Origin of the sequence: Paenibacillus sp. FSL P4-0127, assembly GCF_038007325.1 — a bacterium.
Classification (GTDB): Bacteria; Bacillota; Bacilli; order Paenibacillales; family Paenibacillaceae; genus Fontibacillus; species Fontibacillus macerans.
The window spans coordinates 922,136-1,036,032 of sequence record NZ_JBBOWY010000001.1; the positions used below are offsets into that span (position 1 = coordinate 922,136).

Consider the following 113,897-nt stretch of genomic DNA (forward strand, 5'->3'; position numbering starts at 1 on the left):
ATCAAGATTTTAACGTCGCAGTTAAATCCGACAAGCGGACAGGCCAGTGCATTTAACCAGCCGGCGGAGATGATGCAGCAGTCTGCACAGAAGATGCGCTTTGGCATTTTGACGGACAACAGCGGTCTATATGAGAGATTAACGATTGAGGAAAATCTGGAGCTGTATCGTAAGTTATATGATCTTCCTAAAGCTTCGATCGATAAGGTACTGCAGTTTGTAAACCTAAGCGGAGAACGCAAAAAGAAAGTCAATCGCTTATCGAAAGGGGTGCGTCAGCGTGTCATGTTGGCATGCGCGGTGATCCATGAGCCGGAATTATTATTTTTGGATGAGCCTACTTCGGCTTTAGATCCAGTAAACTCAGCGCATATTTACAAGGGCTTACGCTATTTAAATGATAAAGGGACAACGATTTTTTTAACTACGCATGATATGGCTGAGGCGGAATTGCTATGTAACCGTGTAGCGATATTGTATCAAGGGCAAATCCAAGCTATCGGCTCCCCAAAGGAACTAAAAAAACAGCATCGGGAAAACGTAGTTTGTGTTGACTTAATCAATGGGGAAACCTACGAGCTCCCGATCGATGAGGAGACGGCCGATCAAATCGCCGGTTGGATGAAACGAGGGTTCATTAAGCGATTAGAAACGAAAGAGCCAAGTCTAGGTGATATCTTTATTAAAATGACAGGAAGTGAGTTACTATGAGTATCTCATTAAAACGTGCCGGGGCAATATTTGTGAAGGATTACAAAGAATTTTCACGTAATTATGCGATCTCCATTATTCTGATTTTTCCCATTCTCTTCGCATTTCTTTTTCGAAGTGCCGGCCCGTCCTTGCCTGGAGCAATCGGTTTTCTCCTAAATATTTCGTTTGTGATTCTAACGAGTTTAGCACAAGCCTGCTTATATTGGGCTATGAGCCAGCTAGTATAGGGTGATTGTGGCAGCAATCATTTTTTCGATTATTCTATACACCGCAGTCGGGACGATATGTGGTTTATACTCCAAGACATTGCTTGACGCAACGTTATCTATAATGCCTGTGGGCCTCGTATTCACTGGGGCACCATGGGGAGTGTTACTAGCGGATGATTTTCCGATCTTCAAAGTACTGGAGTATGCACCAAGCGTTCAACTTGTGTATTTGCTAAATATACGAAATATAGGCTTTACGACGGGAGATTTATTAAAACCCTTCCTCATTATTTTGGCCTGGACGGTTGTATTGACGATTGTATCCGTCGTTTTGTATCAACGGCGTTTAAAGGATGAGTAGGGAAAAATTTTATTAACCGCATCATTTCAAACTCGTGTAAATTATAACTCAACATTCGCAGCAAAAAGTCGGTAGACAAGCTTTGAAGTAGCTGGGTAAAGCAGCAATCCATGAGGCGTCACGATCCGGCGGGGGCGGTGTATCTACCTTTTGCACCGCGGCCGTTTCGAGCAGTGTCATATATCGACGCCAGGTGAGGGGGCTGTCTAAAGGGGTTGCCTGAAGGGTTCGATCTGGGTGTTCCTGCCTGCTGCTTGCCTTTGCACGATTATTCCTTTCGCTCAGGGAACAGGGGATGGGGGTTAGAGCAAGGATTCAAAAAAAGAGAGAAGAAAAAAACAAAAAAGCTGAGGAAAAAATGAGGCGGTTCAGGTGAGATTTTTGGCTTGATAAGAGAACGTGTGTTTGGTATGATGAAATAAATGGAACCTATGTTCGTATATTCTTGATTCGGGGGCGAGTGGATATGGAAGTCAATACGGGAACGGAACTTCAATCATTCAGCAGCCGTTTTAACAGTGAGCAGGACTGCATGGAAGCGCTAATCGCGATGAAGTGGCCAAGCGGCTTCGTCTGCCCGCGCTGCGCGTACACCCGGTGCAGCCGCCTGACTTCTCGGCATATCCCCTTGTTCGAGTGCGGAAAGTGCAAGCATCAAACGTCGCCTTTGGTCGGCACGATTTTTGAAGGAGCCAAGGTGTCCTTGCTCAAGTGGTTCGAAGCTCTGGATTTGTTCCTGCTGGAGGACGGCATCTCGGCGTTGCGGCTGCGCCAGGTGATCCGGGTCACCTATAAGACCGCCTGGTCGATGCTGCACAAAATACGCCATGCCGTGGGGGAGTTCGATGCCCGGGAGCTGCTCTCCGGAGACGTGAAGGTGAACAGCGATCAGTATGGACGTAATCCGTCCCGGTGTCAGCTTTCGCATCCGTACGCCTCGGCGGTCGTAGCCGGCTGCACGGTCACGGAGTCGGGCGAGCCGGAGCAGGTCAAAATCCGCCTGGTTCCGCATAAGCGGGGAGGTGAAAAAAGGGCAAACCGTCACGAACTCGCTGCGTTCATCAACGGGCACGTGGATGCCCGTACATCGGTGGTGCAGTTGTTCCCTCAGGCCTTTCGGCTGTATGCGCCCTTGCGGAAAGTGGTGAGAGAGGCGTGGGAATCGCTGAAGAGTACGTATGGAGCCTTGGGACTGAAACATCTGCAGGCGTACCTGAACGAGTACACCGGACGCCGCCGGTTGCGCCTGCCCGGAGGACTGCCCAAAGCGGAAGAAACGATGCGGCAGAAGTTGCTGCAAATGTGTGTGGCGATTCCGGCGATCCCTTACCGCCGGCTGATCGCGCGCCAACCGAACCAGCCCCTTGCGGCTGCGGCCTGATCGTGACGCTTGAACGGTAGGGGTTACTTGTTGCAGATCAATTTAATGGGTGGGATTAGCATGAACAGTACGGGCGTTGCTGCAGATGGAAGGATTCAGGCTACAGCAAAATCACGGGTCTTTCGTTTCGCGTCTTGTCCTTGATCTACTGTCTTGATCTCTTGTCGGTCTGTTTCACCTCCCCTAAACCTGATTTCATCTCCTAAGCTCGTCTAAATTATCTCGAACCTATTTGCTTCCCCACAAATATTTTTCTCCCGAGCTCGTCTGTTTCTCTGCTACCTGATCAAACGGGATAATCATGCAAAGTCTCCGGACAGCGAGTGTGTTGATCTACCGTCCACCCCACTTCCCTGTCCTCAAGCTTTCAACGCCCTTCCGCGTTTCTTGCCGCGATCGGTTTCCGACTTGACTGGCAAAGATTGCCGTCGGGATCCTTGACGATCGCATAGCCCTCTCCCCAAGGCGTATCCTGCGGTGCAAGATATCCGGTATAGCCCTTAGCCGCCAATTGACGGTACAATTCGTCCAGCGCTTCGCGGCTGTCTAACTGGAAGGCGCTCTCCATCCGATGCCCGACAGGTCTTTCGCTGCCGCCTAGAATGCCTTCCGCCATTTCCCATGTGTCGAAGGCCAGGATTATCCCGTCTTCCAGGTAGACCGGGTGTTCCCTAAACGCCGAGAGGGGGAACTTCAATAATGTTCGGACTGCTTCCGAATACATCCGAATGCCGAATATCGAACGAGCCTGGGCGAAACGCAAAACTTCGGTTCGCGTCGCCAGCCCTTTGATCCGGGCAGCTTTTCGATCCAATAGCTGTTGAAGGTCCGGAATATCCTTGCCCGAAACCCAGCCATACAAATCGTCTCTTGCTGCATACACCGGCAATTGGTCACGAAGTACCATTTTAATGTGCCGTACATCTTCAACATAATAAAAAGGGACTTGTTCCATGACCGATTGCTTAAACTCTTGAAACTCCTGATAGTATTCAATTGCTGTGAAGTCGTATGGCTTGTGTCTTAATGCTTCATCCGTGACAACAAAAGCAAATCTGGGTTTGCCCGCTTCTCCGGCATACTCGTATTCCCACTGCGTATAGCTCTTGAATTCATCATCAGGAAGCGTTAAACCATAGAATCCTCCGAGAAACAGGATATATACATCGGATTCGTCGATCCATCTCTTCCTAATTTTCATTGGACTTTCCTTGAAAGACTGCTCGATTCAAGCAGGGATATGACCGGCTTGAAGTATGGCTTCAACAGCGGTATGTCTTTCCTCAATAAGATCGTAGTAAGTAGACGATATGTAAATTTGTAATTTTTTTCTCATGGGCCCACCCAAATCAAAGAATTTTAGTATAAATAGAATCTGCCACTCCCTCACTTTAATTGTCAAAATTTACCTGGGGTTTCTTGCGGCAAGCATGCACCAGACGGCGAATTGGAGGTTTATTCTGCAGAAGAAATGGAAGACCGTCAGTGACAGCGAAGTTTTCGGCTTCACCATATATAAAGAAGGCAGGAACGGGGAGAACCCTTATCCTGCCTTCTTGCGTGCTATATGCTTTTTCTACTGTACTAAACTTTCCAAATTCGGCTGCAATTTATTCCGCAGCGCATACAGCATGATGGCTCCAACAAGGAACGCAGCCGCATCCGCAATGACGAGCGACCAGACCACCCCGTGGAATCCGTTCATTTGATTGGCAATAAACAGCACAGGAATCAGAACAATTCCCTGAATAACGGACATAATGAACGCGGCGGTTCCTTGCGCTGTAGCTTGGAAGATCCCCGTAAACAACGTGGTCATTCCTGTAATGAACAAGGATAAGAACGTCACATGCAGAATGTAGCTGCCCATTTCAATTAATTGCGGGTCATTTGTAAATAAACCAATTAAGTGGCCGGAAATCAGATAGACGATGACGCCGAACAAGACGGCTAATGTTGTAATCGTTTTGATCGTAAATCCAATGGTGTGCTTCATACGTAATTTATTTGCTGTAAAAGAGAAGGCAATGAGCGGCACGACTCCCTCGCATAAGCCCATTAGAATAAACTCGGGAAACTGCAACAAACGCGATGAAATTCCGTAAGCCGCTACAGCTTGATCTCCATATTCGACAAGAAAATGGTTAAAAATTAGCGACATTGCACCCAAAAAGATACTCATAATAAAGACGGGAACTCCGATTTTGAATACATTGCTTAGAATGTCCTTGGTAGCCTTGAACCATTTTATGGACGCAGTTAAAAATTGGCTCTTATATCCCATATGGAAGGCGTAGAATGCACTTGCGACCAGGTTAGAAATGACCGTAGCGGACGCAACGCCGATGATGCCCCAATGGAAAACAAAGATGGCCAGCGCATCAAGAATAATATTCACGACAACACTCACCATCATACCGATCATCGACGTGACAGCCGCACCCTCCGAACGAACAATATTCTCCAGCGTGAAGAACAATACGACGAATGGTGAACCCATAAGCATAATTGTGACATAGTCCTTCGTGAAGCCAAAGGAGTCAGGCGTTGCCCCCAGGCCATGGACAATTGGGTCGATCAACGGGAGGCCAACGGCAATTAAGATAAGACCGAGAACTAAACTGCTGTAAAAGGCGAATGAAGACACATGCTTTACATCATCATATTTTTTCTCACCCAGCAAACGGGAGATGAAGGTACCGCTGCCCATGCCAATCAAGTTGCCCAGCGCCATGATGATCGCGAATAAAGGCAAGGTAAGTGCGAGTGCGGTTAATACGGCAGTATTGCCCAGCGTACCAAGGAAATAGGCATTCAAGATGGAATAGATGACACTCATTGACGTACCTAGCATCATAGGTACAGCGAAGTGAGCTACGGCTTTAGCGATTGGTGCTTTTTCAAAATAATGAAGGTTTTCTGCATCCATGCGAGTCACCACTTTCTTTGAGATATTTCGTTCTGGTCTAACAGTGTTAGTTTGAACCTTACAGTGTTAGATGATATCATGAACCTATAGACCTGTAAAGCATAAACTTACACTGTTAGATAAAAGGGCGGATAACGATGAAAAAGCAGCAGCCTCAGATTTCGGAGGATAAGATTTTGGAAGCTTCTTGGAAGCTTCTGGGGGAGGTGGGGATCGAGAAATTCAGCATGAGACGGCTGGCCGACCGGCTGGGGATTCAGGCTCCCTCTCTGTACTGGTACTTCAAGAGCAAGCAGAATCTCTATCAGCGTCTGGCCAATCAGGTATCGAAAATCATTTTGGAGGAGTTTCACTCCGAGGGAGACTGGAAGGAGCAGTTGACAGAGCTTGCGGGAACGGTACGAAGCGTGCTCAGCCGGTATCCCTGCTCCACGCAGCTCATGATGATGACGCTCCCCCATGAACCGGACATCATCCGGTTTACCAACCGGATGATGTTCTGCGTAGAATCGACACCACTTGAGCAAGAGCAGAAAATGCAAGTCATTACTACGTTTGTCAACTATGTATACTTCTTCGTTCTGGACGCTTATGAACATCAGCGCAATGTCTCGGGGATTATTAAGGAGCATGGAGCAGAAGCGCTTCCGGGCGAGGAGATGATCCGCCTTCTGGACTCTATGAGTGAGACGGAAGCGGGACTGTTCCGGAGGATGTTCAAAAGCGGGCTGTTCAAGCTGATGGGGACCGACAGGGCGTTCGAGTTTGGCTTGAAGCTGATTCTGCTGGGGATTGAGCAGGTGATCAAGGAGCAGGAGAAGTAGAATGTAACCGCAAAATGAAAACCGCCCTAGTCCAAACGCCTAACGCGGTCAGGATTCGGGCGGTTTTTGCATTGCTCGGCACTTCTTCTACGAGTGGCCTTTCGAGGGAAAGGACCTTGATGTAGGAAGCTGCGGCAACAAAAAATGTTGTTTAGGATCATGAACTTATTTTAGCAATTCTTCCAACCGTTCGTCGGTCCCCGAGTTTTCAAGTGGCGTGAACACCCTCATTGCAAAAGCGCTGCTATCAGAGATTGTAAACGTATGGTAACGGAAAGTCAGCAGCCCCGCTTCGGGAAGACGGATGATTTGTTCCCCTTCCAAAGTACAGGAACAGGTTCGTCAATTTTTCAGCAAAATCGGGGAATTCGATCACTTGGTCTTTACTGCCGGCGACCCATTGATGGTCGAAAGTCTTGACGCCACCGACGTCGATACAGCGCGCCAATTGTTTAACGTGCGATACTGGGGAGCGTTTATGGCGGCCAAATACGGCAGCCGAAACATCAGACAGGGCGGTTCAATCACGTTGACATCGGGCGTTGCCGGAGTTCGTCCGCAGAAGGGGCTTACTGTTGCAGCCAGCATATGCGGCGCTGTCGAGTCGCTCACCCGGGCGTTGGCCGTCGAACTGAGTCCGCTTCGCGTCAACGCCGTTTGCTTCGGCATAATGCGTACCGAGCTATGGGACGGCGTTCCTGAAGAACACCGGAACGCGATGTATGAAAATGCCGGGAAATCACTGCCGGTTGGGCGAATCGGCGAACCGGAGGACGGTGCCGAGGCGTTTCTCTACTTAATACGCGAGAAATATTCCACCGGTCAGATCGTTGTCGTGGATGGCGGTTCTACTCTGGTTTAAGTTTCTTGTAGAATAAACGGTGAACGTAAGCCTCTTCCACCAAAACCTAAGCGGAAGAGGCTTAAAGATGATGAGCCGGTTTGCCCCGGGGTTATTCTTAGTCAAAGGTAACGCAAGGAAAATGAATGGTTATTTCGGCATCCTAACGCAACGCGGTCGAACCCTCGACCTGGAGAGCGAGGGTTACTTGCGTGAGAAGCAACTATTCGGTCCGGCAAGAGTTGCCGTTACAGGCAGCGCGGTAAACCATATCGTAAGTAGGGTGAAACTTTTTTGCGGATTCCTTGAGTGCAGATGCGCTAAGCAATCGGGTAGTCCATGACTACGATCCCTTCGGCAAATGGGCCAATGGATTGCAAAAAATTTTGATGCAGGGGATGCTGAATATAATCCCGGCAAGCTTGCTGATTCTCAAAAGTGACTCTGATCCCCAGCGTAAAGCCCTGCATGTGCTCTGTTTCCCCCGTAACGTTAACCCCGGCGCTTAGATCGACAATACCCGGGATATTCCCCCTAAAGGCATGCACGCGCTTCACCGCATCCTCCTGCTGGTCAATGGAAACATTGGACTTGAGTTTCAATAGTACAATATGCTCGAACATCTTTTTTTTCCTCCAAGGTTCCTGATTATATTTCGCTTTGCAGCTGCTTCAATCTGGATGGTGTCTCCATCCATTTCACGAAATTTTCGGCTACGAGATCAAGGTGCTTTATGGTAGGTTCGTCCGTCAGTTCGCCCTGATCATTGATCTTTTCATGAACCAGGCCGATGTATACTTCATTTCCGGGCAAAAGCGGTGAGGAAATGCCGGACGCGAACAGAATGTCGCGCAGATGCCCTTGTGCTTTTACCGATCCCAACAATCCCATCGAGGATCCTACGATCCATGAGGGCTTCCCGATCATGACTCGATCTACGCGGGATAACCAATCAATCGCATTTGCCATTACGCCGGGAATGGTCGAATTATACTCCGGGGTGACCCATAACACCGCATCGGCTGCAGCCACTTTCATTTTTATCACCTCAATGATTATGATTCGAATGGAAATGAACAGGTTGGACCGATCATTGCTGCTTCATCCATTCTTGTATTCTCCCTAAGCAGAACATAGACTAGTGTATATGGACCTGACGAGGCTAGGAAGAGATCTGGTTATCGTAGGATTGGAACTCCTACGTTCATCAATGGATAGGAGGCATGGAGATCATGTCGAACGGATTGGATCGTTACGAGGAATTGTCCCGTTTTTTGCGCACGCGCCGGGAACGAATGACCCCCAAGCTAGCAGGATTGCCGGAGTCCGGCCGCAGACGCACACCCGGGCTTCGCCGCAGCGAGGTCGCTCTGTTGGCGGATGTGGGATTGGATTGGTATACCTACCTGGAACAAGGGCGTCATATCAACGTATCCGCCGAGGTCCTCGATCGAATAGCAGGAGCGCTTCAGTTGGGTGAGTCGGAACGCAGGCACTTGTTTCACCTTGCCCGCAAGCAGTTCCCCTTGATCGAAATAGAGAAACCCCCTGAGGTAGTACCTGCGCTTCAACGTTTTTTGGATGGCCAAAACTTATCCCCGTCGAATGTCATGGATGCGCGAATGAACATTATTGCCTGGAATGCTGCCTATTGCGCGTTGAACGGGGAGCTCGCGGATATGTCTGAAAGGGAGCGGAATTTTGTCTGGATGACGTTTACATCGCCCCGCTTCCGCTACATCAAGGGGGACCAATGGGAACTGCATGCGCGGCGGATTGCCGCAAAATTTCACGCCGAGTATGCACGGCACGTTGACGACCCTTGGTGGTCTGAGCAGTTCGAGGCGCTGTGCCAAGCCAGCAGCGAATTTCGGGAATTTTGGGACTCCCATGAGGTTCTCGATGCCATCGATGCACCCAAGGCGCTGCAGTGTCCGAATCTCGGGACCTTGAATTTTGATCTTGTTTCGTTTCAGTATTTGGACAATTCAAACCTGACGGTTTCCATCCATGTCCCCCATCAAGACGGCACGGTGGAAAAAATGCAGCGGCTGGTAAGCGATTATCAGAGCCGGCGCCCGGGACCTTTTGAATCTTTACAAAGTGTTTAGTGTGGAGAAGAGGAAACCGGGGGCTAAGGGACACCGGAGCCGTTATTTGAGGAAAATCGGAGGTTTGCAAAATGTAACGGACACAGATGCTCTTATTTTCCTCAAATCTTCCTGGATGAACTGGTTTAGAGCGGAATAGAGACATGTGTGTCCGTTAGGCTGGGAAATACCCGGGAAATGGACGGATAAGGCCGCTGGTATCCGTTAGAGGAACGTCCGCTGGATGCAGACTACTGATTGAAAGGGCCGAGGTACTCGGGTGCTACTGTTCATGAAAGAAGGGGAAGGTTACTCAAAGAACGGAAGAGGGAATGGGAACCCATCCCCCCAATCGCTCCAAAGTAAAGTTAGAGCCATCAAAGCACGCCGTCACGCTTTATTCTTTCCTTCGGCCCCTGTTAGAAACGTTTGGCAACTTCCTTAGCATGTGCGATTGCTTTTTCTTTAATAGCCGGAGCTTGCTCTGACGATGCCGTTCCTTCAACAAAAATCGCCTCAATCGATTGAATCCCATAGAAATGCAGAATCTTCTTAAGATAGCTGTATCCCATTTCAACCGGAGCAAGCGGACCTTCCGAATAAACGGAACCGCTAGCTTGAATGTGTAAGGCTTTCTTGCCGGACAGCAGACCTACAGGACCATTTTTTGTATATCTGAAAGTCTTGCCCGCAACTGAAGTCGCATCCGTGTATGCTTTCAAAACCGGCGGGATCGAGAAATTCCACATAGGGGAAACATACACGTACTTATCAGCAGCCACGAATTGATCAACAATCGCCTCATGACGGGCTACCTTTGATTTCTCCGCATCAGACAGTTGATCGAAAGAGGAACCTGACCGAATTTTTCCCCAACCATGTAAGACATCGGCATCGATTTGCGGAATATTCTCTTGGTACAGATTCAAATGAATTACTTCGTCGGCTGGATTTGCTTGACGATATGCTTCTATAAATTCTTCCCCTACCGCGAGACTAAAAGATGATTGGGAATCCAGGGGATGTGCGGTGATGTACAGTACTGTTGCCATGAATCAAAACTTCCCTTCTGTAATTATATTAAATACACTTTCTAGGGTTAATCATATAATATATTTTTTATTTGAGAAGTACGCACAATAATGTGGTATAGTATTAAAAAAGGTACTGTAAGGGAGGCGGACGTATGCAAAAGAACCCTGTCCAATGTCAATTCGTTGCGGCGCTGGATTCGATCGTCGGCAAATGGAAGCCGATGATCCTTTATCATTTGCTTCAAGGTAAACCTTTGCGGTTCAATGAGCTAAGAAGATTGCTGCCTGATATCACTCAAAGGATGCTTACGCTCCATCTGCGCGAATTGGAGGAGGAAGAGATCGTTAAACGAGTCATTTATCCGCAAATCCCGCCGAAAGTGGAATACTCCATCACGGAATACGGCAAGAGCCTGTCTCCGATTTTAGAATCCTTACATCAATGGGGAGCGGCCCATGTCGAGCGAAAGCAGCTCAAAATGGAAAATAATGAACAAACAGAAACGGACTAGCGCTCGACATTACGCTAGTCCGTTTCGTTCTGCATCGCGTCTTAATCCGCCTATCGTGCAGATCCTTTCCAAGCAAACGGCGGCTGATTTTGACGCGGATTCGTGGTTTTCTAATTTCAAATCTCTATATTTGTCTCCAAAAACTCAAGATACTTTGGGTCATCTTCCATAAAAATCTCCATACCGGCGCCCATGTAAGCCCGGGTTAACTCGTCAGCCGCCTTTTCAAAGTTTTCCTGTTCATAATACAACTTCTCGATGGTTTTCAGGCAATAAACGGAGGGCGGCAATATATTTTTGCTTGCCCGCATCAAGATCGCCTGCCTTCACTAAATCATCGCCTTGTTTACATAGAGCGGTAATTTCGGAATAAGTGGAATCTGAAAGCTGCAACGCGATCTCTCCTTTTTCTGTTCGATGGGAATCAAGAATGTTAGCCAATGATCGTTTTTTGATTTTCATCAAAAATGATTGCGTCTGGTATGGCCAATAAATATTCTATCGCCCAAATGATTTTGGTCCGTAAATTCTCTCCCATCATCAGGCGAGATAAGGAACGATTGTTGAACAAAGATAGTCATGAAATTATAAAATAAACCATAGACGTATTGACCTATCGGGCGCTACACTAGGGAAGGTTGCAAAGAATAGATACAGTAGGAGCTTGTAAAACGTGACACTAACAGATCGTATTCCATCCTGGAAAAAACTTAGTCTTTTTGCCGTGACTTGGCCCATTTTCGTCGATTCCGTACTGCGGATGCTGCTGGGCACGGTGGATGTGTTTATGTTAAGCCGTATCTCCGATAAGGCGACCGGGGCAGTAGGCTTAGCCAACGAAATTATCTACTTCTGCATTCTGATGTTCGGCTTTGTTGGCATCGGCACCAGCGTTGCGGTCTCCCAGTATATCGGCGCCGGGCGGGAGAAAGAGGCAAGCCGCATTTCGGCGCTCGCCATTACGATGAACCTGGTTTTCGGGATTCTCGTCAGCTTGGTTCTCGTTTTTTACGGGGAGCCTCTCCTGCATCTGTTGAAGTTGGATCCCGAACAAATCGGAATCGCAAGTCATTATTTAAAAATTATCGGCGGTTTTATGTGGATTGAGGCGCTCTCTTACGCGGTGTCGTCGGTCATCCGTTCGAGCGGACACACCAAAAGTGTTATGTTCGTAACGCTGGGCGTCAATATCATTCATGTAACAGGAAATTATTTGCTCATTTTCGGGAACCTGGGCTTTCCGGAGTGGGGTGTGACAGGGGCGGCTATATCAACGGTCGTTAGCCGTTTGCTCGGCATTGTCGTTCTTTTTATCATTTTGTATCGGCGGGTTCCTGCACCGATTCGCGGAAGGGACTATATTACCTGGAACGGTTCCTACTTGAAACAGATTTTGAGCGTTGGTTTGCCGGCTGCGGGTGAGCATCTTTCCTGGCAGTCGCAGTACCTCATGATTATTAGCTTTGTCAATATGATCGGCATTACGGCGCTAAACACCCATGTTTACGTCATGAACGTATCCAACTATTTTATGGCGCTAGCGATGGCGATCGGAGCGGGTACGGAAATCATTGTCGGTCAAATGGTCGGTGCGGGGGAAATGAATGCAGCCTACAAGCGGCTCATGAAAAGCGTGCGGATCAGCTTTGTATTAACTTTAGCTATCGTCAGTGCGGCAGCGATATTCCGGCATGGGCTGATCGGCATGTTCACGAAGGACCCCGAGATCATTGCCGCCGGAGCGAGTATTTTTTTGCTTTCCATCGTACTCGAACCCGGCCGGACCTTCAATATGGTCATCATCAATTCGCTGCGCGCCGCCGGGGATGCGCGGTTTCCCGTCTTGATGGGCGTGCTCTCGATGTGGGGCGTCTCAGTGCCGCTTGCTTATGCGTTAGGCGTTCATTTCGGGATGGGGCTGCTTGGCATCTGGATCGCTTTTGTGGTGGACGAATGGCTGCGCGGGGTCATCATGCTGCTTCGCTGGAGAAGCCGGGCCTGGGAGAAGAAAGCGCTCGTGAAGCCTGTTTCCGTTTCGGAAAACGGCATGGGGGCGCAGGGTTAAATGCGGACCTGAAGGGGGACTTTTGCTTGCCGACAGCAAAAGTCCCCTTCGTCGTTTGGTCGGAAAAGGCTCATTTTATTCCTCGACGGCGATGCCGGCCGCTTTCCAATGCCCGTAGGCAACGATTCTGCTAAACTGGGATGAAACTTCGCTTGCGGGAAGAGGCTGCTCGTTTTTAAGCCACCAAATGACCACCCCCATGAAAGACGATACCAAGAATTCGAGCAGCAATTCTTTGGATATCGCTAAAGAGGAATTTCCCTGAACGGGATTCCATCCCTCATTTAGTTTATCCTTAATGATATTTTCCATTTTAGTTCGAAACGGATAGATTCTATTCTCATCAACTAACATGGCATAGTAAAAAGAAGTGTTGCACGAAATATGTTCCAACACGGCTTGCATGACTGTCTCGAGTTTGGAAGTGCTGAAGGGACTCGCGCTGATTGGACATTGAACGGCTACATCTTTTAATTCGCTCAGCAGATCATTCATGCATGTATCCAATAAATCAGGTTTATTTTGATAGTGGAGATAAAAAGTGTTTCGATTGATCATAGCCCGATCGGCAATATCCTGGATCGTTATCGCTTCATATCCTTTTTCCTGAATAAGCTCATAAAACGCCTTTCGAATCGATTTGTTCGTACGCAGTATTCTTAGATCGGTTTTTTTGTTCACTTTTTCGTTCCCCCAGCATTAAATTTTAACCGTTAAGCGACAAAGGCCTTATGAATTGTCTGTTATCCTTCAAAATTAAAAATATTAAATATTGAGCGCTGTATTAACCTTCATTATAATGAGCAACAGATAAATAAACAACATAGTGTTCATTATTTATCTAAATGACTATAGACTCAAGGAGGATATTCTAATGACATTCAACCATCAAAATGAGCTTGTCCGTAAGGCCATCGCTGTGCTGGAAAGTTTTGAGAGCGGCAATTCCGAGGCGATTACGGCTTACGTAAATCCCGATAAATATATTCAGCACAACCAGGCCTTGCCCGATGGCCGCGGGGCCATGCTTGGCGCGCTTGATCATTTGAAGGAAATAGGTACAAAGGTAAGCGTTAAACGCGCTTTAGTCGACGGAGATTATGTGGCTCTTCATTCTGTATATGATTTTCACGGCCCTAAAATCGCCTTTGATATTTTCCGTTTTGAGAATGGACTAATCGTCGAGCATTGGGACAACTTGCAAGAGATGGAGGACAAGACGCCAAGCCATCATACGATGATTGACGGGCCGGTCGCGATTAAGGATATCGACAAGACGGATATCAACAAAGCATTTGTCAAAAGCTATGTCGAGAACATTTTGCTTGGGAAGAACCCCAGCCTGCTCGCCTCCTACTTTGATGGCGATAACTACATTCAGCATAGTCCGCATATTGCGGATGGCCTTTCCGGTCTTCATGCTGCATTGCAGGCCCTTAAGGAGAAAAATATTGAATTTCAGTATACCCATGTCCATCAGGTCATCGGACAAGGCGATTTTGTGCTTGCGGTGAGTGAAGGTCTCTTCGATGGTCAGCCTACCGCTTTCTACGATTTGTTCCGCGTGGAGGATGGGAAGATCGCCGAACATTGGGACGTTATCGAGGCTATACTGCCGGCGGAAAAACGAAAAAATTCGAACAGCAGATTTTGAGGCTGGTGCAGCTGAATCGCAAGGAAAGACAGAGGAAAACGCATGGGCTTATTTAAAAATAGATTAATTGTGGCCTTACCCCTTATCGTTATTGCTGCCGTCTTCATTTTTAGCCTTGCCATCATTCCCAGCATCAATCCTGTTCCTCATAGCCTGCCCATTGCCATTGTGAATAAGGATCAAGGCTTGACGTCCTCAAACGTCAATATGGGCGAGACGGTTATGTCTGAGATTCAGTCGGCAACCTTCGCGAATTCGGATGGAGAGCCGGCGATGAAATGGATCGAAGTTGATAGTGAACAGGAAGTAAAAGCAGGACTTGATAACCAAGAATACTATGCTGCATTGGTGATTCCCCGGGATTTTAGCGAGAAGCAGGCATCGCTGATGACGCCGGATCCGTCTGCACCCCGGGTGCGAATTTATGTCAACCAAGGCATGAATGCATCGGCATCGAGTATGGCTGAGGAAATGCTAAATCAAGCGATTAGTGGGATAAATGAGGAGATGCGTACTGAGCTATTAACGGCTTTCGAGCGGCAAGGCGCTGCGATCTCAACGAAACAAGCCGCCGCATTGGCTTTGCCAATCGTTAGCGAAGTCACCCGTGTGAATGCAGTCGGTACGCATAGTGCGAACGGGAATTCACCGGCTTTGATGTTCCAACCTTTGTGGATGGCCAGTCTGATCGGAAACGTGATTTTCTTGCTGGTTAAAAATAAATCAAATTATGCGAATCGCAATGAACGGCTTCGGGCGAATATAGTCCAAGTCTTATGGGGAGCGGTCCTGGCTTTGGCGAGCGGATTTAGCCTCGCCTGGTTCGCCGAGCGTTGGGGGTTGCACATTCCTCATTTCACGGATACGGCTTTATTCTTGGCCATTGCTTATTTAGTATTTTTTCTCATGATAGCTGCTGTTTTCTCTTGGGTTGGATTTAAAGGCATGATTATTTTTGTATTGTTCTTATTTATCGGTGCGCCGCTCCTTAGTTTCGCTCCCGAGTTGTTATCTTCGTTTTACCGGGATTGGATACTATCATGGCTGCCGATGCGTTTCATGATTGATGGGCTGCGTGAGCTGTTCTTCTTTGGGCAAGGCCTGCGCATGAATCATCCCACATTCGCTTTAATTTGGATCGGCGCCTGTGGCCTTTTGGTCTTGCTTGCATCTGCCTTTAAACGTTCCCGTAAGCCGGAACAGAAAAAAGAGGTTGAAATTGCGCATAACCCCTAATAGAATCATCTCATTGGGCACCCTAACGGGTGCCTCTGCGTATCTGGCTAAAAGTGCTTTTCTGAAATGTGAATTTGTGCAGTACTCTGATCAGTTTCATTTTTACGGGGAAAAGAGGAGGGCTAGGGTGGCGAAATGGGATAACATGCTGTCCATGCTGTGGATGCTGCGCTCCGGAAGGAAGCTCACCGCCGCGCAGATCGCGGACAGTTTGGAGATCAGCGTCCGCACCGTGTACCGGTATATCGACGCATTATGCGCCAGCGGCGTGCCGGTCGTCGCGGAATCGGGCCATGACGGCGGCATTCGCATTCTGGAAAGCTTCAAGGAAACGCCGTTGTTCTTCAACTCCATAGAGCTGAAGGCGCTTGTAGACGCGTATAAATTTGCGCAAGGCGCCGGCTATCCGTACACGGAGGAGTTGGAAAGCGCGCTTGCGAAGGTGGAGAACGGGTTGCACGAAGAGCAGCGCAACGATCTGTCCCGTCAGACGAGCGGCTTGGATGTGATCTCTCCGGCGCGCCCGCCTTCCGTCGTTGCGTTGCTCAGGGATCTGGAGCAGGCGGTGATGGACGGACGAACGGTCCGCATCGCCTACCGCAAAGCGAATGCGGAGCAGGAGGGCGAACGTGAAGTCGATCCGTACGGGCTCGCTTACGACCGCAACGAATGGTACGCTGTCGCGTTCTGCCATCGGTCGCGGGCGGTGCGGACGTTCCGCGTGGACCGCATCGCGCGGCTCGAGCCGACCGAAGCGCGGTTCGAAAAGCCGGAGCACTTCTCCGCGTCCGCCTATTTCCGCGACCAGTCCGAGCAGGAGCGGGAGGCGGACGGACCGCTGACGGTCATCCGCATTGAGGGGGAACCCGATACGCTGAACGCGGTTTGCGGCCACTGGCATATGCGCCACTATTTGACGGAACGGACCGATCGGGAGGCGCGTTTTTTGCTCGATGTCCCGACGATGGACAAGTATCTTCCGGCGTATCTGATCACATTCGGCACGGCCATTCGCATTCGGGAGCCGCTGGAACTTAAGCGCCGGATCCGGGAAATGGCCTGCGAAATCGCCAAACATTACGAAAATGATCCCGGTTGAACTTCGCTGACAGCAGTTGTCAGCGAACCCGGTATACGATAGAGACAAGGCTGCGGCGGCCAAACGACGACGAATAAAGGAAAGGTGAATCCATCCATGTCCATGCGAGAGCACTCACATCAATTGTACGAATATCATGTTTGGGCGAACGAGCGGCTGTTCGCCCACCTGGAGCAGCTTCCGAAGGAAGTGTTCGATGCGGAAGTGACAAGCGTGTTCCCGTCCGTATCGCAAACACTCGGACATATGCACTTATTTGAAAAGCTTTATATGTCCGTACTCGCGGAAGTTCCAAACGAGGAGATTTTTCCGAAGATCCCGGACTGGACGAAGGAAGCGCAGGGCAAAACCGTGGACGAGATGCGGCGGTTGTTCGCCGGCGCCGCCGAACAGTTCCGCGATTTGCTGCGGCGTACGCCCGACCCGGACAAGGCGATGACGATCGAGCATCCGAAGTACGGCCGTCTTGATACGCATTTCTCCGACATCCTGCGGCATGTGGTCAACCACGGGACGTATCACCGGGGCAATGTGACCGCAATGCTGAGACAGCAAGGGTATGCCGGGGTCCCGACCGACTACATGTTTTATTTGCTGGAACGGCAGGCGGAAGAATAGAAGCCGCTCGCAGAGAAAGGGATTTTTAAACTTCGAACCGCTAAAAATGGCACCCCAAATGGGTGCCATTTGATTTAGCTTCATGCTCATACGGTGAACCGTGTTGCAAGTAGCGGAATGAGGTATAGTTATTCAATAAACTTTTTCGTAGCCTGATACAGTTTTTCTGCGTATACGTCTATTTCGTCTCGGGACATGCGCAAGCGGGCCACAGAAGAACCATACCCGATCTCCGTTTTACCCTTCGCCAAATCGTTGAAAATTCCATCCGCAAAGGCATCTAACGGTTCCCCTTGCGTATGCAGTCCTGCTCCTCCTAAATCCGTATTCACCGCTGGCGGGGCAATCTCAATAACTTCCACAGACGTATCGGAGAGCTGGTGTCTTAAGCTTATGGTGAATGAATGAAGCGCCGCTTTGCTTGCTGAATAAATGGGGGCAATCGCAAACGGTGTAAAAGCCAGCCCGGATGTGACGTTAATGATCGCCGCCGTTTCTTTTGCCGCAAAAAAAGGCGCGAACAGCATGGACAGATGGAAAGGGGCCTCGATATTCGTTGTGATTTCCTTCCTGAAATCATTCCAATGGTCTCTCGCATCCGCCTTTAGCACATTATAGCGCAACTGAATGCCGGCGTTATTCACCAACACGTTCACTTCCGGATAGTTTGCGGTTACCCAATCAAACAACGCTAAACGTTCCGATTCCATATCCAAATCACATACACGGGTGATCAGACCGTGAACTTTTTCTTCCGCGTCTTGAAGTGCACTTTCACGCCGGCCGCAAACAATGACTGTATTCCCGGCTTTCATAAATCGCTCGGCAAATGCCAACCCTATTCCGGTGCTTCCGCCTGTAATCAGTATTGTATTTCCGGAAAGCTTCATGAACGTTCCTCCTCGATCTTTTTTATATAGCGTTCAATCTTTTCATCAATTCCTGGTAAGTACTGGGTCAACAATGCAATCTCATCCAGCACTCTTTGCTTATGCTTCTTCATCATGTCAAGCCGGCGTTCAAGGGTAGTGTCTCCTTCTACGATCCATGCCATATACTCTCTAATGCTGTTTATCGGCATATGCGTGTTTTTTAAGCAAATGACGGCTTCAAGGAGCGCCATTTGATGTTCTGAAAATAAGCGCCGGCCCGCTTCATCACGCTCGATTAGCGGCAGCAGTCCCCTTTTTTCATAATACCGCAAGGTTGATTCCGGAATATTGAATTTGGTTGAAGCTTCGCCGATGGAATAATATTTCATTTGGAGGCCTCCGATTTCTTGCGTTTCGTTGTCGACATGAAAATGATACGACTTAAACCATAGTTTAAGTCAATAGTGGGTTTAAAGAAATGTTGCCCTCCAAAATCGATAAAATGCAAGAACCCTCCGCGTCTGGAGGGTTCATTTTTAAGATTATAGAATTTATAACTCAACTTTCGGTGAGGACCAGGGCGAAAACCAACTTAAAAGCGGATAGAGTATGGCTTTGACAGCGCTGGAATGCGGGGCTTGAAAAAAGGAAGGGGGAAATCCCATGAAATGCAAAAGTGCATGCGATATTCGTCGAAACGCCTCGAAACGGGCGGTTCAACTGCAAATATGCAGTTCATTTCCGATCATAAGCTTCTTTTTTATCCAATCACCGCAAATGAGATGTATTTTTGCACTTCAACCGCTCAAACGCAGAAATTTGCGGAAATTCAAATGTACTTTTGCATTTGATCCCATCAAACCGTCCTACTTCCCATAAATAACGAACAACTGCTGAAACTGATTCATGAAGTCGCTCCCAAAGTCAGGAAGCTTTCCGCTCTGATTCAGCGTCTACTCTACCGGTAGATAGACGTTTTTCTTATGAGGAGTACCGATCATCTTATCTGCTTCATGAACAACATCAAAAACGCGGTCAAGGCGCAGGGGTTTAACAAGACGCTGAAGGCCCTGTTTTTGTACTTTGCGCCAGCTTAGTAATCAATTCAATGTCTTGATCTGTTAATCGATCAAGGAAATGTTTGCGGATTGCCTTTGCGACTATGGGCCGGGCATCATCCAACGCTGATTGTCCGGTGGAAGTGATGATGACTTGAACACCGCGATCCGTGTCTAATGGTTTCCTCATCACAAGTCCGCGTTTTTCCATCCGCGTCAGATGGTGTGACAATCGGCTCTTATCCCAGTCCATCGAGCCGGCCAACTCCTGTTGGCGAAGGCTGCCGTTCCCCAAAAGGACTAACCGGTCCAATACCCCGTAATCACCCTCCGATAGTCCTGTGTGCTCGGACATCTCTTTGACAACGCGGCCGAAGATGCTCTGAAAGGTGCCTTTCCACATATGCCATATTCGCATTTCCTCTTGATTCAGCTCGTTTTTATCCATAAGAACATAATATCACGGTTGACACATCAACCACAACATGATACAGTAAGCCTTGGTTGACGTATCAACCAACATCAATAATGCAAAGCACGCTTGACCGCTCCCTCCATAAACGGTTTAGCCAATCTCCCGTAAAGAAAGGAACATTTATTATGGATATTAAAGTTAGTGCACCCGCTCCAGTCGTTTCGGTGAAACCGGTAGTGCTATCCGCTCCGGGCCGCGGTGAGGATTTGCAAGTGCGAGTGTCAGCGCCTGCGATTGGAAGCGAATTGCCTATTATTGTTTTCTCGCACGGTTATGGCTGGTCGTTGGACGGCTACAGCCCGTTGGCCGACTTCTGGGCTGCTCACGGCTTCGTGGTCGTTCAGCCCACCCATCTCGACTCGAGGACGCTGAACCTTCCTCCTGACGATCCGCGTACACCGCTGATCTGGCGGTTCCGGGTGGAGGACATGAAACGCATCCTCGACCAGCTTGATCTCATTGAAGCTTCCGTTCCCGGTCTCAGCGGGCGCCTTGACCGAAGCCGCATCGCTGTTGCCGGACACTCCTGGGGCGGCCAGACGGCGAGCATGTTGCTCGGCGCGCGGGTCCTCGACGCCCGCGGCGAACCGGGAGAGGACATGTCCGACTCACGGATCAAGGCAGGCGTATTGCTTGCCACAACCGGCAAGGGGGGAGCTGACTTGACTCCGTTCGAGGCCGAGCACTTTCCCTTCATGAACCCGAGCTTCGCGGATATGAGCACACCAGCCCTTGTGGTTGCGGGGGACCATGACCAGTCCCAGCTGTCCACTCGGGGGCCGGATTGGTTCACGACCCGTATTTCCTAAGCCCGGGCAGTAAGAGCTTGCTTACCCTCTTCGGGGCCGAACACTCGCTTGGCGGAATTCCCGGATACAACGTTACGGAAACAACGGATGAGAACCCCGAACGAGTCGCCCTAATCCAGCGGCTGACGCGGGCTTACCTCCTCACCGCGCTCGATCTCGACGATTCCTGCTGGCCGGAGGCTCGCGCGGCTCTGGAAAAGAGCGCCCACCCGCTGGGGTGCATCGAGTCTAAGTAAGGAGACGGTGCATCGAACTACCAGTCGCGGGCAGTGCCCACTCGCGCACTTCATAATAAACCCGTCGAGGCTGCCGGCATGACCGGCGGCCTTTTTCTGCGATCGGGCAGGAATGGTATCAGATTATAATTGACATCATCGTTTTGCTGATATAACATTATCTCTAATATTTGAAATACGTTGAGAAGGAATAGTACGGTTTTCCGAGCGAACAGAGAGCTGTTGGGCGGTGTGAAACAGCCGCGGGGGAAATCGGAACTCGCCTTGGAGTTGCCCGCTGAACCCCAAAGACGGTTTTTGCACAACCTCTTTAAGTAGGCGGAGCCGGAGCCTGACCGTTATCATCAGGAGGATGCCAGGTTTGTCCGTTTTGGCAAACCCGTATCCGTAGAGGGCATGCCAAAGGGTGGCGTGAATTCGGAGTGGTACCGCGTAAGATGTCAAAGTCTTTCGTCTCTGTTAATGGAGATGGAAGGCTTTTTTTCGCATCCGATCTTTGTTAGATAAGTACGGAAAATTGATGAAGGGAAGGATCGCCATGAAAAATGTTGAAAAATACGCCAGAGGATATTTTATGCCGCCGGAGACGAGCTTGAATTGGACCAAGAAGGAATACATTACAGAGGCGCCGATTTGGTGCAGCGTCGATCTTCGCGACGGGAATCAGGCCTTAATCGTTCCGATGAATTTGGAGGAAAAGCTGGAGTACTTCAAAATGCTTGTGAAGATCGGGTTCAAGGAGATCGAGGTTGGATTTCCCGCAGCGTCCGAAACGGAGTTTACCTTCCTGCGCACATTGATCGAGCAGAATTTGATCCCGGACGACGTTACGATCCAAGTGTTGACCCAGTCGAGAGAGCACATCATCCGCAAAACGTTCGAATCGCTGAAAGGCGCGAAAAAAGCCGTAGTCCATTTGTACAACTCGACCTCCGTGGCGCAGCGGGAACAGGTATTCCGCAAATCCAAACAAGAAATTATCGACATCGCTTTAAGCGGCGCCAAGCTGCTCAAGCAGTGCGCGGAGGAAACGGAGGGGAATTTTCAGTTCCAGTATTCGCCGGAAAGCTTTACGGGTACAGAGATTGATTTTGCCCTGGACATCTGCAACAGCGTGCTGGGTGTATGGCGGCCGACTGCGGAGAACCCGGTCATCATCAACCTGCCGGCAACGGTGTCCATGTCGATGCCTCACGTTTACGCCAGCCAGATCGAGTATATGAGCAATCACCTGAACTTCCGGGAGCATGTGATTTTGTCGGTGCATCCTCATAACGACAGGGGAACGGGGGTAGCGGACGCGGAGCTGGGGATGCTGGCCGGCGCCCAGCGCGTCGAAGGCACTTTGTTCGGCAACGGGGAAAGAACGGGAAACGTAGACATTGTGACGCTGGCTCTCAACATGTATTCCCACGGGGTGGACCCGAGGCTGAATTTTGAGAACATCCCTGCCATCGCCTCCGTTTATGAACGGCTGACCAAAATGAAAGTCAGCGAAAGACATCCTTACGGAGGCGAGCTGGTATTCACCGCTTTCTCCGGCTCGCATCAGGATGCGATTGCCAAAGGCATGAAATGGCGCGAGGAACAAGAACCCCGGCATTGGTCGGTCCCTTATCTGCTGATTGATCCCAAGGACATCGGCAGGGAGTACGAAGGCGATATTATCCGCATCAACAGCCAGTCCGGCAAAGGCGGGATCGGATACGTGCTGCAGTTGAAGTACGGACTCGATCTTCCGGCAAAAATGCGCGAAAACTTCGGATATTTCGTTAAAAACGTATCGGATCAGCAGCAAAAAGAACTGCTGCCCGAGGAAATCTACGATATTTTCCTGAAGGAATATGTGAATATAAAAACGCCTGTCGAGTTTGTCAAATACCGTATTACGGACAATGAAGATTTTCAAACCATCGTCACGATCCGGACCGGCCATGAAGTCAAGGAAATCGAAGGTACCGGAAACGGTAGACTCGACGCGATCAGCAATGCGCTGCAAGCCTATCTTGGGTTGGCATACAGCGATCTGGTCTATACGGAGCACGCTCTGGAAACCGGCTCTAAATCGCAAGCTGTCTCTTATATCGGCATCACGGCATCCGACGGCAGCGTATATTGGGGGTGCGGCGTTGACGTTGATATTATGACCTCCTCCGTGAAAGCCCTGTTTAGCGCCGTGAACCGGTTTAGCCGCAATACCGCAAAGTAGAATAAACCGATTCTAGCCGTGCGGATGATCATCCGTACGGCTAAAGATGTTTCAGGAGGAAGTAACGATGTTATTCTCATCGTAAAAAAATGAACTCTATCGGGGGGGTATTTCGTATAACATCTCGTATACCCATTGCTGTACAAGTCAATATTATCTACGTACGGCTTTGCCGGTTGATAAAAAACTTACCTTACAAAGGGGAGATGGAGTTATGTGGTTAGAGTATGCGTGGGCACTACTCATTCTTATCGGTTTGGAAGGATTGTTGTCGGCCGATAATGCGCTCGTGCTTGCGGTCATTGCGAAGCATCTGCCGGACGCACAGAAGAAACGAGCGATCAACTATGGGATCATGATGGCTTTTGTGTTTCGTTTTTTCGCGTTATTTGCGATTTCCTTTATCGCCAATGTTTGGCAGGTACAGGCGATTGGCGCAGCTTATCTCCTGTACTTGGGGTTAAAGCACATCATCCAAGCGCGGTTCGGCAAGAAGAATGAGAACGTTCACGAGGACACTAAGCAAGAGTCGGCAGGGAAAGGTTTTTGGCCTACAGTAGGAAAAATTGCCCTGGCAGACCTTGCCTTTGCGATCGATTCCATCCTGGCTGCGGTGGCGCTTGCGCTAGGGCTGCCAGACTCGCCGCTTGGCGATTTCGGGGGGATGGACGCCGGTCAATTTATTGTCGTATTGCTCGGCGGAATTGCGGGCTTAGTCTTAATCAAGTTTGCAGCTACTTGGTTTGTAAAACTGCTAGCTCAGCGGCCGGCGCTTGAGACGACGGCTTATGCGATCGTTGCCTGGGTTGGCGTAAAGCTTGCCGTTATTACGCTTGCCCATGAGGATATTGGGGTTTTGGATCCTCATTTCCCCCATAGCACGGTCTGGACGATTATTTTTTACGCTGTCTTGGTGGCGATTGCCCTAATTGGGTGGTTTGCACCCAGCAACAAACCGTCTAAGGCAGGTAATGCCTAACGGAACATTCGCCGATTTTCAATTAGAGAGAAACGCCAATTCGATAAATTCGGGGGCGTTTTTTTTGTTGAATAATTCACAATTAATACCGTGGGCTTACTAGCCAAACTAATATTTTATACCAAAATTTCAATATGAAGGGAATATGTGTAACCTGGAACCCCAGGTAATATAAGGAATTTACCTTTCGGTGTTGCGCGGCTTTCAGCGTCAATTCAGCCAGTTGTCACAAGGTGTTCGGAGTTTTTAGCGATCATAAATTCAGGGATTTGGTAAATGATGTGGGGTTTAGCCTGCTATTCATATATGTTAGCATGGGTTAGCGCATTCACTTGGACTAGCCCTGCAGGCAAGGCAATAATTCGGATATATCCATTGGGTGTTCTGAAGAATCCGCCAGAATACAACAAGGGGATGCAGCAATACAGAAGGGGAGTGAATACAGATGTTCAAGAAGCTAGTTAGTACAACCGCTTCATTATTGGCCGGATCGATGCTGTTCGGAACATTGACGTTCGCGGCCACCGGTTCTGAAATCGCAAGTCGGGCTGACAATTATTTAGGGGATTTCAAATACAGATTTGGCTCTGAACCGTGGAATAGCGGGTATAAGTATTCCGACTGTTCTTCCTTCACAAAGCTGGTATTTAAGCGTGAAGGCGTGTATCTTCCGCGTACAAGCCGAGAACAGGCCAAAACGGGACGTTATGTAGCCAAGCGTAATCTGGTAAAAGGCGATCTGGTATTTTTTGATACAAACAACGACGGTAAGATCAACCATGTCGGTATCTATATGGGGAATGGCCGCTTCATTCACAGCTCTCCTATTAACAAGGTTGGATTCAGTAAGCTGAACTCCGGTTATTGGGAAGACCATTACGTTACTGCTCGCCGAGTAAGATAAGAAAAGGCCGGCTTTTGCGTAACCAATACAGTTACGAAAGGAACTGCCGCAGCAGTTCCTTTCGTATTTGCCGAAGCGGCCCTTAAGCTGGGCGCATCATTTGTAACGGTATTTTTTCGGAGAAATCTCACATCGGACCTTGTTCTGTCGTTCATTATTTCAGCAATGTCTTTAAAAGCTTTATTTCTTCTTTATACAAATCGACTGTCTTCCCCTCCGTCACTTTCCAATCACTGCTCAAAAGTGCAAGGATTTCTTTGAGCTTTTCAATGGCTTTGTCATACTTCCCTTGAATTTTGTAGATATAGGAAATTGCTTCCAATGAATCTGTATATTTGGGATTGGGCTGCAGTTCGTAACCTTTGGAATAATACTTAACGGCTTCATCGTATCTGCATAGCTTCGCCATACAGTCTCCTCTGGAGGACCATGCCTGCCAATCATGAGGATACAGTTCGGTCATCTGCTCCCAGAGAACGAATGCCTGAGAAAGGTTGCCTTCTTCTTTGTATATCAGGCCCCCATATAATTGATATAAATAACCTGGATGGGTTTCGTTTAATTTTTCCAGAATTCCCCTGGCTTCAGCGCATCTGCCATCTGCAAGCAAGTAGTTCATAAGCCATACATAAGCCGGCCAGTAATCCGGATGATTTGTCACAAAATCTATATAATACTCTATGAGTTTACGATGGTTGGAGAGGTTCCAGTCAAAAATAACTCCATTCTCCGCATCCCGTAAAGCGTTGTGATTTCTTTTGTTATCTGGAGCTAATATTAAAACATCCTTGGCGTAACGAGAAGCCAATTCACGATGCTCCTGTAAACGATGAATGTGCAGCTCGGCCAGCAATGTGAGGCATCGGGGCTTTTTTGCGTCATCATTAAGTTTTTCCTTAAGAAATTGTTCAGCATAGGTGAAATCATCTTTTGATATAAAATGTTCATGTCCAATCATGTTTTCAATCCGTTCAAAGTGGATATCATCGGTTAATGCAAACAGTTCATCGATGGTAACCCCTAAAATCGCAGATAACCTGGGAAGCAATTGGATATCGGGCATGGTTACATTGTTTTCCCACTTGGATACGGCTTGGGACGACATATTCAGTTTTGCCGCAAGTTCTTCCTGAGTCATTCCTTTTTGTAAACGGAGTGCTTTGATTTTTTTGCCTATTTCAATATTCATTGAGAACCTCCCGTTTTTACTATTTCGACTAGTCAATTGCATTGTAACTGTTTGTTAAATATGCCCTCAATGACCGCCCGGTTAAATGAATGAACCTATCCGTTACGTTTACCGTTACAGACAGCCCGAGGAAACACTGCCGTAATCAAACCTGGGCGAATGGGAATTATCTCGTTGACAAATTTTTTCACTGCGAGTAATATTGAAAAATATTTAAATGGGTTGTTACAATAAAAAAATTAAATAGTTGGCAAGCTATGACGGCTATGGATCGTACTATAGCAGGAGCAGCTTCTGGAGAGACCGCGGGACTCCGCGGCGCCGAAGGGTTCACAATCTCAGGCAAAAGGACAGAAGAGTACTGAATATCTATTTGTTATTTCGAAAATAATTAATAACAAGTCTATTTAGTTATTCTTATGACCAGGAGATTGGAGCGCATCCAGTCTCTTTTTTTATTGGGTTTAATCCATTGTTCAACTTTTCACGTTAAGGAGGAGTTTGGTTTGGCACAACAAGAATTAAAGAGGGATTTAGAAAATCGGCATGTTCAACTGATTGCCATTGGCGGCACCATTGGTACGGGATTGTTTCTCGGATCGGGCAAAGCCATTCAACTGGCGGGTCCGTCCATTATCTTTGCTTATTTCATCGTGGGGATCGCCATATTTTTTGTGATGAGGGCGCTGGGAGAACTCCTGTTGTCCAAAGCCGGATATCAATCTTTTACGGACATTGCCGAAGACTATCTTGGACCGCGGGCCGCGTTTGTAACCGGATGGACCTATTGGTTTTGCTGGATTATGACGGCTATGGCCGATGTGATCGCGGTTGGGGTGTATGTACAATATTGGTTTGATATCCCGCAATGGGTGCCTGAAATTATCTGCTTAGTTGTTTTATTAGGACTTAATCTGTTAACCGTAAAAAATTTTGGCGAATTGGAGTTTTGGTTTGCCCTAATTAAGGTAGTGACGATTCTCGCTTTAATTGCCATTGGGGTCGTCTTGCTGGTGATTGGATTTAAAACGGATGCGGGAATGGTTACGGTCAAAAATATTTGGGGACATGGCGGCATATTTCCAAACGGAGTTCCCGGGTTCTTGCTTTCCTTCCAAATGGTTGTGTTTGCCTTTGTTGGTGTGGAGTTGGTGGGGGTATCGGCCGCGGAAACATCCAACCCGGAAAAAAATATCCCTTCGGCGATTAATAAAATTCCGCTTAGAATTTTATTTTTCTACGTCGGCGCCATTATTGCCCTATTGTGCATCAATCCCTGGACGGAGCTAAGCCCGTCAGAAAGCCCTTTTGTTAAAACGTTTAGTTTAGTCGGGATTCCGATTGCCGCGGGAATTATTAACTTTGTCGTATTAACTTCAGCCGCTTCCGCTTGTAATAGCGGGATGTTTTCAACAAGCCGAATTTTATATAATTTAAGCAAGAATAACCAGGCTTCATCCCATTTTGCCAAGCTGAATAAAAACCATGTGCCCAGAAACGGGTTGTTGATCTCCACGCTTGTCTTGTCCGGGGGAGCTCTATTGAGCAAGCTTATTCCGGAGCAAGCGTTTGGCGTCGTCACCACCATTAGCGCCATTTGTTTTATTTGGGTCTGGGGTGTGGTTCTTGTTTGTCACATCAAGTATAAAAAGACACAGCCAGAGCTGCAGGCAAAATCGAAATTTAAAGCTCCGTTTACCCCCTTTGTTAATTATGCAGTTCTCACGTTGTTTGCTATAATTCTTATAATTATGCTGGTTGCCAAAGAGACACGCATGGCCTTATTATTGACGCCGCTGTGGTTTATTCTGCTGTTTGCTTTGTATTATTCGAATAGAAGAAAAGCGGGTAAATCATCATAAACAGTGTCATCATAAGAATTATTAATCATTGGGGAGAACAACATGAAGACGATCACGGTGCAAAGTCTTGCGAATATGTTTCATATGGAAGTGCTTGCCGGGGCGGGCCGTATGGACCGTGTGATTACCCGTCCGCGGGCGCACAGACCCGGGCTGGAGTTTGTGGGGTATTTTGATTTTTTTCCGATGGAACGGGTGCAAGTGCTTGGCCGTAAGGAAGTTAACTATCTATTGACATTATCCATTGAGGAACGCAAACTGCATATCGGCAACATCGTCAAATATCATCCGCCCTGCTTCATTGTGACGTCAGGACAGCAGGAGATCCCGTATCTGACCCTGTTCTGCGATCAGGAGGGGATTCCGCTGCTAAGGACGGAGGAGACGACAACGGAGTTTATCGCCAAGCTGGACAGCTATCTGGTCAAAGCGCTTGCCCCGGAGATATCGATCCATGGGGTATGCGTGAATGTATCGGGGATTGGCGTCCTGCTCCGCGGCAAATCCGGGATCGGCAAAAGCGAAACCGCCCACACGCTCATCAGAAGGGGCCACCGGTTCGTTGCGGACGATATTGTGGTGCTGAAGAAGTTAGGGCCAACGACTTTGCTCGGAACGCATAATGAAACCACACGCGAATTCCTCGCGCTGCGCAGCATCGGCCTGATTAATGTCGTACGCCAATACGGGCGCAGGGCTTTTCAGGACGAGACACGCATTGTACTCGACATTGAATTAGCGCCATGGAGGGAAGACTCTCTGAATAACGAGCTGGAACTGGAACCTCAATTCACGGAATATCTTGGCGTCAAGATCCCGCATATCGAGGTCCAGCTCCAGCCGGGACGGGATGTGGCCGGTCTGATCGAGGCGGCGGCCAACAATTGGTATCTCAAGCAGCTCGGCTATAGTGCCGCCGAAGAGTTCATGCAGCGGATCGAAAACAAAATGCAGTAGGCGCGGTTGGATTACAATCACTCATACATGATACCGCCCTTTGGGCACTACCAATGGAGAGCCGGAAATGGGATCTTGTATCACCGTGCAATCGAGCCCGTAAATGTCTTTCACCAATGTGGTTGTAATCACCTGAGACGGCTCGCCCTCCGCCACAAGCTTTCCTTGCTGAAGCGCAAAAATATGGTCCGCGTAACGTGCGGATAAGTTGATATCGTGAAGAACCATGACAATCGTAGTTCCGTGTTTTCGGTTAAGGTCCGTGAGCAGGTCAAGAATTTCGACTTGATAGGTGATATCCAAAAAGGTTGTCGGTTCATCGAGAAATAAAATGTCGGTTTGTTGCGCCAGAGCCATGGCAATCCAGACGCGCTGCCGTTGACCGCCGGAAAGCTCGTCAATATTGTGATTCGCAAACTCCGTTATGTCCATAATTCGCATCGCTTCGGCAACGGCCTCATAATCTTTTTTAGTCCATCCGCCGAACAACGATTGGTGCGGAAACCTTCCCCGTCCAACCAAATCCGCTACCGAAATGCCTTCCGGAACAATAGGGGATTGCGGCAGCAGCCCGACCACGCGAGCCAGCTGTTTTGGCGGCATTTTGCCGATGGGTTTTCCGTCAATCGTGATTTTGCCGGACTTAGGCTTTATCAGCCTTGCCAGTGTTTTCAGCAGCGTGGACTTTCCGCAGCCGTTGGCTCCAATAATAACGCTTATTTTATGACTGGGGATAACAAGGTCTACACCTTGGATAATCGTTTTATGATCATAGCCGGCCACGAGCTGTTCGGCTTGAAATAGATGCGTTGGTTTCATTATAACTCGCCCTTTCGATTCATTCGGATGAGCAGGAAGATCAGATACGGCGCTCCGAGTATTCCGGTCATGATGCCCACAGGGAATCTGTACTGGAAAGCAAATTGTCCGATTAAATCTGCCGCCAAAACCAAATTTACGCCAACAAGACCAGCCGGGATTATGTTCGAGAAGCCGGCTCCGGCCAGTCTTTTCGCGATCGGCCCCGAAAGGAAGGAGACAAAAGCGATTGGCCCGGTGGTGGCGGTAGCCAGAGCAATCATGCACACAGAACTCAAAATAAGCGCTATTCTTGTCTTGTCCGTGTTCACTCCAAGCGAAGTGGCCGATTGTTCTCCAAGTTCCAATAGACTTAGATGTTTTCCCAGGACGATAGCGATAGGCGTAAAGATCAATACCGTTAGGACAAGAGGCGGAAGTTCGTGCATTTGCGAGCCATTCAGACTGCCGCTAAGCCATCTGATCGCTGCGGGAATATCTTGTTGAGCGCCAACCAGCAGCAGGTAGGAAATCAGGGCGTCAAGCATGGCCTGTATGCCGATTCCGACGAGGATCAAGCGCCCGACCGAAAATGACTTCCCCCTGGACAATAAATAAATGATGATAACCGTAACAAGACCGGCAATCACCGAAGCAACGGAAACAACCGCCCGGTTTGAATGAAGTAAGGTGATGCAAAAAACAGCCGCCACGCTTGAGCCGGAGGTAATCCCGATGACATTCGGGTTCGCAAGGGGGTTGCGCAGCATAGTCTGGAAGATGCAGCCGGCTGCACCAAAAGCAAATCCGGCGAAAAGACCTGCCAGCATTCTCGGTAGACGTATCGTATTCACCGCAAAAGACACGCCTTTAAGCTGCTCGCCCGAAAGCGCCCGGATGACATCTTGAACCGGATAAATGGTGTTTCCCAGTAACAGCATAGCGCAGCAAAGCACGCATGCAAGTACTGCAAGGAAGCCGGTGATCAGTATCCACCGGCGGCGTCTTTGACGCCGGCCCGCCATAATAAATTCAATAGATTCATTTTTCATAGTGAACGCACTTTCGATCTCATCGCTAATATGATTAGGATTGGAGCTCCTATAAACGCAGTAACCACACCGACTTCAAGTTCTCCCGGGCTGCCGATGAGCCTGCCGCACACATCCGCTAATGTCAAAATGATGGCTCCCGCAATAGCTGACATGGGGATTACCAAACGCAGATCGGGCCCAAGCATGAGACGGATGACGTGAGTGGCCAATAGCCCGATAAAACCGATCGGGCCTGCGAGGGCCGTAGTTGCCCCACATAGAACAACACCTGCAAAAGCCGCGACAAACCGCAGTAGTCCTGTTCGAACGCCGAGTCCGGTCGCGGCATCATCCCCCAATGCCAGCGCATTTAGCGCCGGTGCAGTCATTACGGCGATCAGTATGCCAACGATCATAAACGGGGTGAATGTGGCTATAGCGCTCCAGGTTGCCGAGCCGACGCTGCCCACTTGCCAGAACCGGAATTGATCCATGACATAAGAGCGCGGAATCATGATGGCGGTGACCAGAGAAGAAAGTGCGGCGCTTGTGGCGGCTCCGGCCAAAACAAGCTTAATGGGCGTGGCGCCGCCACGCCCCATAGAGCCGATTCCAAATACGAACACCGCAGTGATCGCGGCTCCGGCTAAAGCTAGCCATATATATTGATTTGCGGTGCTTATATTCAAAAATGCAATTCCGCAAACCACAAACAAGGACGCGCCTGTGTTCACTCCCAGTATACTCGGGTCCGCAATTGGGTTGCGCGTGACCGATTGCATAAGCGCTCCAGAGACTCCGAGCGCCGCACCGCAAAACAAACTGAACACGGTTCGGGAAATTCTTTTGCGAACCACGTTAGCCCCGAAGGATTGGATATCTTGATGAAATAAACCGTTTATCAGTTCATTAAAACTAACCATACGAGAGCCTAAAACCAGAGATGCAACTACGCACGCGCCGAGCAAGACAATACAAATCACCAGAACCGTCATAAAGTGCTCCGGCATATGGAAGCTTTGCTGTTTATCTTTTGAAACCGAAGAACTATTCATTTATCTTGTCAATAGCTCCTCCTATTAATGCTAGATATTCATCAATGGTATAAGCTATCGAAAGCGGGTTAGGAGTTCCGGCAGCTACTAAAGGTGTATCGCTGTCGATAAATGCGACAGAACCTCTTTGGATCGCAGGAATTTTACCTAGTAGTGAATCGGCTTGGAGCGTCTTCAACAATTCGTCATTCCCATATCCAACGATGAGATCGGCATCGTAAAGGGCCTCGACATTCTCGGCGCTTAAATTCAAGGAGAAGCTAGTAGGGTCCGTAATCTGGTTCGTAACACTTTCAGGATAAACCATTCCCAGCTCATACAAGAAAGCGACGCGAGAGTCTACAGGAGTATAGATATGCAGTTGCGACAAATCTTCAGCCGAGAAGTTAACCCAAACCACTTTCTTGCCTTTCATCTGCGGATATTGACTTAGCTTTTCGTTAACCATATCCTCGGTGACCTTGATGAGTTGTTCCCCTTCCGCTTTCATGCCCATGCCTTCTGCATTCAGCAGGACTTGCTCTCGCCATGTGGTGGACCAAGGAGCGGTCGGATAGGCCACAACCGGAGCGATTTGACTAAGAAGATCGTAGTCCTCCTGAGTTATCCCGGAGTAAGCGGCAAGAATGACATCCGGGTCCGCATCGGAAATCGCCTCAAAATCAAGGCCGTCCGTATCCTGAAAAACGTTAGGATCGCTTGCGCCAAGTTCTTTGAGTTTTTCCGCTGTCCAAGGCAAAAGCCCGCTGCCATCCTGAACGCCGAAGTTCGCCGCCGAGAAGCCTACGGGAACAACTCCGAGAGCGAGAGCAACATCATGATTCGCCCATTGAACGGTAACTACCCGTTCAGGCTTGCTTTCAATGACAGTTTCACCGAAAGCGTGTTTGATCACGATCGGATATGCGGAATTCGTATCTGGCGAAGCGGGCGCTTCAGTTTTAGACGTTTCGGCCGAAGTTGGTGCGGATGTTGAACTTGATTGCTGGCTTGAGCAACCAACTAGCGAGAATATAAGCACAATCGAAACAAGTAATGTGCCTAATGAGGCATTTCGTTTTGCATTCATTGGCATACGGCATACCCTTTCCTATCAAGAACTGTATTTTTAAATAGCGCTTTTAATTGATAATGATTATCAAAGTCAATATACAGTCCCCTTGCCGGGTTGTCAATGAAAAATTTGTAAGAGCGTATTTCAAATTAAACCTGAGTTTATGTCCAGCAAAATTCTTCCGCGTCCATGTCTTGCTTTGCTTTTCTCCAGTGCTTTGTCAGCTTGGTTTAGCGGGAATATGGAATCGATCTTTGCTTTAATCGTACCATCGGCAATTAATTCCGCTATGGTCTGCAGATTCGCGTAGGTTGGGAATTTGGTGTTGAATTTAGCTGTAATGCCATGCTTTTGCGCGTTTTCTTGGGATGAATCCTGAGCCAAAGTGACGAGAATCCCCCCTTTCTTGAGAGCGGCCCAGGAACGATTCTCGGTATCGCCTCCCACGAAATCGACCAACACCGCCTGCCGCCGCATGAATTAGCACGGTTTGGCCAGGCTGGAGTTCGCCTTCGGTGAACAGCGCCTTCCAGGCCGTTTCAGCTCCTGCCTTAGTCGTTGCCGCATCTTCAAAGGTAAGATTACCTGGCATCTTGACTAATTCTTGGGCTTTCGCAATGCCATATTCTGCATAGGCCCCTTTGACACTACCAAAAATCTGCGATCCCCTGGCTTAAACTCCGTTACATCTTGCCCCACCTCCTCGACAACTCCGGAAGCATAGAATCCCGGGATGTAGTCAAGTGGAATGACTGCAGCATACACGATGCGAACGAGCACTTCATCCGTTTGCGGCTGAGGGCATTCAACTTTTTCTATTTTTATCTCTCTTTCTTTATTAATGTGGTCGTCAACATAAAATATAAAAGGTCTTTTTCCCAAATAAATATTTTGGTTGAACCTTACGCAACGTTATCTTTTATACTTAAGCTACCGGTAAACAAGTTAGCGCTAACGAAGGGGTTCCTATGAAACGACATTGGAAGGTCGGGGATCTTGCCAAACTGGCGGGACTCACCGTGCGAACTTTGCGATATTACGATCAAATCGGCTTGTTCTCACCATCCGGCCAGACGGAGTCCGGTCACAGGCTGTACAATGAATCCGATCTGTCGCGCCTGCAGCAGATTTTATCGCTTAAGGAATTGGGCTTGTCTCTGGAGGAGGTCAGGTCCGTCTTAAACGGCGGACAGATCAGCCCGCTGGAAATCGTCAACCTGCAAATGGCGCGAATCAAGGAGCAAATCAAACAGCAGCAAACGCTCCTTGACCAGCTTCAGCATGTATCCAAAGCGATGCAGGGGAAGGCGCCCTTAGCGGTTGAAGACTTCACGGAACTCTTGCGAGCGATGAAAAAGAGCCATGAGAAGCTGGTCGTCGAGCGCCGGGCAAGCTGGGAGCGCCGTCTGGATTTACTGGGCGATTTTCTTGCCGAAACAGAGGAACAATCGAAATCTAAGGAGGACTGACCGTGACCGAACGATTTGTCAAGCACGCCACCTTCGTCGTGGAGCGGACTTATGCCGCACCGCCTGCGAGGGTCTACCGGGCCTGGGCCGATCCGGCCGCCAAAGCAAAGTGGTTTTCAAAAGCCGATATTTTCGAATTCCGCGTCGGAGGACGCGAATACAGCAGCGGAGGTCCGCCGGAGGGGCCCGTCTTTACCTTTGATGCTTGCTACCAGGAGATTGTACCGGAGCAGCGCATCGTCTATAGCTACACTTTGGATTCGGGCGACGAGCGAATCTCCGTTTCGCTCACCACGGTCGAGCTTATCCCGATCGAGGGCGGGACGAAGCTGGTCTTCACCGAGCAAGGGGCCTTTTTCGATGGACACGATACGCCGGAAGTGCGTGAGCAGGGCACAAGTGAGATGCTTGATACCCTTGGCAACACGCTCGAACAGGAGGTATAACCATGACCGCTATCATTGGTGATAATGAAATTATCTCCTCACGCCAATTCCATTTGCCAAGTGAGCGGGTTTTTGAAGCGTGGACGAACCCCGATCAATTGGCACGTTGGTGGGGACCGAACGGTTTCACCAATACGTTCCATGAATTCGATTTACGCCCGGGCGGAGCGTGGCGTTATGTCATGCACGGGCCGGATGGCGTGGACTATCCCAACCATTGCGTTTTTGAGGAAATCGTGGTTTTGGAACGAATCGTACTCAGACATTTGTCCGGCCATGAATTTCTGGTAACGGCTGCTTTCGAGGACCTTGACGGCGGAACAAAGGTCGTTTTTCGCCAGCTATTTATGAAAACGGAGGAGTTCGAAGAAGCCAAGAGCTACTGCGCCGAGGGCAATGAACAAAACTTGGACCGGCTGGAAGCTTCGTTGGAGCAAACCAAGGGGCGTCCTTCGGAATAAAGGGCATTTGTTGTCTTCAAAATAGAGGCACTTTATGTGCTTATTGTCCGAATCCAGGTCTGTTCATCCCCATTAGCGGCATTTTTTGTACTTATATTCCTATGAAAGGCCCAGAACGTAGGCACTTTCTTGCGACGAGGGGGAATAGCGGCATAAATTGCCGCTATTTCTCTCAAACAAACGAAACCGCTGGATTAACGACATTTTTTGTCCTTATGTGTTGCGCTGGAGTTTCTGCCGCGGTTAACTGGCAATAAGAGCAAGTTTTCGTCTGGTATGGGCATAATGGAGTCATTGTGTGCTAAGGAAAAGAAGAAAGGAGCCGCATGACACGGAAATGGATCATCCCTTTGTAATTCTGCCTGAAGAACAAGCGCCAGCAGGTATTCAGCATTGTGTATGCTGCGAACTGTCCAAGCAGCGGAATCGCGTCGTCTGGGGGGAAGGAAATCCGCAAGCCCCGCTGATGATGATCCTGGATAATCCGGGAGCCCGGGAGGACCGGGAAGGAAATCCGTTTTTGTGCGGTACCCGGGAGACCTTCCAACTCGGCATGAGGGAAGCGGGGATCGATATGAGTTCGGTTTATGTCACTTATTTACTGAAATGCCGGCCGCTGCGCGCTTACAATAAGCCCGAGGCCAGAGCGGCATGTTTTCCTCATCTGCAGTTGCAGCTGCTTCAGAAGCAGCCGTCGGTGTTGTTCGGCTTCGGGAATGTCGTGGCGCAAGCCTTATTCCCGCAGAAGGAGAACGCCAGTGTCAAGGAATTGCGGGGGAGCTGGCACGATTTCCAAGGCTTGCCTATCGGCTTTACCTATCACCCGCTTGCCGTAAGAAGGAGGCCCAATTTGCTAAAGTTCTTCGTAGGGGACTTGAAAGCTTTGAAAGAGAAGTGGAAGGAAAGATCGACCTCATCATAACAACAGGAAAAACGAGAGGGAAGTCATATATCTTCCCTCTCATCTGCGTAAGGCAATATTCTACTATTACCCGGTTTACTCCGGAGTTCCTTGCGTCACCCCATGGACATAAGTTTGCCAAGGGGTATCCAGCGCTCCTTGCCCGGGGTTATAGGTAAAGAAGTACTCGACGGTATCCCCCTGTTTCAGATTATTGACCGCATAGGTATAGTTGCCGTTCCCCGCCCCGGTCATGGCCACGTTCAGCTGTACGCCGTTATTGACCTTGTAGTGCAAGTCGGCGAAGGTTGCGCCGTTTACATAGAACAATAAGTCATCGCCTGTTTTCTTCAGGCCCTTCACCTCATCGCCGATGACGATCGTGGAAGGGGCGCCGGTTCTTCAGGATTCTGCTGGCCGCCGCCGTTGTCTTTGTAAACACGCACATAATCTACTTGCAACGTTGCCGGGATATCGCCGGGATTCGGAGTCACACCGCCGTCAAAGTTCCCGCCGATCGCCAGATTCATAATCAGGTAGAACGGCTGGTCGAAAGGGGCGTTCGGATTGTTCGGCGCAGCTGCGGAATACCATTGATCCCTGTTAGCTTTAAAGAAGAACTTGCCGTCGACATACCATTTAATGTTGTCCTCTTCCCAGACTACGGAATATACGTGAAAATCATTGGCGATGGTTTGCCCTTCCGGGAAATGATATTCGCCGGAGACATGGGTATTCGCCGGCCATTGTCCGCCAAAGTGGATAGCGCCGCTGGACGTGCCGGGCAACCGTCCTCTCGCTTCCATCACATCAATTTCGCCGGATGCGGCCCACGAACCGTAGACATTATCTTGCGGAAGCATCCAGAAGGCCGGCCAGATGCCATTTCCTGCAGGCAGCTTGGCGCGAAAATCCACTCTGCCGTATTTGAGCGAAAAATGATCTTTGGTATTGATTTTCCCGGAGGAGTATTGTGCATACCGGCTAGGATCCTGCGGGAAGGATTTGGGCTCGTTTAAGGCCCGGATGTTTAACTTTCCGTCCTGGATAAATACATTTTGCGTACTGTTTGTATAGTGCTGCAGTTCCGCATTGCCCCAACCCCAGGTACCGGGATCGTCATTGAGATAGTAACCCAGTTCATAGTTCCATTTGCTCGTATCCAGCTTATTTTCGCTAAATTCATCCTGCCAGATGAGCTCCATGCCCTCAATGGCCGGGTTGCTTGGCGTTCCGACAGAAATATCCTCGCCATCGGTTACATCCGGACGGGGAGCGTTCGGGTTTCCGATAAAGGTGTAGTAGACGAAATTATCACCGACATTTCCGCCCGCCTGCCCGTTTAATGGATAGCCGATGCGGATCTGCAGATCTTCCTGGATGGGCTGGAACCATAGCCCGTAGATGTGGTCGACCCAATACCCCCACTGATTGGCGGCGGACATGTTATTGTAACCGTTGGCGGAGTATACAAATCCGCTCTGACCGGAATCCCCTAAATTGACCCATTGCCCACCCATGTTAATCTGGTATACGAAATTTCCAAGCTCATCGGCTACCGGCGCGTTTCCATCAATCTTAGGCAGCGGCACACCGATCGCACCGCTTTCATTGGCCGTGAAGGTCGTTCCGTCGTAGGGAGTAATGACATAAGAATTTCTTACGGGTTCATTAAAGATAATGGTATAAATGACGTTAACCAAAGAGGTTTTCGATTCTAATTTGACGTTGATCGACTCCGTGACGTTAAACCAGTAGCCGCCGCCTCCATCGGTGAAATGGCCGAAGTTTTTATCGTAGATCCAGCCGCTGGCCGCATTGTTGTCAATATCGATCCATGCACTGCTGTTTACAGGTTTTACGTACACTTTCAAATCATCGGCCACAGCTGCAAAGGGGATTGCCGGATCATTGTTGAAAACCGGATAGGTAAAGCCGGCGCCGCCCGTAGTATCCGCCGTAATTTGCGGCCCTTGTGTAGGCGTCATCGCCGTAATGGTGGTTTTGTTGATGTTTTGAAACACAAGAGTGTAATCCAGCGTAACCCCATTCGCTTTGGAGTACAGTTGAATTTCGGTTGTCGCGGAAAGAGTGAACCAATAACCGTTAAAGCCGCTGTCGCTCCAGTGGCCCCAGTTTTGGTTGTAGACAAAGCTGCCGGCACTGTCAATATCGACCCAACTGCCGCCCACTTTCACATTAACGCCCAAGTCTTGGATCACATCATTCCAGGTGGCGGAGCCTCCATTGAATTTAGGCATCACAAATCCGTAACTGGCTTGTCCAACCCCTGATTTTGTGATGACAGGTCCGTCCGCCGCTGAAAAATAATCCATAGAGGTGATAGTGGCCGTTCCCGCTCCTTCAGCGGCCTGAACCGGCGAAGTTGATAGCAGGCTGACGCTGGCCATCATAACTAGCGCCAGGAACAAACTGAAAACTTTTTGCTTCATAAATACCCTCCCTTAATCAATAGTGGATTCTCCTATCCCATACACGGTCAGGAAAATACTAACATTATAGTACATTTTTATTCTATCGAATGTGATCACCGGATGAACAGGTGCTATTTTTTTGGTGGGGTCCTATTTTTTCGGGTGAGTTCGAGTGAGTTCGGGGGAGGAATGATAGTTCGACAAAATTCCAAATTTTCTCTTGATGGTATTCCATATATTTGATATGATAGATTCACAAAAGCTGATCACGATAACGGCAAACTTGTCGAAAGATAAGGACGCAAAGCTACAGGGCCTTCTTGACGAACGTCAATGGCAGCCAGCTACCGAACGAAGATGCTTTTTTGTTTTTTTGGAGAAGATGTATCAGTATCTGTGAAACTCTATTACGAAAATAGCAAACTTGTCGAAAGACAGGGACGCAAAGCCACAGGGCCTTCTTGACGAAACGTCAATGGCAGCCTGGCCGCCGAAGGGAGTTTGCAGTATGCGCAACATTGTGTTCGCTATTGTAGGGCTTTTTGCGTTATTGATGTGGGCTCCGGATGTACAAGCTGCCCCGTCCGAAGATTGGTTGGGTTTGGAGCAGTTGGACCGTGGCGCCGTCGTCATTCGTTATGATGCGGAAGCCGGGGCCAAAACGAAGCTCATGATCGCAAAAGGTAATGACAAATATACCTATGTCCTTTCGCCGGATAAGCGGCAGGAAGTATTTCCGCTCCAGATGGGCAATGGTGAATATAAGGTTACCGTTCTGGAACAAGTCAGCGGTACCAAATACAAAATCGTTCAGGAAGCGGCCGTTACACTTCAACTTGCGGATGACAGCAAAGTGTTTTTGAACTCTGTGCAAAATGTCGATTGGAGCGATAGGGATCAGGCAGCCCAGCTTGCGAAGAAGCTTGCCCAATCCGCTCCGTCCGACGAGAAGAAAGTGCACGCTATTTATGAATATATTGTCGGTACGATCCGGTACGATCATACTCTGGCAGCCAGCGAATTGACGGACTACCTTCCCGATAGCAACCGCACGTTGGCAGGGCGGAAAGGGATGTGTTACGACTATGCCTCCTTGTTCGCTTCCATGTTGCGGAGTATCGGAATTCCGGCCAAGCTTGTTATGGGAACTTCGGAATACGTTGATGTTTACCACGCTTGGAATGAAGTTTATTTGAACGGACAATGGGTAACCATTGATACAACTGTCGATGCGGGCTGGAAGAGCAGTGAGACAGGGGTCAACATGATTAAAGACGCCTCGCGTTATTCCCCGGTGAAATACTATTGATTTTTACGAAATAAACATAGGCTTTGGACGATATGTCCAAGGCTTATTTGGCGTTGTTGAGAAATTGTATAGTATTGGCATATATAATGGCGGAAGCCCATTTGGTTCTGAAGAAAATACAGGCACAATTCATCGTGCGCCAATAAAGATCAGCGGAGGTGATGGACTGAAAATTACCCTATCGACATGTTGTCCGATGGATGCATGGCCCGAATTGCGCACGGAAGGCGGATCGGAACCGAATATAATGAGGGTGATGTAGAGACAGAGGGAGAGATTATGAGGAAAAAGGTTTGTGGAATCGTTGTGGCATTGCTGTTGCTGATGCAGACGCTGTATGGCGCATCCGTTTGGACGGCGAACGCAGCGGCCGGCGTGCAAGAATCAACGGGCAGCGCGCAAGAATCCGTGACGGATAGCGTATATGACCGGCCGGCGCCAGTCGCCAGGCCAGTCGCCAGTGCGGAGAGTATTTTAACCAAAGTCGTGTTAACCGATTTAAACGGTACCGTGATTGATGCGGTGTATAATCCCGATAGCAGTTTGGACGTCGGCGCGGCCGTCAACCTCAGCTATGAATGGGAGCTTCCAAACGGACACGGCTACAAGAATGGAGATACATTCAGCTTCGAGCTGCCGCGGCAGTTTGAAATTTTTACGGATATTGATGCCCCGCTTCTTGCCGATCAAGGGAAAGTCGGCCGGTTTACGGTCGATCTGAACGGGAAAGTTGTGATGACCTTCAATGATTACGTGGAGAGTCATTCCAACATCGCCGGCAAGCTGGAAATTCGTACGGAATTTAAGAAGGAAGTCCTTAAAGGCAGTACGGAAGTCGTTATTGCCATTCCAGTAAAAAGCGGAGTGCAGACCGCTATCGTGAATCTGAAGCCGAAGGGCGGAAAGCTGATCGAAAAGCAAGGGAAAGCGATCGGCAAAGATCGGATCGATTGGACGGTTCAAGTTAACAAGTCGCTGGAAAAAATCAAGCACGCGGTGATCACTGACGCACTGCCTGAAGGTTTGGAGCTTATTGCTGACTCTGTGGAGGTTTACCGTTTGCAAGTTAACGGTGACGGATCGGCGGCCCTTGGCGACAAGGTAGATTCCGGCAAATATAAGGTCGAAACGAACGGTGGCGCGAAACTGGAGCTTGCGTTCCAGGATGAGACGATCGGCAAGGCTTATGAGATTCGCTTTTCGACGAAGCTTACCGGTGAGCAGTCGCGCTTTGAAAACACCGCTGTCTTGTCCGGCGACGGAACGGAAGATGCCAAATCGACCGCTACGGTAACGGTAAACCGCGGCCAATTTTTGGATAAATCGTTTAGCGTGGATAACAGCACCGGAATCATCACTTGGACTGTGAAATACAATTTCAATGAAAAGAAGATTCCAAAAGAGAAAGCGGTCATCACGGATGAATTCAGCGAAATTCATACATGGATTGCCGATTCGCTGAAGGTGTACAACGGGGATTCGAAGGCTGATAAAGATCTGGTTGCCAAGGATGAATACACCGCCGAATCGGCGGGTAAGAACGGATTCAGCCTTCAATTCGAGAAGGATATCGATTCGCCTTATACGATCGTTTACCAGACGAAGCCGGTCGATCGGACGATCGCCGACGGGAAGCAGGTGAAGAACAAAGTCGTGTCGGGTGATGCGTCCAAGGAAGTGACCACCCCGGCCCAAGGAAGCCGCGCTCTGGTGAAAGGCGTACAGAACATCGATTTTGCCGGCAAAACGGCGAAATGGCTGATTACGGTCAACGGCGATAAACGGCCGGACGGCGGCAAGTACAGCATGAAGGATGTAGTCATTACGGATACGTTCCCGCAGGGCGGTCTTGAATTCGTTCCGGATTCCATGATCGTAAAAGCGGATGGGAAGCTCGTTCCTAAAAGCGATTATAAGGTTGAGTACGACAATGTACGCAGCGGCTTTGTCATCAAGTTCCTGAAGACCATTGACACCACGTATACGATCGAGTATGAAACGAAGTTTAACATCGGCTGGCTGAAGGAGCGAAAGCTCGATTTTAAGAACAGAGCTGTCATGACGTGGACCGAGGACGGCGAGAAGAAAGGGCCGATCCAACGGGAAGCCGCCTTCTCCTCCGACGATTATACGAAAAACAATGGCGGTAAAGACGGCAGCTACGATCCTGTCAACAAAGAGATCACGTGGAACATTAAGATGAATTACAATCTCGATCCGCTTGACAAAGCCATCGTAACGGATGTTCTGAAGCAGGAGCAGAAGTTTGTTCCGAATTCGGTAAAGGTGTATGCGATGGAGCTGACGGGGGGACGCAATGGCGTTAAGAAGGGCGCTGAAGTTTCGGCTGCTCAATACGAGGTGACGGAACCGTCCGAAGCGAACGGAAACAAACTGACCGTTCAATTTAAGAACAAGATCGCATCGGCCTATTGGATCGAGTTCAAAACATCGCTGCAGGACACGTTGATTGTCAAGACGATGGATAATACCGCTGAGCTGTGGAACGGCAGCGATAAAGCGGCGATATGGAACGCCAGCGTGACGATTCCGCATGGCGGCGAGTACGTGACGAAGAAAGGCGCCCAAAATGGAAATAAAATCGATTGGACGATTCGCATTAATGAAGGCCAGTCGCATATTTCCAACGCCAAAATTATCGATTATCCAAGCGTGAATCAGGTTTTGATCGAAGATTCGTTCCGCCTCTACAAAGCCAAGGTCAATGCAAACGGTGAAGCGGTCAAAGCGGAAGAATTGACCAAAGGGAAGGACTACACGTTAACCATCACAAGGCTTGACGGCGATCAAGAGACGTTTGAATTAAAGTTCACGGACGCCATCTCCACGGCTTATATTTTAGAATACCAGTCGTTCATTGCCGCTGGAGATAAAGAAGCTGTGCAAAATAAAGTAGCGCTCGAAGGAGATCAGCTGAAGACCGAGCTTAGGGAAACGACGGAAGAGGTCATTGTCCGTACTTCCTCCGGTTCAGGTTCGGGCGGCGGCGTAACGGGCAGCCTGGAAGTGACGAAGGTGGACCGCGACGACAACACGAAGCCGCTGGCGGGAGCGAAGTTCGCGCTTTACGATGCAGCGGGCAAACGGGCGCCGAACGTAATTACTACGGATGCGGAAGGCAAAGCCCTGTTTACGAAACTGTTGTATGACGATTATATTTTGGAGGAGTTAGCCGCTCCGGAAGGATATAAGATCGATCAGGCAACTTGGAACGTAACGATCGACTCCAGTATTACGAGCCAAGGCAATGTGCTGAAAATGACCGTAACGAACAGCAAGGTACCCGTTAAACCTGGCGAGCCGTCGAATCCGTCCGATCCGTCCGATCCGTCCGATCCGGGCAATCCCGGGAACCCAACGAGACCGGACCGTCCATCGACTCCGGTAACGCCGGGCGATCCTTCGACTCCGTCAAATCCGGAGACGCCGCCGACCGGCGAAGTAGAAGTGCCGGATGAAGATATCCCGAGAGGCGAACCGGCAACACCTCAAACGCCTTCGGCGGATGATTCGGAAACGCCTACCGTTGATGTCGGAGAAGAGGATATTCCACGCGGCGAGCCGAAGCCGGAGAAGCCGAAGCCGCAAACTCCGGCATCGGAGAAGCCGGTATCCATGCTTCCGAAGACCGGTGAAGAAAGCCGTTATCCGTACTATTTGACGGGTCTCGGACTGATCGTTCTCGGTGTATGGTTAAGCCGCAGACGACTAACCAAGTAACAATATTTCCGGGTGCTTCGGCTCCCCTTGTCCTGGTAGCAGGCAGGGGGAGCCGTTGTTTTTTTTGAGAAAGTTAGGATTTCTAAAATTGAAGTTGGCATCGAAAATTGGGGGGAGTTGGCTTTCGGGAGTTATGAGCCTAATTTATAGATTCACATGCCACCCAATGATAACGCATACTTCCTGTGTTACCGCCGCGTACATAGCGGACATTAAATTTCCGTAAATGTTGGTGAATTCTGTGCCATTCGTCAAATGAAATGGTGATTTGGTCAAAATATCGGCGCTAACTTCTTTCGGTATGAACGTCATTTCATGATGCGCTTATCAGATAATCTGACTATTCTTAGTTTTATAGATATCGATACAAACTATCTGCTGAACTTTTCATATTCTATACTAGATTAAGCAGAAGGGAGGCGCTGTATATTATGGCTAAATATTACATCCTTTCGCCTGCAAGCAAAGCTAAAGGAATTTCTAAAAACAGAAATAAGAACAAATCCAAAAACATTGCCGCTAACAAAGCGAAAATCATTCAACGTACAACAGTTAAAGTAAATGTGCCCGGCCATGAAAAAAACATTGAGAAACACAATTATTATTAGAACAAACAGAAGGGAGTAATGTTTTTATGCCTAGATCGAGATCAAGATATTACGTTCTTTCGCCCGCAAGCAAAGCTAAGGGAGTTTCTAAAAACAAAAATAAGAACAAATCAAGAAACATTGCCGCTAACAAAGTAAAAGCGATTCAACGCACAACCGTTAAAGTGGTTTTGCCTGAAATGAAAGAAAGCATAGATGCTGGTATTAGAATTAGCTATTATCCCGCAGTTATTGCGGGATTTTTTTTATTATTATAATCAGGAAATAAGTGGAATAGGGCCTTGTTGGCCATAATCATCCATGTTCCGAGGACTGGGAACGCCGATTCCGGAATATTATCCATTAAAAAAGCCCTTTCCGCTGTTCATTCAGCAGAAGGGGCTTTGCTTAAGACGCTACTGATCCTCGGAAATATAGAAATTGTTTTTCCCGATTTGGATATTCTTGAGCGAATTTTTGCTGCCGGGAGCGTGATCGAAGAAAAGGCTGCGGACGACGGTCCCGTCCGCGTAGGTGAGGACGAGCGTATCCGTAGCGTCGAGTGAGGCCAAGATCAGGTCCGTGCTCTTGAACGTGCCGTCGCTTGATACTCCGCTGGTTTTATCCCACTTCACTTCCAGTCCCATCGCTTCAAAAAGCGGACGGACCTGCACAAGGGTCGTACCCCCGACCGTAATCGGCTGTACCTGATTCTCCCTGATCTTATCTTGGATAAACTAAGCATAGACTACCCACTTTTCCTGTGTCCTCCAAGGTGCAAAAGTCGCTTTTTTGACACAATTATCCTGCGGAATTAGTAATATTGAACGGTTATTGATGATGAAATTCCTTGCCTTACAACAATATTACTGGTAAAGAAGTAGTATTCGCAGGTTCCAAGAAAAATGGCGATGCGCGGATAACCGATACTAACTTGCTGGCAGCTATTGCAACGACAATCCGGCGGCTGAACCTTCAAAATAGCGGCATTTTCTGTCCTTATGTTTTGCTGATCGTGCCATTGACTTTGACGTCGCGGCGTCCTATAGACTTCATGTTGAAGGGGAGGAGGGTTTTTATGGAACTTGCAACCATTAGCGAAGTATCGAGGTTTTTTCAAGTAACGACTCGAACGATTCGGTACTACGAAGAGCTCGGGCTGATCGCCAGTACGAAAAAGGAAGGCTATGCATACCGGACATATGACAAAGCCTCTCTTAGGCGTCTCGAACAAATCATGATTTTAAGGAAATTAAGTATTCCCTTAAAACAGATCGCGATTATCCTTGAACATGAAGACGCGGCAGCGGCTGTGGACATTTTTAAAGAACGAGTGAAGGAGCTGACGAGCACTATAGAGTCGTTGGCCACGATCAAAGAAATCATAACGAGGCTGATCGAAGAGTTGGAAAGAAACCATGCGCTTGAAATAAACCGCGATCTTTTGTGTGATGAAAGCATGCTTCATGAAATTGACTCCTTATCCTTATCTCATTTCGATCCAAGGGAGGAAAAGTCAATGAATGATCTAAACGCGGCAGCGGCGAAACTGCAAAAGCTTGAAAATGTGAGAATGATCCACGTCCCCCCCTGTACAGTCGCGGCGAGTCACTATGTGGGGGAGAACCCTGAGGAGAATGCCGGAGAGCAGCTCGCGGAATTCCTAAAGAAGAGCCGACTTTATAACGTGAAACCAGACGCTCGTGTATTTGGGTTTAATCATCCGAACCCTTCCGATGAGAAACCGTATTACGGGTACGAGTTTTGGGTGACGATCCCTGCCGAAATGGAAGTTCCGGCGCCGCTGGTGAAGAAGCGGTTTGCCGGCGGTATGTATGCGGCGCATACCATAACATTGGGGAACTTCCATGAATGGAAGTGGCTGTCCGATTGGGTTCATAATCATCCGAAATATGAAGCCAATATGTTGAATGACCATGGAGAGTTTATGGGCGGATTGTTGGAGGAACATTTGAATTACGTTTATCATTGCCATCTCAATTGGCCGGAGAGCGATGAGCATCAATTGGATTTGCTGTTCCCGGTCAAATTGAAGAACTCCTAATAAAAGGACGACAGGCTGCCGGAACGAACCGGCAGCCTGCTTCCGCTGCCAGCATGTCTATTTATTGTTCAGATGCAGTTGTTAAACTGGTATATTATGGTGCGCTGCTTTATTTAACAGTGAGAGGTGGACACAAATGATGAACAAACCGGCGGTAACGAACGAATTGGTCTTCAGAGCGATGGAGAAGAACTTAGCCATGATCCGTTTCGATATCGATCGTAAAGTGACCTATGTAAACGAGGTATTTGCCGATACCATGGGATATTCAATTGAGGATATAATGAAAATGCGGCATCGGGACTTCTGCTTTGACTCATTTGCTAATTCACCGGTTTATGAGCAGTTCTGGACGGCGCTGCTGTCCGGGCAAAGCTTTCAGGATAAGATTGAACGGAAAAATGCCCGTGGTGAAACAGTGTGGCTGGAGGCCACTTATATACCGATCTATGATGAACAGGAGTCCGAGGTCATCGGCGTCTCTAAAATTGCAACGGATATTACCCAACGCCAATTCAGCCTGTCCATGGTGGTTAAAGAATTGGAGGCGGCCTCTCAAGGCTTAAATCAGCATGCGGAAGCGGGAATCGGAAGGAGCCGGGAGCTGCTGCTCAGCGTGGACCGGATTGCCGAGTTTTCGGAGGATAACACCCTTACCCTTGAGGGGCTGCAGGAGCAAGCCAAGTCAATCCAGGGGATTGTGCAGACGATCCGCGATATTGCCTCTCAGACCAACCTGCTCGCCCTAAATGCAGCCATCGAGGCGGCCCATGCGGGGCCGTACGGCAGAGGGTTTGATGTGGTGGCCGCAGAGGTGCGCAAGCTGTCGGGCGAGGTGTCGGAATCCATCGTCAAGGTGCAAAACGCCATTAGCGGCATTACAAAGGAGATAACCGAGATATCGGACGGTATCCACCGCGTCCAATCTTCCATTGAGGAGAGTCAGCAACAGATACGAGTAACCATGGAAGACTTCAACAATATCGCCGCCTCCGCCCAAAAATTGGACGAGCAGGCACGGAACGTTGCGGCAAATATTTAAAATACGGCCTAGTTCCCCCAACCGGGGCAGTCACTTCACGGCATGCTGATGATACCACTCATTCGCTTCCCGCAGGACCTCGGTTCCGCCGGCCGCCATAAACTCCTGAACGAAATCATCGAATTCCTCCAAAGGACGGTCGCCTGTGATGAAAGAGATGTAGGCTTTGTTCCGCAGCTTAATGAGCTCGGGGCCATCCTTGATCAGGGAGGGAGTCGCCACTTCCAAGGCATTGTAGACACCGTCCCGGTCGAGGCCCAAGGCCTTAGCCCATTGCTCTCTTCGCGTTGTAGGCATCACAGGGATCGTCATGCCCAGATTGGCGCCGATCGTATTCTGATAGCTGAACATTCGGTCATAAGGAGGCAGCACAATGACATCCTCCTTTGCGGGCTCTGCCCATACCCAGTGCTTTCCCTTAACCCCGTATTTCAACGAAGCATCTTCTTCCGGGTCGGGATTGGCGCTGACATCGTCAAGAATCTGCAGGATCGTCTCCAGCTTGCCCGGCTCTTTGGCGGCGTCCGCGCCGATCGCGGTGAAGCTCATCAGCATGTCATAGGCTTTGGAACCTCGTTTGCCGTCGGGTCCGCTAAAGGGTTGACCAAACACAATCCGGGCCTGCGGATTTTTGGCGGTTAATTCCTTCGCATTATAGGCGGCTTCTACCGGAGTCTCCTTGCCCCCCGAATGGCCGTCGTAAGTCCATGCCGAATAATCGCCGTCTTGAATCCAGTGATAGTAGTTGCCCATTGAGGTCATGCCGATTCTTCCATTAATGAAAGCATGGGACAGATGTTTATAGCCCCCTTTATTCTCCCCGGTAATAAATTCCGGATCGATGATGCCGTCAAGGTACCATTTGCGAAGGTACTGCAAGGCTTCCTTCATTTCCGGCTCCAAAGCGCCGATCACCAGATTCCCGTCTTTCCTCCCGAAGTAGATCTGGTCCGCGAACACGATCTGCCCGAAGGCGCCAAACACCACATTCATCCCTTCGAGGGACAAACCGTAGGTATCCTTGATCCCGTTGCCGTCCGGATCCTCATTCGCGAACGCATAGATGACCTTTTCAAAGTCGGACAGCGTCTCCGGCATAGGCAGGCCCAGCTTGTCCAGCCAATCCTTCCTGTAAACTACAGGGATGCGATAAATGTTCGTGGGATTGACGACAGGAATGGCGTAATATTTCCCGTCGATTTTTCCGTAATCCCGGTAGGCGGGCGCATGTTCCCGGATGGCTTTCATGATGTTCGAAGAAAATAAAGTATTAAACTGTAATTGTTGATCTGATGCGGTTTTTGAGTTGGAAAATCGTCAGCTTTTGAAAAATAAGTTTTAGACTAAATTATCGACCACTTGAACTGTGGATGTCAATCGAGAAAATTAAGTATTAGACTACACCATACCAATGCTTTACGTCATGAGTCATCAGACTCTGTGGTAGGACCCGTTCATTTATAGCTTTTGCAGCTATTCTTCTGTAATGGATCGAAATTTCATAGTCCATTCCCACGGTAAATCCGTTCTCTTTAACAATCTTCTCAAGCTTATGGGCCATATTTACACCATGTCCGATACTAATAAGCTCATGATGGTTTTCGTTTCCAATTGTCGTTGCCACCGTTGATTCACCGCTCCACATACTAATTCGATAACCCCTGTAACCAAGTCTACTCATGTATGTTTGCATTTCATATGCGGCAGTAGCAGCTCTATATCTGGACAAAGATAGACCTTGCTCATTCCCAAGTTTCAAAAAATGGGCGCTAATCCCATCACCCGGAAATTTTTCTACAATGCCATTATTACGATATATGATGTCGGTAAGATTGCTAAACATTTCTGCGTAAGTGTCGATAAAATCCCGTTCACCACGATCACGAATGTTAGCAGATGAACCTTCTAGGTCGAATACAAATGTCACACCTGGTGTTTCTAATATTGCATTATCACCAACTTCTACATCTGTAATCGAGAAATGTTCATGAATAATTTGAGGATCTAAACTACCATAGATTGCCCTTCTAGTGAGCTGACCAGCCTGAAATAACTTATTAAGATCACTTGGGTTTAGCGACTTTTTTAATAATCGCTTCATGAAAATATCCCCACCTTTTTCATATGTGCAGAGTATGCTTTAACCCTTAACAACATAACACAAAATAATCCTTAAATAAGCAACCAGCCAGCTACACCTGAGATTGCACCCATAGTCAAAAAAATCACAGCGCGCTCAAAGTTCCGGTATTTCTTTATACATACTTGTGCTAATGAATAATTTTGGGTCGCTAAATCTTTAAGAAACTGAGCCTCTGGTTGTTGCTTAAGATGATTATAATAGTCCTCCTTCGTCGGGAAGGAACCAATACCTCCCCATGATAAATATAATTCTGTACTCTTAACATAACGGGGCCAAAGCACTCTCCATAAGATATAGTACAATGCGACAATGAGCGACAACAGCGAAACCATCAAGAATAAGTCAGATAATTTTAGCGCCGTAATAGTCCAACTGCTTTTTAAAGTTTCCGCAAATATACCAATTAATGCAACATTAATTCCCAGAGCAACCCCTGCTTTAGTATCAGCAAATTTAATATAGTCACTGATATAAACGGAATTATGCTTATGATAATCAAACTCTAGATTACTATTCATTATATCACCCCATACCAGAATTCTTGGTTATCGCTTCGTTTTCTATGCATCATTAAATAATCTCGTGCTCCGTGTTCTTTGATATAGAATGAGAAATCTGGAAAATCAAACACAATCGTTATAGTCGATAAATTTACGTAATCTCTCTACTCCTTTAAGAAGGTCCGAAATGGACTGGTTCCAACAGCTGTCCTTTGTCCATACTTTAATCAATTCCTGAGCAAGCTATAAGCAAAGCATTTCATTTGTGAACAACCTCACTTAAGTTCAACAAGCTTTGACCCTGTTAAATTTTTAAATGGCCGTCTATTGTCACTTACATAAATGCCAAACTTATCCCTTGCCATCAAGGTATTATCCCTATGATAGAGAGAGCATACCATATGATGATGTCCGTTATATTTCGTTGATTGATAACACACATACTTATTGTTGTACTTCTCCATTGGAAATTTCAAAGCACCATCATTTGTTGCTTCTTCCCCCGTGTTTTCTACATTCCATTTTATGTAAGATGGCTTAATAAATTTAGGTACTAATTCATACTTTAGATTTATTCCTTTCTCCAGAGCAAAACTGTTACTCCTATATTCAATCTCTTTCCCATCAATTAATAAGAAGCACTTAATTTCAAACTGATCAGGAGAGGCAATAGCACCAGCCCCCTCCTTTGGTAAAAATGGAAACTGACTAAGATACTTATTCCAGTTAAATAATCTCATCGAGTATTTGGGTGATTTAAGAATGTACCTATCCTCAACAATCTGATAATTTTCTTGGTAGGTCTTAATATCCAAGTATTCTTCAGTGAGGTCTAAATATTTATAAACATTTTCTCCAATCATTATACTATTTCCATTCGCTCTTGATTGTAATTTCGCGGCCAGATCCGTATGAAGACTAGTTGTTGTGATTTCTGTTATATCACCAATACCATACTTGGACCACAGAACGCTCTCATCATTTCCAATATCAATTCCTATTCGAATTTTTAAAGGTTCGAGGCCGTTTGTTTGAAAAAAGTTTGTTAATGTAGTCTTGTTAAATGCTTGCATTAAAGACGCAGCGTTTAGCGCATTAATAATAGCATCCGCCTTTTTCATACCTTTATGTCCAAAAAATGCAAATACCGCATCACCCTGCAACCTGTGTATATGTCCATCAAAAGCCTGAAAAATTTCAATAGCAGAACTCAAAATAGCATTCTTATAAAATCTTACATCTGGCAAATTGAACTTTAACCCAAGACGTGTTGATCCTGAAATATCCATGAAAACAGACACAATATAATGGTATTGATATTCATCTTCTCTTAGATTGCAAAAATCAGGGTGAGACCCGATACTAGATGAGAAGCACTGCCCAGGCTTTCCAAATAACCTTCTAATTTCTAATAATTGAGGTCTGGCTGAATCCGAATGCAGTTTTTGGGCCATTTCAAAGGCCACAGACTTTTTCAAGAGTTCATCTTGCTTATTAATAAAAAGTTGATCGAAGATATTGTTTATCTTTACCATATAACACCCCAATAAAAAATAGGTGTAGCAATCACCATTTAGCTAGCTACACCCGTTGTCAGTTAATATTTAAATTCTCCCGTCTCTGTCTGCGCCATCAATTCGGCTTGCTGAAGCACCAGATCAATGGCCATCTTCTCCAGATCCGGCGGGTAACCGTATTTCTTCAACAGCCGCTTGACGGTAATCCGCATTTGCGCCCGTACATTCTCACGAAGCGTCCAGTCGACTTTGATGTTGCTTTTGATCGCTTGGGTCAGTTCATGTGCGATCTGCTTCAGCATCAGATCGCCCATCAGTTCTTTGGCCGATTCGTTCGAAGCTAAAGCTTCATAAAAAGCCAGTTCTTCTTTGACCAGACCGAGATCTTCGCCACGCTTGACAGCCTCGTTCATTTCTTTGGCCATTTGAATCAGTTCTTCGATGACCTGAGTCGTCTCAATGGTACGGTTGTTGTATTTCCGGATCGCTTCCTCCAGCATCTCAGAAAATTTCTTCGATTGCACAATACTGGTCCGAGAAACGGCCTTCACTTTACCCTGAAGCAGCCTGCGAAGAAGTTCCACCGCCAGATTCTTCTGCTTCAACCCGCGCACATGTTCCAGGAACTCATCCGATAGGATCGCGATGTTGGGTTTCTGCAAACCTACCGCTTCCAGAATATCAACGACTTCATCGGATACGACCGATTTCGAAATGAGCTGATTCAACTCGGCGTCGAGTTCTTTCGTCGTTTTCTTCCTGTTCTCATCAGTTATCAACTTAATAATACCAGATTTTACCGCCTTGAAGAAGCTAATTTCGACATTAACTTCCTCAGCGGCGGGAGTCGTCGCGCAAAGCGAGAAGGCTCTTGCTAATTCCGTCGTCCAATTTAGGAAGTTCCGCTTGCTCTCTTCACCCAATCCGAGAACGTAATCGACCGTCTCAACAATGGCCTTCATCCGTTCGGATGCTTTCTCCGAAGCGAATTTACTGTAGTCATACCCATGAAGCAATTCGCGGATGAGCTGCAGCCTTTCCAGCATAAAGTCAACGGCCTGGTCCGTGTCGATACCGGCGGTTTTGCGGTCATTTTCCGTATATTGTTGAAGCGCCGATTTCAGCAAATCCGCTATTCCGATGTAATCGACGATCAAACCACCCGGCTTGTCGCGGAATACCCGATTCACACGGGCGATCGCCTGCATCAGGTTATGGCCTTTCATCGGCTTGTCGATATACATGGTATTCATGCTCGGCACGTCAAACCCGGTCAGCCACATATCACGGACAATGACGATCTGAAGCGGATCGTTCACATCCTTCATACGTTTCGCAAGATGTTCACGGCGCCGCTTGTTGCCGATAAAAGGTTGCCACTCCTCCGGATCGCTGGAACTTCCGGTCATGACAATCTTAATCTTGCCTTCATTATCGTCGTCACTATGCCAATCCGGTCGGAGAGCAACAATCGCTTTGTACATATCGATGGCAATCCGCCTCGACATCACAACGATCATCGCTTTGCCGAAGCCGGCTTTCTGCCGCTGCTCGAAATGTTCGACAACATCCTGAGCGACTTTCTTAACCCGCTTCTCCGTACCGGCCAACGCTTCTAGCCGAGCCCAACGCGACTTCAAACGCTCCCGCTGCGTATATTCCTGATACTCCGTAATTTCCTCATACTCGCTGTCGATGACTGGGCGCTCCGCCTCCGACAACTCCAGGCGGGCAATTCGACTTTCGTAATAGATTTTGACCGTCGTTCCGTCTTCTACAGCTCGGGTCATATCGTAAATATCGATGTAGTCACCGAAAACAGCAGGCGTATTTTTATCTGTCAATTCAACCGGCGTTCCGGTAAAGCCAATATAAGAAGCGTTCGGCAACGCATCGCGCATATACTTGGCGTAGCCATACTTAATGGCCGCTTCGTCTTCCCCGGCGACCATTTCCGCCTGAAACCCGTACTGGCTGCGATGCGCCTCGTCTGCGATCACGATCACATTGCGGCGTTCCGTAAGTACAGGATACTTGTCTTCATTTTCATCAGGAGTGAACTTGTGAACCGTTGTGAAAATGATCCCGCCCGACTCCACCGACAAAAGCTCACGCAAATGAGTCCGATTTTCCGCTTGCTGAGGCGTTTGCCTGAGCAAGTCCTTCGACTTGCTGAACGTGCTGAACAACTGATCGTCCAGATCGTTCCGGTCCGTCACCACGACGATCGTCGGGTTGTTCAGCGTCAGAACAAGTTTTCCCGCGTAGAAAACCATGGACAAGCTTTTACCGGAGCCTTGCGTATGCCAGATGACGCCGATTTTGCGATCACCTTCGTCCATCGTCGCACGTTCCGTACTTGCAATTGCCTTGTTGGTGGCATGGTATTGGTGGTATCCCGCCAATATTTTGAACAGATGCTCCCCATCGGTCTGAAACAGCACGAAATGCTTGATAATGTCGAGCAACCGACTTTTCTCGAACATCCCTTTCACAAGCACTTCAAGCTGGGGCAGGGAGGAGGGCGCCACGTCATCGCCGTCGATCGTGCGCCACATCATAAACCGATCTTCATTGGCGGTCAACGTGCCTACCCGCGCATTCACACCGTCACTGATGACCAGGAACGAGTTGTACGTGAACAGGGACGGTATCGCTCCTTTATACGTCTGCATCTGATTGTAGGCATCGCTGATCCCGACTTCTTCGTTGGAGGCGCTTTTCAATTCAAATACGGCGATCGGCAATCCATTTACGAACACGACGATATCCGGGCGCTTCTCTCCCTGATTTTCAACGACGGTAAACTGGTTGACGACCAGAAAGTCGTTGTTGTCGATCCGGTCCGGGTCGGTGTCGAACAGCCATACTTTCTCTGTCGGATATTCGCCGTTGGCGGCTTGATACTGCACGTCGATCCCATCGGTAATCATCTTCTGGAACGCCTTGTTATTGATCAGCAGGCTGGGACTGCGCGGCACTTCAACGACCTTGATCGCTTCCTCTATCGCTTCCCGCGGCACATGTTTGTTGATACGAATGAGCGCATCGCGCAGCCGGTCTTTCAGGATGACATCATGGTAAAACTGCCGTTCGGGATACTCGCCTTCGGGAGAAATATCCGGACCGTAAGCTTTCCCGTAGTTCAGTTCCTCGAACCACTCCAGTGCGGCCTGCTCCAGGTCGCTTTCGGTGTAGGACGTCGTATAGTAGGCCATCGTTGCACCTCCTTTGGGTTAGGGTTGATAAGTTACGCTGCTCTCCGCAACCTTTGGCAGGTCGGCAACATTGTGATCCCGCTCGACAGGAACGCGGATCTCGCCGGACATCAGTTTTGGGAGAAGGGTGTCGCGGATTTGGGTTAAGTACTCATTTTGTCTTTGATAGTATTCTGCACAGTTAATAACTTGGTCAAGCACAGAGCAGATTTTATATTGAATCTCAATCGGAGGAATAATTATTTTTAGTTTTTTTAAAGTATTTGTGGTTAAACTTCCCCTTATGCTATTACTATCAGAGATTTGCCTTAATTCTTCGTATCTAGTACTAAGATTAAAAAACAAATAACTGGGGAATGTACTGCCTTTTTTTGCTCTTACAGCTATTATTGATTGATTAATATAAGTATCAACTAAACAAATAGACGTTTGACCTCTTGTTGAGCCTTGGCCAGCTGATGCAATTACTACATCATACTTTTTAGCTAATCTTGTAGATGAATTTTCTACACCGTCTTGTGTAATTCTTTTTTCTGTAGAAATAATATATCTATTTCTTGTTTCACCTGAAGACAACCAAAATAAATCACCATTCCAATAAGCTTCATTTTTAGTTGAAGGTGTACCTCCGCTAAAAATCATCTCACAAAGATCATCTAAAATACCAACTCTCCAACCCTTCGGAATCAACCCCAACTCACTTTCCTCAAACTCGCCGCCGCTGGACTTATACGGTTCGCCGTTTTCATTCGGAAACTCAAAGTCCACAAACCACCGCTTAAAAAGGGCTTGGGCCAATTCTTCAAGGTTTTTGTTGATGGCGTTGTTAAGTTCGATCTTATTATCAATACTTTTGAATAATTTAGAGATATTAATTCGTTCTTCTCTAGGCGCTATCAAAACATCCAACTGGATAAGTGTATCTTTAGACACGTTAGGAAACGTAGATCCAGTCGCAATGTTAAGTATGTGTGGAAGGTTGTAATCAACTAGAGCCTTAATATAATGTTCCTCTCCAATGTATTTCGGTGAAATTGAGGCTAATCCTCTACCTATTGCATATTCACGATCAGCCCAATTCATCCTGCCAACCGTTGAGCCCCTAACGCAAAACAATAAATCACCTTTCTTGGCTATCTTTTTGGGATCTGTTGTATATTGAACAGGGGTGGGATAGCTGGTTCCGAATTCTGTTGGACCATTTAATAATGGTATCCCTATTCCGTTTAGATTACAGTCCTCACCTTTTGGCGATTGACCCATTACTACTAAAGCCACCTCATCTAATTTCGCACAAATAAATCCATTAGAACTCAAACCCAATCCCCCCAAGCCGCTTGCAGATTTCTTCTTCCAGTTGCCGGGACTTGGCGAACTGCTCCGCCAGCTCCGAAGTCAGCCGTGCCATTTTATCCTCGAACGGTTCTCCGTCTTCTTCCACATCTTCAACCCCGACATAACGGCCTGGTGTCAGAATGTATTCGTGTTCCTGCACTTCCGCAAGCTTCGCCGCTTTACAGAAGCCTTTCACATCTTCATACGTACCGGCTTCAGCTTGACCGCGCCATGCGTGGTACGTATCGGCGATCTTCCGGATATCCTCCGTACTCAACTCGCGATGTGTCCGATCCACCATATGGCCCATTTTGCGAGCATCGATAAACAGGATTTCACCACGGCGGTCCCGAAGGCCCTTTGGCGCTTTATTTTTGGCAATGAACCAAAGACAAACCGGAATTTGCGTGGAATAGAACAATTGACCCGGCAAGGTGACGATACAATCGACCAGATCGGCATTAACCAGCTTGCTGCGAATCTCGAACTCCGCCGTCGTACTTGTCGACATGGAGCCGTTCGCAAGTACAAAGCCTGCAACACCGCTGGGCGCAAGCTTGTTCACGATATGCTGAATCCACGCATAGTTGGCATTCCCAGCGGGAGGTACCCCATACGCCCAACGAGCGTCTTCTGTCAGTCGTTCGCCGCCCCAATCGCTGATATTGAATGGCGGATTCGCCAGGATGTAATCGGCCTTCAGGTTTTTATGTAAATCATTGTGAAACGTGTCCGCATGATGCTCTCCAAGATTGCCGTCGATGCCGCGAATAGCGAGGTTCATTTTGCACAACTTCCACGTTGTTGGATTCGACTCTTGCCCATACACCGCGATATCGCCGATGCGTCCCTGATGTTCCTCTACAAACTTCTCACTCTGCACGAACATGCCGCCGGAACCACAGCAGGGGTCGTATACGCGGCCCTTGAACGGCTGAATCATCTCAACGAGCAGGCGAACCACGCTGTTCGGGGTGTAGAATTCGCCGCCATTCTTGCCTTCCGCGCTAGCAAATTTGCTAAGGAAGTACTCATATACCCGACCCAAAACATCCTTCGAACGGCTCTCTTCATCGCCGACCTTGAACGAGAACAGGTCGATTACTTCGCCAAGGCGGGTTTTATCCAGCGCTGGCCTAGCATAATCCTTCGGCAGCACGCCTTTCAGCGACGGATTTTCCTTCTCGATGGCAATCATGGCATTATCAATGATCTGCCCGATTTCCGGCTTTTTCGCGTTATCCTTGATATGGCTCCAGCGCGCTTCCTTCGGTACCCAGAAGATATTTTCTGCCACGTATTCGTCCCGGTCCTCCGGATCAGCATACGGTTCATGTTTCAATGCTTCATATTTTTCTTCAAATGCATCCGACACATATTTCAGAAATAGAAGGCCAAGCACTACATGCTTATACTCCGCTGCATCCATACTGCCGCGCAGTTTATCGGCCATGCTCCATAATTTTTCCTCGAATCCAATGTTCGCTGTTGCCATGATCCTAATTCCTCCTCAGTAGAGTTCCTCGTATAACTGGCTCTTCACTTGTTCCCAGCGATTCGTCGCTTCCCGAACAACTTCTTTATATCGTTCTTTTTCCCGTATATATTGCTCTATTAACTCGTGCTGCTTATCTTCCGGTACCAGAGGCAATTCCAATTCCGCCACATCCGCCGGGTTCAGATTCATTACAGTCGTCCCCCGCTGGAAGCTTTGAATAAGGGCCGTCCCGACCGGACTTTCCAGGAACATTTTGGCAAAATGACTCTTGATGGCCGACTTGAATCGGATCACGATCATATTCGAGGAAGCGATGACCATCCCTTGAGCCTCCGGAAATACAGCCAGCTTGTTCACGGTGCCGCGGCACGTCATGACCAGGTCACCCGGGAGAATCTCGTAACGTTTCACTTTCCTCTCTTCCTCGTCAATCGTTTCAAGCTGATCCAATAGCACTTCGCCGTCATCCAGATTGGATATATTCAGCACCTTAATGTTCCCGGGCTTTAGATCCTGCTTAAGAATCGATTTTCCCCGAAAAATTTCTGCCACATCGCGCAACTTCACTTTCGGGGTTGCCGCTTGCTGGAACGAACGAAGTATATCCTGATCTTCATCCAGCAGCAGTTCGATTCGCCAATGATCCAGCTCTCGGAACTGATCCGGATGGATGGTAATCTCCCGTTCCCCCACAAGCTTTGACTTCTCCATATGGAGTCGCCCGAGGATCACCTCTTCCACAGGCACTTTGCCGAAGTCAACCTGATAGGTCTTGATAGAAGTGTAGGGACGAAACAAGCCGTCCGGAAGCGAATAGATCGTTTGCACCGGCGCCTGTTCATTCATTTTCTTCCGCCAGCTGGCGATCGCGCCGGATTGAAACAGCATCCGTGCAGGAAAGGTCACGCTCAATCTCCCGCCGTCTTGCAAGAGTGGAAGGAGGTAGCTGGCCGCTGCGCCTTCGGATTCCCGAACCGCGACATCGTCATCGTTCATTTTCATCCCGAAATTCGGCATCGCCAGGATCGCGTCGAATTGATGTTCTGCAGGCAACGGTTGATAAATGGACCCTTGAACGATGCGGATATTGGAATAGGGCTCGAAATACGTTTTGAACAATCTGCCTATGATGTAGTTTTCCGTTAACAATGTGATTGTCCATGGTCGATGGTAACATTTCGTTTCGATGAGTCCTTTGATATACTTTTCAGCTTCTGCAAACAGAATGTTCTTGCAACCATGTCGCTCACACTGATCGACAAACCGCTCGACGATTCCTGGATGGACGACAATGCTCCCTGTAACACGATCTTGTTGGATGGTGAGCATGGCGTATTCCAACAAGTCCATATCCTTGCCTGCATGGTATAATTTATAAAATAAATCCCGATCGCCGGGAAAATGGCCTAATTCTTTGTCTAAGGCGCGTTCCTTCATCCACTGAAACAGCTTCTCAGGTTCCGTCATTAGCTCCGTTTCGGCCAACTGTTGCTGTTTCAGAAGTTGTTGCGTCCGCTTTACTCGAATGGCCTCGCGAAGCAACTGATCACGTGTTGATATATCGTGGAGCAGACAGATATTCCAGAACGATTCAATCAATTTATCACCTTCTTTCAAGATAAAAGTTAGGTTATTTCCTTATTTTATAATCGAGAAATTTATAACAAGAAGATTCGGGATTAGTCCCTTTTGATCAACATAACTCCTACCCAAATACTACCACGAATAAATCAAGTATTTCAATACTAAATTTAAGTATATCTATTTTAAATCAAAATGAGGTTAACCAGTTAAGTTGGCTAACCTCATAATACGAGTTTATTTTACAGCCCCCCTTGTTAGTGGGAGAGTATCCGGCTAAATTTATTTTAAATCTATACTATGGGCATCTTTATATTCTTCGAGTAATTTATTCTGAAATTCTTCAAAACCTCGAATGTCATCTATTACCTTTTCGCTAATTAATTTGTTATATAATTTGTCTATATAAAGTGTTTTTTCATATTCTTTGAATACCAGATCACTGTCCCAAAATTCCTCTTCAGAAAGTCCAGTTAATTTAATTCTCTGGTTCATTATCTCTCTAATAAGAGCTTGATTTTGAGCATCAACCTCTTCACTTTTAAGCATATTTTTTTCCCGATTTATAACCTCTTTAACTTCACCCTCTGTTACAGTGATACCTATTTTTTTAGCATGTTGTACCGTAATTCGTTTTTTCAGCATCTCATCTATTAATTCCTGATCTGTAGGAAGACTGGCTATTTTATCTGAAGAGTTGTCTAATGTTGCGTTCAATTGATACATAAGTTTAATGTTTACTTTGTAAAAATCAAATTCCGATTTACTTATTTTAATGTCATCCCCCGAGAACATATAATTGCTTTTTCCTATAGAGTTATTTTGATCTTTCAGTTCACTAAATGCATTTTCTATCATTTTTTTTTGTTCATCTGTAACCAAATACTTATTAGTTGCAAATACGTATAAAGATGAACTAACTGCTACAAGTAATACTATACAAGATGTTATAAGAAATCTCATTTTATGCATTTTTCTCCCTCCTTGTTATTAGTTACTAAACGATAGTGTGTCCGACACAGTTCCACTACTCAAGAGAAAGCATTTACTAGGCGATGGTTGGGCATACCCTTCATTTTGGAATGTTGCAGTGAATGTACCACCAATTTGTCTACTCCAATCACTACCACTATTTTTCCCTGAGATAGCAACTGTACCCGGCTCTGTCCAATAAGAAGAAGTATATGGTAAGTTTATAGTACTGTTCTTAAATGGATCGCTCATACTTGTATAATTACGAACATTAATCTGAGTTCCACATGCAGATGCACCATAAGAATATCCAGGTGGTATTCTAACACTGCTATCGGATTTGGAGAATGTGATTGTTGAGCCCGAAGTGCCTGAGTATGTTATCGTACTTTGAGCGATTAGACTGATTGTGAAAGTAATTCCTCCATCAGGTCCATATTGTAGAATGCTCTTGGGAGTTTCGCTAGTCTTAGTTGCTGCGGAAGCAATTACCGGATTAAAGATGGTTAGAAGCAGACTACTTACTAAAGTGAAAACTAAAGTGGATCTGAGATGTTTTTGATTACTAGTCATAAGTAAAATCCCTCCTAAATATAATTTCTTAAGATAATCTATATGGAATAGATATCTTACTTCTCTAGTATACTCCAAACTGGTAATTATTTTCAATTTATTGCATACCTGAATCCGTGATATTTGCTAAATCGTTCTAATGTGACGGATTCAAAATCAGATTATACTCTCCTGGAGATGGCCACCGGGATGGATTTGCCAATCCTTTGAAGCTTCAATGAGGCCTGAACGACAAATTTGTGCATGCCAAATAAACCTGCGAAATTGCAGGTTTTGAGTAAAACGATTCGTTTCGATCCATGCTCATGCAAACGCGTGGTAAATCCGCTCCAATACGGGGGACCATGGGCTGTTCTTGCCAAAGTTAAACCGGGCGTGTCGTATCAACCGCACCGCCATGTAGATGATATTCTGGATCACCGTCCGAATCCGGCGTCGCTGCACATTGCCGCGTATAGGCGCATCGTCTTTGCGCAGACTCTCCTGCCCCATGATGCGCAGCAAATTGTACGCAAACACGCCTGCGTGCAACACGAGATGATTGGTTTCAAATTTCCCGGACGGCAACCGTTCCAAATCCAGATCCGTCTTGATTTCACTATGAAATTGCTCGCTGGTGCCGTGATCCCGGTATAACTCAATCACCCGCCATGGTGCACAGCGAAGCGAAGTCCAGTATACATCCACTTCCAGTTCGGGAACCAGCAGGATTTGTCCATCTCGGTCAATCGTTCGCTCGATCACATGGAAGACTTGTCGAAGAGGGCGGTCAAATCCTTTCTCCGGAAACTCGATGAACCCGACATATTCTTTCTTGCCTTCGCGTTGCTCGCAGCAGATGCCCGAGGTCTCGGCAACGTGCAACCAGGCCTCCTTGGGGTCCCTGCGAAGGTTCACTTTGATGATGTAGTCCACATTCTCACGGTGACACACATGCAGATTCTCGAGGCTGTCGTTTCCTGCATCCATGCGCACGAGCATCGGCTGATCCGTGATGCGCCGTGCATAGGCAATACTTTGGGTCAAGAATGCCGCGGTGCCGTTCTGGACATGGGTGCTGCCTTCCCGCAATTCGACATTGACGCCGTACCCCTCTTGCCCCAGATAGGCAAAGATCGGCGCATAGCCGTCCACGCCTTTGTACGTGCGAGAAACGCCTTCTTTCTTGGTACCGGAGTTGTCGAAGGGGGAAACGTCGATGTCCAGCGGGATGTAAACACGAGATCCGGCCTGAACTCCGGTCAACGGCGCCTGGATGCGACGGATCAGATCAGCGGATTCCTCAAGCAGAATCTCGTTCCATCCCGCCTTCGTTTCCGCCGCGCGCTCCAGGCGTTGGCGAAGCGTCGGGCTGGAGGGCACGCGCTGCAGTTGCAGACTGATCTGAAAGACATCGTCGTTCCGAAACGGCTCAATGTGATCGAAATCGCTTTTTCCTTGACACAGCAAGCCGATGTAGCTTTTCATCACGTCGGAGTGAGAATGATACGGATGTTCTACATCTGTGAGTCGGGTATGGTTAAGGCGTTTTGTGAGTTTGGTATGTGCCAGCAAGGCACCGACGGTAGCGAGACCGGCATGGGTGGACAGAATGAGTTCGTTGGATCGGACAAAACGGATTTTCATCATGCACCCCACAGGTGAATGGCTTTGAAGGTTCCAAATACTTGAATAATTCGCCTTCTTGGCTGCATTTTCCTGTGTCCGCCTCAGGATTTATTTGTTCAAGTTCACGGATTCAGGGCATAATTAAGGAATATGACAGGAGATGATCAATTTTGAAAAAAATCATATTTGTTTGCTTCATTATTGCTCTTCTGCTGCTAGCTGGTGGTTGTGGAACTGGGAAACAGAATCATGCCTCACCTATTGCTGAGGAGATCAATCAAACTCCCCGATATTCCGCAGGATTATCAATAAGAGATGGAGTAGCAGTATGGGACCCGGGCACAGATTGTTGCCAATCTTTTGAAGAAACCCTGCTGGAAGTACCTTTTGAGGTTCCCATTCCTAAAGTTCCTTTTCCGATTACCCATCAGTCTGCCGATATCGTCCCAGCTAACTTTGATTTGATCCAACTGACCTTTGCTAATGAAGAGCGCGGAGAGCAACTGATATTGGCCGTTTCAAATTCGCAGGTCAAATCCAAGCCGGACGGAAAAAAAGGTCCTAAATTAAACGACGGGACACAAACCTGGATCCAAAGCACACCGAACTTAAGCGGGCTATATTGGAGAAATAATGGATTAACCTATGCATTAGCATCGAACAAGGTTGAAGATGGTGACTTTGTTCCTTTGTATAGTATCTCTGAACTTGTTCAGATAGCCAACTCTATTGGAAATTAACTATTTTACTTAGCCAGACATCAGTATTGTGGCTCTTCGCTCTACTCGGTGGGTAGAACCCTACAGCCCCAAGGCTTTTCCCTCTCTTCCTATCCCCTTCTCCCTAATCCTCCCTGCAATTAATGTCGTGATAAGAAACGGGGCAAAATTGAGTTCAGGATGAGCAAAATCGGGGGCAAAAAAGCAATTAAAGTCGAACGAAAGGCAGGGAAAAGACAGGGAAAAAACAGGAGATAGGGCTAATGATAATCGGAGAAAAAATCGGAGGAAATCATCGAGAAAAACACGAGGAAAACGTTCGAACCCCTTGCCCCGCTTGCATTTCCTCTTCCTCCCTGTCATCCGCTTTCCCCTGCATTTACGGGTCTTGCGACCCTTTTGAAACAGAGAAAAAAAGCCGAGGAAAAACAGGAGTGGATCCCCCGCTTCTCGCTCGGCTCGTAGCACGACTATTTAATCTTTAGTACGACTGTTTATGCTTTGAGATGACTTTGATTGCTTTCTACAAAATTGATATAGGGGGCATATTTGATCAGCTTGTCTTCGGGAATTTCGGCCAGAAGGCCTTGCTGTTGATATTTGAGCAGGTCCTGCGGCTGCCGAATCCTGAAAAGATCGGGAATTGCGCCTTGCGCTAATTGGATGTCCAGGAGCGCTTCATATTTATTGTTTTCCAGATTCCAGACGTCCAGATCCACGTGAAATTTATCTTCCACATACCGCACCATCTCCGCATCCTCCGGCACCGGCAGGTTTTGATGCATCGTCCAGGAAATCTTGTACTGCGGGGTGACGGAAGCCTTTTTCTCCTGAATATCCACGGCGGCAGACAGGTTGCCTGGCGGTGTGCCGCAGCCGCTGCCCAAACCTAACACGGCCACAGCGAAAAGGATGGTGAAACGCCGTAATTCCTTCTTTTTCATGGGGAGTCCTTCTTTCATCATGATCCTGCTTCCGCCGGCCGGCCGAAGCGGCTAACCCTGGTTCACCATATTTCGCAAATAGTTTCCCGGTGTACAGCCGTACGTTTCCTTGAATCTCTTGATAAAATAGGCCGCCGTCCCGTAGCCGACCGTACTCGCGATTTGTTCGACCGTCATATTGTTGTTCTCGATCAGCGCCCTGGCCCGTTCCATACGCCGGCCGGTGACGTAGTCGGTATAGGTGACGCCGAGCTCCTCTTTAAAGAGCTTGCTTAAATACTTAGGACTGATAAACACTTTGGCGGATACCGCCTCCAGAGACAGGTCTTCGGACAAATGGCGTTCGATATACTGCTTGGCCGATTCAATCGTGGAGACGGCTCTTTCGCTATTCCGCTTCTCCGTGTGATGGATGAAAGCGGCGGCCGAATCCACCAGCCAATCCCGAAAGTCATGGATATTGCGAAGCTCGATGTACTGATTGTACAGATCCAAATGTCCTTGAACAGGTGGGGTATAGCGGACGCTTTTTAAATAATCGGAGTAGACGAACACGATATTCGCCAGAACAAAGTGGCAGTAATCGGCGGGGTACATGCCTTCCCGCATAGCAGTAACAAGCTGCTTGACCGCCGTTTCGATCTCATGGAGCTGACGCGCGTGCAATTTTTCCCTGAACCTTGCAAGTACCGATTGCGGAATTTCGTCAAGGCTGTTCTCCCGTTCCAAGAGGCGCAGGTCCTTCAAAATGGAAACCTCCGGCAGGAAATAAGCGTATTTTATCAAGGTCCGGGCTTCGTTATAGCTGATGTGGACATCGGCCATCCTCCGCACCCAAGAGCCCCACGAGAGTTGAAGTTCCAGATGCTGCTGCTTGCTCTCCGATAACACCAAACGGGAGAACTGCTCCAATAGAGCGTCGGACGCTTCACGGGCGCAAAGGATCACTGCAATCTTCTTATCCGGCAGTTCTTCGGCAATGATCCGGCTCTCCGGCGGACAAACCGCCTCCAGCCGGGCGATCATCCGCTGCATGACCACCTGCATATCTCCGGAGCTTAATGCGGCAATGGCGCCCCCCGAATTGAGGAGCAGGCAGCAGTAATGCTTGAACTCCCGGGAGATGCCCAGGCATGGCAGCTCTTTCGCCAATGTCTCGCGGGTAAAATCGTTGTGCAGAATATTCATTACAACATTGCGCTTGATAATCGGGCCAGTGGCCTGCAAGGTCTCTTCCAGGCTGCTGACTTTATCGCTAAGCCTGGTGAAGGCGGAGTCAATCATCCGATACTCATTTGTTGCAGGTTCAGGCGTATGGCCGGTCAGATCCTTGATTTTCATGGCCAACCGTTTGATCGGGCTATAGTTGACTCCGGCCAAAATCCCGGATAGCAGAGTGCCCAACAGAAGGGCAAGCAGGCATATCCCAAGGGTCAGCTTTTGCACGACCAGCGATTTTTCATAGAAGAAGCTGGAGGGCATGGCGCTGTACATTTTCCAGCCGGTGGACGGAAGGGTTTGGTAGGAAACCACATAGGCGATGCTGCCGATCTTGTCGAGAAAGCTTCCGGCATCCGCCCCGGACTCCGTTACCTTGGCGATGCTGAAGTCGAAATCGCTCTGAAGACCTGATGTATCCTTGTCCGAACCGTTGATCATGCGTCCCCACCGGTCCAAAATAAACGTACTCTCATATTGCGAAGGCATCATATTCCGGATAATCCCGTTCACCGCGCTTTCCTTCACATCGATGGCGATGATCAGGTCGCTGTTCTCGCCGGAGGACTGAAAGGGATAACTGTGCGCGTAAGTGAGCAAGTTATTGCCGTTGCCGCCCGGGACGTTGGAGAAAATATCTTCCGGGATCCACCTTGCCGGGGTCCACAGGCTGTTTTGCTTGTGCTTGCGCATTCCGTCCATCCAGTCCGCCAAAAATTCGGCGCCGTCCCCTTGATCGGCATTGTATTTTAGCCCGTAAAGCGATGAAAGCATGACATTCCGCTTGGGATCGTACAGATGTACCGCTTGCACGATATCCGAATGGGCGGCCACCTCCGACTTCAGCAGCGCCTGGAGGTCGATCGCGCCGGCCGGATGCTTTGGTATGGAAGCATCGGCGAATAAACGAAGATCGGCGGTTTTGTCCAGCGATAGTTCCAGATAGACCTGCTGGGCCCTCTGAAGCACCGAAGTTTCAATCGTATGGGCTGTATTCTCAAGAATCATCCGACTCTTGTCGCGCAGTTCCTCCTTATATTTGCCCGAGAAATAGAAATAGAAGACAGTGCAGAGCAATAGGACGATGACAAGCACCATGGATACATATGAAATAACCAGGCTGGCAAATGCTGAGTTCCACTTTTTCAAAGCTTACTCTCCTCCCCGGCGGCATTATACACCATACTATGACAAATTAATTCACGGTTTATGTTAAGCGAATGTTAAATCGCCGAAATCGGCCGAAATGATCCCAAATTGATAGAATGGAGAAATTGTCTTATTGAAGGATGGCATGGCCGGATGCTACATTAGCACCGGTTCGAATCGAAAAAAATATGATGGGAGAGCAGATAAGTTATGAAAACAAAGCTCACAACCAAGTTGTTGTCAACTGCTGTAGGGCTGGCGGTCATTTCCAATTCTTTGATGATTGGGAATCCGGCAGTGGCCGCATCCGCCGCGTCCTCCACCCGGCTGCCGGCAGCGCCGGCATGGGGGCACTTTGTGGATAGCTACAAAAACAACACTTCCGTGAATGATGCGGTCTATTCCAACCCGGCGATCGGAATACTCTCCGGATACCTGAACCTCTGGAAGCCCGGATCTTCCTGGGATAACGGAACCAAGCTGAATAGCGAGGTGCTGGACTACAACATTCAATACGTGGCCGATATTGCGGCTGCCCGTACGCCTGAAGAGGAACAAGCGGCCTATTACGATGACCGGAGGAACCAAACCTATGGGGCCGCCGATGGGCTGGGTTCTCTGTCCGAAGTGTACCGCTCCATGTCGGGAACGTACACCACGATTACCGATATCCCGGACGATGCGACTTCGGTAAAATATAACGACGGCAACGGTCAGAACAAAGGCGGCGATTCCAACTCCCAGTTGGGCAGCATGGTCGACTTGATCGGCAAGCTCCGGGGCAATTATGCTTCAACGACGCCGGCTAAAAATTATTTCAGCTACCCTCGCCCGTACCGTTGGACGGATCCTTCCATTATTGTGCCGGTCTTGCTTCCTGCCAGAAGCAGCACGCCCGAAACGGACGGCGGCTTCCCGAGCGGCCATACCAACGCATCGTATCTCGCCGCGTTGTCTCTGGCCTACGCTGTGCCTGAGCGGTTTCAGGAGCTGCTGACCCGGGCATCGGAGATGGGGAACAACCGGATTGTAGCCGGTATGCATTCCCCTTTGGATGTGATGGGCGGGCGCGTTATGGCAACGGCTTTGGCGGCGGCTACTCTCAATGACCCGGAGAATGCCGCGCTTAAACAGGCCGCTTATGGTCAGGCCCATGACATTTTGCTGAAGCAGAGCGGTACGGCCGAAGACCGGTTCAGCGATTATGAGAAGAATAAAGCGGAATTTACCAAGCGGTTGACCTATGGATTCTCGCCGATCGGTTCCACGACGGAGCCTATGGTTGTTCCTAAAGGCGCCGAGGTATTGCTGGAAACCCGGCTTCCGTATTTGAGCGATGAGCAGCGCCGTGAGGTTCTGGCTACGACTGGCCTTCCGTCCGGCTATCCGCTGCTGGACGATCCGGAAGGTTGGGGACGTTTGAATCTGTTTGCCGCTGCAGACGGATACGGCGCTTTTGACAGCGATGTAACAGTGGCGATGGATGCCGGCAAGAGCGGCTTCCATGCATTGGACCAGTGGCGGAACGACATTTCCGGTACGGGCAAGCTGACAAAGGAAGGAACCGGTACCTTAAAGCTGCTGGGCAATAACACGTATTCCGGCGGCACACGGATCAACGCCGGCACGCTTGAAGGCGGTTCGGCAACGGCTTTCGGCAGCGGGGATGTGGTGAATGCCGGCGGCTCCGTTGTGGAGAGCGTATATGGAAAAATGACCATTAACGGAAACTTTGCGCAATCTGCGGGCGGCATCCTTGAGCTTAATCTTACCGGCGCGGGTGACGTGCTTGAAATCAAAGGCAAGGTGCAAACAGGCGGGAAACTGCGCGTAAAATTCGCCAATAACTATGTGCCTGGTTCCGGAACCATCACTCTTGTAGCCCATGACGCCGGTCAGCGGAGCGGAGAGTTCGGCCAGGTTGAGATCGGCGGGTTGCCGAGCAAGTATACGGCTCAAGTGGTCTATCAAAACGATCGCATCGCCTTGTCTATTAAGAATAAGTCGAACGGCGGCAATTCAAATTCCGGCGGGAATAACTCTTCGGGCGGCGGGGGAGTCAGCGGCAGTACGGATTCTCCGGCCAAACCGGAACAGCCAGTGCCGGGCACGCAAAAGCCGGATGCTAAGCCGGGACAGCCAGCCGCAGCAGAGCCGGCTACCGCAGTGAGCCCGTTCAAAGCGGACGCGGTTAGCCGGGAAGCGGTTCTGAAGGCGGTCGGCGATGCGGTTGCCGCAACGAAAAACGAGAACAAGACGTTCAGCGATACGAGTCATCATTGGGGTGAAAACTCCATTGCAAAAGCCGTGAAGCTGCGGATTGTCGATGGATATAAGGACGGTACATTCCGTCCTGACGGATCAGTAACAAGAGCGGAATTTACCGCCATGATCGTCAGTGCTTTCGGGCTGACCCCAAGTGCAGCTGCGGCGGTATTCAAGGATACGGGCTCGCATTGGGCTGCCGGTTACATCGGCGCATTGGCGGAGAAGGGGATCGTGAACGGTTATGCGGACGGCAGCTTTAAGCCGAATGCAACCATTACCCGTGCCGAGATGGTGACGATGATTTCGCGTGTTATGAATCTTAGCGTGCTTTCCACAGGCGCGCGGGCCAGCTATAGCGATGTAAGCAGCGGACACTGGGCGGCGGATGCGATTGAACAGGCCTCGTCGGCCAAGCTGATTCAAGGGATATCCGCCTCTTCATTCGCACCTGACAGAAAGGCCGCCCGCGCCGAAGCCGTGACGCTCATTCTCCGCGCTTTGGAGAGCGACAGCAAAATCAAAGCGATGATCGAAGGCTTGTAATCGCGAAGAGACGGATTAAACACAAATTAAACACAAAAAACGCGAGACTTTGATCATTGGTTAACCTCTGACCCTTCTGCGTCCGTGCAGAAGGGTTTTTTGCTTGCAGGCTGCATAGAAACTCGAGGTTATATGGATTGTTAACGCTGACGTATCACCGGGAGAGCAAATTAATGGTTACCGATTAATTGCATACCGCAGTTGAACCACGCCGCCGCCGAGGGGCTTGCAGTCCAGCAATTCCACATGTTTGCAGCGGTAGTGGTCTTTGTCGATTAAAAGATTCAATCCTTTACCCTCCAACACAGGCGCCACATTGAAAATCACTTCGTCTACCAGTTCTTGGCCGAGAAACGAATTGTGGATATTCGCACTATTAGGGATGCTGTTGGAAATGACAACGATATCGAGATCGGCAAAGGGACCTCCGCCACCACCGTTTCCGGCGATGCTTTCGAAAGTGCGGCGTCCAACGATGAAATTTCCCGCAGCTTTGGCTTGTGCCGCGAAGTCGGCCAGCGCTTCTTTTGTCGGCGGGTTTTCGGGACCTGATTGCGCATAATTGCCGTTGGCGGCTAACGTTGCCCATAAAATAGTTTTCATAGTAATATTCCTCCTTAGGATTTGTTCCTGCCTTCGATTCACATCGTAATTGATCTATGGTACATTTGAAAAGTAGTTACATTTAAGTGCAATAGTTTCAAAAAATGAACTATGGAGTGATAATTCATGATGGATCAATCCTGTCCCGGCACTGTTGAACCTATCTTGGAGATTTTGGATAGCAAATGGATGCTTCTTCTTTTGTTCGAACTATTTAACGGGACCCGCCGGTTTGGGGAATTACGCCGCAAGCTGCAGCCGATTAGTCCGAAAACGTTGACAGATCGCTTGCGGCTGTTAGAGGAGAAGGGGATCGTCACGCGGACGATTTTCCCCGGTGTGCCGCTGCATGTCGAATACGAACTCACCTCGGCCGGGCAAGGTCTGCAGCCGATTTTTGCAGCTATGTGGACGTGGACTCAAGAGTATGGCGGATATCTAAAGAAAGGGGCGAACGAGATGAATGAAGAAGGAGAAAAGGCTAGCTGGTAAATCAAAAAAGGAGGGCAACTCCTAAGTCATCTTCAGTGACTTTGGGGCAGCCCCTCAAGTTAGCCATTTTTACGCTTGCTTCCCCCTGCGGCTGCTGTTCAACCACTGATATACGGCAACGGCCAGTACCGAGCCGGCAAGCGGTGCGATAAGAAACACCCAAACTTGGGATAAAGCCGTTCCGCCAACCAGCAGCGCCGGCGCGAGGCTTCTTGCAGGATTGACGGACGTTCCCGTTAAGGCGATGCCTAAAATATGTACGAAAGCAAGCGTGAGTCCGACGACCAGGCCGGTTACGTTCACGTTGCTCTCAGTGGAGGTCACGCCCAGAATGGTATAGATAAAAACGAAGGTTAACACGATTTCGACAATGACCGCCATCAGGGCTGAAATTCCGATCCCATAGCCGGGGCCGAAGCCATTTTGACCAAGCCCTGTTGTTGGCATGCCCGCGGAGACGAGGATGGCGTACAGAATGGCAGATCCTGCAATAGCACCGGCGATTTGCGCCACAACGTATCCGATGAAATCGGTACCGGTTAGCTTACGTTTAAGAAGCATGGCGAGAGAAACCGCCGGATTAATATGACATCCCGAAATCGGACCGATAACGTAGGCCATCGCCACAATTGACAGCCCGAATGCCAAGGCGATTCCCAAATTTCCGAGTTCTCCTCCCGCCGTAGCGGCACTGCCGCAGCCGAACAGAACAAGCACTAATGTTCCAATGAATTCGGCCGCATACTTTTTGAATGAAGCGTTCATAACTACCTCCTAAAAATTTAAGTGAATCCCATTGTAAATCAGGCAGATTGACAAAAACTGAACATACAGTGGGATTGAGTGGGATTGGCGCTTCAGGAGGTTTACAGAGCGTGGTTACGAACTTGATCTTACTGTTAGGATGGACGTACGTCCTTTGAATCGTTGTCATAATATAGCCCTAGATGATAAGCTCGCATCAGGAGATTTTCGAAAATTTCCGGCCTTGAATCCAGGGTGTCATAAAGGATCTCAACCTTGCTGTTAGAAATTCCGCAGTATTCGGCAATTGCGGTGTTTAGAAGCTGAGAGAGCATTTTATCGTACTTTCTCTTCTCAAAGTCTTCTTGCGGAGCTCCTCCCAGGCCGAGCCATAGCACTCGTTTATGATGCAATTTATTGGAGCCGTAAGCAAAACCATCGTTCCATACCCGGTCGATGTATCCTTTCAGCATAGCGGGCAGATTGTACCACCATATCGGGAAAATAAAGGCGAGCGCGTCGTGATTTTTCATTCGTTCCATCTCGGCTTCCACCTCTGGTGAATAGATCTTGCGATTCGATGACCAATCCGGTTCGTCCGCTTCCCACATAACAGGATTGAAGCCGCTGCGGTGCAGATCCAGCAGTTCTGTCTCATGTCCCGCATCAGTAAGCCCCTGTACGAATCTGTCCGCAACGGCAAAGGTTAGGGAATTCACTCTTGGGTGCGACACAACGGTCAAAATTTTCATAAACGTCACCTTCCAGATCTAAAATTTTTACTTCGAATAAGCTACGATAAAATTATCTAATAAGCAGTAAGAAATAGGAAGTACTTACTTTAATGTGATATAATCACTCGAAAGTGATATAGTCACTTATAAGTAACTGTTTACCCTGATTGGCGAGAGGATGGTTATCCTATGGAAAAGCAGACAACAAGGACGTATAACATCCCTGCGGAAGCGACGCTGGAGGTCATAGGCGGGAAGTGGAAGTTATTGATTTTATGCCATTTGAACTGCGGACCCGGTCCCATGAGAACGAGCGAATTAAAAAAGGCGATTCCCGAGATTACGCAAAAAATGTTAATTCAGCAGCTTCGGGAGTTGGAGGAAGACGGCATCATCACGAGAACGGTATATAATCAGGTGCCGCCGAAGGTGGTCTATGGAATGAGCGAACTTGGATTGTCGCTGAAATCCATATTGGACCAACTGGACGAGTGGGGCGAGCAATATATCCATCAGCGGGAATGGAAATCCTCCTGCTCCGGATGACGGTAAAATACTCGCTTGCTCCTTCAATTCGCATAAATCATCGCCTTCTATGGAATGCTATGGCACAAAATGCTATCGCTTCATGCGGGAGGTTATATGAAACGTGAAACCGTTAAGAATGTTGGCTGCTTGTCTGCTTGTAGTGACCCTGTGCCAAGGATGTGCACAGAACCAGGAAAAAGGCAACAATCGTCCCGAGGCTAAAACCCAAAAGATATCACAGGCACGTTTGACGCAACAGAATCAACAGCCTAACCGCACGCCTGAACTCCAAGGCGGCCCGGAGGGCCGTGTCCGTATGCCTCACCCGATGTCGCTTGCCGATCTGCACGATAAGTATCCTACTTACTACGTGCTGAACGGGCCCCGGAGTAAACGGCAGGTTGCGCTTACATTCGATGATGCGCCGGATGCCGTATTCACGCCGCAAGTGTTGGATGCGCTAAAGCAGGCTGGGGTAAAGGCCACCTTTTTTGTCATCGGCAACCGAGTCGAGGCACATCCCGACATCATGGCCAGGATCGTTAGAGAAGGGCACGAGGTCGGAAACCATTCATACAGTCATCCGAATTTGCCGAAGCTTACCGATCCCGAGTTCCGGAGCGAGGTAACCCGGACGGACGAGATCATCCGCAATTACACTGGTTCCGTGCCTGCCCTATTTCGGCCGCCCTACGGCAATACGGATGAAAATCAGATTCTCTGGCTTGCGAGCAAAGATAAAAGGATTGTCGGATGGAACGTCGATTCACTTGACTGGAAAGGGCTTAATGCGGATCAGGTGAGTACCAATGTGCTTGGCCATATTCTGCCGGGCGCGATTATTCTGCAGCATGCCGCCGGTGGACAAGGCGAGGATTTGAGCGGTACTGTCGCTGCGATCCCCCGGATCGTAAAATCTCTGAAAAGCGATGGCGTTGAGTTCGTTACGGTTGAAGACCTGCTGAACCTGAACAAGAATGCGAAAGAAAATATTCGGGCCGGGTCAAAACAGTGATCCGGTCTAGAGTACGAAAAAATACCCCTATAGGAGTATTTGTGTCCTGCAGGGGCATACAGGCGAAAATTAATTGGCAAGTAGGTGCGTGGGCCGTTTAGACTGGCATTTCTGAGCTTGCCAACAAATTCGTACATTTCCCCGACAAGCACCTCGTTGATTGCACGCCTGAAGTCCTCCTTTGTTGGCGACTCGGCCGCTTCCTTTAATCTGAAGAAAAATGCTTCAGGATCATACAGGCTCAGCGGGGAAAAAAACGGCCCATGCGTCAACGGCCAATCCCCCTCAACTGTTGAAGCAGTTCTAAGCAGAACGTCCGCACTACAGACATCCACTTCCGCTTTCCAAGGCCCCGCCGACCATTCGTAGCTAAATTCCGCGGGTTCGCCTTCTCCCTTGAGAACACAAAACATCTCAATGTCCGAGAAGGGCCCGTCCGTACCTCTGGACACAGAGCCGTAGACGCCAATGGCCCGGATGTTCTCTCCGTACACCTCATGCAATCTCGCAGCAATTTCGCGGCAGGTTTCAAGCCGTTCGCCCCGAGTAATTTCCACAGGTCCGTTCATATGCATTAGCGAGCATCTCCTTCTAATTGATTGAGGTTAAGCAGTTGCTAACGCATGGTTGGGGGGGCACGGGCTTAACGGGGGACTTTTTTGGGGTGCATACGATTTTCCTCCTACAAGTTTCGTTATGGGAATAATACCCAATCCAATTGGTTTTGGCAAGGTGTGGAGCCGGAGCTAAGTCTGGTACAAGCCCGGTTTATAAGTCGTAATACTTTCACCCTGTTGGCATGCCGTGGATTTTGAGAAGATGAGTGCATCAAAGGTTCGGGTTACGGACTTTGAACCTTGACCTTCAGGCTACCCGCGGTCCTTCCTTCTACTTCATTTGGCGAAATTAGGGCCGCTGCTTTCCTGGACTCTTTGATCATGACAAACACCATCTATTTGCGAAGAGCAAACAAACTTATTGTGGAACAAGGACAAGGGGAGAAACGGCTCCCAAAGGCTTATTTGGCAACGGCCTTAAAAAATATCGAATCGCTTGGATTTACGTTTTCGCATCAGTTGATGCGCGCCGTGCACACTTTATCCAGAGAGCGATTCAAAGCGTTATATGATCAACTGGTGGTCGATTTGCGGGTCATGGTAGGGGCTCATGTGGAATACAAGCCGATGTATTCCGAATTTCCACTGCAGGTGATGCAGGAGGATGACGCCGAGCTTTATCTGAATGCCTTATACCATTACCTTACTTTAGAATTGCCTGAGCGTGAGCCGGCCGATAGAGCGCCTTTGCCGGATAGGATAGCCCTAAAAGTCATTGATCTCGGAAGCAAGGAAGAATTCCATACTCTGATTCGCCGGTTAATCGAAGCAAAGGGCTCCATCTCCGAGACGGACAAACAAGATATCGACACGGCGATCGAATACGCGGACCCGGATGAGCTGGATGCGATGCTGCCGCCCGAGATTCCGTTCAAGGAGAATGCCGGGTTCGTGGCTGCTTCCTTATTGAAGCATGACAAGGCGAACATGAGGCTGATCGGGAGGTATTTCAAAACGGCCTCCGATGTTCTCCGGCTGGCCGCGGCTTGGTCGGATGGCGATGTCAGTCTGACCGAGGCAACGCGCTTCCGTAAATTCAAGCGGCCCGAGCGGCGGCTGCTCCTTGGACTGCTGGAACAATGCGGACAGATAACGGAGGATATGCTTAAGTTTAAGGACCGCTGGATTCGTTTAGGCGAGATTCTGCACCCCTCCGAGTTTAAGCACCGGTTTGCCCGGTGTGAGGAAGCTTTTGATATTTTGCGCAATAACAAGCCTTTCACGACTTTTAACGGCAGCGTTGAGCTTGCGTTCCAATATCAAAATACGTGGACTCTCCTTGATTTATTGATGCAGCGTCCGGGCGAATTTGCCAGAAGATTGGATCACTTGCTGCGAACCGCCGAAGACCCGGAGTATGTAGTGCAAGCCTTTGGCGATATCGTAGATCAGGTATCGACACCCGTGCTGCTGCAAGTGAAAAATCATTTTGCCCGCCGAAACGAACTGCAGGATCTTCGCGTCTTTTTCCCAAAAGGAAACGTGGCGAAAGCCCTCGCGATTTCAAATACGCTCCCGGAGATCGATGAGGCATTATGCCGGGATATCGTGCAATGGTGCAAGCAGGCGCTGGTTCAGCGGTTCTCCGCGCTTCCTTCCGCTGGGGAAGGTATATGTCGATCAACGCTTAGCGGACTATCTTGTACCGTTCTCCCAGAGATCGGCGAGCAAGGCCCTGCGTACGATTGTAAGGGGAAGCCGCGTACCGATGGAAGAGGGAGATGCGATTCGTTTTTTCAGTTGGTGGAAAGAGGGGATCGTTGACGGCAAGCCTACCGGCCGCGTAGATATTGACTTGTCCGCCGTCATGTATGACCGCAACTGGCAGTATGTGGAGCATATTTCTTATACCCATCTGCGCTCCTCCAAATACCGGGCCGTTCACAGCGGAGATATCGTATCGGCCCCTCAGGGCGCATGCGAGTTCATCGACCTGCACATTCCCTCCATCGTCGATTATGGCGGCCGTTATATTGTGGCTACCCTGCATTCGTTTACGAGTCAGCCTTATTGCGATTTGCCGGAATGCTTTGTGGGCTGGATGATGCGCAAAAAACCGGGTTCCGGCGAGATTTTCGAGCCTTCGACAGTGGTGAACAAAATCGACGTCGCCGCCGATACGCAGATTGCCATTCCCGTCATCCTGGATTTAGTAGAGCGGACGGTGATCTGGACGGATTTATCGTTAACCAGATATTGATCACGGTTATGCCTGGAGGAACATATTCGCGACGAAGATTTGATTTTATTTTATTGGAACCTGTAAAGGCTGTTTTTCGGCTTTAAAGTAAGTGTTGCTTGTTCTATCCAGCATATTAAATTCGAGAAGGATGGCCCCGGCCCAATGTAATCGCCTTTAAGTAAGCATACGTGAAATCGTATCTACATAAGGCGATAGTTGGTCGAAAATATATTCCTGCCCGTAACATCAAGAATAGCGATCAAAGTGACGAATTTTCACAGGACGATGAGGCGTTTTTTCTAGCAATTTCCGCCTATACCCCTAGTAGACGATTCTGGAAATAACGTTAGCATGATGGCAAGTGAAGACTTGAAAAAACGGCAAAATTAGTCTATTGAAATCCCGGGTGACAACATAAAGGAAAAAAAGGGCGCTATTTCAGCCGATGTCCCTCATGTTGCGTGAAATAGAGGAATTTTATAGCTCTATTTTCACAATTTAGTGGCGAAAGACCGCCTTTCGACCTGTTCATCGAAAAATAAGACCCAATAATTCCCCTATTGTGCGGAATAGGCTCAGATTCGGAAAATAAGACCCCAAAGTCCCTCTATTTTATGGGGACGATGCTGAGCAGGAGCCGCTGAACTTCCTTTTGCATTGCGGTTTCAAGCATCGGTTCAAACTGCCTGTCTCCAGGAGTCATGTATTGCCGAAACTGGATAAGAAAATCGAAAATGGTGCCTAATCTAATTGTCTACCGCTTCGTCGGGCCTCTAAAGGCAAATGGCTTCCGCTTTGAATGGAGTCGCGGCTATCTTGGCCAATCGCGGGCCGCTGCTCCTTGACTTGCTTCAATGCGGCGACAATCAGAAAGCTGATGATGACGAGCAGAAGCCAGGAACTGATCTTGCCGACATGGACAAGATGCCAGGCGTCGGATTGATTCGGGTATTTCCACGCGCTAAAGAAGGTGGCGACATTCTCCGCAATCCAAATAAAGAAGCCGATCAGCACGAAGGCGAGGGCTAGCGGCATCCGGTAGCGATGGCGCCCAACCTCATAGGTCACCCAGGTTCGCCAAAATACGATCAGCACCAACGCGGACAACCACCAGCGAACGTCGATCCAATAATGGTGGGTGAAGAAATTCAGATAGATGGAAGCGGCGAGCGGGATGACCAGCCAGAGCGGCGGAAAGCGAACCAGTTCAACCTTCAGACGCCGCCAGGCCTGACACAAGTAGCTGGCCACGCTGGCATACATAAATCCGCTGTAGAGGGGGACCCCGTTCACCTTCGTCCAGCCTTCTTCCGGGTAAGACCAGGACCCCATGTGAACCTTGAACATTTCCAGAGCCAAACCGATCAGGTGGAAGACGGTGATCACCTTCAGTTCGTCGCGGGTTTCAAGTCCGGCACGCAGCATCCATACTTGCATGGTTAGGCAGATGATCAGCAGCCAATCGTAACGGTGCAGCCAGGGAAGAGGGATGAACTGGGTCAGAGCCAGCGAAGCAAAGATGGCCACGGGAAATACGCAGGACAAAGCTTGCTGCCAGCCGAAGCGAACCAACTGCTGCAGGGCATGCCATAAGCGGTTTTTCATAAGTGTCTCCCCCATCTATCCATTTGATCCTTGAGTCTCTTCATCATTTCTGTATTCCAAAATATCTCCAGGCTGACAATCCAAAGCCTTGCAAATCGCCTCTAACGTGGAAAATCGAATCGCTTTGGCTTTCCCATTTTTCAATACGGAAAGATTCGCCATCGTGATGCCGACCTTCTCCGAAAGTTCCGTGACGCTCATTTTCCTTTTCGCCAGCATCACGTCAATATTGATGATCACGGCCACGTTATTCACCTCAGATCGTTAAGTCGTTCTCCGATTTTATGTCGATGGCATTTCTTAATAGCTTTTGAAGCACAGCCGCAAAGACGGCGATCACGATGGACGCAAAAGCAATGACCAATCCGAGCGCGGCGAGCCCCGGGGCGTCGTCTTTCTCCGCGATGATATAAAGAACCGGCAGAATTGCCGCATACAAGATGCTGATGGCGATTGCACAATTTTTAATATTTTTTAAAGCCGTCACCGACGATTCCGAGAAAGCGGTGTTCTTGTCGATATAACTTAAAAGCTTCAACGTCTGATGCAGCGCAAAGAAAAACGGAATCGCCGCTCCATACATACCAATTAGAATAGGCAAGTAAATCATCGCGGGGTAATATTCGATCAATTCATTGACGATCCCGGGCACCCCAAACAGACACAAAGCCAATACCACAATGCCCATCAGGAAAACAACACCCTTTAAGAACAGCGTTGAACCTTGTTCACGTTTCATCAAAAACACCTCACGTAGTTAATGTCGACTTAAACTTAACATGTAATTTATCGTCTTACAATAAATTTTTATCAATTTATATGATATAAATATCGTTTGGCGTGGGCTGGACGACCGTCCCCTCTATATTGTCTTGGTGGTTATAGCTCTAAAGGGGATTGGATTAGTTGATTTTAATCTAAGTTTAATAACAAAACGCGATCATAGGCAGCCCAAGGGTTTGCTCCCCCCTTGGTAAGTGTTGGGTTCAAAAATATATGTTATGGTTTTCGTGGGGCCCCAATCCCACTCATAAGGAGGACATTATGAACTTCCATAACGAACTCAAGACAAGTCGGATTGGCAAAAAATTGTTGGGTGCCGGTCTTTGCCTTTCGATCATCTTTTCCGGGAGCGTGGCGTTTACGAGCCAACCTGCCCAAGCCGCGGCGGCTTCGTCCAACACATCCATTGCGGATCATATTGCCGCCACCGGCGAACAATTTATGGGCGTTCCTTATCGCTTCGGTGCCAAATCGGGAAGAACCGATGCGTTTGATTGTTCCTCTTTTGTTCAATATGTGTACAAGCAAAACGGCATCAATCTTCCGCGTTCGTCGCGACAACAGGCGACGGTAGGCACCCCGGTGTCCAAAGATCAATTGCAGCCGGGCGATTTGGTCTTCTCGGATACGAATCGGGACGGCGTTATTAATCACGTAAGTATTTACATCGGGAACGGCCAATTGCTGCACACGTATCGGGTTGGCATCGGCGTCACGATTTCCGACTTCGCGGGCAGCGCCTGGGATCGGACGTTTGTGACGGCTCGCCGTGTGCTTCCCGACAATGGATAAGAACACTAAGAAACCAAACAAAGCAAAACAGAGCAGAGCTTCTTGGACTCTGCTTTGTTTTGCTTGACAGAATAAATCATTTTATGCAATGTTACTGATGTCGAATAGACTAAAAGAACGCGAAAAGCGAGAAAAGGTGAACCCTCTGAAAGCGAACCGGATGGAAGCGTTTAGCGATGGCGTGCTGGCGATTATCATTACAATTATCTGGTTCTTGCCGGATAAGCGAATCGAACATGCCCTGAGAAGCCGCTAAGAAAAGCTCTTCGATTGTCGTGTGCAGGCAGGTTTGGCTATAGGAAATTATAGGAAATCTTCCAAGATCGCTCTTAACCCGTCCGGATCCTTTATCATGGGGAGATGTCCGGTTTCCAGGCTGCGAACCGATTGCGGGGAAAGGTTTGAGATCATTTGATCCTGCAAGGACGGACTGAGTTCTTTATCCTGGGTTAGCTTCACATATAGTTTTGGTACATCCGGAACGGACACGTGGATTCGATCAGTATATACGCGTACGGCCTCGGGGGTAAATCCTCGGGCGATTTCCGCGGCTTGATCCGGTGAGAGATCGTTGCATAACCCCGTACGGATGACGGACTCCGGCGGTTTCGTACCTATGGTTCGCAGGATCGCGGACATAATTATTTTTTGGGGAAATGGCATTACGGACAAAAATGAGCCGCCATTTTTGGGAATTACCGCCCCAACAGCGATAAAGCCCGCCAAACGATCGTTCAGTTCGGAAGCAAGTTTGAGAGCAAGAACTCCCCCAAGTGAATGCGCCACGATCACGAATTTGCGAACCCCCCATTCATCCACTTGTTTTTTCATATACGTCACATAATCTTCTATCGAAAGCCGGCGCCTTGAATCCACCGAACTATCCCGGGAAGGGTACTCGGCAAGTAAGTAAGGATGTTCCATCCCTTTCACAACTCTACTCCAAATTCGGCTGCCCAAGCCTGCTCCATGGACGAATACCACGCCGATCTTTTCCTGCGGATTGTTTTGCATTTTATTTATGCTCCCCTCGTAAGGTTGTCAGTTCGGATAACTTATGGGATGATAATATCATTTAAACAAGACAAGTTATGTCTTATTTACGGAATTGAGGGGAGCCATTGCCAAAGTCACAGCGTCTCATTCAATTGATTATGCGGATCAACGCCAAACGATCCTTTACCGTCAGGGAGCTGGCCGATGAATTTGGGCTGTCCACGCGAACGATTACGCGGGATTTGCAAGAACTCAGCGAACTCGGCATTCCCATTTATTCCGTTCAAGGAAGGGGAGGAGGGTACAAGCTTCTTCAAGAAAGACTTTTGCCGCCCATCAGCTTTACCGAAGGTGAAGCGCTCGCCATGTTTTTTGCCGGTCAAACTTTGGATTATTTCGGTTCCGTTCCTTTTGGCGAGGGGGCCGATTCTGCGCTCCATAAGTTCTATCATTACTTGCCTGCCGATATTAGAGAACAGATCGACCGGCTCAAGAACCGGATCATGTTCTGGAGCCCTTATCGCCCGATGTCTGCGGAGATTCTTCAAATTCTGCTGCAAGCCATTATGATTCGTAGTGTAGTTACCGTAAAATACAAATCCAGCGGCGGAGTATCAGAGCGGAATATTCAACCCATCGGCCTCTATGCCAGTTCCGGCTATTGGTATTGTCCCGCGTATTGTTTCCATAGAGAAGACATCAGGCAGTTCAGAGCCGACCGGATTCTCTCCGCTGCGTTGAACGAAACGATTCCTTGCCGAGAAGATATAAGCCCCATGACTTTATTGGATAAGCCCAATAAAGACCAGCTGGAACAGACGACCCTTCAACTGGAGATGACGAAAAAAGGAGTGTGGCTGCTGGAATCCAATCCCCGGTTTGCTCCTTTTATACAGCGGAACGAAGACGGCAGCGGAATGGCAACCGTTGAAATAGCGGCGGAGGACTTGAATTTTTACGTGGACTTGATCTGGCAGCTGGGGGGAGAAGTCAAACTCGCAGCGCCTGCGGAGGGAATTGCCTACATGAACCAAAAAATCGAATCCATGCGATTACTTTATCAAACGGGCCCACTCATCTAACCATTGGGCAGCCTTTAGCCGGTCCGACCAGGTTTTACTCATTTGTTGAATCGTACTTGTTTTAAACAGCGGACTCCGGACATAAGGTTTTAATGCGTAGTATCCACCGCTTGTTTTTATACGGATGACGGCTTGTTTTCGATAAACGGAAGGCAACCATTTATATTTTAAGGGAGTTAGACCAAAGCATCGTGTTATTCGTTCTATCCGTGATTTTCTATACGATCCGTTCATGAAACTCCCTCGATTCGTTAAAATAATGGTTTATTTATCGTACTCAATAAAAGGCGGATGGTATGGACTTTCGCCGTGCATTAGGCGGCATTTATGTACTATTTTCATAAAAAACAGCGCCAGACAGAAAAATAACTGTCCGGCGCATTAGCAAAGTAATTACTCTTTGCGTATACACTTACAATTCAGAATCTACACTTTGTAAATTACCAGTATTAAGCGTTGTTGTATCCGACTCTTGATCTCCCTCACTATTAGGCATTTGTGTTGGTTTTGATATTTCTAAGCTCATTGTCATTTTCATCCCATTAACATTGATAGTAATCATCAAAACCCTTGAACCATCTGCTTTAACTACTACTTTAGAATCAGTAGTTGACTCAGTTTTAGCTGCCTGCTGCTCACTGCCTTTATCTAAAATCTGAAATACTCCTTGCCAAAATTGTTCTTGTTCCAAATCTTTAGATTTTCCGCTTTTTAATATGTTTTTACAGGTATCCTCGTAGACTTCTCTATTATCCAATGACTTATTCCAACTACTTGCCTTTTTTTCATCAAAAGAAGTGAAAATCATATATCCATCAATAATCGTCAAAATACCATTTTCACAGCGAGTTGCGTTGCCCGAAGCTTCTAGTGCTGCCCGAAACTTAGCGTCCTCGTAACTTCCTGCAATTTGAGGGTACTTGAAGTATTCTTGGGTAATCTCTTCAAGCTTCTCTTCATTAACTGATACGCTTACATCAAACTCACTTTCTTCTCTATCTATTCCCAGATATCTGTTTGCAGCTTCCATCATATCATTCGTTTTATTGTACACACCGCTATTGTCCAACCCGTTTAATTTCTCTTCAGGTATGTATGTATCAAGCTTCGGGGCATTTTTCATTATAGTATCTAAATTGTCTTTAAAATTAGACATTTCCCTCTTTTTATATTTTCCCCCAATTGCATTACCTGCTGTATTACTAATACTATTGATATTCATAGTGCCTCCTCCTAAAGAAACAAAAATATTCACAAAGTAAAAAAGAGAATGGTGGAAATAATACTTTATAAAAATTACTTAAAAATTTCGAATAATGATACAATTTTTCCTTATTTTCCCTCTTTCCTTTCACACTAGCACTTAATCATACTTCTTGCAAGCACATATTTAACAATAGTTTAAAGCAAAAAAAACACGTCTCCGTTGTGATTCGTGCTTAGCACAACGGAGACGCGGTTCATTTCAACCTCTAAAATTCTCTCTTATGCGGATTAATCCTCTTTCGAGTGCTTACTCCGCCAACTCCAGATTATAGAACTGCCCTTTGGTATTGTACTGCCCTTTTATAGAAGGAGCGTTCTTTTTGCTGAAGACGGCGGTTCCCGGCTTTTCTTCATCCTTGATCGCGGTATAGCCGGTCAGGTCGATATTCAGGAAATGCTGGGCCGAAGGCTTCGCATTTTCGCTCAATTGCTTAACGGTATAGTTTTTCAGTTGGCTGTAGCCCTGCGTATATTCGGTTACCGAATCTTCAAGGGGGGAGATATACGCTTTGGAGATCCGGCCGGTCGCTTCTTTGACATTTATGAATATAGGCGATTTAGGATCTTGGCTGGCAAACATCAATTCATATGTTTTTTCCCCTTTTCCATCGATGGCGGCCGAAGCTTTCGTCAATTCGCCCTTTTCTACGTTTCCTAAACCTTCTTTGATTGCGTCCGCCGCTTGCATGACCGCTTCAGGGACATCCTCCGGATTGAGGGAGGTCATGATCCGCTCTATTTTTCCATCCAAAAGAGTCAGCAATTGATCATCGACTTGCGTAAACAATTCCAGCTTGCCTGCATGCATATATACGTCGGGATAACCGATCGTAAGGGTCACGGTCTCAGGAACCGAGGTTGAACCCGGAGCGGATTTTTGCAAGGCGTCCTTAATCTGCTGCTTGTATTCTTCCTTCAGATCGGACCATTTCTGATCCAGCATGATCCGGTCCACTTGACCGTTTACGCCGATGCTGACATAACTGTGGGCCGCTTCTTTGATTTGCAGATCCCACCCGGTGTTATTGTCTATGCTCCATTTCTCCGCTTCGTTGAAGGTGTAGGTTTTTCCCGAGACTTCCTGCAGTTTCTTTTGCGCCGCAGTAATAAGTTTGGCGTCTACTCCTTTTAAAGAAGCCTGTGTGCTCGTGCTGGCTTTCGTTGCAGCTGCGGCAGCATGACCCGCCAGAGGGGACGCTGTGCCTAACAGAACGCCTGCGACCGTCAATAGAGCGATTGCTTTTTGGTAGTTCTTCATCAAAATAACCTCCTAAAAAATGGGGATCGTCATTTCTAACTCTTTAATATATTCTCTGATCAACCGGCCCTGGCTGTCTATTTTTGCAACCCGGTTGGCGGGTGGGCCTTCGTATACATACAAAAAAGGTTTGATCACCACGTTCTTGACATCTGGAGGCAGCGGCTCGTAGAGGAGATCGAACTGTCTGCTGCCATCCGGTAATCTTTCGCTGGCAACATCGATCCATCCCGCAATGTTCCCTTGGTCGTCCGCCAAATCGAAGTATAGTACCCGCCCGTCCGCAGCCTTATATTCGGACAGCAAAGACATTCGGGTAGAAATGGGGGACAATTCCAGTTTCTGCAGTTTCCAGCTCAGATTCCCAAACGACTTGCCGGCATCCGGCGAAAGCAGGAGATTCCGGGTGTTTTTACGAATCGGGATATTAAACCTGAACGGTTCGCGAACGCCTGTCAAGGTGACTTCCAGAGATAAGTCGAACTGTTCGGGCAAAACGGCGCGGCGGGTTTGATCATCGGAAACCGCGATAATGGTGATGATGGCGGACGACGTATCCACCCCTGGGCCGATGTCCCAGGTAACAGCTTCGGCCCCGTCAATACGCGCCTTTAAGCGTTTAAAGTAGCCCTGACTCTTTGGAAGCTGCTTGAGGGCGCCATTCTCCAGGTAAGAGTAGAGTGCAGCCGGCTCCCCTGCTTTATCCAGTTGCAAGGCGATGCTCGCGCGCGTACCGTCATATACGACTTGCAGCGCTGTTAAAGTAAAATCATCATGTGAATCGCTGAAATGAACCTCATTCACCAAGCCCTGCTGTGCTGCGTTTTGTAACCCCATATCCCCGGCAAATTTAAAGATGTTTCGAACCCATGGGATGCGGCTGAGCGCCTCGGCCATTGCGGGGGATACGAATCCGGAGGCAAGCACGCCGGCTGTCAGAACAACGGCTGCCGCGCAGGCCATGACGGCCCTCCGGGCGAAATTCCGCCGGTCGGGAACGGTCCGTGAACGTTTGGACGAAGCCGCTTCGATATAGCGTTTGTTGGATTTCCATACGCGCTCGTAAAGGTCGTCCGGGCAGCTCATCTCCCCGGCGGCGCGCTGAATTCGCTCCCTAAGCTGATCTTCAATGGACAAAGCAATCACCGCCTTTATCTTCGCTGAGAAATAAGGAATATTTACGCAGTTCTTTAAGCGCCAGATGGTGCCGGGATTTCACGGTTCCCTCCGGAAGGTTAAGCAGCTGGGCGATTTCGGCGATACTGTACTCATGATAGTACCTGAGCACAATCACGATTCGTAACTTGTAAGACAGTCGTTGAAGGATTTTCCTCATTTCCTCGCCAGTTTCGTTCATCAAGGCGTAGCGGTCGGTCCCGGGAGCCTCCTCCTTGACTTCCAGCAAGGTGTGCCGTTCAAATAAACGGAACTTGCGCCACATTTTCCGCTTCCAATCCTGCACCTGCCGGACAACGATGCCGTGCAGCCAATATCTAAAAGGACGCTCGGGGTCGTAATTGGCTATGGAGGTCCACAATTGGATATACACTTCATTCATAATGTCTTCGATGTCCTGCCCGCGGGGGATCAGCAGCGCGACAATGCGGTACACATCCTGGACCGTGGCGTCGTACACATACCGGAACGCTTCCTCGTCACCCTCTCTTAATTTTTGCAGCCATGGTATAAGGTCTATGCCCTGCAAGTCCGTTCCTCCTTCAGTGTGACCTCACCCGTATATTCGCTCCGAGTTTAAAAAAGGTTCAGTAAAATTGAAAAAAATGGGGTTCAAAACCGAGATAGCGTTTGTGTCTTGGTATCCCTGCATGCTGCCTTGCATGATTATCTCTTTCGTTCAGGGGGGGCAGGGGGGAGGGGCTAGTGAACGGGATATTGCCGGCTGCAGCCTAATAGAAATGCTTGAACGGTGCAGACATTGCTGTAAACGGATTCAGGCTGCAGCAAGATCACGGTCTTTTCATTTTCTCCTGTGTCTTGCCCCATCCTTTCGTCAGGTCTGCTTCCCCTCTCCTAAACCTCCTTCTCACAAACCTTCTAATGATCTCGAACATGTCTGCTTCTCACAAACATATTTGCTTCTCCTAAATATATCTGATCCTCACAAACATATCTCCTTCTCCTGAATTTATCTTCTTCTCTGCTTCCTTATCAAATGGGATAATCGTGCAAAGCGTCAGGACAACGGATGTTGATCCAGCCGACAAAACCCACTGGCCTACCCTGTCCTCAAGCTTTCAACGCCTTTGCGGCATTTTCTTGCCACGATCGGTTGCCGGCTTGACGGTCAAGCAGCGATTAATCCCTTGTACAGTTTTTGTTCAGAAATAAATGATACAATGCGCGGGAGGGTGGGGGATCAGCAGAATGGAGGTCAACAGCTTGGAATGGAGAAACAGGCGTAGAACGTTGCGGGCGGCGATCGTTATCCTTTTGGTTGCATCCATGGGGATCGGGGGATGCCGTTCCCTTGCAGCAGGAAAAGAATCGACGAAACGGTTTGTTCAAATAAATCTGACCAACCCAAACGGCACACTGGCCACCTATTTGCAGGGGGCGGAACCGGTCAGTCCTGTATTGGCGGCAGGGCGGGAGGCGCTCTCCGAGTCGCTTGGGTTTTGGATGCAGGCGGCGTTGGAAAGCCGTGATCTTGCCGCATTTGAAAAAAGTTATGAAACGTTAACCCGCTATTTCATAGCGGATCGAAATTATATTGCGTGGAAGTTAAACCCCGAAGGCGGTACGGAAGTCAGCACGAACGCGCTTGGCGACGATTTGCGGATTATCGAGGCTCTGTTGAAGGGGGCTCGAACTTGGAAAGGCCACCCCGAGTGGAAGACGACGGCCAGGACTTTAACGGAGACGTTGTTAAGCCGGTCGCAAAAAAACGGGTTCCTGACGGATTTCTACGATTTCTCCAGGCAGGAAGCTCCCGATACTTTGTCTCTCGCCTATGTGGATCTGCCGGCACTGAAAGAGCTTGTGCAAGAAGGGATGCTGGACGAGGAAACGTACGGCCGGTATTATGGCCTGCTGCAGGATATGCCGGATGACGGCGTGTTTTACCCCAAGTCTTTTAACGTGGAAACCGGGGAGTATACGTATGAAACAACCGTCAATTTAATCGACCAGCTGCTGGTGGCGATTCATGCCCGGGAAACGGAAAGGAATCAAGATCCGCTGCTTCAATTCCTGAAACGAAAATTCAAGCAAACGGGGAAACTGTCCGGACAGTACGTGCGCGCCGACCGAACGGCCGCGGTAAATTATGAGTCCCCTTCGGTCTACGGTCTCGCCATTAAGTTTGCACTCGACAGAGGGGACAGGCCTTTTGCGAAAGCCTTGTATAAGCACATGCTGACCCTCAAAGGGCGCGATGCAAAGTATCCCGGCGGGTACGTATTTGCAGGCAATACCCATATTTTTGATAACCTGCTTCCATTGTTAGGGGAATATGCTTTAGAAAACAAATGAGAAACATCAATGAGGTAAACATGAGGAATAAAAGATTGGTCCAGCGCATGGTCTGGGGGTACGCGCTGCTGATCGGGTTGGCGATCTTGCAGGAACTGCTGGTGTATATTCATGTCTTTAGAGAACAATCGTTAGCCATCGTCGATCTGGGGTTCAGTATCGGCTGCCTGGCCGCGCTGCTGCTGGGCTTTCTGGCTCCGGCCGGGGCCTCGGCCGTTTTTATTTTTGTTTATATGGTTGCGTATTTCGTATGGTTTTCGGCTTATGCCGAAGCGGGAGTGCTGTCGTTTTCCTGGTGGTGGCTGCTTCCGGCCAATGCGGCCGCAGCCGCGTTTATCAAGGCCGGGTTGATCCGCAATAAGCGGCTCATGGAGCGGCTTGAGGAACTGCAGCGCAGAAATCCGGAAGTGGATCCGGATACCTCTCTCGGCAATAAGGAGGCCTTTGCGGAAACGCTGGTGAAGCAGTCCAACCTCGCTCATCGTTATTCGGACGTATACAACTTTTGCCTGGCCATGTTTAAAATTGATTTTCTGCCGATGGTGCAGGAATCCCTCGGTTCGCAAGGGTATGCCCGGCTGCTCGCTTCTTTGTCGGAAGCCATCCAGCAACAAATCCGTTACGAGGATTACAAGTTTGCGTTAGACCGGGGAAGGTTTATCGTTCTGCTCCCGATGACAAACCAGGCGTATTTAAAGGCGCTGACGGAACGGATGAAAAGTACGCTGACGGACATTCCGCTTGAGGACCGGAAAGGCCGCAAGCTGAATCTGGTAATCCGGGCCGGGGCGCTGGTTTTTAACAAGGAGCAGTTCAGCAAGTATGAAAATGCGGACGCGGTCATTGCCGCGCTCGAACGCAATACCGAAACGGATTTGATCGGGGAATACATTTGAACCCATAGCGAGTTCGTTTTGGATGATTGGCAGCAGGAGGAGAAGGAGATGTCTTATACCGCATGGTTCATCCCGTTATGCACTGCGGTCAGCCTGATTTTCGCCCTCGCGGTTCTGGGACTGTTTATCGCGACACTGGTCTTTCGGTCCCGTGTAACTCGAAAATACGACCGGAGGAAAGTCAGTGGCTGATCTATTATTGTTGTTTTCCATTATAAGCATTTGGGCGGCCGTCTTTGAGGCGATTTTGATTATGTGCGGGGCGGTCCGGTTTATTTTCAGGCAGAGCCGTCAGGAATGGACCGTTCCCGATCCGGAGGGGATGAAGCACTTTCCCAGGGTTACCGTCATGGTGCCCGCGCATAATGAAGAGTTGGTGATCGCCGCCACGGCGGAAAATATCTTGCGGTTGAATTATCCCCAGGACAAAGTCCAGCTTATCGTCATTGCCGATAACTGCAGCGACGATACCGCGGGCAAACTGCAGGCGCTCAAGCATAAGGAAGCGTTTCGGGACCGGGATTTTATGATCTTCGAACGGACGGGAACGGGCGGCAAATCGGGAGCGCTTAATGATGCGCTGCAGTATGTCAACAACGAGTGGATCTGTATTTTTGACGCCGACGCGGCGCCTGAGCGGAACGCGTTATACTTTTTGATTGAAAAAGCGCTGGAAGACCCCGAGACCTACGGAGCGGTCTTCGGGCGGAATAAGGCGAGGAACCGCGGGCAAAATTTTTTGACCAAATGCATCAATCTCGAGTTGGTGACGGCCCAGCGGATTTATCATACCGGATTGTGGGAGCTGTTTAAGCTGGGGACGATCCCGGGAACGAATTTCATCATCAAAACGGAGCTGATCCGCGAGATCGGCGGCTGGGATACGGAGGCGATAACGGAGGATACGGCCATTTCGTTTGAAATTATGGCGAGGGGACAGCTCATTGCGCTGGCGCCCCAGGCGGAAGCCTATCAGCAGGAACCGGAGCGGCTCGGCGTGTATCTGAAGCAGCGGACACGGTGGGCCAAAGGGAATTTCTCCGTGGTGATGGAGAATATCCATCATTTGTTTCACCGGTCAAGCTGGCGCATTAAGCTGCATGTGCTCTATTTCGCGGCGAGTTATTTCTGGTTTTTGCTTGCCTTGATCGTCGCCGATATCATCTTCCTTGTCAATCTGGCTTACGGGGCGATCGCTTTGTTCAACCCGGGGGTGGTTTCGCCTTTTCAATTTGCGGGGGATGTGTATGTGCACCTGGTGATTGCGTCCGGGTTGATGTACTACCTTTTTGTGCTGCAAATCAACCTGGCGCTGTCCACCGATATTGGACAAAGCACGAAAGAGAACTTTATTTTATCCTGCGTATCCTATTTCACTTATTCCCAGCTGTTTCTGGTGATTTCCCTGCGCGCTTGCTATTCCATGATCATCGACAAAATAACGGGCAGAAAAACCAAATGGTACAAAACGCAGCGGTTTGGGTGAGCGGGACGGCTTTAAACATCCAACGAGGCAGCCAAACCAAAAGCGTACAGTAAAAAAGAGGGGAAGCCCCCTCTTTTTTGTGCCTTCTGTACCTCTGTTTTATTTAATTATCTTTCGAGTGCCGCTCGCCAACCTGGAATTCATCGGCATGTTCGAACATATATTTCACGGTCACTGGCGCTTGGCCCGTCAGTTTCCGGAAGTCGTCCGTGAATGCATCCATTTTTCCCAGGCGGATCGCTTGTCCGAAAGTAACCATGCCATCGGAGGAGTATGGCGCTTCGGAATCTTTTTTAAATTCGCCGTCCGTTGTTCTCGGAACGCCCATGGCATCAAAGACAGCGTAATTTTCTTCATCCGTGATCTGTTTGTAGGTGACGTGATTCCCCGTTACTTCATTTCCGATTTCGATAAAGTCGGAAATCGTCATTAACTCGGGACCGTTGATATTTAGAATCGCTTCATGATAATCGCCCGAGGCCAGTGCGTAAGCGACCGCTTTTGCGCAATCTTTGCGTGAGATATAGGCCATCTTGCCGTCGCCTTGGTTGTTTTTTAACACCCCGTCTCCCTTCACATAAGTGAAGTAATTGGTAATCATGGCCTCGGCATATTGCGAATTACGAAGGAAAATATAGTCCAACCCGACACTTTTAATATAGTTTTCGGTATAAACATGGTCCAGTTTCTCAACGCTTGGATTGGAATCATCGGCTGCGTTGACCAGCGAAGTATAGATGATTTGTTGCACGCCGGCTGCTTTTGCGGCATCGACCACGTTTTTGTGGGCGTTTTGACGTTTCGCACCGACAAAAGGCATGGAGATCAAACAATTTACCCATGATCGTCGCCACTCCTTGCTGAAATGATTTTACACTTATATAGTATGTGAAAAAAATAACAATATCTAACACAAAAAACTTATGGGCTATTGGGAAAACGAATGCCGGATCTGCTGCAGAAAGGCTTGTAATGCCGGGTTCGTATTGTTTTTCAGATAACCGGCTTCGATCTTAAAGGTATGGTGTGAATCTTCGAGCGGGATTAACCGGACTTCTTCCTTCAGGTAAGCGAGATGGTAGTTATCCGGGAAAAAGCCGATTAAATTCTCCGTGATAATATAAAACAGCTCTGTTTCGACATCGTCGGCGGTACGTTGGATGTTGGGATGATAGCCGTCTGCAATCGCATGCCGGATCATCAAATAATAGGAGTTTCCAATAGCCGTGGGACTCAGCATGACAAGCGGATATTCATATATCTTATCTTTCGAGATCGATTCATAATGGAAAAGGGGATGCTGTTTACTAACAGCCGCGCAATACCGGCCGCTGTACAGGGGATAGGTGCGAATATCCTTTTTTCCTTCAAACTCCGAGTCGAAGGCAACCGCCACGTCATATACTCCTTTTTGCAGAAGTTCGGCGATATCCTTAAGCAACACTTTATGGAGTTCAAGTTTGATATTCGGATGCTTTTCTTTGAACGAGGGAATCAACTTCAACAAACTTTGGACATCCGTAATCGCGGCGTATTCTATGCTCAACAACTGGATGTTGTATTTTTGAAAGTTTTCCATATTCATTTTCATACGGTTATATTGCTTCCAGAGCACAACGGCCTCGCCATAAAAAAGCCATCCCGCTTTCGTCGGCTCAATCGGAATTTGCTTTCTATCGATTAATTGGGTGTTGAACTCGTCTTCAAGCGCGGCAATTTGCTGGCTGACCGTCGTCTGCGACACAAAATTTTTCTTGGCCGTTTCCGTAAAATTTCGGCATTCCACGAGATCGATGAAATATTTGATCCTTTTGATATTCATTTTATCCTCCGGCAGTCGTTTCTTTTTAATTTAAATGATATTGAAAATTTTTAACAGGTAAATAACTCAGTTGATGTTTACTTTAACAAACCAATGTTATGATCTTATGACGATCCATTGCGATTGCTGTTGCTTCTAACTGGCTCCGGAAATTTCCGGGTATAATGACAGGGAGGGCATAGAGGAGGGAGTCTCGCGTCATGAAGGGATCAGCTAGTGGACCGAACCGGAAATAACGTTACAGGTGAAAAAGGTGTCCAGGTCCGTTAGCCTTGCCTTCCTTACGGCAAGAGGAGGATGAGCAGGAACGCAGTGACCGGAATGGCGATTCCAACCAGTATGGCAATATACGGATAAGGAGTTTTTAGGTAATCTTTGAATTCGCGAGTCTCGGATTTCTTGATATAATGGAAATTCACTTGCTCAGCAAATCCGTTAACCAATCTTTTGGCCTCACTTACTTCACAATGCAAAATATTGTTCCAAATTTGGTCGTACTTTAATTTGAGTTCATCGATGGCTTCACTTTCCTTCAACAGGGTCATGTTCTTCACCTCATGAAAAAAGAAGTATATTTGGGCAACTAGAAGATATACCTCATTTTACCATATTCATGTTCTATGGAATCTTCATTATATTTTCGATAATTGAAATAATTTGCTTGCCTTACGAACCGGGAAACATTTATATTTTAAGAAATATTGTTGTCGCAATAAGAAAGTTTGGAGAGTAACTGAGGATTGAAGCCAAAAACGGCGTTTGACGATCGGTAAGGTGCAGCCCTTAAAGCGAGCTGTTATTCTAACGGTTGTCAGCCTCGTTATTTCGGCAAAATGTAGGGGAAAACTAATTTAACGGTTGCGGTAGAGCTTATTTTGCTTTTTTCCTGCGGATTCGATCCTTTTTCACCACAATAAGCGCGCCTGCATCCGTTAGAGATTGAACTCCCGTCTTTTCGGTTAAATAAGCGCGTGTACAACCGTTAGCGAAAGATTGGGGACCCGGAAACTTCCTCGTTAACCAAACGAATGGTTTGGCTAACTGACCTTGAAGTCAGGCGCCGATTTCGAGATTGAGCTTAACAAAAATACATCCTTTATGAATGGAATCGAAAGGAGCAAACGCATGAAACTGAGAGTATCCGCCGTTCAGTATCATCTTCATACGATAAACTCGTTCGCGGAATTCGCCCGGCAGGTCGAGCATTATATCAAAACCGCCGAGGAGTTCGGCGCGGATTTTGTGTTGTTTCCGGAGTTTTTTACGACCCAGCTGATGTCCATCGGGAACAGTGAAGGCAGGGCGCTAACGATTCAGGAGCTGCCTGGCTTTACGGAGCAGTACCGGTCTTTGTTTTCCGGATTGGCCAAACAGACCAAGATGCATATTATCGGCGGCACGCATGTGACCCGGGAGGGAGACCGGCTGTATAATGTGGCCCACTTGTTTTATCCGGACGGAAAAATCGCCGAGCAGGCCAAGCTGCACATTACGCCGACCGAGGTGAACGAATGGAAAATGACCCCCGGCGACGGCCTCCAGGTGTTCGAAACCGAGAAGGGGACGATCGCCATGTTGACCTGCTATGACATTGAATTTCCGGAGATCGTCCGGATGGCCAAGGCCAAAGGGGCGGATGTGATTTTCTGTCCTTCGTGCACGGATGATCGTCACGGATTTCACCGGGTCCGTTATACCAGCCACGCCAGAGCGGTCGAAAACCAGGTCTACGTCGTTACGACCGGTACGGTCGGCTCGCTGCCGACGGTGGACTTCATGCGGGCCAATTTCGGGCAGGCGGCGGTGATTACGCCGAACGATATTCCGTTCCCGCCGCGCGGCATCCTGGCGGAAGGCGAGATCAACGACGACATGATCGTCACCGCGGATCTGGACTTGGAGCTGTTGTACCAGGTCCGGGAAAAAGGCTCTGTCACCACTTGGCGCGACCGGCGGACGGATCTTTACACCGACTGGAAATAAGCGGAGGACCACTTCAGCGTATGGAGGCGCAAGCGATGTATCGGAAAGAGCTGTTTGTGTTTGACGGGGACCGGCCGGTTCCGGCGGTCATCCGAAATTATAAGGAGAAGGATTTTCCGGGCTTGATCCGCATTCAGCAGGAAAGCTTTCCGCCGCCGTTTCCTGCGGAATTATGGTGGAACACCGAGCAGCTAAGCAAGCATGTTGAGCTGTTTCCGGAAGGGGCTTTATGCGTCGAGGCGGATGGGGAAATAGCCGGATCGATGACCGGTTTGCTGGTCGACTTTGACCCGCGCGCACCGGAGCATTCCTGGGCGGAGGTTACCGATAACGGCTATATCCGCAACCATAATCCCAAGGGGAATGCGCTGTACGTCGTCGATATCAGCGTACGGCCGTCCTACCGCAAGCTGGGGCTTGGCAAATGGCTGATGTTGTCCATGTATGACCTTGTCGTGCATAAAGAGCTGGAACGCTTGTTGGGCGGAGGAAGAATGCCCGGCTATCACAAGCAGGCGGATGAAATGACGGCGGAGCAGTACCTGGAGACGGTGCTCAAAGGTGAATTAAAGGACCCCGTCATTACCTTCCTCCTTCGCTGCGGCCGAACTCCCGTCACCGTCGTAGCGGATTATTTGGAGGATGAGGAATCGCGCAATTATGCCGCGCTGATGGAATGGAAAAATCCTTTTTATCCCGTAACATTCAAATAGGAGGAGGCCTAAACTCATGGAATATACGCGAATTACGAATATTCAGGACCCTTTATTTAAGCAAATGCATCAGCTGATGCAAAACATTTTTCCGCCGGAAGAAGTGCTGGAATTCGATCTCTGGAAAGAGCCGCTGGAAGACCCGGGCATCCGCGTGTTTGTCGCGGTGCATGAAGGTCAAGTGGTCGGCGCTACGGAGTACCGGTATTACGAAGACTTCAACGTTGCGATGACGGATTTTACGATCATCGGCCAAGCGGGGCTGGGGATCGGACGGTTTTTGGCGGACAAAAGATTAAAGGATCTGCACGCCTTGGCCGAAGCGAACGGGAAAAAGCTGCTCGGCATGTTTGCGGAAATTTACGATCCGTATCGGGTGGAGGACCATGAATTCGGCGGCGTAAAACCGATGGACCCTTATGTGCGCCGCGAGGTGTTGTCGCATCTCGGATATAAGCGCCTCGATTTCCCTTATGTCCATCCGTCCTGGAACAATGACGGGGAGGCGGTCACCGGGCTTGATCTTTGTTTCCTTCCGATGGGCGGGAACGAGGAGACGCTGCAAACGGATCTGATCGTGAAGTTTTTGCAGCGTTACTATACCGTACTGCCGAACAAGCCGCAGTCCTGGTACGACATGGTTGAAAGCTTGAAAGCGAAAGAAACCGTGAAGCTGCTGCCGATTTAACGTAACGGAATACAAAAGCGTTTCACTTGGGAAGTCCCTCGTCTGTTCAGCGACAGGAGGGACTTTTCCTTGTTTTCGGGCACACTTGCAAAGGTCAGGACGGGATGTTCAGAGCGGTTTGAATGTTTTGCAGGTCCCGCCCGATTTGCTCGTCTATCGCGTAAGGCTTGTAGAATCCGCGTCTCATCATGTAGTCGACGATCATCTCATGCGTGTTGATCGCTTCCTCCAGTTGTTTGGCCAAAATGGCTTTGACTTCCGGAGTGGCGCATTCCGTCACGGCCATGGCGTAGTTTCTGACCCCGGTTTTGGCGCTCAGTAAAAAATCCATGGCGATGATTTCATCGGTCAACGTGTCCACACCCATCATACGTTCCAGAATAGGAATCATGGGCTCACCTCCCCTAAGCCCGAATTGGATAAAATTCCGCTGAGTTCTTGAAGCTGCCGCGTGGTCACCAGGACATCTTGCTGCAAAATCTGCTTCAATTCCGGGTCCGCAACCAGAATCTGCATCGTTTTGGACTTGGTCATGCAAAGCGTTTTGAACGCGGCCAGTTCATGGACTTCCAAGGTTTCGTGCAGGCCGTATGCCGTCGGATTCATTTGGCTTCTCCTCCTATATTGATTTTGTACTTAAGGCTTCAGGATGACTTTGATGCAATCTTCCGTTTTCGTATCGAACATTTCATACCCGTGTTTCGCCTCGCTAAGCGGAATGACGTGCGTGACGATATCGCCGGGATTGACTTTGCCCGTGGTGATCAGTTCGTACATATACGGCATGTAATGAATGACCGGGGCTTGTCCCGAGCGGAGATTGATATTGCGCTGCATGATGTCGCCAAGCGGAAAGCCGTTATAACGTCCGCCGTACACCCCGGTGACTTGGATCGTTCCACCCTTGCGGACCGCCTGGGCGGCCATAATCAAAGCGCTCATCGTTCCGCCTTGCAGCTTCAGCCCGCTGGCCAAAAACTCCAGGTCGCTCATTTTCCCGTCCATGCCGACCGCATCGATGACGACGTCCGCGCCGCCTTTGGTCAGTTCTTTGAGATAGTTTCCAACGTTCTCATGCTGCTCCAAATTGACGATTTCCACGTTGTTCGTGCGCTTCGCATGCTGCAGACGATAGTCGACGTAATCGACGGCGATCACCCGCCCTGCCCCTTTCAACCAGGCGAACTTCTGCGCCAGCAGCCCAATGGGACCGCAGCCGAATATGACCACGGTATCTCCGTCTTTAACTCCGGCATTATCGACGCTCCAAAACGCCGTCGGCATCGCGTCGGCGATCAGACACAGCTTTTCATCCGGTTCTTCGCAGTTTTCCGGGATTTTGAAATGGGTAAAATTCGCGAAGGGAACGCGCAAATATTCGGCTTGTCCGCCGGGGTAGCCGCCCGTGTTTTCGGAGTAGCCGAAGTAACCTCCCATATCCCCGTGTTCATTGGCATTGTCGCATTGGCTTTCCAGATGGTTTTTGCAATAGAAACATTCTCCGCAGGCGATCGTGAAGGGGATAATCACCCGGTCGCCTTTCTTCAGCTTCGTAACCGCGGGGCCGGCCTCTTCCACAATTCCCATCGGTTCGTGTCCGATGATATAATTCTCCCGAAGATTGGGGATCATCCCGTGAAGCAGGTGGAGGTCGGAGCCGCAGATGGCCGAACTGGTGATTTTGATGATCATATCGTCGGGTTTCTCGATTTTGGGGGAGGGCACCTCTTTGACGGCAATATTTTTGATTCCTTGATAAGTGACGGCTTTCATGCTTGATGCCCTCCCAGGTGTTCGTCCGGCGTCCGATCGAACATGCCCTTGCGGCGCGTATCCGCAGGGAATAAATTCATCTGCCCGATCATGACCGTGTTTTTGGCCGAAAGCTGATCGAGCTGATATTGTTCTTGCAGCTCGTAAGGGTGAAACCATTTTTTTCGTATCATTAGTTCGGAGATTTCCTGGTGCAGCGCGATTCCTTGCCGGAGTTGATTGCGGAGCAGAACGCGGGCTTCCGGAGACGCCGTTTCCGTGAGAGCGATCGCCGTATTTCTTACCCCTTCCTTCGCCCGCATCAGAAAGTCCATAGCGAAGGTCATGTCCGCCATTTCCGGCATATTCAGCGCGTTGATCGGATCCAAATCATCGTGATTCATGTTTTGCTCCCCCCTTAATTCAAAATCGGTTCGGGACGGCTTTCGGGGACGGGGGACTGGAAAGGAACTTTTGCGTAAATGGCCTGCAGATCTTGAATTGCCTGAATGGATTGAACGACGTCTTTTTGCATCAAATCTTTAAGCTCCTGGTCAAACACGAGACCTTGCATCAGTTTGGATTTGGCCAGACAAAGCGTCTTGAAATTAAGCATCTCATGAAGGTCCATGGATTCATGGGGCGCCAAAGTTTGTGTATTCATCGGGACAGCATGCCTCCAATTTTTTTAGAGATAGCATGCCCTTGGGCCGGAGAGTTATGCTTTGGGCTTATCCGCTATTTAAACGAGGCGAAGGCGCTGAAATGAAGGCGGAGAGACTTAGGTGAAAAGACCGATACGCCCTGATATGGCATTGGAGGGGCAGCGGGATGAGATCTTGAAGGTTCCCGCTGCCGCGCTCTGCAAGAATGGGTACGGAGCCCTACACAACGCTTGACTTCGACGTATTGGAATCGAGCAGATCGGCGTCCATAATGTTCGTAAAGGTCAGATAAAACGGGGATAAGTCGCCCATAGACTCTACGCCCTGGCTTCGCTTCGTTGATACGAGCACATCCTCCTGCAGCGTGGACCCAAGGCTAAGGGACGATGCTCTATCTAGCGTGTTCACCTTAAAAGCAAATACATTCACAAACATCGGGCTAAAATTCTTGTTCATGCCATTTCCTCCTTAGCTGCAGCAATTTAATTCCTTAACCTTATTGAAGAAGGACGGGGCATCGATTAGGTCCCGATCGTCGATAGCCGATCGTAAGCCGAAGAAACCGCTGTCATCACCGGAATTATTGCCGAAGCCATGGGTATGTTTGGACGAATTGTTCCAATCGATCAAATAATTCTCGCCTATATTCACGGCAGATGCGTTTTCAATGGAGTTAATTTTAAGGATATAGATGTTGTTGGTTATGATGGAAGGCCTTCCGTACATTCCCGCTCCCTCCTTTTCGACATGTATATGAGGATATTTTCTGAATATGTATTTTAGTAAGGGGGGGCATCAATGGACATGGATAGGCTCAAAAAATGGTTCGAAATCGCGCAGCAGTTTCATGGCAAGGAATTTTGGGATGACGTCTTTCGCGAACAAATAAAGCCCTTTAAAAATTCCTCCGAAGCCTATACTTCAAATTTAAACGAAAGTTTTTCCGGTATGGAGCAGCAGCCCGATTCTCCCCAAATGGAATATCCTCCGATTGATGTCTTGAAAAGCGAGCATGAGATGCTGATCGTTGTTGATGTGCCCGGTTATAACAAGGACCAAATCGAGGTATATATCGAGGGCAGGCAATTAAGGATACAAGGAGAACCGAACATGAATTACAACGGATTTACATTCATTAAATCGGAAAGGCATAACGGCGCTTTCCAGCGAGTTATCGGCTTGCCCGGCCGCGTCGACACGAAGGAGGTTACTTCCTTCATGGATAAGGGGCTGCTGCTCATCCGGTTTCCGATTAAACCCGTACAAGGGAGGAAGGTCATCATTGATTAGCTTTCGTCTGACATGCGGGTCGGACTATCAAACAAATCCCGGTCATCGATGTTCATGACGGAATGAAAAGCCACCGATCGGTCCGCTTGTTGGCGAATCAACTGACTGATCTTCATGGAGTTTTGAAAGGCTTGCTTTTGATTGACGCCGCCTATGGAGAGCTGGGAAACATAATCGATGGAATTGACTTTGATTAAGCCCAAATTGATTTGCCTTACTTTCTTCATGGCAATCCCTCTTTTTCATCGCTAGATTTACTAAAAAAGTATGCAACCGGATCTGGCTACATACATAACCGGATAAGAAAAAGGTGATCGCACAAATGGCGGGGCAATTTTGGAGAAAGTGGTTTGGCGCAAACGATCAAGTAAATGATCGAGTAAACGAAGTGGACGATCGGCTGAGGAAGCTGGAATTAGAGCTGGAAAAGCTGAAAGTTCAGGATATCGGACGCAGCATTATCGAAGAGCTCCAAAAGCTTCGCCGCACGATGGTTAAACTGGCGGAGGCGGAGGAACAAAGGCAAAAACAGCCCCCCATTCACATCGAAACGCTGGATATCGAGAAGGTGTTGATTGACCGGGTGGTGACCAACAACAATATCGGGGCCTTGGGCGTTAAAGAGCTGGCCGGAAGACTGAACATCGGCGCCAATTATGGACAAGGGGCGGAAACGGCGGCAATGCCGAATAAAGAAAAGGTTGCCGCCCTTTTGCAGAGCTATGGGGAGAAGCCCCTGACAAACGGCAAATCAAACGAACCGCCTGCCGTTAATATAAAGGGGCGGTCAACGAGGGCCTGAAATTTTCTATGTCAACGAAATGCAATGAACTCCCGGCATAAGATGGGGGGCTTTTCGCCGAGGTCGATCGGAAAAGGCGCTCCATCCCTGTACCCAAAGAATTTCACTAAGAGGATGAACTAAAACGAACTGACGCCAATATGCGACGTCAGTTCAATCTGAAGTGATTTCCTAATCAACAGATAAAGGAAGGGAGGTGTACTCGTTACTTAAATCCAGGATACACTAATAATTACCAAGAGAATAAACAGTACCAGGATTACTCCCGTACTAGTCCAGAGTCCACCGCCAAATCCTGCGCAGCTAAATCCTGCGCCCGCTCCTAATCCTAATCCCATATTTTTTCACTCCATTCTTCATTTTTTCCACCCGCTTTTTTCCGTATAAAGGCAAGCCAAATCCCCTAAGAGCTATTTTTCTTTATCTCCCCTCGCTTCAATCTAGTCTAGTGTATGGTCTTTCCGGATTAACGGTTTGGACTAGTGCCTTTTTTTAAATAAGGAATTTTCCGGGCTGGTTCACCAGGTTCAAATTCTTCAATATAATATCCATGGCCAAGGCGGTTTCCTTTTTTGCCTTAATCCGACATAATGGAGGAAAAATGGCTTGGCAGGGCTATCCATCATGAACAGTTGGAGGGGAACGATGAGAAAACGAAGGTTTTGGATCGGAGGGGTTATACTCCTGTCATTGCTGGCCGGATGCGGCAGCACGGACGTTGAGAGCTCGGCCAAGCCGTCATCGGCGGTGGAAAAAAATACGAAAGAAACGAACGGCGCCCTTCAGGAAACCGGTTTGCATGGCGGAAGATACTGGGCCCCTATATAATAAAATTAACCAAAAACGCCAGTGCCCGAGGGTTGCCCCTGAGCTCCTGGCGTTTTCCGTTTATTGCGGGTTGGTTGTCCAGATGCCGGCGGATTTGATGAACACGCGCTGCGGCAGCTTCAGGGTGGCGGTAATCAATTCGGCCACGTCTTCCGGCTGCATCATCCGGTCTTCGTCGCCGATTTTCAGGCCGGCTTTGACGGCCAATTCCGTATTGACAGTGCTCGGAGTCAAGGCGGTGACGCGGATGTTGAATTTCCGCACTTCCTGCAGCAGGGACTCCGTCAATCCAAGCACCCCGAATTTGGAAGCGCAGTAGGCGGAGCCGGTGGCAAAGCCTTTTTCCCCTGCGGTGGAGGCCACATTGATAATGGTTCCCTGGTTTTGCTTCATCATCGTCGGCAGTACGGCGCGGGAAACATAATACGTCCCCATAAGATTTACTTGAATGATCCGTTCCCACTCGGCGGGGTCCATCTCGAGCAAGGTGCCGAACTGGGCGATCCCCGCGTTATTGATGAGAATATCGGCCGCACCCAGCTGTTCAATCAACTGACCAACCGCCGAGTTAACTTCCTCTTGATTGGAGACGTCGGCTACGGCGTAATAAGAGTCCACGCCATATGTACGCTTTAACTCGCCTTGCAGCGCTTCGAGGTCGGCGCCGGTTCTGGCGAGCAGGCCGAGCTTAACCCCTTCCTTCGCCAAGTCCAACGCGGCCGCTTTTCCGATTCCTTTGCCCGCTCCGGTAATAATCGCCGTTTTGTTTTGTAAATCCATCGTCTATCATCCTCCTTAAAATGGCTATCATCCATTATATTACAGCGTCGATCTTCATTTCAAAGTATTATGCAACACTGCCTCCATAAAAATCGCTTGACCTTTGGTTCCTCTTCTGCTATTTTTGATATTAACAAAATGTTATTATCAAAAATATACTAACAAGTGCGAAAGCCGAGGGGATGCAACGTGAAAAAAGGGTTGGGCGGTTGGAGCTTATTCGAATTAATCTGGTTGGCTTTATTCACCGGAATCGCGATACGCGCTCACGGTGCTGATGAAGGACTCTTTGTTTGGTTTTACGGTGTTTATTACGGGAGTGCTGTGCGTGGTTTTTGCGGCCAAAGGCAACCTGACGACCTACGCGTTCGGGATGTACAACACGTTCGGCTACGCTTATCTGGCGTATGTGAATGGTTTGTTTGGCGAAGTAATGCTGAATTTGCTGTTTTTTGTGCCGATGAACGTCATCGGTTTCCTGATGTGGAGGAATCACCGCGATGGGGGTAAATTATCGATGCGGCAGATGGATGCCAGAGGCCTGCTGCTCGTAGCCGTCGCCTGCGTCCTGGGCAGCGTGCTGCTCGGGTTCGGGTTATCGTTCATTCCGGGACAGAACTCCCCGTATATCGATGCCGTTACGACCGTGCTGTCGGTTGTGGCGACGATGTTAATGGTGAAGCGGTTCAAAGAGCAATGGCTCGTTTATATTGTGCTGAACATGTTCACGGTGCTGCTGTGGGCGATCAGAACGCTGGAGGGGAGCCCGGACGGCGTTCTGATGATCGTGATGTGGAGCGCCTATCTGATCAACGCGGTATACGGCTACTATAATTGGAACAAAGGGGCAAAGGAGAGTCTGGCATGAAGACGCTGGGATTAACGTTGGGGAAGTTTGCGCCCCTGCACAAAGGGCATCAGTTTATGATCGAAACGGCGCTGCAAGAGGTGGATGAACTGATCGTCGTCATTTATGAGACGGATGTGACGCCGATTCCGCTGCATATTCGGGCCGGCTGGATCCGCAAGCTCTATCCGGCGGTCAGGGTGATTGAAGCCTGGGACGGCCCGGACGGCTATTCGAACGACCGCGAACATGAAATCCGCGAAGAGCAATATATTCTAGGCTTGCTAGATGGGGAGCAGGTGACGCATTTTTATTCCAGCGAGTTTTACGGGGAGCATATGAGCCTGGCGTTGGGCGCGGTGGACAGAAGGGTGGATGAAGCGCGCAAGGAAGTCCCGATTTCGGCGACGATGATCCGTTCCGATCCTTATAAATACCGGGAGTTTATCAGCGACATCGTATACCGGGACTTAATCACGAAGGTGGTGTTCGTGGGAGCGATGTCGACCGGCAAATCGACGATCACCGAGGCGCTCGCGGCGCGGCATGGGACGACGTTCGCCAGCGAGTACGGGCGCGACTACTGGACCGAGCACCAGGTAAACCGCCGGATCGGCCTGGAGGCGTTCGACGAGATCGCCCTCGGGCATATCGAGCGGGAGGAGCAGGCTTTGCTTCGGGCGAACCGGTATCTTTTTGTCGATACCAATGCGATTACCACGTATATGTTCGCCTTGGACTATCATGGAAGGGCGCCGGAGCTGCTGACCCGGATCGCCCTGGAAAACGCGCAGAGATACGACCTGTTTTTCCTGTGCGACGACGATATCCCGTACGACGATACGTGGGACCGCAGCGGCGACCAGAAGCGGCATGTTTTTCATAAACAGATTATCGCCGACTTGAAGGAACGCCGGATTCCCTTCATTACACTGCGGGGAAGCCTGGAGGAGCGGATGCGCAAAGTAGACGAAGTGCTGGCCGGCTTTAAGCCCTACAGCAATTATTTTGGCGAGCTCTTATAGAAGTTGAACTAAAGAAAAGAGCGGAGAGAGGCAAAAGCGGGAAATGATTCTGAAGAAACGGCCGCAAAATTATTAGTTCAACTTATATTAGAACAAAAAAAGGCGGGTGGAGTTAGTGGATATGTTGGATCGCAACGGACTGACGGAAAGCGAATTTTTGCGGCGGTATTCGCCGGGGGATTACGAACGGCCCTCGGTGGCCGCGGACACGGTAATTTTCACCGTGACGGACGCGGATGCGGACAGTTACCGCAAGCTTCCGGAGAAGGAGCTGAGAGTACTGCTCATTCGGCGGGGCGGGCATCCCTTTCTGGGCCAATGGGCGCTGCCGGGCGGTTTTGTCCGGCCGGATGAAACGACGGAGCAAGCCGCGGCGCGGGAGCTGCGGGAGGAGACCGGCGTAGAAGACGTTTACCTGGAGCAGCTGTACACGTTCAGCGACGTGGGGCGCGATCCCCGCACCTGGGTAATGAGCTGCAGTTATATGGCGCTGGTGGACAGCGGCCAATTGCAGCTGCAGGCGGGGGACGACGCTGACGCTGCCGCCTGGTTCAAGGTATCCTACCGGCTGCTGCGGGAGCGGAAGGAACTGATCGACGGCGGTTTCATCAAGGCGCTGCAGTATGAGCTTCGGCTCAGCTCCGGCGAGATTGAACTGGCCGCGGTTGTGGAGCGGACGGTGACCGCGAAGCCGGCTTCGACGGCTACATCATATTCCATCGTGTCCAACGACGGACTGGCTTTTGATCATGCGAAGATTATCGCCTATGCTATTGAGCGCTTGCGGGGAAAGGTGAATTACACGGATATCGCGCTTCATTTGATGCCGAAGCTGTTTACTTTAACGGAGCTGCAGCAGGTGTACGAGGTAATTTTGGATAAAGAGCTGCTGAAGGCGGCCTTCCGGCGCAAAGTGGCCGACCTTGTCACGAAAACGGATCATTACACGGAAAATGCGGGCCACCGGCCATCGCGTTTATATCGAAGAAACATGGAGGATTACCGATGATTTACGGAATTGAAGAATTGCGAAAAGCTTACGTGGCCGGAAAAACGTTCAAGTTCGTGTTTTTCTGGGGGCATACGCCGCCCAAAGACGGAAGCGTGGATAAGAGCTGCTTCAGCCAGTGGTGGATGAGTCCGTTCACTGTAGAGGGGACGGAGTACTCCTGCGCAGAGCAGTTTATGATGGCGGAAAAGGCCCGGCTGTTCGGGGATGATGAGATGCTGGCGGCGATCATGCAGGCGAAACATCCCAAGGAAATGAAAGCGTACGGGCGCGCGGTCCGAAACTTTGACAAGGATGTCTGGGACAGAGAGTGCTACGGTATCGTCAAGCGGGCCAGCTTGGCGAAATTTTCACAGAATTCGCAACTGGGGGATTACCTGAAATCAACGAAAAACCGCATTCTGGTGGAAGCCAGCCCGCGGGACCGCATTTGGGGGATCGGCATGGGCCAGTCCAACCCGGATGTGGAGAATCCGCTGAAATGGCGGGGCAAAAACCTGCTGGGGTTCGCACTGACCGAAGCGCGGGACGAAATGCTGAGAGAAGAAGGGGATAAACTATGAATCGAAAAGAAATTGCCGCGGATACCTTGCGGATTCAGCGGCAAGGCTTCTATGAATTTGAAGGGCGCCGGGTTGATTTTGCCGCGGTGCAGAAGCGCTCGGAAGAGGGAAGCGAGTTGATTACTCCCGGCCAGGGGGCGGAACTGGTAAAAACTTATCGTATGCAGCCACGATCACAGCAAGCTGCGAAGTATTCCGTCGCGAACGAGGCCACCGTAAAAGCGATCCTCGATTTTGCGGCAGCGGGCCAAGACCGGGTCGGCGTGCTGAACTTCGCCAGCGCGAAAAATCCGGGCGGCGGATATTTGAACGGCGCGATGGCCCAGGAAGAAAGTTTGGCGGCCTCCAGCGGGCTGTACGAAACGCAGCTGCGCAACGAAGGTTACTATGCCGCAAATCGCGCCTACCGTTCCATGATGTACACGGACCATGCCATTTACTCGCCTGATGTGGTCTTCTTCCGCGATGAGCGGTTTAACCTGTTGGAACGGCCGGTTACGGCTTCGGTCTTGACGCTGCCCGCCGTCAACTACGGGCAGGTTCTGCTCAAAGGAGAAGATCCGGAAGAAGCAAAGCGGGTGATGAAAGACCGGATGCGGCTAGCTTTGGCGATCTTCGCCAACCAAGGCGATACGCATCTCATTCTGGGCGCGTACGGCTGCGGCGTGTTCCGGAATGATCCGGTGCAGGTGGCCCGCTGGTGGCTGGAGCTGCTGGATGATGAGGGCTGGGGATCGTTGTTCGCGGAAATCCGGTTCGCGGTATTGGATAGCTCGAAAGACGGCAAATGCATCCGCGCTTTCGAGCATGCGTTTCATGACTAAATGACTAACGGTTGAAATCGGCTCGTCCCGATTAGATTGTGCTGAGCCGTTCGCCGGTAAGGGCGGATTGCCGAATCGTTTCCAGCAGACGGTGCAGGCGGGCGGCCTCATGAAAGCCGGGGGCCTGAAACGTCCCCTGGCGGATATCCTCTGCCAGCAACCGGTGAGCCTTCAGAACTTGATTCACGGTTACTGAACCATCTTCGGTCTCATCGTACACCCTTTGGAGAGTCTCGTGATCTCCGTAACTCCCAAGGTGTCCTAACGGATACAGCGCCTGCTCGACCACCAATCCCCCGAACTGAACATGACCTTGGGACTGGGGCTGGGAAATGCGAATGACCCCTTTCTCCCCTTGAATCTCCAATTCAAATTTGGGATAGGTGCCGCCCTGAATATGGACCGATACTGATGCCCCGCTTTCGAGCATGCCGTGAACCATGATTTGATCGGCCGTATCTTTCGGCACGGTTTCTCCGGTTCCCAGCACCTTAGCCTCTGAATAATTGCTGTTCATGGTTGCGTAAACTTCTTTCAAATCTCCCAGCACAAAGCTAAACGCGTCAAGCGAGTGTCCCCCATTAATCGATAGCAGGGTAGCCCCATACTTTTCCTGGAGCAGATAGATGGCGTTCTGTTCCGTAAACCCTCCCTTGCCCGGGGTGGATACCGCCATGGAGGCGGATAACACCCGGCCGATGTCTCCGCGCGAAATGCGGTTCTTCGCATCCAGCAGCGCAGGCGACTGTCTAGCTTGCAAGCCGACCGCATGATGAATCCCTTTTTGGGAAGTCAGCTCCGCCAGTTCCTCCGCCTCTTCCGGCGTGACGGCAAGCGGCCATTCGCTGTACACATGTTTTCCTGCGGCGATGGCCTCCTTGATCATTTCGTAATGATGGGGAACCTTGACGCTGACGACCACCAAATCCACATTTTCGGACCGCACCAGTTCCCGATAGTCGTCGAAAGCCTGGGTGACACCCAGTGCAGCGGCACTCTCCTTGGCGGATGCCATATTCGAGGTGGCAATGGCGGTAATTTCATGGCATGTGCTTTGGGTAAGGGCCGGAATATGAGTCCGGCTGGCCCATTGATTGTTTAACGACCCTCCGATGATCCCAGTGCGTATTTTTGCTGAACCTGCTGAACCCAGCGTTTTCATGTCTAACTTATATCTCCTTCCGTCTTTATGATCCTTTGCCGTTTCAGTATACTGGGATTGAGCCATCACGAATAATGCAAGTTATTAATGGAGTCATCATCTTTTTTGATACCTTGGAGGTCCGTATGGATATCGACAATATGAAAGCTTACGTTACCGTCGCCGAATTAAAAAGCCTGTCTGCCGCAGCCATCAAAATGAACCATCTGCAGTCCAACATGACGGCCAAGATCAAAAAAATCGAAGCCCATTACGGGCAGCAGCTGTTCATTCGGAGTGCCAAAGGCATGGAGCTGACGTCGGAGGGACGGAAGCTGTACCGCCAGTACAAAAAAATGCTCGTTTTATGGGAAGAGACCGAGCTGGATATGAGCCGGAGGGAGATGAAGCTCAGGCTGGGCACTATGCAATCCGTCTTCGGCAAAGATCTCACGGACGCCCTGACCCGCTTATATGAGAGCCACGCCGATTTATCCGTAACGCTAAAGACCGGGACCACGCTGTCGATGGAGCACGAATTGATCCAAGGCAACATCGATTTGGCCTTCACCATTGGCAAGGCCGATTCGCCGCAGCTGAGTTACAAAAAGCTGGGGACGGAGGAGATGGTGCTCATCGGCAAAAGGTTCGCCAGCGGGCTGAGCCTGGAGAGCTGTCTGCACGGGGAGAACTGGATCATTTTGACCCGGGACTGCTTGTACGCAGCGATTCTGGAACGGCTGTATGCCGAGCTTGACCTTGAAAAAGGGGAAGTCACGGAAGTTGGGATCCTGGATACCCTCCTTCAGCTGACCTCCCTTGGCATGGGCATCTCCTTGATGTCCAAGAATATCGTGATGCAGCACGGATTTTCGGCATATACCCAGCTTCCCGAACCGTTCCGCTATGTGGACAAGTATTTGGTTACCCGCGCGGGGTATGAGTTGTCTCCCCTGGAAAAAAGCTTCGTGGAAACGAGCCACTTCCTATAAAAGCAAGGATTGATTTTCTGGACGATGGGATTTCCCGCCGCCTATCCCCGGTTTTTCCGCAGCTGCAGCTGTTTGTGAATGCGCTGGGCTTCCAGGAAACCCGAGGTGGCCGCCCCCTGGAAACCCCCGCCGGGCTGGGTCCAGGCCCCGACCAGAGACAGGCCGGCAAAAGGGGTTTTCCGCGGGGTGCGCTTGATGCCGGATTGGTTGACGGTTTGCGCAAAACCGTAAACGGCGCCGCGCGGATTTTTCGTGTAACGCTCCATGGTGCGCGGCGTGCCGAGCTCCAGCAAGGCGATACGTTCCTTTATGCCGGGATAGCTGCTTTCCAGACGCTGCAGGAGAATATCGGTGACCTCTTGCTTTTTCCGCGTGTAGGCTTCGCCCCGCTCCGGCCAGTTGCCGATATCATCGATCAAGGTAACGGCCAGCACGCCGCGGTCGCTGCGGTTTAAGGCGGGATCCATTTTGTTGTAGTTGGTTAATCCCAAATTGGCGGCGGCATATTTTCCTTGGATCGCGTTATCGTAATCGGCCTGATGATCCGTTTCCTCCGCCAAAAGAAGGTCTTCTTCCACGATGCCGAGTTCTTCCGGAGGGCAGGAAAGCCCGATATAAAGCTGCGTCAGCGATGGGCCGATTTCGTGCTCTACAAGGCGCTTTCGATATTTCTCGGCCCGTGGATGGTGCTGGATCAAAGGCCCCAGCGTATGCTCGGGGCTGGCGTTGGAAACGACCCAGTCGGCCGTGAACTCCAGCCCTTTTCGGGTGCGGATTCCGCGGGCTTTTTTTCCATGAATCAAGATTTCGGCCACTTCCTGCCGCAGATGCACCTTGCCTCCGTTTTGTTCGATCACATAGACGAGCGCATCGGATAATGCCTGGGCGCCGCCTTGAATGTAGTAAGTGCCTTCGAAATGATACCCCAGCCAGGGAATGAAAAAATAAAGCGCGGAAAGCCGCTGCGGCGGCAGCCCGTAATAAGGCCAGAGGACGGTAAAAAAGCTCATGAACTCCGCGGACTTCACATACCGCTCGATCACCTGCGCGGTGGTTAATTTGGACCATTGGACCAGCGTCGGACATTTGGCCCAAAAGCCCAAGGCTTTTATCCAGCCGGCAATGCCGGGATCGTTCAGGAACTTCATTTCTGCGGAAAGCCGGCGGATTGCATCAAACAAGCGGGCAATCCCCTCCTTCTCCTCCGGAAAACGCCGCTGAAGCAGCGCCAGATACGCGCCGGCGTCTTGGGGGATGTCGAACTTTTCGCCTTTCCAGCGGATCGAATAAGGATGTTCTTTGGGCAGAGGTTGAATGTATTGCATCACCCCGCTCGCCTGCAAAATTTGATAAAAACCCTGTCCCTGGCCCAGCGCGCCGACCCCGTGCAAAGCCGCGTCAAAGGTGTATCCCTTGCGCTGGAAATTGGTGGCATATCCTCCGGGCAAATAATGCTGATCGAACACGCCGACTTTATAACCCAGGGCGGACAATCTCGCCCCGCAGGTTAATCCCCCGATCCCTGCGCCTACGATAACCACATCGTAATGATTCATAGTCCCATCCCCTTTTATATTGATTCATCCCGTACAATGGATAATCTTAAAAACAAACCATCGGTTTGTTTTTAAGGTAACGTATTCCTTCCGATGAGTGTCAAGATAAAATATGTATAGTCGCGAAACGTCAAAACCATGCTGGTATCAAGCTGAAAGGCTGAGCGGGGATTCAGCACCAAAAAATAAGAGCAATAAGTGCACTAGCGTTGCATAAAACCTAACGCGAATAATCAAATATTAGTTAAATATGGGTAATTATGATCATTTTTCATGGAAAAAGCATAAAAAATCTCCTATTGTAAAGAGGTAGGTACGTTGTCCATAACTCTCTACAAAAGGAGACCAACCATGGATAACGTTAAAGCTAAAACGGTCATTCGTCAACTGATTTCCTTACTGCCCATCGATGTGCATCAACGTTTACTCTTCGACCATTACACCAAGAAACTTACCACGATGAAAGCGATCATGCTCTTCATCAATGCTCAGTTGAAACAATGGTCATCTTACGGTGAAATGGAAATTGCACTTCGTGCTGAGCCGAAACTTCAGCAGCTTCTACAGTTGGAGAGTATCAGCGGCTCGCAATTATCCCGAAAACTCGATCAGATCCCAACGGAGCTGTTGGAGTGGATGTTTCAGCATCTGGCATCACAAACACAGCAACGTGCTTGCCACCAGGGCCAGAGCGGGAAATTGCACATCATTGATTCTTCCAGCATTCGACTGCCGCTTCAACTTGGAAGTTGGGCCAAGATGTCAAATAAGAGTAGCGGCGTCAAGATGCATCTGCGCCTCGTTGTTACAGCTCCCGACAAGCTATTTCCTGATGCCATGATCCCCAGTTCGCTCAATGTAGGGGATCGTGCGGGGGCCGTTGAACTGGTCGTCCCCTCGGATGCGATTTATGTGATGGATCGCGGTTATGATGATTATGCCCGGATGGATCAATGGGTCCAGGACAACATCCAGTTTGTGATCCGTATGCGAGATCGCGCGCTTGCCACCGTCATTGAGGAGTATCCTGTTCCGGAAGGCTCGAACATCACGCGGGACGCCAAGGTTTGCGTGGGCAGTTCCTTCCGATCCATGGAACATTCCGTTCGTTTGGTGGAGTTTTATGACGAGCAGGAACGGACTTATCGTATTTTTACATCGGTATGGGATAAGACCGCTGAAGAAATCGCGCAGATCTACAAAAATCGCTGGCTCATCGAGTTGTATTTTAAATGGCTGAAGCAACATTTGCGATTGAAGAAGCTGCACAGTCATAAACCACAGGCTATTTGGAACCAGTTATTCTTGGCTTTAATTACTGCCTTGCTCGTGGAGCACATCCGGCACAGCACCCAAACGGCAAAAACAAACTGGCAAGTGCTCCGGATTCTCCGCGAGTATTTGTACCGTTCATGGCGATCCTTTCGAACCGAACTGGATCGGAAACCCAGTCGAAGTAGTCCGGGGAGACGTCCGGGGTCAGGTCCCAAAGCGTTATCGGTGCGCACAATGGTTGGGATAATTAAGCCAAGCAAGTTCAAGGAATAATATCCATTATATACATTTAATGGGACATCGCGACCTACGCATTAGGTAACCTTGGCTTTTTGGTCTTAAGCTTAAAAAATGACTGTAAAAAAATCCATTTATAGTTTCAATAATCCAAATGTGGGTTTTGCTGAAAATTGATGTTAGTGTTCTTGCAACGCTAGTGCAATAAGTGTCGTTATTCCCGCGATATCAGTCCATTTGAGAGAAATAGAAGCAATTTATGTCGCTATTTTCCACGGTCGCCAGGAAATGACCGCGTTCCTGACCATTCATAGGAAAATAAGTACATGAAAGGCTGCTATTGGGGGTGAACATACCCGGGTTCAGCATATAAGCACATGAAATGTCGCTATTTTGCAGGCTGACGTTACCCGACGGGTAGCTGGCGCAGCCTGGGAGCGGCCTGGCGCTGCATGCAGCTGCATGGCGCAACCCGATGCTGCCCGGGGGAACCCGGAGCCGGCGCAACCTGGCGTATCCCGGCCCAACGGGCTGCCGGATGCAGCCCGACGCTGCATGGCGGAACCGGGAGTTGCCCGGGCAACCTGGAGAAGCCCGGCGCAACCTGGTGCAACCCGGCCCAACCCGGGCTGCCCGAAGCAGCCCGACAATGCATGGGGGAACCTGGCCCAACCCGGCGCTCCCGACGCTATCGGCGCAGCCTGACCGTTCCCGTTCCGTTCCGGTAACCAGCCGCGTCATGCACCGTTTTCCAGGTTGAACGCCCAAAAATCCCCTCCAAATAATTTGAAGGGGATTGGAATTGCCGCTGCTTTTTTATGCCAATCTCATCTTAAAATCCTCATATCCAAACTCATGCAGAACTTCGCAATCGCCGTCTTTGTGCTGAACCACGAGGGCGGGAAGCGGCATGCCGTTGAACGTGGTGTTCTTCACCATCGAATAAATCGCCATGTCGCCGAACACCAGCCGGTCGCCGCTCTTCAAAGGCTGATCAAACGAGTAGTCGCCGATCGTATCGCCGGACAGGCAGGTCGGCCCGCCAAGCCGGTACGTGTACGGCTTCTCTCCCGGTTCCCCGGAACCGAACAGCGGCGGACGATAAGGCATTTCGAGCACATCGGGCATATGGCACGAGGCCGACGTGTCGAGGATGGCGATATCCATGCCGTTTTGCATTGTGTCGAGCACGGTCGTAATCAGGTAACCGGCATTCAAGGCCACGGCTTCTCCGGGCTCCAGGTACACCTGCAAGCCGTATTTGTCCTGCATCCGTTTGATGCATTGTTCCAGCAGGGGGATATCGTAATCCTCCCGGGTGATATGGTGGCCGCCGCCGAAGTTGATCCACTCCAGCTGCGACAGCCACGGTCCGAACTTCTCTTCGATCGCATCGAGCGTGGTGGCCAAATCATGCGAATTCTGCTGGCAAAGCGTGTGAAAATGCAGACCGGAAATCCCGCCCAGTTGCTCGGGCCGGAAATGCTCGATCGTCACGCCGAACCGGGAACCTACCGCACACGGATTGTAGATATCGTGCCCGACCTGCGTGGAGCATTCGGGATTGATGCGGAGGCCGATTTTTTTACCGGCGGCGAGCACTTTATCGCGATATTTTTCCACTTGGGAAAACGAATTGAAAATAATATGATCGCACAGCCCGATAATTTCGTCGATCTGATCTTCGCGGTAGGCCGGGGAGAAGACGTGGTTCTCCTTCCCCATCTCCTCGTGCCCCAGCCGCGCTTCATACAACCCGCTGGCCGCCGTACCGCTCAAATACTCTCCGATCAGCGGATACAGGGTGTACATCGAGAACGCTTTTTGGGCCAAAATGATTTTGGCGCCGGTGCGCTCCATGACCCCGCTGAGGATGCGGAGATTTTTTTCCAAAAGGGCTTCATCCACTACGTAGCAAGGGGTAGGCAGTTCCTCAAAACGCATCGGATTAAACGAGCTCCGTTTCCAGCACTTTTTTCGTATCTTCTTCCGAAGGATACTCGTCTACAGGCACCGGATTAAAGTTTTCTTGCCATGGCAGACCCCATTTGTTCAGCGCGTCCATGAACGGATCCGGATCGAACTGTTCAATGTTGTACACACCCGGTTTGTTCCAGTGTCCTTGAAGGATCATCATGGCCCCGATCATGGCCGGAACGCCGGTAGTGTAAGAAACGGCTTGGGAGCCCACTTCCTTATAGCACGCTTCATGGTCGCACACATTGTATACGTAGTAAGTTTTATCTTTGCCGTCTTTTTTGCCTTTAAAGATACAGCCGATGTTCGTTTTGCCTTTCGTGCGCGGTCCCAGGGAAGCCGGATCCGGCAGCACGGCTTTCAGGAACTGCAGCGGAATGATCTGCTTGCCTTCGAATTCGATCGGCTCGATCGACGTCATGCCTACGTTCTCCAGGCATTTCAGGTGCGTCAGATAGCTTTGGCCGAACGTCATGAAGAAGCGGATCCGTTTCAGCCCGGGGATGTTAACCGCAAGGGATTCCAATTCCTCATGGTACAGCAGGTACATATCTTTTTCGCCGACTTCAGGGAAGTTGTAGACTCGTTTGATCTCCATCGGTTTGGTTTCGACCCACTCGCCCTTTTCCCAGTATCTTCCATTAGCCGAGACTTCGCGGATGTTGATTTCCGGGTTGAAGTTGGTGGCGAAAGGATAGCCGTGATCGCCGGCGTTGCAGTCAAGAATGTCGATATATTCAATTTCGTCAAAATGATGCTTCAGGGCATAGGCGGAAAATACGCCGGTCACGCCAGGGTCGAAGCCGCTGCCCAGCAGAGCGGTAATGCCGGCTTTCTCAAAGCGCTCACGGTATTCCCACTGCCATTTGTATTCGAATTTCGCCGTGTCTTCCGGTTCATAGTTCGCTGTATCCATGTAGTGCGTTTTCGTCGCTAGGCAGGCGTCCATGATCGTCAAATCTTGGTAAGGCAGCGCCAGGTTCATGACGATGTCCGGTTTCACCTCGTTGATCAGGGCGATCAGTTCTTCAACATTGTTGGCGTCTACTTGAGCCGTCGTAATTTTTGTTTTGCCGCCGTCCAGCTTGGCTTTGAGCTCGTCGCATTTGGATTTCGTGCGGCTGGCGATGCAGATTTCCTCAAACACTTCGCTGTTTTGAACACATTTGTGAATGGCCACGGAAGCAACTCCGCCGGCTCCGATAATAAGCGCTTTTCCCATTGTTCCATTTCTCCTAACCCAGTGAATTTTTGTGC

Annotated in this window: 109 protein-coding genes, 6 pseudogenes, 3 riboswitches and 1 other annotated feature (1 of these 119 cut by a window edge); of the genes and pseudogenes, 52 read left to right on the plus strand and 63 right to left on the minus strand. The window is 49.2% G+C overall.

Features of this window, described 5'->3' with window-relative positions:
• A protein-coding gene (locus NYE74_RS04030) for an ABC transporter ATP-binding protein (RefSeq protein WP_082207610.1) crosses the window boundary here: on the plus strand, positions 1–711 show its 3' portion. It extends 63 nt beyond the left edge of the window; only the last 711 of its 774 coding nucleotides appear in the window; its start codon lies beyond the left edge, outside the window; it ends in the stop codon at positions 709–711.
• 1,039 nt (positions 712–1,750) lie between these two features.
• Positions 1,751–2,665: a transposase gene (locus NYE74_RS04035; protein WP_051985163.1), complete on the plus strand. Its 915-nt coding sequence runs from the start codon at positions 1,751–1,753 to the stop codon at positions 2,663–2,665.
• Positions 2,666–3,032: 367 nt separating this feature from the next.
• On the opposite strand, the gene NYE74_RS04040 is transcribed toward NYE74_RS04035, so the two are convergent.
• The 3 genes and pseudogenes from NYE74_RS04040 to NYE74_RS04050 form a co-directional block, all read right to left on the minus strand.
• Positions 3,033–3,389: a VOC family protein gene (locus NYE74_RS04040; RefSeq protein ID WP_306308142.1), complete on the minus strand. Its 357-nt coding sequence runs from the start codon at positions 3,387–3,389 to the stop codon at positions 3,033–3,035.
• A 75-nt stretch (positions 3,390–3,464) separates the two neighbouring features.
• Positions 3,465–4,001 (minus strand): annotated as a pseudogene (locus NYE74_RS04045) (DUF4062 domain-containing protein); the annotation flags it as partial.
• Between the two features lie 240 nt (positions 4,002–4,241).
• Positions 4,242–5,594: an MATE family efflux transporter gene (locus NYE74_RS04050; RefSeq protein ID WP_036618392.1), complete on the minus strand. Its 1,353-nt coding sequence runs from the start codon at positions 5,592–5,594 to the stop codon at positions 4,242–4,244.
• A 137-nt stretch (positions 5,595–5,731) separates the two neighbouring features.
• Here NYE74_RS04050 and NYE74_RS04055 point away from each other — a divergent pair, with 137 nt between their 5' ends.
• Both NYE74_RS04055 and NYE74_RS04060 read left to right on the plus strand, forming a co-directional pair.
• Complete coding sequence (locus NYE74_RS04055; RefSeq protein ID WP_124332287.1) at positions 5,732–6,418, plus strand: TetR/AcrR family transcriptional regulator; 687 nt, start codon at positions 5,732–5,734, stop codon at positions 6,416–6,418.
• 304 nt (positions 6,419–6,722) lie between these two features.
• The gene (locus tag NYE74_RS04060) at positions 6,723–7,280 is read left to right on the plus strand and encodes an SDR family oxidoreductase (protein WP_124332288.1); all 558 of its coding nucleotides are present in this window, start codon (positions 6,723–6,725) and stop codon (positions 7,278–7,280) included.
• A gap of 299 nt (positions 7,281–7,579) precedes the next feature.
• Here the strand turns inward: NYE74_RS04060 and NYE74_RS04065 are convergent, their stop codons facing one another.
• Positions 7,580–7,882 carry a Dabb family protein gene (locus NYE74_RS04065; protein WP_124332289.1) on the minus strand — a complete coding sequence of 101 codons (303 nt, stop codon included), beginning with the start codon at positions 7,880–7,882 and terminating at the stop codon, positions 7,580–7,582.
• 25 nt (positions 7,883–7,907) lie between these two features.
• Positions 7,908–8,300: pseudogene (locus NYE74_RS04070) on the minus strand (NADPH-dependent FMN reductase); the annotation flags it as partial.
• 191 nt (positions 8,301–8,491) lie between these two features.
• Here NYE74_RS04070 and NYE74_RS04075 point away from each other — a divergent pair.
• A complete protein-coding gene (locus tag NYE74_RS04075) occupies positions 8,492–9,370 on the plus strand; it encodes a helix-turn-helix transcriptional regulator (protein WP_124332291.1) in 879 nt (292 codons plus the stop codon).
• 398 nt (positions 9,371–9,768) lie between these two features.
• On the opposite strand, the gene NYE74_RS04080 is transcribed toward NYE74_RS04075, so the two are convergent.
• A complete protein-coding gene (locus NYE74_RS04080) occupies positions 9,769–10,401 on the minus strand; it encodes an FMN-dependent NADH-azoreductase (RefSeq protein WP_124332292.1) in 633 nt (210 codons plus the stop codon).
• A 134-nt stretch (positions 10,402–10,535) separates the two neighbouring features.
• Here NYE74_RS04080 and NYE74_RS04085 point away from each other — a divergent pair, with 134 nt between their 5' ends.
• On the plus strand, positions 10,536–10,895 hold the full coding sequence (locus NYE74_RS04085; RefSeq protein ID WP_124332293.1) for a winged helix-turn-helix transcriptional regulator: 360 nt from the start codon (positions 10,536–10,538) through the stop codon (positions 10,893–10,895).
• A gap of 116 nt (positions 10,896–11,011) precedes the next feature.
• Here NYE74_RS04085 and NYE74_RS04090 read toward each other — a convergent pair.
• A pseudogene (locus tag NYE74_RS04090) lies at positions 11,012–11,288 on the minus strand (hypothetical protein).
• Positions 11,289–11,568: 280 nt separating this feature from the next.
• Between NYE74_RS04090 and NYE74_RS04095 the strand changes: the two are divergent.
• Entirely contained in the window at positions 11,569–12,960 is a 1,392-nt protein-coding gene (locus NYE74_RS04095) for an MATE family efflux transporter (RefSeq protein WP_124332294.1), read from the plus strand.
• 75 nt (positions 12,961–13,035) lie between these two features.
• Here NYE74_RS04095 and NYE74_RS04100 read toward each other — a convergent pair whose 3' ends face one another.
• Positions 13,036–13,641: a TetR/AcrR family transcriptional regulator gene (locus tag NYE74_RS04100; RefSeq protein ID WP_213510143.1), complete on the minus strand. Its 606-nt coding sequence runs from the start codon at positions 13,639–13,641 to the stop codon at positions 13,036–13,038.
• A gap of 193 nt (positions 13,642–13,834) precedes the next feature.
• Between NYE74_RS04100 and NYE74_RS04105 the strand changes: the two genes are divergently transcribed.
• The 4 genes from NYE74_RS04105 (at position 13,835) to NYE74_RS04120 (ending at position 17,567) form a co-directional block, all read left to right on the plus strand.
• The gene (locus tag NYE74_RS04105; protein WP_155619225.1) at positions 13,835–14,614 is read left to right on the plus strand and encodes a nuclear transport factor 2 family protein; all 780 of its coding nucleotides are present in this window, start codon (positions 13,835–13,837) and stop codon (positions 14,612–14,614) included.
• Between the two features lie 42 nt (positions 14,615–14,656).
• Positions 14,657–15,850, plus strand: a complete 1,194-nt coding sequence (locus NYE74_RS04110; RefSeq protein ID WP_155619226.1) for a YhgE/Pip domain-containing protein — start codon at positions 14,657–14,659, stop codon at positions 15,848–15,850.
• A gap of 127 nt (positions 15,851–15,977) precedes the next feature.
• Positions 15,978–16,949 (plus strand): helix-turn-helix transcriptional regulator, encoded by a 972-nt coding sequence (locus tag NYE74_RS04115; RefSeq protein ID WP_124332298.1) that lies wholly within the window; start codon positions 15,978–15,980, stop codon positions 16,947–16,949.
• A 96-nt stretch (positions 16,950–17,045) separates the two neighbouring features.
• The gene (locus tag NYE74_RS04120; RefSeq protein WP_316560533.1) at positions 17,046–17,567 is read left to right on the plus strand and encodes a DinB family protein; all 522 of its coding nucleotides are present in this window, start codon (positions 17,046–17,048) and stop codon (positions 17,565–17,567) included.
• Positions 17,568–17,695: 128 nt separating this feature from the next.
• On the opposite strand, the gene NYE74_RS04125 is transcribed toward NYE74_RS04120, so the two are convergent.
• From NYE74_RS04125 to NYE74_RS04135, 3 genes are all read right to left on the minus strand, one after another.
• Positions 17,696–18,457 carry an SDR family oxidoreductase gene (locus tag NYE74_RS04125; protein ID WP_124332299.1) on the minus strand — a complete coding sequence of 254 codons (762 nt, stop codon included), beginning with the start codon at positions 18,455–18,457 and terminating at the stop codon, positions 17,696–17,698.
• Positions 18,454–18,828 carry a MerR family transcriptional regulator gene (locus NYE74_RS04130; RefSeq protein WP_036618420.1) on the minus strand — a complete coding sequence of 125 codons (375 nt, stop codon included), beginning with the start codon at positions 18,826–18,828 and terminating at the stop codon, positions 18,454–18,456. Before NYE74_RS04130 ends, NYE74_RS04125 begins: the two co-directional genes overlap by 4 nt.
• A 661-nt stretch (positions 18,829–19,489) precedes the next feature.
• Positions 19,490–19,945 (minus strand): MarR family winged helix-turn-helix transcriptional regulator, encoded by a 456-nt coding sequence (locus tag NYE74_RS04135; RefSeq protein ID WP_316560532.1) that lies wholly within the window; start codon positions 19,943–19,945, stop codon positions 19,490–19,492.
• A 152-nt stretch (positions 19,946–20,097) separates the two neighbouring features.
• Between NYE74_RS04135 and NYE74_RS04140 the strand changes: the two are divergent.
• From NYE74_RS04140 to NYE74_RS04155, 4 genes and pseudogenes are all read left to right on the plus strand, one after another.
• Positions 20,098–21,017 (plus strand): annotated as a pseudogene (locus NYE74_RS04140) (alpha/beta hydrolase family protein).
• 171 nt (positions 21,018–21,188) lie between these two features.
• Positions 21,189–21,478, plus strand: a binding site (T-box leader).
• Between the two features lie 77 nt (positions 21,479–21,555).
• Complete coding sequence (gene leuA, locus NYE74_RS04145) at positions 21,556–23,226, plus strand: 2-isopropylmalate synthase (protein ID WP_316560530.1); 1,671 nt, start codon at positions 21,556–21,558, stop codon at positions 23,224–23,226.
• A gap of 214 nt (positions 23,227–23,440) precedes the next feature.
• Entirely contained in the window at positions 23,441–24,205 is a 765-nt protein-coding gene (locus tag NYE74_RS04150; protein ID WP_124332303.1) for a TerC family protein, read from the plus strand.
• A 445-nt stretch (positions 24,206–24,650) separates the two neighbouring features.
• The gene (locus tag NYE74_RS04155) at positions 24,651–25,109 is read left to right on the plus strand and encodes a C40 family peptidase (RefSeq protein ID WP_036618428.1); all 459 of its coding nucleotides are present in this window, start codon (positions 24,651–24,653) and stop codon (positions 25,107–25,109) included.
• Positions 25,110–25,263: 154 nt separating this feature from the next.
• On the opposite strand, the gene NYE74_RS04160 is transcribed toward NYE74_RS04155, so the two are convergent.
• On the minus strand, positions 25,264–26,298 hold the full coding sequence (locus tag NYE74_RS04160) for a helix-turn-helix domain-containing protein (RefSeq protein ID WP_316560529.1): 1,035 nt from the start codon (positions 26,296–26,298) through the stop codon (positions 25,264–25,266).
• A 284-nt stretch (positions 26,299–26,582) separates the two neighbouring features.
• A riboswitch (glycine riboswitch) is annotated at positions 26,583–26,662 on the plus strand.
• Between the two features lie 142 nt (positions 26,663–26,804).
• Between NYE74_RS04160 and NYE74_RS04165 the strand changes: the two genes are divergently transcribed.
• On the plus strand, positions 26,805–28,160 hold the full coding sequence (locus NYE74_RS04165; protein ID WP_124332305.1) for an amino acid permease: 1,356 nt from the start codon (positions 26,805–26,807) through the stop codon (positions 28,158–28,160).
• Between the two features lie 42 nt (positions 28,161–28,202).
• Positions 28,203–29,117, plus strand: coding sequence for an HPr(Ser) kinase/phosphatase (gene hprK, locus NYE74_RS04170; protein WP_036618434.1), 915 nt, complete (start codon positions 28,203–28,205; stop codon positions 29,115–29,117).
• A gap of 21 nt (positions 29,118–29,138) precedes the next feature.
• Here the strand turns inward: hprK and NYE74_RS04175 are convergent, their stop codons facing one another.
• The 6 genes from NYE74_RS04175 to NYE74_RS33255 all read right to left on the minus strand — a co-directional run bounded on the left by NYE74_RS04175 (position 29,139) and on the right by NYE74_RS33255 (position 33,838).
• A complete protein-coding gene (locus tag NYE74_RS04175; protein ID WP_036618437.1) occupies positions 29,139–29,936 on the minus strand; it encodes an ABC transporter ATP-binding protein in 798 nt (265 codons plus the stop codon).
• Positions 29,936–30,967: a FecCD family ABC transporter permease gene (locus NYE74_RS04180; RefSeq protein WP_316560528.1), complete on the minus strand. Its 1,032-nt coding sequence runs from the start codon at positions 30,965–30,967 to the stop codon at positions 29,936–29,938. The genes NYE74_RS04175 and NYE74_RS04180 overlap by 1 nt, the downstream gene beginning before the upstream one ends.
• Positions 30,964–32,004 (minus strand): FecCD family ABC transporter permease, encoded by a 1,041-nt coding sequence (locus tag NYE74_RS04185; RefSeq protein WP_124332307.1) that lies wholly within the window; start codon positions 32,002–32,004, stop codon positions 30,964–30,966. Before NYE74_RS04185 ends, NYE74_RS04180 begins: the two co-directional genes overlap by 4 nt.
• Positions 31,997–33,073, minus strand: coding sequence for an iron-siderophore ABC transporter substrate-binding protein (locus tag NYE74_RS04190; RefSeq protein WP_082207995.1), 1,077 nt, complete (start codon positions 33,071–33,073; stop codon positions 31,997–31,999). The genes NYE74_RS04185 and NYE74_RS04190 overlap by 8 nt, the downstream gene beginning before the upstream one ends.
• 129 nt (positions 33,074–33,202) lie before the next feature.
• Positions 33,203–33,517 carry a zinc-binding dehydrogenase gene (locus tag NYE74_RS04195; protein ID WP_164815218.1) on the minus strand — a complete coding sequence of 105 codons (315 nt, stop codon included), beginning with the start codon at positions 33,515–33,517 and terminating at the stop codon, positions 33,203–33,205.
• A gap of 138 nt (positions 33,518–33,655) precedes the next feature.
• Positions 33,656–33,838, minus strand: a complete 183-nt coding sequence (locus NYE74_RS33255) for an alcohol dehydrogenase catalytic domain-containing protein (RefSeq protein WP_371860978.1) — start codon at positions 33,836–33,838, stop codon at positions 33,656–33,658.
• 188 nt (positions 33,839–34,026) lie between these two features.
• Here NYE74_RS33255 and NYE74_RS04200 point away from each other — a divergent pair, with 188 nt between their 5' ends.
• From NYE74_RS04200 to NYE74_RS04215, 4 genes are all read left to right on the plus strand, one after another.
• Positions 34,027–34,527, plus strand: a complete 501-nt coding sequence (locus NYE74_RS04200; RefSeq protein ID WP_036618451.1) for a MerR family transcriptional regulator — start codon at positions 34,027–34,029, stop codon at positions 34,525–34,527.
• A gap of 2 nt (positions 34,528–34,529) precedes the next feature.
• Positions 34,530–34,973, plus strand: coding sequence for an SRPBCC family protein (locus NYE74_RS04205; RefSeq protein WP_036618453.1), 444 nt, complete (start codon positions 34,530–34,532; stop codon positions 34,971–34,973).
• A gap of 2 nt (positions 34,974–34,975) precedes the next feature.
• The gene (locus NYE74_RS04210; RefSeq protein WP_036618456.1) at positions 34,976–35,434 is read left to right on the plus strand and encodes an SRPBCC family protein; all 459 of its coding nucleotides are present in this window, start codon (positions 34,976–34,978) and stop codon (positions 35,432–35,434) included.
• Positions 35,435–35,771: 337 nt separating this feature from the next.
• Positions 35,772–36,356 carry a uracil-DNA glycosylase gene (locus NYE74_RS04215; protein ID WP_036618459.1) on the plus strand — a complete coding sequence of 195 codons (585 nt, stop codon included), beginning with the start codon at positions 35,772–35,774 and terminating at the stop codon, positions 36,354–36,356.
• A 75-nt stretch (positions 36,357–36,431) separates the two neighbouring features.
• Here the strand turns inward: NYE74_RS04215 and NYE74_RS04220 are convergent, their stop codons facing one another.
• Positions 36,432–36,665 carry a hypothetical protein gene (locus NYE74_RS04220; RefSeq protein ID WP_316560527.1) on the minus strand — a complete coding sequence of 78 codons (234 nt, stop codon included), beginning with the start codon at positions 36,663–36,665 and terminating at the stop codon, positions 36,432–36,434.
• Between the two features lie 29 nt (positions 36,666–36,694).
• Positions 36,695–38,788, minus strand: coding sequence for a glycoside hydrolase family 16 protein (locus NYE74_RS04225; protein WP_316560526.1), 2,094 nt, complete (start codon positions 38,786–38,788; stop codon positions 36,695–36,697).
• Positions 38,789–39,036: 248 nt separating this feature from the next.
• Positions 39,037–39,122: riboswitch (cyclic di-GMP riboswitch) on the plus strand.
• Between the two features lie 55 nt (positions 39,123–39,177).
• Positions 39,178–39,265: riboswitch (cyclic di-GMP riboswitch) on the plus strand.
• A 13-nt stretch (positions 39,266–39,278) separates the two neighbouring features.
• Here NYE74_RS04225 and NYE74_RS04230 point away from each other — a divergent pair.
• From NYE74_RS04230 to NYE74_RS04245, 4 genes are all read left to right on the plus strand, one after another.
• Positions 39,279–40,079: a transglutaminase-like domain-containing protein gene (locus NYE74_RS04230; protein ID WP_036618470.1), complete on the plus strand. Its 801-nt coding sequence runs from the start codon at positions 39,279–39,281 to the stop codon at positions 40,077–40,079.
• Between the two features lie 279 nt (positions 40,080–40,358).
• Entirely contained in the window at positions 40,359–43,820 is a 3,462-nt protein-coding gene (locus tag NYE74_RS04235) for a collagen binding domain-containing protein (RefSeq protein WP_213510135.1), read from the plus strand.
• A 431-nt stretch (positions 43,821–44,251) separates the two neighbouring features.
• The gene (locus tag NYE74_RS04240; protein ID WP_240752237.1) at positions 44,252–44,428 is read left to right on the plus strand and encodes a hypothetical protein; all 177 of its coding nucleotides are present in this window, start codon (positions 44,252–44,254) and stop codon (positions 44,426–44,428) included.
• Between the two features lie 26 nt (positions 44,429–44,454).
• Complete coding sequence (locus NYE74_RS04245) at positions 44,455–44,685, plus strand: hypothetical protein (protein ID WP_240752236.1); 231 nt, start codon at positions 44,455–44,457, stop codon at positions 44,683–44,685.
• A 138-nt stretch (positions 44,686–44,823) separates the two neighbouring features.
• Here NYE74_RS04245 and NYE74_RS04250 read toward each other — a convergent pair whose 3' ends face one another.
• Positions 44,824–45,141, minus strand: coding sequence for a stalk domain-containing protein (locus tag NYE74_RS04250; protein WP_371860980.1), 318 nt, complete (start codon positions 45,139–45,141; stop codon positions 44,824–44,826).
• Between the two features lie 116 nt (positions 45,142–45,257).
• Here NYE74_RS04250 and NYE74_RS04255 point away from each other — a divergent pair, with 116 nt between their 5' ends.
• Both NYE74_RS04255 and NYE74_RS04260 read left to right on the plus strand, forming a co-directional pair.
• Entirely contained in the window at positions 45,258–46,472 is a 1,215-nt protein-coding gene (locus NYE74_RS04255) for a MerR family transcriptional regulator (protein ID WP_196427449.1), read from the plus strand.
• A 136-nt stretch (positions 46,473–46,608) separates the two neighbouring features.
• Positions 46,609–47,514: a methyl-accepting chemotaxis protein gene (locus NYE74_RS04260; protein ID WP_316560525.1), complete on the plus strand. Its 906-nt coding sequence runs from the start codon at positions 46,609–46,611 to the stop codon at positions 47,512–47,514.
• Between the two features lie 30 nt (positions 47,515–47,544).
• On the opposite strand, the gene NYE74_RS04265 is transcribed toward NYE74_RS04260, so the two are convergent.
• From NYE74_RS04265 to NYE74_RS04315, 11 genes are all read right to left on the minus strand, one after another.
• On the minus strand, positions 47,545–48,762 hold the full coding sequence (locus NYE74_RS04265) for an extracellular solute-binding protein (protein ID WP_316560524.1): 1,218 nt from the start codon (positions 48,760–48,762) through the stop codon (positions 47,545–47,547).
• Between the two features lie 145 nt (positions 48,763–48,907).
• Positions 48,908–49,615, minus strand: a complete 708-nt coding sequence (locus NYE74_RS04270; RefSeq protein ID WP_316560523.1) for a hypothetical protein — start codon at positions 49,613–49,615, stop codon at positions 48,908–48,910.
• A gap of 71 nt (positions 49,616–49,686) precedes the next feature.
• Positions 49,687–50,175 carry a Pycsar system effector family protein gene (locus NYE74_RS04275; RefSeq protein WP_316560522.1) on the minus strand — a complete coding sequence of 163 codons (489 nt, stop codon included), beginning with the start codon at positions 50,173–50,175 and terminating at the stop codon, positions 49,687–49,689.
• Positions 50,176–50,432: 257 nt separating this feature from the next.
• Positions 50,433–51,692, minus strand: a complete 1,260-nt coding sequence (locus NYE74_RS04280; RefSeq protein WP_316560521.1) for a nucleotide-binding domain-containing protein — start codon at positions 51,690–51,692, stop codon at positions 50,433–50,435.
• A gap of 62 nt (positions 51,693–51,754) precedes the next feature.
• Entirely contained in the window at positions 51,755–54,892 is a 3,138-nt protein-coding gene (locus tag NYE74_RS04285; RefSeq protein ID WP_316560520.1) for a type I restriction endonuclease subunit R, read from the minus strand.
• Positions 54,893–54,910: 18 nt separating this feature from the next.
• Complete coding sequence (locus tag NYE74_RS04290) at positions 54,911–56,209, minus strand: restriction endonuclease subunit S (RefSeq protein ID WP_316560519.1); 1,299 nt, start codon at positions 56,207–56,209, stop codon at positions 54,911–54,913.
• The gene (locus NYE74_RS04295) at positions 56,199–57,722 is read right to left on the minus strand and encodes a class I SAM-dependent DNA methyltransferase (protein ID WP_316560518.1); all 1,524 of its coding nucleotides are present in this window, start codon (positions 57,720–57,722) and stop codon (positions 56,199–56,201) included. Before NYE74_RS04295 ends, NYE74_RS04290 begins: the two co-directional genes overlap by 11 nt.
• Before the next feature lie 15 nt (positions 57,723–57,737).
• Positions 57,738–59,192, minus strand: a complete 1,455-nt coding sequence (locus NYE74_RS04300; RefSeq protein ID WP_316560517.1) for a restriction endonuclease subunit S — start codon at positions 59,190–59,192, stop codon at positions 57,738–57,740.
• A gap of 396 nt (positions 59,193–59,588) precedes the next feature.
• Positions 59,589–60,278 (minus strand): hypothetical protein, encoded by a 690-nt coding sequence (locus tag NYE74_RS04305; RefSeq protein WP_316560516.1) that lies wholly within the window; start codon positions 60,276–60,278, stop codon positions 59,589–59,591.
• A gap of 18 nt (positions 60,279–60,296) precedes the next feature.
• Positions 60,297–60,851: a hypothetical protein gene (locus NYE74_RS04310; RefSeq protein ID WP_316560515.1), complete on the minus strand. Its 555-nt coding sequence runs from the start codon at positions 60,849–60,851 to the stop codon at positions 60,297–60,299.
• Positions 60,852–61,154: 303 nt separating this feature from the next.
• On the minus strand, positions 61,155–62,477 hold the full coding sequence (locus NYE74_RS04315) for an IS1380 family transposase (RefSeq protein ID WP_316560535.1): 1,323 nt from the start codon (positions 62,475–62,477) through the stop codon (positions 61,155–61,157).
• A 152-nt stretch (positions 62,478–62,629) separates the two neighbouring features.
• On the opposite strand from NYE74_RS04315, the gene NYE74_RS04320 reads away from it, so the two are divergent.
• Positions 62,630–63,199, plus strand: a complete 570-nt coding sequence (locus tag NYE74_RS04320; protein ID WP_316560514.1) for a hypothetical protein — start codon at positions 62,630–62,632, stop codon at positions 63,197–63,199.
• 473 nt (positions 63,200–63,672) lie between these two features.
• Here NYE74_RS04320 and NYE74_RS04325 read toward each other — a convergent pair whose 3' ends face one another.
• Both NYE74_RS04325 and NYE74_RS04330 read right to left on the minus strand, forming a co-directional pair.
• Positions 63,673–64,122 carry a hypothetical protein gene (locus NYE74_RS04325; protein WP_316560513.1) on the minus strand — a complete coding sequence of 150 codons (450 nt, stop codon included), beginning with the start codon at positions 64,120–64,122 and terminating at the stop codon, positions 63,673–63,675.
• Positions 64,123–64,173: 51 nt separating this feature from the next.
• Complete coding sequence (locus NYE74_RS04330) at positions 64,174–66,489, minus strand: AraC family transcriptional regulator (RefSeq protein ID WP_316560512.1); 2,316 nt, start codon at positions 66,487–66,489, stop codon at positions 64,174–64,176.
• A gap of 210 nt (positions 66,490–66,699) precedes the next feature.
• Here NYE74_RS04330 and NYE74_RS04335 point away from each other — a divergent pair, with 210 nt between their 5' ends.
• A complete protein-coding gene (locus NYE74_RS04335) occupies positions 66,700–69,300 on the plus strand; it encodes an S-layer homology domain-containing protein (protein ID WP_316560511.1) in 2,601 nt (866 codons plus the stop codon).
• Positions 69,301–69,477: 177 nt separating this feature from the next.
• Here NYE74_RS04335 and NYE74_RS04340 read toward each other — a convergent pair whose 3' ends face one another.
• A complete protein-coding gene (locus NYE74_RS04340; RefSeq protein ID WP_316560510.1) occupies positions 69,478–69,903 on the minus strand; it encodes a dihydrofolate reductase in 426 nt (141 codons plus the stop codon).
• A gap of 126 nt (positions 69,904–70,029) precedes the next feature.
• Here NYE74_RS04340 and NYE74_RS04345 point away from each other — a divergent pair, with 126 nt between their 5' ends.
• Positions 70,030–70,395, plus strand: a complete 366-nt coding sequence (locus NYE74_RS04345) for a winged helix-turn-helix transcriptional regulator (RefSeq protein ID WP_036618490.1) — start codon at positions 70,030–70,032, stop codon at positions 70,393–70,395.
• 69 nt (positions 70,396–70,464) lie between these two features.
• Here NYE74_RS04345 and NYE74_RS04350 read toward each other — a convergent pair whose 3' ends face one another.
• The gene (locus NYE74_RS04350) at positions 70,465–71,160 is read right to left on the minus strand and encodes an MIP/aquaporin family protein (protein WP_036618495.1); all 696 of its coding nucleotides are present in this window, start codon (positions 71,158–71,160) and stop codon (positions 70,465–70,467) included.
• A gap of 134 nt (positions 71,161–71,294) precedes the next feature.
• Positions 71,295–71,891: an NAD(P)H oxidoreductase gene (locus NYE74_RS04355; protein ID WP_341004590.1), complete on the minus strand. Its 597-nt coding sequence runs from the start codon at positions 71,889–71,891 to the stop codon at positions 71,295–71,297.
• A 171-nt stretch (positions 71,892–72,062) separates the two neighbouring features.
• Between NYE74_RS04355 and NYE74_RS04360 the strand changes: the two genes are divergently transcribed.
• Both NYE74_RS04360 and NYE74_RS04365 read left to right on the plus strand, forming a co-directional pair.
• Positions 72,063–72,419, plus strand: a complete 357-nt coding sequence (locus tag NYE74_RS04360; protein WP_036618506.1) for a winged helix-turn-helix transcriptional regulator — start codon at positions 72,063–72,065, stop codon at positions 72,417–72,419.
• 103 nt (positions 72,420–72,522) lie between these two features.
• The gene (locus tag NYE74_RS04365) at positions 72,523–73,416 is read left to right on the plus strand and encodes a polysaccharide deacetylase family protein (protein WP_227872797.1); all 894 of its coding nucleotides are present in this window, start codon (positions 72,523–72,525) and stop codon (positions 73,414–73,416) included.
• A gap of 74 nt (positions 73,417–73,490) precedes the next feature.
• On the opposite strand, the pseudogene NYE74_RS04370 reads toward NYE74_RS04365, so the two are convergent.
• Positions 73,491–73,991: pseudogene (locus NYE74_RS04370) on the minus strand (kanamycin nucleotidyltransferase C-terminal domain-containing protein); the annotation flags it as partial.
• A gap of 363 nt (positions 73,992–74,354) precedes the next feature.
• Here NYE74_RS04370 and NYE74_RS04375 point away from each other — a divergent pair.
• A pseudogene (locus NYE74_RS04375) lies at positions 74,355–76,233 on the plus strand (TerD family protein).
• Positions 76,234–76,956: 723 nt separating this feature from the next.
• On the opposite strand, the gene NYE74_RS04380 reads toward NYE74_RS04375, so the two are convergent.
• From NYE74_RS04380 to NYE74_RS04390, 3 genes are read right to left on the minus strand one after another with little or no spacing between them, the layout of a single operon-like run.
• Positions 76,957–77,820, minus strand: coding sequence for a DUF817 domain-containing protein (locus NYE74_RS04380; RefSeq protein WP_051985170.1), 864 nt, complete (start codon positions 77,818–77,820; stop codon positions 76,957–76,959).
• Between the two features lie 15 nt (positions 77,821–77,835).
• On the minus strand, positions 77,836–78,066 hold the full coding sequence (locus NYE74_RS04385) for a helix-turn-helix domain-containing protein (protein WP_036627271.1): 231 nt from the start codon (positions 78,064–78,066) through the stop codon (positions 77,836–77,838).
• Positions 78,067–78,076: 10 nt separating this feature from the next.
• A complete protein-coding gene (locus tag NYE74_RS04390) occupies positions 78,077–78,559 on the minus strand; it encodes a DUF2975 domain-containing protein (protein WP_036618509.1) in 483 nt (160 codons plus the stop codon).
• A 305-nt stretch (positions 78,560–78,864) separates the two neighbouring features.
• Here NYE74_RS04390 and NYE74_RS04395 point away from each other — a divergent pair, with 305 nt between their 5' ends.
• A complete protein-coding gene (locus NYE74_RS04395; RefSeq protein WP_051985171.1) occupies positions 78,865–79,395 on the plus strand; it encodes a C40 family peptidase in 531 nt (176 codons plus the stop codon).
• 303 nt (positions 79,396–79,698) lie between these two features.
• Here the strand turns inward: NYE74_RS04395 and NYE74_RS04400 are convergent, their stop codons facing one another.
• On the minus strand, positions 79,699–80,409 hold the full coding sequence (locus NYE74_RS04400; RefSeq protein WP_036618511.1) for an alpha/beta fold hydrolase: 711 nt from the start codon (positions 80,407–80,409) through the stop codon (positions 79,699–79,701).
• Between the two features lie 107 nt (positions 80,410–80,516).
• On the opposite strand from NYE74_RS04400, the gene NYE74_RS04405 reads away from it, so the two are divergent.
• Positions 80,517–81,473, plus strand: a complete 957-nt coding sequence (locus NYE74_RS04405; RefSeq protein ID WP_036618512.1) for a helix-turn-helix transcriptional regulator — start codon at positions 80,517–80,519, stop codon at positions 81,471–81,473.
• A 412-nt stretch (positions 81,474–81,885) separates the two neighbouring features.
• Here NYE74_RS04405 and NYE74_RS04410 read toward each other — a convergent pair whose 3' ends face one another.
• The 4 genes from NYE74_RS04410 to NYE74_RS04425 form a co-directional block, all read right to left on the minus strand.
• Complete coding sequence (locus tag NYE74_RS04410) at positions 81,886–82,695, minus strand: hypothetical protein (protein ID WP_124332313.1); 810 nt, start codon at positions 82,693–82,695, stop codon at positions 81,886–81,888.
• Positions 82,696–82,986: 291 nt separating this feature from the next.
• Positions 82,987–83,997, minus strand: coding sequence for a hypothetical protein (locus NYE74_RS04415; protein WP_036618517.1), 1,011 nt, complete (start codon positions 83,995–83,997; stop codon positions 82,987–82,989).
• Between the two features lie 12 nt (positions 83,998–84,009).
• Positions 84,010–85,134 carry a DUF4179 domain-containing protein gene (locus NYE74_RS04420; RefSeq protein ID WP_036618524.1) on the minus strand — a complete coding sequence of 375 codons (1,125 nt, stop codon included), beginning with the start codon at positions 85,132–85,134 and terminating at the stop codon, positions 84,010–84,012.
• Positions 85,124–85,702 (minus strand): sigma-70 family RNA polymerase sigma factor, encoded by a 579-nt coding sequence (locus NYE74_RS04425; protein WP_036618527.1) that lies wholly within the window; start codon positions 85,700–85,702, stop codon positions 85,124–85,126. The genes NYE74_RS04420 and NYE74_RS04425 overlap by 11 nt, the downstream gene beginning before the upstream one ends.
• Positions 85,703–86,382: 680 nt before the next feature.
• On the opposite strand from NYE74_RS04425, the gene NYE74_RS04430 reads away from it, so the two are divergent.
• The 3 genes from NYE74_RS04430 to NYE74_RS04440 all read left to right on the plus strand — a co-directional run bounded on the left by NYE74_RS04430 (position 86,383) and on the right by NYE74_RS04440 (position 89,871).
• Positions 86,383–87,489: a hypothetical protein gene (locus NYE74_RS04430; protein ID WP_063836289.1), complete on the plus strand. Its 1,107-nt coding sequence runs from the start codon at positions 86,383–86,385 to the stop codon at positions 87,487–87,489.
• Positions 87,490–87,509: 20 nt separating this feature from the next.
• Positions 87,510–88,385 carry a GGDEF domain-containing protein gene (locus NYE74_RS04435; protein WP_036627275.1) on the plus strand — a complete coding sequence of 292 codons (876 nt, stop codon included), beginning with the start codon at positions 87,510–87,512 and terminating at the stop codon, positions 88,383–88,385.
• A gap of 184 nt (positions 88,386–88,569) precedes the next feature.
• Positions 88,570–89,871 (plus strand): glycosyltransferase family 2 protein, encoded by a 1,302-nt coding sequence (locus tag NYE74_RS04440; RefSeq protein WP_036618532.1) that lies wholly within the window; start codon positions 88,570–88,572, stop codon positions 89,869–89,871.
• A 103-nt stretch (positions 89,872–89,974) separates the two neighbouring features.
• On the opposite strand, the gene NYE74_RS04445 is transcribed toward NYE74_RS04440, so the two are convergent.
• The 3 genes from NYE74_RS04445 to NYE74_RS04455 form a co-directional block, all read right to left on the minus strand.
• The gene (locus NYE74_RS04445) at positions 89,975–90,691 is read right to left on the minus strand and encodes an NmrA family NAD(P)-binding protein (RefSeq protein ID WP_227872816.1); all 717 of its coding nucleotides are present in this window, start codon (positions 90,689–90,691) and stop codon (positions 89,975–89,977) included.
• 108 nt (positions 90,692–90,799) lie between these two features.
• Positions 90,800–91,693 (minus strand): LysR family transcriptional regulator, encoded by an 894-nt coding sequence (locus tag NYE74_RS04450; RefSeq protein ID WP_124332317.1) that lies wholly within the window; start codon positions 91,691–91,693, stop codon positions 90,800–90,802.
• Between the two features lie 281 nt (positions 91,694–91,974).
• Positions 91,975–92,238 (minus strand): hypothetical protein, encoded by a 264-nt coding sequence (locus tag NYE74_RS04455; RefSeq protein ID WP_036618536.1) that lies wholly within the window; start codon positions 92,236–92,238, stop codon positions 91,975–91,977.
• A gap of 580 nt (positions 92,239–92,818) precedes the next feature.
• Between NYE74_RS04455 and NYE74_RS04460 the strand changes: the two genes are divergently transcribed.
• The 3 genes from NYE74_RS04460 to NYE74_RS04470 are packed head-to-tail and all read left to right on the plus strand — an operon-like array spanning position 92,819 to position 95,077.
• Entirely contained in the window at positions 92,819–93,676 is an 858-nt protein-coding gene (locus NYE74_RS04460; protein WP_036618541.1) for a carbon-nitrogen hydrolase family protein, read from the plus strand.
• 35 nt (positions 93,677–93,711) lie between these two features.
• Positions 93,712–94,389, plus strand: coding sequence for a GNAT family N-acetyltransferase (locus NYE74_RS04465; RefSeq protein ID WP_155619238.1), 678 nt, complete (start codon positions 93,712–93,714; stop codon positions 94,387–94,389).
• Positions 94,390–94,405: 16 nt separating this feature from the next.
• Positions 94,406–95,077: a hypothetical protein gene (locus tag NYE74_RS04470; protein WP_036618544.1), complete on the plus strand. Its 672-nt coding sequence runs from the start codon at positions 94,406–94,408 to the stop codon at positions 95,075–95,077.
• A gap of 94 nt (positions 95,078–95,171) precedes the next feature.
• Here the strand turns inward: NYE74_RS04470 and NYE74_RS04475 are convergent, their stop codons facing one another.
• From NYE74_RS04475 to NYE74_RS04505, 7 genes are all read right to left on the minus strand, one after another.
• On the minus strand, positions 95,172–95,468 hold the full coding sequence (locus NYE74_RS04475) for a spore coat protein (protein WP_036618546.1): 297 nt from the start codon (positions 95,466–95,468) through the stop codon (positions 95,172–95,174).
• Positions 95,465–95,683 carry a hypothetical protein gene (locus NYE74_RS04480; protein ID WP_036618549.1) on the minus strand — a complete coding sequence of 73 codons (219 nt, stop codon included), beginning with the start codon at positions 95,681–95,683 and terminating at the stop codon, positions 95,465–95,467. Before NYE74_RS04480 ends, NYE74_RS04475 begins: the two co-directional genes overlap by 4 nt.
• Positions 95,684–95,713: 30 nt before the next feature.
• Entirely contained in the window at positions 95,714–96,850 is a 1,137-nt protein-coding gene (locus NYE74_RS04485; protein ID WP_036618561.1) for a zinc-dependent alcohol dehydrogenase, read from the minus strand.
• Complete coding sequence (locus NYE74_RS04490) at positions 96,847–97,233, minus strand: spore coat protein (protein WP_036618564.1); 387 nt, start codon at positions 97,231–97,233, stop codon at positions 96,847–96,849. The genes NYE74_RS04485 and NYE74_RS04490 overlap by 4 nt, the downstream gene beginning before the upstream one ends.
• A 14-nt stretch (positions 97,234–97,247) precedes the next feature.
• Positions 97,248–97,493, minus strand: coding sequence for a hypothetical protein (locus NYE74_RS04495; RefSeq protein WP_036618566.1), 246 nt, complete (start codon positions 97,491–97,493; stop codon positions 97,248–97,250).
• Between the two features lie 220 nt (positions 97,494–97,713).
• Positions 97,714–97,950: a hypothetical protein gene (locus NYE74_RS04500; RefSeq protein WP_036618569.1), complete on the minus strand. Its 237-nt coding sequence runs from the start codon at positions 97,948–97,950 to the stop codon at positions 97,714–97,716.
• 12 nt (positions 97,951–97,962) lie between these two features.
• Complete coding sequence (locus NYE74_RS04505; protein ID WP_036618571.1) at positions 97,963–98,220, minus strand: spore germination protein; 258 nt, start codon at positions 98,218–98,220, stop codon at positions 97,963–97,965.
• Between the two features lie 72 nt (positions 98,221–98,292).
• Between NYE74_RS04505 and NYE74_RS04510 the strand changes: the two genes are divergently transcribed.
• Positions 98,293–98,784, plus strand: coding sequence for an Hsp20/alpha crystallin family protein (locus NYE74_RS04510; protein ID WP_036618573.1), 492 nt, complete (start codon positions 98,293–98,295; stop codon positions 98,782–98,784).
• Here NYE74_RS04510 and NYE74_RS04515 read toward each other — a convergent pair.
• Positions 98,781–99,011 carry a hypothetical protein gene (locus tag NYE74_RS04515; protein ID WP_155619239.1) on the minus strand — a complete coding sequence of 77 codons (231 nt, stop codon included), beginning with the start codon at positions 99,009–99,011 and terminating at the stop codon, positions 98,781–98,783. The genes NYE74_RS04510 and NYE74_RS04515 overlap by 4 nt on opposite strands.
• Before the next feature lie 95 nt (positions 99,012–99,106).
• Here NYE74_RS04515 and NYE74_RS04520 point away from each other — a divergent pair, with 95 nt between their 5' ends.
• A complete protein-coding gene (locus tag NYE74_RS04520) occupies positions 99,107–99,586 on the plus strand; it encodes a hypothetical protein (RefSeq protein ID WP_036618576.1) in 480 nt (159 codons plus the stop codon).
• A 209-nt stretch (positions 99,587–99,795) separates the two neighbouring features.
• Here the strand turns inward: NYE74_RS04520 and NYE74_RS04525 are convergent, their stop codons facing one another.
• Positions 99,796–99,924, minus strand: a complete 129-nt coding sequence (locus NYE74_RS04525) for a YjcZ family sporulation protein (RefSeq protein ID WP_227872798.1) — start codon at positions 99,922–99,924, stop codon at positions 99,796–99,798.
• A gap of 307 nt (positions 99,925–100,231) precedes the next feature.
• Here NYE74_RS04525 and NYE74_RS04530 point away from each other — a divergent pair, with 307 nt between their 5' ends.
• Positions 100,232–100,414 (plus strand): hypothetical protein, encoded by a 183-nt coding sequence (locus NYE74_RS04530; protein ID WP_036618578.1) that lies wholly within the window; start codon positions 100,232–100,234, stop codon positions 100,412–100,414.
• A gap of 60 nt (positions 100,415–100,474) precedes the next feature.
• On the opposite strand, the gene NYE74_RS04535 is transcribed toward NYE74_RS04530, so the two are convergent.
• A complete protein-coding gene (locus NYE74_RS04535) occupies positions 100,475–101,194 on the minus strand; it encodes a 3-ketoacyl-ACP reductase (RefSeq protein ID WP_036618581.1) in 720 nt (239 codons plus the stop codon).
• A gap of 289 nt (positions 101,195–101,483) precedes the next feature.
• Between NYE74_RS04535 and pnuC the strand changes: the two genes are divergently transcribed.
• The 5 genes from pnuC (at position 101,484) to NYE74_RS04560 (ending at position 105,462) form a co-directional block, all read left to right on the plus strand.
• On the plus strand, positions 101,484–102,062 hold the full coding sequence (gene pnuC, locus NYE74_RS04540; RefSeq protein ID WP_341004591.1) for a nicotinamide riboside transporter PnuC: 579 nt from the start codon (positions 101,484–101,486) through the stop codon (positions 102,060–102,062).
• Positions 102,059–103,066 (plus strand): AAA family ATPase, encoded by a 1,008-nt coding sequence (locus NYE74_RS04545; RefSeq protein WP_036618592.1) that lies wholly within the window; start codon positions 102,059–102,061, stop codon positions 103,064–103,066. The genes pnuC and NYE74_RS04545 overlap by 4 nt, the downstream gene beginning before the upstream one ends.
• A 115-nt stretch (positions 103,067–103,181) precedes the next feature.
• Complete coding sequence (locus tag NYE74_RS04550; RefSeq protein WP_213510125.1) at positions 103,182–104,075, plus strand: NUDIX hydrolase; 894 nt, start codon at positions 103,182–103,184, stop codon at positions 104,073–104,075.
• Positions 104,072–104,638 carry an NADAR family protein gene (locus tag NYE74_RS04555; RefSeq protein WP_036618598.1) on the plus strand — a complete coding sequence of 189 codons (567 nt, stop codon included), beginning with the start codon at positions 104,072–104,074 and terminating at the stop codon, positions 104,636–104,638. Before NYE74_RS04550 ends, NYE74_RS04555 begins: the two co-directional genes overlap by 4 nt.
• Positions 104,635–105,462 (plus strand): TIGR02452 family protein, encoded by an 828-nt coding sequence (locus NYE74_RS04560; RefSeq protein WP_341004592.1) that lies wholly within the window; start codon positions 104,635–104,637, stop codon positions 105,460–105,462. The genes NYE74_RS04555 and NYE74_RS04560 overlap by 4 nt, the downstream gene beginning before the upstream one ends.
• Positions 105,463–105,493: 31 nt before the next feature.
• Here the strand turns inward: NYE74_RS04560 and NYE74_RS04565 are convergent, their stop codons facing one another.
• The gene (locus NYE74_RS04565) at positions 105,494–106,624 is read right to left on the minus strand and encodes a Gfo/Idh/MocA family protein (RefSeq protein ID WP_341004593.1); all 1,131 of its coding nucleotides are present in this window, start codon (positions 106,622–106,624) and stop codon (positions 105,494–105,496) included.
• 125 nt (positions 106,625–106,749) lie between these two features.
• On the opposite strand from NYE74_RS04565, the gene NYE74_RS04570 reads away from it, so the two are divergent.
• Positions 106,750–107,595 (plus strand): LysR family transcriptional regulator, encoded by an 846-nt coding sequence (locus tag NYE74_RS04570; protein ID WP_036618609.1) that lies wholly within the window; start codon positions 106,750–106,752, stop codon positions 107,593–107,595.
• Positions 107,596–107,636: 41 nt separating this feature from the next.
• On the opposite strand, the gene NYE74_RS04575 is transcribed toward NYE74_RS04570, so the two are convergent.
• Entirely contained in the window at positions 107,637–109,151 is a 1,515-nt protein-coding gene (locus NYE74_RS04575; RefSeq protein WP_341004594.1) for a phytoene desaturase family protein, read from the minus strand.
• Between the two features lie 351 nt (positions 109,152–109,502).
• Between NYE74_RS04575 and NYE74_RS04580 the strand changes: the two genes are divergently transcribed.
• The gene (locus NYE74_RS04580; protein ID WP_115311341.1) at positions 109,503–110,699 is read left to right on the plus strand and encodes an IS4 family transposase; all 1,197 of its coding nucleotides are present in this window, start codon (positions 109,503–109,505) and stop codon (positions 110,697–110,699) included.
• A gap of 426 nt (positions 110,700–111,125) precedes the next feature.
• A complete protein-coding gene (locus NYE74_RS04585) occupies positions 111,126–111,368 on the plus strand; it encodes a hypothetical protein (protein ID WP_124332327.1) in 243 nt (80 codons plus the stop codon).
• 111 nt (positions 111,369–111,479) lie between these two features.
• Here NYE74_RS04585 and nspC read toward each other — a convergent pair whose 3' ends face one another.
• Together nspC and NYE74_RS04595 are read right to left on the minus strand one after the other, a co-directional pair.
• Complete coding sequence (nspC, locus tag NYE74_RS04590) at positions 111,480–112,607, minus strand: carboxynorspermidine decarboxylase (protein ID WP_341004595.1); 1,128 nt, start codon at positions 112,605–112,607, stop codon at positions 111,480–111,482.
• 4 nt (positions 112,608–112,611) lie between these two features.
• A complete protein-coding gene (locus NYE74_RS04595; RefSeq protein ID WP_036618618.1) occupies positions 112,612–113,862 on the minus strand; it encodes a saccharopine dehydrogenase family protein in 1,251 nt (416 codons plus the stop codon).
• Between the last annotated feature and the right edge of the window lie 35 nt (positions 113,863–113,897).

What these genes read in the sequence shown, in the direction of transcription:
- NYE74_RS04340 (WP_316560510.1), bottom strand. Translation starts at nt 69,903, where the DNA reads ATGAAAACTATTTTATGGGCAACGTTAGCCGCCAACGGCAATTATGCG.
- NYE74_RS04125 (WP_124332299.1), bottom strand. Translation starts at nt 18,457, where the DNA reads ATGAAGCTTTCCGGAAATACAATACTGATTACAGGCGGAAGCACCGGA.
- NYE74_RS04275 (WP_316560522.1), bottom strand. Translation starts at nt 50,175, where the DNA reads ATGAATAGTAATCTAGAGTTTGATTATCATAAGCATAATTCCGTTTAT.
- NYE74_RS04180 (WP_316560528.1), bottom strand. Translation starts at nt 30,967, where the DNA reads ATGAAAAATGAATCTATTGAATTTATTATGGCGGGCCGGCGTCAAAGA.
- NYE74_RS04445 (WP_227872816.1), bottom strand. Translation starts at nt 90,691, where the DNA reads ATGCCTTTTGTCGGTGCGAAACGTCAAAACGCCCACAAAAACGTGGTC.
- NYE74_RS04490 (WP_036618564.1), bottom strand. Translation starts at nt 97,233, where the DNA reads ATGAATCACGATGATTTGGATCCGATCAACGCGCTGAATATGCCGGAA.
- NYE74_RS04560 (WP_341004592.1), top strand. Translation starts at nt 104,635, where the DNA reads ATGAATCGAAAAGAAATTGCCGCGGATACCTTGCGGATTCAGCGGCAA.
- NYE74_RS04580 (WP_115311341.1), top strand. Translation starts at nt 109,503, where the DNA reads ATGGATAACGTTAAAGCTAAAACGGTCATTCGTCAACTGATTTCCTTA.
- NYE74_RS04495 (WP_036618566.1), bottom strand. Translation starts at nt 97,493, where the DNA reads ATGAATACACAAACTTTGGCGCCCCATGAATCCATGGACCTTCATGAG.
- NYE74_RS04585 (WP_124332327.1), top strand. Translation starts at nt 111,126, where the DNA reads ATGGCGCAACCCGATGCTGCCCGGGGGAACCCGGAGCCGGCGCAACCT.
- NYE74_RS04525 (WP_227872798.1), bottom strand. Translation starts at nt 99,924, where the DNA reads ATGGGATTAGGATTAGGAGCGGGCGCAGGATTTAGCTGCGCAGGATTT.
- NYE74_RS04345 (WP_036618490.1), top strand. Translation starts at nt 70,030, where the DNA reads ATGATGGATCAATCCTGTCCCGGCACTGTTGAACCTATCTTGGAGATT.
- NYE74_RS04465 (WP_155619238.1), top strand. Translation starts at nt 93,712, where the DNA reads ATGTATCGGAAAGAGCTGTTTGTGTTTGACGGGGACCGGCCGGTTCCG.
- NYE74_RS04075 (WP_124332291.1), top strand. Translation starts at nt 8,492, where the DNA reads ATGTCGAACGGATTGGATCGTTACGAGGAATTGTCCCGTTTTTTGCGC.
- NYE74_RS04245 (WP_240752236.1), top strand. Translation starts at nt 44,455, where the DNA reads ATGCCTAGATCGAGATCAAGATATTACGTTCTTTCGCCCGCAAGCAAA.
- hprK (WP_036618434.1), top strand. Translation starts at nt 28,203, where the DNA reads ATGAAGACGATCACGGTGCAAAGTCTTGCGAATATGTTTCATATGGAA.
- NYE74_RS04175 (WP_036618437.1), bottom strand. Translation starts at nt 29,936, where the DNA reads ATGAAACCAACGCATCTATTTCAAGCCGAACAGCTCGTGGCCGGCTAT.
- leuA (WP_316560530.1), top strand. Translation starts at nt 21,556, where the DNA reads ATGAAAAATGTTGAAAAATACGCCAGAGGATATTTTATGCCGCCGGAG.
- NYE74_RS04215 (WP_036618459.1), top strand. Translation starts at nt 35,772, where the DNA reads ATGGATCATCCCTTTGTAATTCTGCCTGAAGAACAAGCGCCAGCAGGT.
- NYE74_RS04240 (WP_240752237.1), top strand. Translation starts at nt 44,252, where the DNA reads ATGGCTAAATATTACATCCTTTCGCCTGCAAGCAAAGCTAAAGGAATT.
- NYE74_RS04065 (WP_124332289.1), bottom strand. Translation starts at nt 7,882, where the DNA reads ATGTTCGAGCATATTGTACTATTGAAACTCAAGTCCAATGTTTCCATT.
- NYE74_RS04350 (WP_036618495.1), bottom strand. Translation starts at nt 71,160, where the DNA reads ATGAACGCTTCATTCAAAAAGTATGCGGCCGAATTCATTGGAACATTA.
- NYE74_RS04315 (WP_316560535.1), bottom strand. Translation starts at nt 62,477, where the DNA reads ATGAAAATCCGTTTTGTCCGATCCAACGAACTCATTCTGTCCACCCAT.
- NYE74_RS04595 (WP_036618618.1), bottom strand. Translation starts at nt 113,862, where the DNA reads ATGGGAAAAGCGCTTATTATCGGAGCCGGCGGAGTTGCTTCCGTGGCC.
- NYE74_RS04060 (WP_124332288.1), top strand. Translation starts at nt 6,723, where the DNA reads ATGATTTGTTCCCCTTCCAAAGTACAGGAACAGGTTCGTCAATTTTTC.
- NYE74_RS04305 (WP_316560516.1), bottom strand. Translation starts at nt 60,278, where the DNA reads ATGCATAAAATGAGATTTCTTATAACATCTTGTATAGTATTACTTGTA.
- NYE74_RS04035 (WP_051985163.1), top strand. Translation starts at nt 1,751, where the DNA reads ATGGAAGTCAATACGGGAACGGAACTTCAATCATTCAGCAGCCGTTTT.
- NYE74_RS04470 (WP_036618544.1), top strand. Translation starts at nt 94,406, where the DNA reads ATGGAATATACGCGAATTACGAATATTCAGGACCCTTTATTTAAGCAA.
- NYE74_RS04210 (WP_036618456.1), top strand. Translation starts at nt 34,976, where the DNA reads ATGACCGCTATCATTGGTGATAATGAAATTATCTCCTCACGCCAATTC.
- NYE74_RS04355 (WP_341004590.1), bottom strand. Translation starts at nt 71,891, where the DNA reads ATGAAAATTTTGACCGTTGTGTCGCACCCAAGAGTGAATTCCCTAACC.
- NYE74_RS04390 (WP_036618509.1), bottom strand. Translation starts at nt 78,559, where the DNA reads ATGAAACGTGAACAAGGTTCAACGCTGTTCTTAAAGGGTGTTGTTTTC.
- NYE74_RS04200 (WP_036618451.1), top strand. Translation starts at nt 34,027, where the DNA reads ATGAAACGACATTGGAAGGTCGGGGATCTTGCCAAACTGGCGGGACTC.
- NYE74_RS04530 (WP_036618578.1), top strand. Translation starts at nt 100,232, where the DNA reads ATGAGAAAACGAAGGTTTTGGATCGGAGGGGTTATACTCCTGTCATTG.
- NYE74_RS04040 (WP_306308142.1), bottom strand. Translation starts at nt 3,389, where the DNA reads ATGTATTCGGAAGCAGTCCGAACATTATTGAAGTTCCCCCTCTCGGCG.
- NYE74_RS04300 (WP_316560517.1), bottom strand. Translation starts at nt 59,192, where the DNA reads ATGACGGAACCTGAGAAGCTGTTTCAGTGGATGAAGGAACGCGCCTTA.
- NYE74_RS04270 (WP_316560523.1), bottom strand. Translation starts at nt 49,615, where the DNA reads ATGAAGCGATTATTAAAAAAGTCGCTAAACCCAAGTGATCTTAATAAG.
- NYE74_RS04360 (WP_036618506.1), top strand. Translation starts at nt 72,063, where the DNA reads ATGGAAAAGCAGACAACAAGGACGTATAACATCCCTGCGGAAGCGACG.
- NYE74_RS04285 (WP_316560520.1), bottom strand. Translation starts at nt 54,892, where the DNA reads ATGGCCTACTATACGACGTCCTACACCGAAAGCGACCTGGAGCAGGCC.
- NYE74_RS04380 (WP_051985170.1), bottom strand. Translation starts at nt 77,820, where the DNA reads ATGAAAAACCGCTTATGGCATGCCCTGCAGCAGTTGGTTCGCTTCGGC.
- NYE74_RS04430 (WP_063836289.1), top strand. Translation starts at nt 86,383, where the DNA reads ATGGAGGTCAACAGCTTGGAATGGAGAAACAGGCGTAGAACGTTGCGG.
- NYE74_RS04160 (WP_316560529.1), bottom strand. Translation starts at nt 26,298, where the DNA reads ATGAATATTGAAATAGGCAAAAAAATCAAAGCACTCCGTTTACAAAAA.
- NYE74_RS04575 (WP_341004594.1), bottom strand. Translation starts at nt 109,151, where the DNA reads ATGAATCATTACGATGTGGTTATCGTAGGCGCAGGGATCGGGGGATTA.
- NYE74_RS04295 (WP_316560518.1), bottom strand. Translation starts at nt 57,722, where the DNA reads ATGGCAACAGCGAACATTGGATTCGAGGAAAAATTATGGAGCATGGCC.
- NYE74_RS04230 (WP_036618470.1), top strand. Translation starts at nt 39,279, where the DNA reads ATGCGCAACATTGTGTTCGCTATTGTAGGGCTTTTTGCGTTATTGATG.
- NYE74_RS04130 (WP_036618420.1), bottom strand. Translation starts at nt 18,828, where the DNA reads ATGAAATATTATTCCATCGGCGAAGCTTCAACCAAATTCAATATTCCG.
- NYE74_RS04265 (WP_316560524.1), bottom strand. Translation starts at nt 48,762, where the DNA reads ATGAAAGCCATCCGGGAACATGCGCCCGCCTACCGGGATTACGGAAAA.
- NYE74_RS04545 (WP_036618592.1), top strand. Translation starts at nt 102,059, where the DNA reads ATGAAGACGCTGGGATTAACGTTGGGGAAGTTTGCGCCCCTGCACAAA.
- NYE74_RS04150 (WP_124332303.1), top strand. Translation starts at nt 23,441, where the DNA reads ATGTGGTTAGAGTATGCGTGGGCACTACTCATTCTTATCGGTTTGGAA.
- NYE74_RS04450 (WP_124332317.1), bottom strand. Translation starts at nt 91,693, where the DNA reads ATGAATATCAAAAGGATCAAATATTTCATCGATCTCGTGGAATGCCGA.
- NYE74_RS04110 (WP_155619226.1), top strand. Translation starts at nt 14,657, where the DNA reads ATGGGCTTATTTAAAAATAGATTAATTGTGGCCTTACCCCTTATCGTT.
- NYE74_RS04310 (WP_316560515.1), bottom strand. Translation starts at nt 60,851, where the DNA reads ATGACTAGTAATCAAAAACATCTCAGATCCACTTTAGTTTTCACTTTA.
- NYE74_RS04280 (WP_316560521.1), bottom strand. Translation starts at nt 51,692, where the DNA reads ATGGTAAAGATAAACAATATCTTCGATCAACTTTTTATTAATAAGCAA.
- NYE74_RS04415 (WP_036618517.1), bottom strand. Translation starts at nt 83,997, where the DNA reads ATGAAGAACTACCAAAAAGCAATCGCTCTATTGACGGTCGCAGGCGTT.
- NYE74_RS04475 (WP_036618546.1), bottom strand. Translation starts at nt 95,468, where the DNA reads ATGATTCCTATTCTGGAACGTATGATGGGTGTGGACACGTTGACCGAT.
- NYE74_RS04155 (WP_036618428.1), top strand. Translation starts at nt 24,651, where the DNA reads ATGTTCAAGAAGCTAGTTAGTACAACCGCTTCATTATTGGCCGGATCG.
- NYE74_RS04400 (WP_036618511.1), bottom strand. Translation starts at nt 80,409, where the DNA reads ATGCAAAACAATCCGCAGGAAAAGATCGGCGTGGTATTCGTCCATGGA.
- NYE74_RS04105 (WP_155619225.1), top strand. Translation starts at nt 13,835, where the DNA reads ATGACATTCAACCATCAAAATGAGCTTGTCCGTAAGGCCATCGCTGTG.
- NYE74_RS04410 (WP_124332313.1), bottom strand. Translation starts at nt 82,695, where the DNA reads ATGAATATCAATAGTATTAGTAATACAGCAGGTAATGCAATTGGGGGA.
- NYE74_RS04135 (WP_316560532.1), bottom strand. Translation starts at nt 19,945, where the DNA reads ATGGATAAAAACGAGCTGAATCAAGAGGAAATGCGAATATGGCATATG.
- NYE74_RS04515 (WP_155619239.1), bottom strand. Translation starts at nt 99,011, where the DNA reads ATGAAGAAAGTAAGGCAAATCAATTTGGGCTTAATCAAAGTCAATTCC.
- NYE74_RS04565 (WP_341004593.1), bottom strand. Translation starts at nt 106,624, where the DNA reads ATGAAAACGCTGGGTTCAGCAGGTTCAGCAAAAATACGCACTGGGATC.
- NYE74_RS04435 (WP_036627275.1), top strand. Translation starts at nt 87,510, where the DNA reads ATGAGGAATAAAAGATTGGTCCAGCGCATGGTCTGGGGGTACGCGCTG.
- NYE74_RS04555 (WP_036618598.1), top strand. Translation starts at nt 104,072, where the DNA reads ATGATTTACGGAATTGAAGAATTGCGAAAAGCTTACGTGGCCGGAAAA.
- NYE74_RS04260 (WP_316560525.1), top strand. Translation starts at nt 46,609, where the DNA reads ATGATGAACAAACCGGCGGTAACGAACGAATTGGTCTTCAGAGCGATG.
- NYE74_RS04225 (WP_316560526.1), bottom strand. Translation starts at nt 38,788, where the DNA reads ATGAAGCAAAAAGTTTTCAGTTTGTTCCTGGCGCTAGTTATGATGGCC.
- NYE74_RS04535 (WP_036618581.1), bottom strand. Translation starts at nt 101,194, where the DNA reads ATGGATTTACAAAACAAAACGGCGATTATTACCGGAGCGGGCAAAGGA.
- NYE74_RS04395 (WP_051985171.1), top strand. Translation starts at nt 78,865, where the DNA reads ATGAACTTCCATAACGAACTCAAGACAAGTCGGATTGGCAAAAAATTG.
- NYE74_RS04120 (WP_316560533.1), top strand. Translation starts at nt 17,046, where the DNA reads ATGTCCATGCGAGAGCACTCACATCAATTGTACGAATATCATGTTTGG.
- NYE74_RS04085 (WP_124332293.1), top strand. Translation starts at nt 10,536, where the DNA reads ATGCAAAAGAACCCTGTCCAATGTCAATTCGTTGCGGCGCTGGATTCG.
- NYE74_RS04570 (WP_036618609.1), top strand. Translation starts at nt 106,750, where the DNA reads ATGGATATCGACAATATGAAAGCTTACGTTACCGTCGCCGAATTAAAA.
- NYE74_RS04510 (WP_036618573.1), top strand. Translation starts at nt 98,293, where the DNA reads ATGGACATGGATAGGCTCAAAAAATGGTTCGAAATCGCGCAGCAGTTT.
- NYE74_RS04480 (WP_036618549.1), bottom strand. Translation starts at nt 95,683, where the DNA reads ATGAATCCGACGGCATACGGCCTGCACGAAACCTTGGAAGTCCATGAA.
- NYE74_RS04050 (WP_036618392.1), bottom strand. Translation starts at nt 5,594, where the DNA reads ATGGATGCAGAAAACCTTCATTATTTTGAAAAAGCACCAATCGCTAAA.
- NYE74_RS04505 (WP_036618571.1), bottom strand. Translation starts at nt 98,220, where the DNA reads ATGTACGGAAGGCCTTCCATCATAACCAACAACATCTATATCCTTAAA.
- NYE74_RS04185 (WP_124332307.1), bottom strand. Translation starts at nt 32,004, where the DNA reads ATGAATAGTTCTTCGGTTTCAAAAGATAAACAGCAAAGCTTCCATATG.
- NYE74_RS04235 (WP_213510135.1), top strand. Translation starts at nt 40,359, where the DNA reads ATGAGGAAAAAGGTTTGTGGAATCGTTGTGGCATTGCTGTTGCTGATG.
- NYE74_RS04335 (WP_316560511.1), top strand. Translation starts at nt 66,700, where the DNA reads ATGAAAACAAAGCTCACAACCAAGTTGTTGTCAACTGCTGTAGGGCTG.
- NYE74_RS04055 (WP_124332287.1), top strand. Translation starts at nt 5,732, where the DNA reads ATGAAAAAGCAGCAGCCTCAGATTTCGGAGGATAAGATTTTGGAAGCT.
- NYE74_RS04190 (WP_082207995.1), bottom strand. Translation starts at nt 33,073, where the DNA reads ATGAATGCAAAACGAAATGCCTCATTAGGCACATTACTTGTTTCGATT.
- NYE74_RS04520 (WP_036618576.1), top strand. Translation starts at nt 99,107, where the DNA reads ATGGCGGGGCAATTTTGGAGAAAGTGGTTTGGCGCAAACGATCAAGTA.
- NYE74_RS04455 (WP_036618536.1), bottom strand. Translation starts at nt 92,238, where the DNA reads ATGACCCTGTTGAAGGAAAGTGAAGCCATCGATGAACTCAAATTAAAG.
- nspC (WP_341004595.1), bottom strand. Translation starts at nt 112,607, where the DNA reads ATGCGTTTTGAGGAACTGCCTACCCCTTGCTACGTAGTGGATGAAGCC.
- NYE74_RS04485 (WP_036618561.1), bottom strand. Translation starts at nt 96,850, where the DNA reads ATGAAAGCCGTCACTTATCAAGGAATCAAAAATATTGCCGTCAAAGAG.
- NYE74_RS04325 (WP_316560513.1), bottom strand. Translation starts at nt 64,122, where the DNA reads ATGAAAAAGAAGGAATTACGGCGTTTCACCATCCTTTTCGCTGTGGCC.
- NYE74_RS04080 (WP_124332292.1), bottom strand. Translation starts at nt 10,401, where the DNA reads ATGGCAACAGTACTGTACATCACCGCACATCCCCTGGATTCCCAATCA.
- NYE74_RS04460 (WP_036618541.1), top strand. Translation starts at nt 92,819, where the DNA reads ATGAAACTGAGAGTATCCGCCGTTCAGTATCATCTTCATACGATAAAC.
- NYE74_RS04500 (WP_036618569.1), bottom strand. Translation starts at nt 97,950, where the DNA reads ATGAACAAGAATTTTAGCCCGATGTTTGTGAATGTATTTGCTTTTAAG.